Below are 115,343 nucleotides of genomic sequence, written 5' to 3' on the forward strand. Positions count from 1 at the left end.
GCACCATCGGTATAAAATGGGTTAAATGAAATGGGATTTTTTTCGGTATAGGTGAAGTAAACCCCATCCTCTCCATTGGTACGACGGTTGATGAAATTACAAAGCCCCTGATACGAGTTCCCCGTATCCACAAGCACGATATGAGTACCTTGTTCCCAATATTGGCGACACATATGATTGGTAAAAAAGGACTTACCACTACCCGAAGGTCCCAAGATAAACTTGTTGCGGTTCGTGATAATTCCTTGCTTCATGGGCAGGTCGGAAATATCCACATGGATAGGTTTTCCACTTACCCGGTCTGCCATCTTGATACCAAAAGGCGAGGGAGAACTTTTGTAGTTTGTTTCCTCTGTGAAGAAGCACAAGGCAGGTTCTATAAACGTGTAGAAACTTTCTTCACTCGGAAAATCACCCGCATTGCCCGGCATCGCAGCCCAATAGAGTGTAGCGACATCCACCGTGTTATGGCGGGGCTTGCACTCCATGAGAGCCAACTGTGAGCCGACATCGTTACGGATATTTTTGAGTTCTTCCGCATCGTCAGACCATGCCATCACATTGAAGTGTGCCCTGACAGAAGTTAGCCCAAAACTATGGGCTTCGTTCAGGTACTTGTCGATCCACTCGCGATTGATTTGGTTGCCACGACTGTACTTCGATAGCGATTGCATATTACGGGCAGATTTTTCAAACTGCCGCAGGTTCTCTGCCGAATCATCCAGAAATATGTATTGATTATATACATGGTCACAAGAGAGTAACAAACCCACAGGCGATGCAAAGGACAAACGGCAATCACTCCGATCCGTAGATAGCTTTTCGTATCGCATATCTGTTCCGATTGTTCCGGGCAAATCTTCCACATCGGAAATGGTATGCAGGCATACCGTTTTATCTCCTATGCGTAGCCCATCCGATCCTAACTCCAGATCCTCCAGACAAGTGGTATCTTCCAATGACAGGGCAAAGTATTTCTCAATAAGCCCGGCTTCTTTTTCCGTTCCCGTTATTTCGTCTGAAGTAATGCGTGTCAGTGTAATAAATCCCGAATCGTTTAAAATCCGCTCAAACTGTCCGACTGCCTCCAAGAAGCGTACCGCCATCTCTTTATTGACTTCTTTAGGGATGATATACCCTCGGCAGAGCGATGAAAAGTTGCTTTGCATCCGCATCCGATCCTTTGTCGTTTTGGTCAAAAACAAAAAGCAAGTATGATTCAAAAAAGGACGTTCGTTGAAGTGACGTTCAAATGAGCGGGATAGAAAACTCATGTTCTCTTTATCGGTAGCAGGTTTGTAGTTTTCTTTGACAAACCAATCCTGCTTATGGATAACCGAGTATTCGGGCAACACCTTAATGGCTTTCGTCCAAGCCGAGTGTATGGCTTCGTATTCACTACCCGTAACAGTGAACAGCTCCGGCAGATCGACACGGTAGGCTACCGTTATATCCGCATCTTTGCTGATGATGCAGTCGTGCTCAACCGAAAGTAAGGGAAACTTACTTTCGATGGTAGCTGCTTTGAGTGTATTACGCATTCCGTACCTCCTTCTTTTTAGGACATTGGAACAAGCGACGGGAATTTTTACGATTAATCAGAAAACGGGGATGTTGCCGTTTGGCGAGCAACTTCATAAGCCCGTGTTCTCCATATTTCGCATTCAGGTTGAAAGTCAGCCATACCAGTGCAGAAGCAGCGATAACACCGAAACCGATGCATATCCACTGATCTACTCCTGCCATGTACATCACTACAAATACGATGAATACAGCCAGTAGACCTCCTGCAAAGATGAAAAGGTATTGTGCCTTCAAACCCTTAAATTCTACGCTCTTGCCAATGCCCTTGTTTATATTATACTCCATTTTTCTTATTCGTATTTAATGAATAATAAAGGGGGCTGAGACCCTTACAGGAAGAAAGAGCGTAGAATCGTAGCAGCGACAATCAGAAAGATACACGCACCAAACCACGAAGCGGCTGTTTTGCTCGTATCGGGATCACCGGAAGAGAATTTATTATAGACTTTGATTCCTCCGATGAGTCCTACAACGGCTCCGATGGCATAGATGAGTTTTGTTCCCGGATCGAAATACGAAGTGACCATATTGGTGGCTTCGGTAATACCTCCGATACCGTTGCCTTGTGCGAATACAGATGATACAGCAACCATGATAAAGGCTACTGACAGAAGAAATTTTTTCTTTGTCATACGATTTTTGATAATAGTACAGGGGGGGAATAGTCCCCTGTACTGAATGAATAATTGTTGTTTAACTTTGATTTTTTAGTGGGGGTCGCAGACCCTTTTGTTTGGCTGACGCACATTCACGCTAACCATAGTCTTTTTGCTTCATACTCTTTTGTTTTAATTGTTAGCTACTTTACGCAAATCCGCGTACATCAAACTCTTTAGGTGCTCTGACTACCGGTTCCTCCAATTCTCCGGCTTCTTGTTGTTTGCGATGGAAGGCAGCAAAATAGTCATCCATAAGTGAGGATATAACTACTTTCTTTTTAGGTTCACCCGATACAACCTGTTCAAACATATCGGTCTTGCGTATCTCGACTAATACCCGTCCAGCTTCTTCTTTTTCTTCGGATGTTGCATTGTCGGGAGCCTCTACCGTTCGCACCATACTTGCCAAGTTATTGAAGTCAAGTCCCAACGCCATTGAAATCCCGGCTCTCCCTTCGGCATCTTCTTCTGTTTCCTCTTCGTCTAAATCACTGTCGTCGTCATAGTCCTGCTCTAATTCGGGGGGAGTGTTCTCAATCTCTAAATTGATTTCATCTGAATTGTCTTCCGTTCTATTGTCTGTCGAAAAAACTTGATCTAGTTTATCCAAAGGGATTGCCACCGAGGTCTTTTTTTCTTCTTTCTCGACAAATATAGAAGCATTTCCTTTCTCTTTTTCGTTATTAATCAGAGTGGTAGCTTCTGTCCGCGATTGTCTCAGGTCAAATTTACTTTTGCCGATAATATCTTCTTTTGGTGCTGCATGAAATGGGTTAAATACCGATTTTTTAGCAGCATTCTTTTTTCGTTTTTGCATCCGATCCCGAAGTAGGTAAAAGCCGACAAACAGTGCGTACAGCACGATGGCTGAAATAATATATTGTTTCATGGCTAAAATATATCCGTGTTCTTTTTGCGATACAATTCGGTAATCTCGCTTTGATAGGTATCAAAATGATGTTCCAATACATTGTTTAGGTAATCGTACAAACTATAATCGTTCTCTCCGATAACCTGTACAATACGTATAATACGTTCGTGAAACTCCTTTCGGATATAAACTGGTTTTCTATCTCTGGTTTTATTTTGGACTTCTCTAAAAAAACAACCTTCATATTGTTGAACCGTTGTTGGACGAACTACATTTGATGTCTCACAAGGAGTTGTTCTTTTATTAATTTTCTTTCTCTTTTTCATGTTTTTTATTTTTGGATTAAAATACTTTCTCAATATTATTATCATACAGCTCGGTTATATCTTCCTGATAAATAGTGAAATGATGTTCCAAAACATTGTAGATGTAACTGAATAAGGAAACATCATTCTTGGCGATGACGTGGAGTATCTTAATGATTCTCTCGTGATGCTCTTTACAGATATAAACCGTTTTTCCGCTTCGTGCAGCTATTGCCGACTCATGTATAAAAAGGCTTTGATAATCCGCCTCTATCTGTGCTTTTGATTTTCGCTTACGTGGTTCCTCGCGTGGCAGTTCTTTTATGGATTCGGTTACAGGTAGTTGTACTTGTTCTTCAACTTGCTCCTCTTGATTAGTTGCTCCTTCTATCGAAGCAGGTTCGGGAGAATAAGCCTGTAACTTGCGTTCTCGTCTGCCTGTACGTGCGATGATGTCCTGAGCATTCAACTTCGTATCGGTTTTCTTTTCTTCCATAGTGCATTACTTTAGAATTTCGAGCAATTCATCAGAAAGAGTGTCTATATTACTACCTTTTACAAGAGACTTATCGACAGGAAACAGTGTGGATCGAAATAGGGCTTTATGGCTGACAGATTGTTCACGTCGAAATCGCAGGCTATTGGGGATAAATGTATTAAGGGTTGTAAACTCCAGCTCATTAATCACCGCCTCATATACTTCGTAGAGTTCGGATTTTTCCCGTCCATCCACCAGATTCCAAAGCATATAAATTTCTTTAATATCGGATTTTCCACTGCCCATAATATCATCACGTACAGTGACCATGTAATCAAGTGTACTCTCCATCACCACACGGTCAGCCGCAATGGGAGCTATGATATACTCCATCCGTGCAAGCGTATGGATTAAATCTACATTGTTGAGCGTTCCCGGCAGATCAAAAAATATAAAATCAAAATCACCTTGCGGAATCAGGTGTTCAGCATCAGCAATAGCTTCTTTGGTATTGCTCTCGATGATGGGATAGGCTTTTTTGTTTTCTAAACGGGTAAACTGTTCGTACAGCATTCCCTTGTAATATTCGTCATTTTCGCACATCTTAAAATCCCGCTCCCGCATATCTGCGATAGAATGCTGCGGGTAATCACAGTCAATTATCGCTACATTTTTCCCTTTTACATAATGTAGATAGGAAGCTATCAATACAGTAAGAGTTGTTTTTCCGGCTCCACCCTTTTGGGTTGAGAATGCCACATAAATAGGTTTCTTTTTCATTTCAATTTATTTTTTTAATGGTACAATCGTTTTATCGTATAGCCGTACCCAAGGGGATACATATATTTTTAAGTCTCAATCGTTGTACGGTGGTACGTTTGTTTTCTGCAACCAACTATTGTATAGCGGTACATACAGCCAGCCCTATGTTGTGCTATTTCTATAGCGGTACATTGCAACAGACTTACGTTCTTAGGTTGATTGGTTCGTAAATTGGTTGGTTTGATTTTCCAAACCATACACACAACCTATGTATCTGAAAATGGACTATTCGACCAACCTCTCATTGTACGTTTTTACCTCTGTATAATCGTACATAGATTCCTCCTTTGGTACGACAGATTGTAGGTCTTTATATCTCGCCATACAATCAATTGTCCGGCAAATAAAATCTATATTTTTCATACTTACACTATGTTTTTGAGAGGTGGCAGCTTGTGTCCAAGGTTGTCTATGCCTGTTGATTTTCAGGTGATTATTTTAGAATATAACTTTGCTGCATGAAACGTGAAAGAGGATTCATATCGGTTTTAAGTTTGTTCCGACATTCAAAAAATGCCTGACAGAGATCAGGCTTATATCCCGAAATTTTTCGGGCTAAGATGATGCCCTTTATGGGCAAAAAGTATTTGCATTTGGGCAAATAGCAAGGTATGTTGAGTGCATCGCAAAATGAATTTTGCAGCACACAACCCTTGCTCTTACAGAGGGGTATTTTCCTCTCCGAAGTCGGGAAAATAGAATCCGCACAACAATCCATCGTGTGCAGAAATTAAATAATAAAACGGTCTGCGACCGCACTAAAAAAATCATGTTATGAACGAAGAAAAAAGGAATCCCGATAAACGGGGAAAAGGGGGCAGACCCCCGAAGAACGATCCGGCAAAGCATCGACTGACTGTGAACCTGACAGATCAGCAACACGTCGATTTTTTAGCCTTGTATGAACAGTCAGGCGTACAATCCTTATCCGGATTTATCGCTGCCCGCATCTTTAGTGATGAGTTTCGTGTAGTGAAAACGGATGCTTCAGCAGTAGAATTTATTGCAAAGCTCACTGCTTTACACGGACAAATACGTAGTATTGGAGTCAATTACAATCAGGTTGTAAAGGAATTACATTCCAATTTTGGAGAGAAAAAAGCATTGGCATTGCTTTATAAATTGGAAAATGCAACTATTGAACTGTCAGGAATTGGACGGGAAGTGATGCAACTATGCGAACAATTTAAGGCTAAACATCTCTAAGAATGGTTGCGAAATTTAGTCACGGAAGCAGTTTGTATGGTGCACTTTCCTACAATCAAGAGAAAGTAAATGAGGGTTTAGGAAAAGTTTTGGCGACCAATCTGGTCATTGAACCTAATGATGGAGTGTTCAATGTTGCCTCTTGTATGGAAGATTTCGAGCGATTTATCCCCTCGCATGTTCGCACATCAAAGCCTGTTATCCATATCTCACTCAATCCACATCCGGACGATAAACTGACCGATCAGCAACTTGCCGACATTGGTCGTGAGTATATGGAGCAGTTCGGGTATGGCGAACAACCCTACATGATTTTCAAACATGAGGACATTGGAAGAGAACATATACACATCGTTTCGACCCGTGTACGCACCGATAGCTCGATAATCAGCGACAGCAAAAATTACGAACGCAGCAGGAAAATCACCGACTCTTTAGAACAAAAGTACGGTCTGCACCGGAAAGAGAAAAGTCAGGGTGAGACATGGCAACTTGCTCCAATAGACGTTAGCCAGGGGAACTTAAAAAAACAGGTGGCTAACGTCATAAAACCGCTTTCTGAAATGTATTCTTTTCAGACTTTAGGCGAATATCGTGCTTTACTTTCCTTATATAATATAGGAGTAGAGGAAATAAAAGGAGAAAACAAGGGTAAAGCATATCGGGGATTGGTCTATTCGGCATTGGACAGTGATGGCAATCGTGTCGGTACACCTTTAAAATCCTCTTTGTTTGGTAAGGAACACGGTTTGGATAGACTGGAAAAACGATTTGATAAGTCAAAAGAAACAATCAAGGCAAACGGCATAGCCAAACAAACCCGTGCTATTGTTTCTGCGTCCTTTGCAAGCACCCGCACAGAGAGCGAGCTCCGAGCAGCTTTGCGGGAGAAAGGTATCGACCTTGTGCTACGACTGAGCGATGAAGGACGCATCTATGGGGCTACATTTATCGACCATAATCAGAGGGAAGTTCTTAACGGTTCTCGTTTGGGTAAGGAGTTTTCGGCAAATGTTCTCAATGAACGCTTTGCAGATAATTCACCTCGCGAGAATCTGCAAGCACCAGCACTGAAACATTCCGATAATAAGCAACCAACTGCCAATCAGCAATCGCAATCAACACACTCCGAAACGAACGATCCGGTGGGGAGTTTATTTTCTGTCTTTACTCCCGAAATCGAAGGAACAGACTATAAACAATCGAGCCTAAAACGTAAGAGGAAGAAGAAACGAAGATATGGAAGACAGATGTAAGTTTATTTACTTATTGGCAATCTCAATAAAACATTGTTATTCATCGGTTAGTAAAGATATGCTACCTCTTTTTTTGTTTTTTATATTTAATTATTTATTGAATAACTGATAATTTTAAGTGTTGAGGCTGTCTATTATACCATCGTATAGATTGAGAACAGGCTTCTTTCATAAATTCGTTCAATATTTCAAGATCAGCACTATCGCATTCATTATCTGTTATTTCATAATTTGATTTGGCATGAACAACTTTATTTCTTGTTGCATATATAATTTTGCCAACCATATTTGCCGCTGTTGTTAGACTTTGCTTATTTATTGAATAATCAATAATTTGTAAATTAATTTGTTTTTTTACTTTTGATTTAATTTTTTCAGGTAATCTATCAAAAAGACCAATAAAGTCAAAGCAGTTAATAAATGTTGATTTAATAAGGTCTTCATCATTAAATTTTGCTCGCATAGATTTTGCAAGGTCAAATATAGAGCGAATAAAATCTCCATTCTCAAACTGTTTTTTAGGAGCATCCATCTTTTTTCGCATTAGCTCATGTGCTTCTATATTGACTGCGACAGGAGCAAAATGTTCAAGGATTTTATAAAAATTTAAAAAGCGCAATTCCGCTTCTTGAATTTGTAATGCAGAAATAAATAACTTCATTCCTTCATTATATGGTTCAATATCTCTTAATTTACTGAAATTATATTCTCCTTCTTCATCTTGTAAATCTTCATAATCATAAAGTGGATTTTTTATTTCAGAGAAGGTTACAGCTATCCCTGTACTATCTGCAACTTCAAATATATATGATTTTACAAGATTAAATTCCTCTTCTTTGTTTAATACTTCATTTGTATTATATTTAAGTTCAACTGCAAGATAAGGGGAGAAAGTTCCATAATAATTTTTATCATATTCTCCTAATGCAGTAGCAGCAAGCCCAATAATGAAATTATCCGAAACCAAATCAATATTAATATTGTCTTTTTTTGTACTAAAGGCTCCTAAAGTTGTGCTAATTATGTGGTCATAATTTGAGTCAATAGCCTCTACAATATAATATCGTAAGTGTTTTGTCTTTATAATTGAATGATCTTCTGTTTTTATTGTCGGTATTTCGTCTGCTATTTCTAAAAACTCTTCGATAGAAATATCAATATCTTCTTGTTCTCCGGGAAAAGGAAAACTTGGCAATTCATAACCACCTTCTTTTACAAATCCTTCAATATCTTCATCTGTCAGTATAAGCTCATCCCCATAATCGGCAAATTCCTCATAATTGACAATAAGGAAATTTATAGTTGATTGTATCTTTTTTAATTGTTCTCTTGTTAATTCCATACCAAGTTATATTATTGAGACAAAGTTAATAAATAGCTTCGATATTTTTCTTATTTTCAATACATAACGCTATATATAGGACAACCCCAGACACAAGCTACCACCTCACTAAAATCGAGTATAATATTCTAAACCTCTACTTACATTCGCATTCTTTAATGAATTATAAACAATCTAAAATTCAATAACGATGCAAAACGAAGATGATTTGAGAGGGCTTGCCAAAGTCATGGAGTTTATGAGGGCGATCAGTATTTTGTTCGTGCTGATGAATATTTATTGGTTCTGTTATCAGGCAATCCACGAGTGGGGAATCAATATTGGGGTGGTAGATAAAATACTAATGAATTTTAATCGTACCGCAGGATTATTCAACTCAATCTTGTGGACGAAAATATTTTCTGTAGTCTTTCTTGCTTTGTCCTGTTTAGGTATAAAGGGAGTAAAGGAGGAAAAGATTACATGGAATCACATCTATGTATGTCTTGTTTTAGGATTTGTATTTTTCTTTCTGAATTGGTGGCTTCTGTATCTGCCTCTTCCTAAAATAGCCAATGCAGGTTTTTATATTTTCACCATTGCTGTGGGATATATATTACTATTGATGGCGGGTACATGGATGAGCCGCTTACTCAAAAACAACCTAATGGACGATCCGTTTAATAACGAAAATGAATCGTTTATGCAGGAAACCAAGTTGATGGTAAACGATTATTCGATAAACCTGCCTACCAAGTTCTGGTACAAAAAGAAGCAATGGAAAGGATGGATTAATGTAGTAAATCCTTTTCGGGCAGCTATCGTATTGGGTACTCCTGGTTCGGGTAAGTCTTATGCCGTTGTAAATCAATTTATCAAACAACAAATTGAGAAAGGTTATACAGGCTATATTTACGATTTCAAGTTTCCAGACCTTTCGACTATTGCTTATAACCATCTGTTAAACAATAGAGAAGGTTATAAGAAAGTACCGACCTTTTATGTGATAAACTTTGATGATCCAAGTCGTAGCCACCGTTGCAATCCAATTAATCCCTCTTTCATGGATGATATTTCGGATGCCTACGAAAGTGCATACACAATTATGTTAAATTTAAACCGAACGTGGGTACAGAAACAAGGAGACTTTTTTGTTGAATCTCCGATCATTCTGTTCGCCGCTATTATATGGTATTTGCGAATCTACAAGGATGGTAAATATTGTACTTTTCCTCATGCCATAGAGTTTTTAAACAAGAGTTATGAAGATATTTTCCCGATTCTGACTTCGTACCCAGACCTCGAAAACTACCTTTCTCCCTTTATGGACGCATGGAAATCTGGAGCTGCCGACCAGCTTCAAGGGCAAATTGCAAGCGCTAAAATACCACTTTCCCGTATGATTAGTCCACAATTATATTGGGTGATGTCGGGTGATGAGTTTACATTAGACATCAACAATCCGGATGATCCTAAAATATTGGCAGTAGGTAACAATCCTGATCGACAAAATATTTACGGAGCAGCACTTGGATTGTATAACAGTCGTATTGTGAAACTGATAAATAAGAAGGGACAACTTAAATCATCTGTTATTATTGACGAGCTTCCGACTATTTATTTCAAAGGATTAGATAACTTGATAGCTACTGCCAGAAGCAACAAGGTTGCCGTATTGTTGGGGTTTCAGGACTTTTCTCAGTTAAAGCGAGACTATGGAGACAAAGAGGCCGCCGTAGTGATGAACACAGTAGGTAATATATTTTCGGGGCAGGTAGTCGGAGATACGGCGAAGACCTTGTCTGACCGTTTTGGTAAAGTATTGCAGAAACGCCAATCTATGACCATCAACCGCAACGATAAATCGACTTCCATTTCTACACAAATGGATAGTTTGATACCAGCATCCAAAATATCCAATCTGACACAGGGTATGTTTGTTGGGGCGATAGCAGATAATTTCGACGAGCGGATAGAGCAAAAGATTTTTCACTGCGAAATTGTGGTAGATAATGAACGTGTAGCTACCGAAACTAAAGCGTACAAGAAAATACCTGTCATCACTAACTTTGTAGATGAGAACGGAGTAGACCGTATGAAGGAAATGATTAAAGAAAATTATGACCGCATCAAAGCTGAGGCGAAACAGATTGTAGTTGAGGAATTGGAGAGAATTCGCTATGATGAGAATCTGCGACATTTGTTGCCGAAGGAGGAGTAAACGATAAGAGCCGTTCGGTGTACAAAATGTGATAATAATTAAATAGTAAAAAACAAACATTCAATATATAAAATTGGGTGTTTGTTTTTTTGTTAACTAAACGATCTTTTATTTTGAGGCAATAGTTCACAAAATGTTTTATTCACAACAACACTTCTCAACTTACTTTTATCCGTAAAACATCGGGATAAAGCTTGAATTATATCTCCATAATTATCCCATCCTTTTTCATTCTGATAATAATAAGGTTTTATCGACACACAATTTTCATGTTCAAATAGAGTTCGCAACAAAGTGTTGTCTGACAAAGCACATGAATGCCCCATAATATAAACTTGATAAGGTGCAGCATTTATCAATGATTCTAACTTTCGATAATTATTTGTTTCCAGATATTTCATTGATTTTATATTATCTAATACATGAGGGATTTTTGACTTTTCTAGTTTTTTATATTCGTCATCATATTCATCCCCATACCCGAATATTATAGGATTAGATGGATCATTTAGTTTTCCGTGTATATGAATTGTTGAGGATGAATTAAATGAGACTGAGATTGGGCTCTGGTGTTCAAATCTATATAGCTCCTCTGTATCTGTATAGTTAAATGTCAGAAAAGTGGTTTTATCTGGGGATAATAGTTCAGATATCAAATCACTTACATCAGTATTCACCTCTTTACTTGTCATTTTAGAGAGATAATCTATAAACCAATCTTTAAAGTCTTTAAATCCTTCATATGTACCACCTAATCTAAATTTTTGGGCTAGTGATGATCGTTCCTCTAACCAAATTTTTCTTTCCGGTGTATTCATGAAATTGATAATTTTAGAGGTCAAATCATCTTTGAAGTCTTTCTTGTAAAGCTCTTTTATATCACGACCGAGTATTGGGGCTAGTATAATATCACTCATCCCTTCTACTTTAGATGGTTTGGGCAAGGTTAATAGATATTCAATAAGAGCTTGTTCTATTTGCTGAAATTCTCGGTTTAGATTAATTATAGACTCTTCATCATTATTAAATTCAAGCAGTTTATCATAATAAGCTTGCTCAACATCTGACCATCCTTTATCTACATAATTTCGTGTTATACTTATCAATAAGTCGTTTGTTCCTTTTTCGAAATATTCAGAAAAAACGAATGGGGTATCATGATAACCGACATCTAGATCATTATTATTATCAAGAGCAAAAACAAAATGGAGGAGCTTTGAAATTGGGAATTTTTTATCATCATAAATTCTAGGATAACCCTTTTCTCTTAATTTTGCATCATAAAGAAAAGCTCTAAATCGAATCATTTTTCGTTTATCGACAACAATCTGATCTTTATAACTTGGTCTTTCAAAGTTATCGGTAAGTAAGTCCTCCCATAACCACTCTACGAAGTTCCCATATCCTGTTTTCATCCCGTGTGCAAGATCAAAACCATTACCAATAAGTATTATTCGATTCATTATATTTTATCGTATTTTATGTATATTATCAATCCTTTTGTGACAATAAGAAATTAAGGACATTATATCTAATGCATCTTCTTCATTTATTTCCCATTTTATTTTAACTTCATGAGCTGTTGGGTTTCTAAACATTCCATACAACCCTTTCAACAAATTAGAAAAACCTTTATGTTCTGATTTTTCACTTTCTGACACGAAATTATTGATTATGAGAATTGGAGAATCGCCTCCAAACACAGAATCAACCAATTTCCCACCATCTTCTCGAACTTCGGATATTTCTCTTATTCTATCAAACACACTTTTTGCAGCTTCCAATACAGAATGAAAATAGTTTTCAGCTAATAATTCTTCCTTACAATAATTGAAAATTTCTCGATGCGCCTTCCTTTGCTCTAATTTTGTTTTCAAATCGTCTGCTTTTCTTTGAGCTTCTGAAATTGTAGATGCCTGTTTTATCTCGCTAAACTTTCCATTTTCATTCAGTTGATATCCAATAAAGCTTAATTGTTGGTTGATTTGATTTCTTTTTTCAGCAAAGACTTCTGGGTTATTGACATATTTTGCAGGAGCTAATGCGAGTCCGATAAAGTTCAATATGTGATTTGAACATCGATTCTCATTTTGATAAATAGCAAAAGCATCGTATATCCTTTTCCATTTAGTTGAAGTGGGCGATGCATCGGCTATTTTACTTTGTGCCAATAGGTGTTGTATTTCACTACCAGTCAAACCTGAACTTGTATCTCCAAGAATTTTAGAAATGCCTTCTAACGTCGGTTGTGTAAAACAATTTCTCAGTATTGCCATAATCTACTAATGTATAATGAATTAATCTTCCCAGTTTTTCAATAAATTGATTGTTTCATTATTGGGTTTATGTTGGCTTTCAATGGTGTCGATTGATATTATTACAGGCATTTGAACCAATTGACCAGACAAAATACACATTCCCGTTCCCAATATAGGTAAGGCCTCCGTTGACACTTGATCTAGGTATGAGATAGCCTTTTCGACCATATCTAAATCTTTATTATTTACGAGCCTGTGAATAAAATAATTATGAAGTTGAGAAATAATAGTAGTGGATATATCAGACGGTCTTTGGCTTGCAATAGTGAGAAAAACTCCAAATTTTCGTCCTTCTTTAATTATTTCTTCAAATGTTTCCAATCTATAATCTTTCCATGATTCGCTTTCCCGAAGAGATTCATAGGATAAAATATTATGTGCCTCATCAATAATGATATTCAATGACTTTTCTAATTCATTGTCAGTCTTATGATTTTTGTGTTCTGAGTATAATTTGTGAGAAATAAGGAGCGGTATCAATTTCTTTATATTGATATTTGCTTCATTGAGATTTATAACAGCCAAATAATCATTATCCCAAAAGTCAATAGCACTATCCTTGATTTCTATAACTTTAGCAATATCTTTTTGGAAACTCTTTAATTTGTTTATAGCAGGGGCAATATGCTCGTTATTAGCCCTATTGGTTAGCACGTCATGAATGAGTTGAAGATATAGAAAGTGTATGATTCTTGAAATGAAATCAGATTCAAATTCATACTGTTCAACCTGTTTATAAAGTTTGGTTTCTTTTACAAAGTTTCTATTTTCAATAAAACATTGGTAATTATTAAAATCTCCCAAGTAATAACAGAATTTATCTGGTCTCCACGCAAAATCGTCAATTAATCTACCCTCCTCACCATCTTTATTAATGTATTTAGGTAAAATCTGTTCTATGTAATCCAATAGTAATTTAGACTGTACCTTGTCTGACATACATAAAATTTCCTCTATTCGCTTTCTCAGAATATTATGAAAGTAGCCTAAAGAATCATTTACACCCATAACTTTTTTATAAAATTCGAGGGTTCGCCCAATGAATGGTTGTTGTGTTTTTTCTGATGCACTTGCCAGTATGGAAAACAAGTTCTTATCTAATAAGTCATTTTCAAAAAAAGGAAGTTTGTCTTTTCCTGTACTATCCTTCGTTGATAAGTTATAGACTTTTTTATTGCTTATAATTACATTGTCACCATTATATTCACCATTAAAATCAAAAAGCAGAAATCGCGCATTTCTCTTAAACTTATCCTGATCTTCAAATGCCCTAAATAGTTGCCTATATATTTTAGCCAATGTATAAGACTTACCACTTCCCGTATTTCCAAATATCCCGATATGACTGGAGAATAGGCTATTAACACCAACATATATTTCCTGCCCCCTCTCTAAAGCAAGAGTGCCTATTTGAATAGGTTTGTCATCCTGTTTAACAAATTGGTGAATTTGTTTAAACTCTTCACTATTTAGCAGAAAACACTCATTATCTATGAGTGGCAGTTCTTTTATACCCCGCTCAAACTTTGCATTTTCAATATATCCAAGCAGTTTAGCATTGAGGATTCTGTTTATTTTATTTTCTTCTTTTCCATACTCTTGTATAAACGGCAGCTTTTCTTCTTTAATAGATTCCCCTTCAATTTTAGCAATGATTGAAATAAAGCCTTTTTCTATTTTTACATACCCCCCAACAGATACATTCTTAATTAGACTTCCCTTATATAGCAAGTGAGAAGCATTCTTTACTTTATCAACCTTAACTTTAACTTCTCTTCCTTCCACAGAAAAGACAGTCCCAATCCTAAAAATAGAATTTTCCTGTAATATATTATCAACTCTATTGTCCATTGTTATTGTTAATGGGGATCATCCTGCTGATTTGTTCGAACACTTCTGCATTTAAGGTCTTAAAATCAAAATTTACCACATTCTTTTTTAGCTTAGCTAACTTGTCTTTATCTCCTTCAGCATTAGTTTCGATAAAATTTGAAGGAGTAACAATCAGAATGTTATTGTTTTTTGATTTCCCATTGTTCAATTTAAGATATTCTTCAAACTGACTCTTTTCATCATCTGAAAAAGAGAATATAATAATCAATAATGTTGGATTAGAGTCAGCTACTCGCATTGTGATTTTAGAGATATGTTCGTCAGCAAACGAAAATCCCATAACAAACAATAGCGAATTTTCTTTTTCTAATACATTAGAATATATTCGCATCAGTTCATAAAAATGCAGGTCGAGAACTGTGTCTTTAAATTTCTGTTTGGTCGGATTTATAACAACTAACTTGTCGTAACTGTCAGTAAATGGTTTTATTGCTTTTTTATCTATTTTAGATAGCGAGTTTGCTTTAGCAACTATTTCTGCAAGTGTCTCTTTTTTATCTATTTTTATAAGTACATCTTTCTTAATAGATTGTAAGGCTTTATTTGTCACTTGCACATTTTCTAACAAACTATCATGAGATAATTGTTTTATATCTGTTCCGATTGATTTCCAATCTATTGATCCATGTAGTTTTAGCAAGTTGAAAACAGGAATTTCCGATATGTTTTGATAATGAGTACTTGTTTTTGTATATGATTTTTGAAAATTACCTTCATCAAAGACCGGATTTATTCGACCTTTAAAACCATCATTGAACTCTATTCCTGTTTTTTCTGCGGCACGCTCAACAAATAAGTCGATGTTAGTACTGAATATATTGATCTGTTTATTGTGCAGCCTGCTTGCTCTGCGTACAATAATATCATTCCAGAGAATTAAAAATTGCCGATAAACCCCTAACACATCGTCAGAATAACCAACGATATCATCGTCAATCTCAGACTGAAGATTCGGCTTAATTACATCAGTAAAATATTTCGCATATATTGAAGCTCGTATAATCTCTTTTTGAGGACTATTATCCTCTTTATTTAATTCTGTTAGCCAGTTTTCAATATCACCTAAAGTATTCAGATATGGACGTGACAAGCCAGAACCAATTAAGAAATTGATGTTGCAGGATTGGATCAGTTCTTTTATTTTTTCGATTTTCATTATTTGTTACTTATAGGATTATCACAAAGATAGAGTATTTTACTGATACAGATATGAAAGCAAGACTCTATAGTTTTGTCTATTTACATTTTTCAGTTTAAACAATAAGAATAGGAGGTAAAAACACCATATTCACCAATTGCGCATAGACAACCCCAGACACAAGCTACCACCTTTTTAAAACCTTGCAATCAGTCTATTAGTAAGATGTATTTTCGCTTTGCATTAATGTTAATGCAGAATAAAAACATCATTTATTATGGATCAAAACAAAGTGAAATCCGAAGAGCCTAAAGTCTTACTGACCCAAGGCGAAGATGGCAAATTAAAAGTCATCACAGGAGAGCAGGACGGTAAATTAAAAACCGTTGAACCCACCAAAGCGAATGCCGACCAGTTTTTAAAGGTTGATACCAACAGCAACTTTCTGGAAAATTTCTTCAAAAAGATGTCGGCACAGTTCAATCACCCGTCACATACAGGGGTTTATGCTGTCGGGATGTCAGCCGTAGATAAAATAGCTGCTTTTCTTGACAAACTTATCCGTATCGATCATACCGATAAAGCTCTCGATCCGTATCGCCTTAAGTTTGATGGTAAGGTAAAGATACATATTGAGCTAACAGGTCAGTTTCAACCCTTAGATCTCAATAAACTCAATTGGAAAGATACAGAGAAGCTGGGGCTTTCGGGTGAGAAGTTGCAAGATGCCCTCAAAGCAATGGTTTATGGGCATAAGTCACCCGGATTGGTCGATATCAAACCGACTATTGACGGTAATGAGTTCCCGATGCAGGCTCGCTTATCATTGGAACCACAGGAGGATGGTAGCATCAAGCTGGTAACCCATCCCAAACAGGAACAGCCCGATTTTGACAAACCATTCATGGGAATAAGCTTTTCCGAGCAGGACAAAGAGCAACTCCAAAAGACAGGGCATGGTGCACGAGTCTATGAATTAGAACCCATAGCCGGAGGAGAGAAAATTCCTTCGCTTGTATCTCTCGACAAAATGACGAATAGACTCGAAGCTGTCCCCATCTCCGAAATCAATATCCCCGAAACCTTGAAAAATGCCCCTCTTTCTCCCGAACAACAACAAGGATTGAGAGAAGGTAAAGCCGTATGGGTTGAGGGCATGGATAAGAAGGTAAAACCGGGAGAAGAACCACAGAAGATAGACCGCTTCGTACAGTTCAATGCCGTCAATAAGAATTTTGATTTTAAGTTCAGTGACGAACAAAGGCAACAGCACAAGGAACAGCGACAAGCCAAACAGAGTGAAGGACAAGCACAGGAAAAGCCATTACCCAAAGCCCGTAAAGTTGATGAGGTATGGATTTATTCTAAGCAAGGTGGCATACAGCTTAGTAAAGAAGAGTTTACCAAGCTGTGTAACAAAGAACCAATCTTTGTTGAGGGCATGCAATCCCGTCCGAAACAACAACAACAAGCTGATGCTTCGGGAGCACAAAAAGTAGAAGCTACCGATCAGAAAGGACAGAAGTACAATGCATGGGTATGGGTTGACGAGAGCAGAGATAAAGTTCGCCATACTTCGAAACATCCCGATCAAGTTCGAGCCATTGAAGCGAAGCAAGCTGCTAAGGATTCTCAGAAAGTGACTCCTGCTGCCGAGAGTAAAACTCAGGTGGCTGTCAATAATGAGGGCAAGACCAACGAGGCAACTAAATATTCCAAAGAACCGCTAAAGCAAGGTCAGACACAGCCCACCGCCAAGCAAGTTGAGAAAAAGGAGCAGCAACAGGAACAAAAACAATCTCCTGCTGCCCCGAAGAAAAGCAAAGGACGAAAAATGTAGAAATATAAAATAATAAAAGGGTCTGCGACCCCAACCACTAAAAAATCAATGTTACAATGAAAATAATAATAGCGGAAAAACCCTCTGTGGCTAAAAGTATAGCAGCCATAGTCGGAGCAAACAATAAAAAAGAATCCTATATAGAAGGTAATGGATATGCCGTTACGTGGGCTTTCGGGCATCTGATCGGACTCGCTATGCCGGAGCATTACGGTATCACAGGCTTTCAAAAAGAGAACCTACCGATACTCCCAAAAGAATTTAAACTCTTGCCTCGACAGGTCAAAGAGGGGAAGGAGTATAAGAATGATCCTGGAGTGATGAAGCAACTAAAGGTTATCCGCGAGTTATTCCATCGTGGAGAATCTATAATTGTGGCGACTGATGCCGGACGAGAAGGGGAACTCATATTCCGCTATATATATGAATATATAGGATGCACCCTTCCGTTTGAAAGGCTTTGGATCAGCTCGCTTACCGACAGAGCCATTAAAGACGGCTTTAAAACCCTTCGTCCCGGAGCTGAATATGACAATCTGTACGCTTCCGCCAAAGCTCGCAGCACCGCTGACTGGCTCGTAGGCATCAATAGCAGTCAGGCTCTTTCAATCTCGGCAGGGTATGGTGTTTGGTCACTTGGCAGGGTACAAACCCCGACATTGGCGATTATTTGTAGTCGGTATCTGGAAAATAAAGAGTTTAAATCACAGACCTATTTTCGCTTGAAATTGCAGGCAGAAAAAGAAGCAACATCGTTCTGGACTCATTCAGTAGATAAATTTGATACCAAAAGTCAGGCTGAAGAGATTACAGCAAAGGTAAAAGCCACAGGAAAGATACTCGTTACAGCAGTAGAACGAAAGGAAGTCAAACAAGAACCACCCTTGCTGTATGACCTTACTTCACTTCAAAAGGAAGCCAATAGCAAGTACGGTTTCTCGGCGGACAAGACGCTGACTATAGCTCAAAGTCTGTATGAAGCCAAAAAAATCTCCTATCCACGAACAGGGAGCCGTTATATTTCCGAAGATGTGCTGGAGGAAATACCACACCTGATCGCTACACTTCGTTCGCACTCACTTTTTAGGTCCTATATTGATGGACGATTTGATACCAAACTCAATACCCGTTCGGTCAATGATGCTAAAGTGACCGACCACCATGCACTGATTATCACAGAAGAACCGGCAGGCAATTTACCCAAAGACGAACAGCTTATCTACGATATGGTTGCCGGACGTATGCTTGAAGCCTTTGGCGAACGTTGCATCAAAGAGAACACCACCGTATCACTTGATACCGATGGCGTACACTTTTCCTGCAAAGGAAGCGTTACACTCGTCCCCGGCTGGAGGGCGGTATTTGATACTAAAGACGAGCCAAACGATGAAGAGGATTCCATCACTTTACCTGTTCTTCTGGAGGGAGATAATCTTTTTGTTCGTGATTGCGAGATTCAAGAAAAGCAGACGAAGCCCCGCCCATTGCATACGGAGGCAAGTTTGCTTAGTTATATGGAGTCAGCAGGCAAAGAGGTGGAGGACGAACAACAGCGTGAGGCAATGAAAGAATGCGGTATCGGAACACCTGCCACCCGTGCATCCATTATCGAAACGTTGTTTTCCCGTGAGTATATCGTCAGAGAGAAAAAATCTCTTGTTCCGACCAATAAAGGACTGGTGGTCTATCTGGCGGTCAAGGACAAGAAGATAGCCGATGTAGCTATGACAGGACAATGGGAGGAAGCCTTAAACAAAATAGCTTCGGGAGATATGGATGCGGTTACCTTCCACAAAGGAATAGAAATCTATGCCTCGCAGATAACTACGGAACTGCTTTCTACAGTCATCGAACGCACGGATAATTACAATACTTGTTCTTGTCCTAAGTGTAAAAACGGACAGGTGGTATTTTATCCCAAAGTGGTAAAATGTAAGGATGAAAATTGCGGACTGGCCGTATTTAAAACCATTGCTAAGAAAGAACTGACGGACGGACAACTCGATGATCTTTTGATAAATGGCAAGACTGCACTGATAAAAGGGTTCGTAAGTTCTAAGACCGGAAGTACCTTTGATGCCATCGTAAAATTTGATGCGGACTACAAAACGGTTTTTGAGTTTCCAACACGCAAAGAAGGTCACAAGAAGAAACGTTCGAAGTAAATTATAGATCCAATTTCATATTATAGTTGTAATAACAGCCCTTCTTCAGTTGAATCTCACCTTCATCCAATTTCTGGAATCCTAATCGGGTATAAAAAGTGACGTTTTCCGGAAGTTGGGTTGTTAAACCAACAATATGGCATATTCGATTTATAGATCTCAATTTCTGTAAGCAATCGTCAATCATATAAGAACCAATACCGGAGCCCTGATAGTTGCCTTTTACAGCAACCATCGACAAATAATAATATTCATTGGTTCCGATAGCATTTGTCAGAAGCTGTTTATTTAGAGAATCCATCTTAAGCATTGTGCGTAAAGCAGAGAATCCAAAATTCATAATAAATCGGGGTAATCCGATCTTGAAATAATCACGAAATTCAGATTTTACTCCATTGGGAGGTAATAAGCTAAATACTCCTATTATTTCCATTGAATTTTTCATTCTAACAACTTTTGTCACAGCTTGTCTTCTGTTTATCAGGTATAGATTGGTCTTAAATAACCAAAACAAACCGTCTCGCAATTTATCCTTATTTACGAAGATTGAAGCATAAGCAAGATTCGATTCAAAAGCATCTACTAAAATAGCAGCGACCTCTTCATATTCAGATTCTTTCAATTTATCTATTCGGACATCAGGTAAAGACATGACAATTGCTTATTGATATTACGATTTAATTAATGATACAAATTTAAATATAAGTGATTGGATACGCAATGACACCAAGAAAGAAGCGACCATTGAAATAATAATTTCACTATATTTGCCACTGAAAGGTCTTTGTTCTACGATTCGGAATAGTCGTTTAACATTGATTTTTTAGTGGTGGCATCCGGGGCTAAGCTCCGGATGCCTTTTTCTTTCCCAAACTATAAGCTAAAGAAAATGCTTTGTGGTATATCATTAGGTCTAAGCCTATTGGTATATCTAACTCTCACAAAAGCAATAACAAAAGGGTCTTCGCCCCCACTAAAAAATCAATGATATGGCAACAAAACCAAAGACGGCAGTCACAGAACTGTCCTATTTCCGACTATCCCTATTGTCCTACCTACGTGATACACACCCCGACAAAGCAATTGACAATGACTTTATTGCTGTACGTGGTGATGCCGCAGCAGAAGTGTATAGCCAAGCTATAAAAGCAGGGCATACCCATGACTATGCAGAAGAATTCTCTTCAAAGGTCTTATACGAAGGCTTGATCTTCTCCACTTACCGAACCCTTGTAACTATCCTCTGGGAAGAATTTTCCGAAGAAGTAAACCCTTCACAAGCCGAAGGCATAGCAATGGAGCTATTATCCCGCCTTACGGATACGATTCAAAAATACATCTTGTCTGACGATTTTGCCGATACACCAGAGTACAATCAGTTTTACACGGAGCTGACTGGCGAAATACAAATACTTCTCGAAAATGGCTTACAATAAGAAAGCTCATCTTCGGGATAATATCGAGGCAATCCGCATTGCGTTTGCTCTCGATAAAGAGAAAAGGCAGGCTACCGATGATGAAAAAATAAAACTGGCAGCCTATTCCGGTTTCGGAGGGATAAAAGCCGTGTTGAATCCTGCTGCCAAATCGGAAGATATCCAATATTGGAAAACCTCTGAGCATGATTTGTTCCCACTTGTAACTGAATTACATCAAGTCCTACGGGATGGAGCGAAAGACGATGCCGAATATAAACGTTATGTAAGTTCGCTTAAAAATTCAGTGCTGACCGCTTTCTATACACCCAAGCCTGTTATTGATGCGTTGGCACTTGCGCTAAATAACAGTGGTATCAAACCTCAACGTTTTCTTGAACCGAGTGCGGGAGCCGGAGCATTTATAGCATCGTTCAAAGAAACCGTTCCCGATGCAGAAGTAACAGGATTTGAAAAAGATCTGCTGACGGGTAAGATTCTCTCACACCTCCACCCACAGGATAAAATACGGATTGAAGGCTATGAGAAGATGGAAGGTCGCTACTCACAACATTATGATGTTATAGCCTCCAATATTCCTTTCGGGGATGTGGCTGTATTTGATCCTCTGCTTTCCAAACATGAGATACCCGCAGTAAGCCAATCGACAAAAGCAATTCATAATTATTTTTTCACCAAGAGTGTGATGGCTGCCCGTGAGGGTGGATTGATCGCTTTTATCACTTCGCAAAGCGTACTTAACTCGGAGCAGAACAAACCCATTCGTGAACACCTGATGAACAGTTGTCATATCGTATCGGCTATCCGTCTGCCCAATAATCTGTTTACAGAAGAAGCAGGAACAGAAGTTGGTAGTGATCTGATTATCTTGCAACGCAAGAATACAACTATTTTACCGAGTCAAAGACAACAGGATTTTATAGAATCCCGGAAACTATCTAACGGTATATCAGTAAATAACCTCTTCAAAGATTTTGACAGAGTGATACAGACCGATGTAAAAGTAGGTACTGACCCTTACGGAAAACCTGCAATGGAATTTACTCATTCGGGTGGAACGGAAGCCATTGCCGCCACATTGTATCGGATGCTGAATGAAGATTTTACTCAACATTTAGATGTACAGCATTATCAAAGCCATGCACAGAGTGCAGCAGAACAATTACAGTCACAGGTAGCTCCCACTGCGGAAATAAAACAAACACCCAATTTAGATGAAACTCATTTTCCCGATGATCTTAATCCATTTTGGCAAGAAGTGGAGGATTTTCTGACACAGCCGACAGTACAACAATCCGAAACAATAGAACAAAGCCAAGAGCCAAAAAACATACAGGAAATATCTGTTTCGGATATGGTAGAACTAAGTCCAAAATCGGCTTATGAACCTATTGAAGAAGATTTAGTCCTTTTCCATCCTTTTGGAGAAGTCAGAAACCGCAAAGCATGGGCGGAACTGTCCGAGCAGGGGAGAAAAGCAGTTGTGGAATCACACATTGCCACTCCAAAAGAAGAGACGAAGGCTGTACCAACAACAGAGAAAAAAGATACAATCATCAAGGATGAAGCCAGCGGATTGTTTGTAAATACGAATACCGGAGAAGTAATAGAACAAAAGGAAGTACCGCCACCTGATATGCAGCAACAGCCGATTGTTACCTTGTACGACTTGTTTGGTTTTTCAGCCGAAGAACGTTCCCAGATTAAACAGCCGAAGCGTTCCCGCCGCCGTATGCCTATAACACAACCTAAAGCCAGCCAGCAAAAGGAGGTACAACCTAAAAGTCCGACAGCAAGTACACCAACTGAAACACCCGAACAACGTGCAGAACGTTTGGACAAGGAAAAGGTGGAACGATTGAAACCCATCCCGATGCCAATACCCGAAACCGGATTACCGAAACATTATAAGGATGGCTCATTAGTTACTGATGCGGATAATCGTATCGGCTACCTGCGGGATATGGACGGACATCAACCGATGTTTCATCCGTTGGAATTGCCACCGAATCAACAAAAACGGGCATCACTCTATATCGAGATACGCGATACTTACAACCATCTGTACAACAACGAAGCCGATACACTGAAAGAGAATCCCGCGTTACGGCAAATGCTCAATCGCTTGTATGATGATTTTACACAAAAATTCGGAAACTTGAACGATGCAAAGAATCTCGACCTCATCAAGATGGATGCCGCAGGGAGAGAAATACTTTCGTTGGTACGTTATCGGGAGGGCAAAGCGATTAAGGCGGACATCTTTGATCGTCCCGTAGCCTTCAATCCCGATGAGATTTCGAAAGTGGATAATGCATACGAAGCTCTTGTCTCCAGTCTCAATAAATATGGAACAGTCAATTTGGACTACATGGTTTCTCTAACGACTAATACGCAAGAGGGAATACTTGATGAACTGAAAGGTAAGATCTATTTCAATCCTCTTGTGGGAGGCTATGAAGTAGCGGATAAGTTTATATCGGGCAATGTTATCTCAAAAGCAGATGAGGTGCAGAACTTTATTGACCGCAATCCAGAACATAAAGCAGCCAAAGAATCTCTGACTGTTTTACAGGAAGCCATACCCAAACCGATAGCTTTCGACGATTTGGATTTCAACTTTGGCGAACGATGGATACCTTCGGGTATCTATGCTGCTTTTGCTTCACACCTCTTTGAAACGGACGTCAATATACATTATGCACAGAGCCGAGATGAATTCAGCATAAATGCCAATACTAAAAATGCCAAGATCAGTGATCAGTATGCTGTCAAGGGAGAAAGCCGCACCTTTGATGGTATTGCCCTGATGCGTCATGCCTTGCACGATACAACTCCCGATATTACAAAAACGGTCAGAGTAGATGGCAAGGAGACAAAGGTACGGGACGGAGAAGCGATTCAGCTTGCCAATACCAAAATAGATGAGATACGTAACGGCTTTTCGGAATGGCTCAGAGAGCAGACTCCCGAATTTAAAGACTGACTTGCCGATATGTATAACCGCACGTTCAACTGTTTTGTACGCCCCGAATACGATGGCACACACCAGACTTTTCCCAGACTCGACCTGAAAGGTTTAGGTATTCCCGATTTATACAAGAGCCAGAAAGATGCCATCTGGTTGCTTAAATTGAACGGTGGTGGCATAATCGACCATGAAGTGGGAGGTGGCAAAACGCTGATTATGTGCTGTGGAGCAATGGAGATGAAGCGGCTCGGATTAGTGAACAAACCCCTTATCACAGGACTGAAAGCCAATGTTCACGAAATTGCTCAAACCTTTTGTACGGCATACCCTGATGCCAAGGTACTCTATCCGGGCAAGGAGGATTTTACACCGCAGAACCGCAATCGTATTTTCAACGAAATGAAAAACAACAATTGGGATGCGGTTATTTTAACACATGAACAGTTCGGTATGATACCACAATCTCCGGAGATACAGCGGGACATCTTACAAGCTGAACTCGACAGTGTGGAGGAAAATCTCGAAGTGCTGCGTTCACAGGGTAAGGAGGTATCAAGAGGGATGCTGAAAGGTTGTGAGAAACGCAAAGCTAACCTTGAAACAAAATTGGAAGGAGTAGCTCATCAAATCGAAAACCGCAAGGATAATATGTCGGATTTTCGGATGATCGGCATCGATCATTTGTTCGTAGATGAATCTCACAAATTTAAAAATCTGACTTTTACCACCCGTCATGACCGTGTGGCAGGCTTGGGGAATACCGAAGGTTCACAAAGGGCACTCAATATGCTTTTTGCCTTGCGTACCATACAGGAACGTACAGGCAAGGATTTAGGGGCTACTTATTCGTCGGGAACAACGATCTCCAATTCATTGACCGAATTATATCTGTTATTTAAATATTTGCGTCCCAAGGAATTGGAAAGACAAGGCATCAATACCTTCGATGCTTGGGCAGCTATCTTTGCCAAGAAAACCAAAGATTACGAGTTTTCGGTTACCAACCAGATCGTGCAGAAAGAACGTTTCCGCTATTTTATCAAAGTCCCGGAGCTGGCTTCTTTCTATTCCGAAATTACCGACTACCGTACTGCACAGGATATTGGTATTGACCGCCCCGAAAAGAATGAAATTTTGCACAACATACCACCTACACCTGACCAGCAGGAGTTTATCGGTAAGCTGATGGAGTTTGCCAAAACAGGCAATGCCACTCTTTTGGGACGTGCACCGCTATCGGAACGGGAAGAAAAAGCAAAAATGCTGATAGCGACTGACTATGCCCGTAAGATGTCGCTTGATATGCGGATGATAGATCCTGATAAGTATGGCGACCATATAGACAACAAAGCGAGCCATTGTGCCGCCTCAATAGCGGACTATTACCAAAAATACAATCCCCAGAAAGGGACACAGTTCGTATTCTCGGATTTGGGAACCTACAAACCGGGGCAATGGAGTCCCTACACCGAAATTAAACGCAAGTTGGTGGAGGATTACGGCATCCCTGCATCTGAGGTGAGATTTATTCAGGAAGCTACCAGCGAGAGGGCACGTAAAGCCATGATAAAGGATATGAACGAGGGAAAAATCCGTGTTATGTTCGGTTCTACCGAGATGTTGGGAACAGGAGTAAACGCTCAAAAACGGGCGGTAGCTATTCATCATTTGGACGCACCGTGGCGTCCGTCAGATCTGGAGCAACGCGATGGACGGGCAATACGTAAAGGGAATGAAATAGCGAAACTGTATGCTGATAATAAAGTAGATGTGAAAATATATGCCGTAGAAAAATCACTCGATGCGTATAAGTTTGGCTTGCTTCACAACAAGCAGTTATTCATTAAACAGCTTAAAAATAATAATTTGGGTACTCGTACCATTGACGAGGGCAGTATGGATGAGAAAAGCGGCATGAACTTTTCTGAATATGTAGCTATCCTGTCGGGTAACACCGAATTGTTAGAAAAAGCAAGGATTGAAAAGAAAATCGCTGCTTTGGATAGTGAAAAGCAGGCTTTCGCTCGTGGTAAATCAGTGAGCCGATACAAGTTGGAAAATATCATGCAGACGGTAGAATCCAACAAGGGATATATTGATCGCATCACCAAAGATGTGGAGGCCTTCAATAGCCGAGTACAAACTGCTCCTGATGGCTCGCGGCTCAATCCTGTAAAATTGGATGGATTTCAAGCTGCCGATCCGGTTGCTATAGGTAAAAAGTTGAACGAAATAGCAGACAAAACACGTACATACGGGGTACACGAGAAAATCGGCTCGTTATATGGCTTTGACTTATTGGTAAAATCCGAAACTACGAACAAAGATGGTTTTGATCTGATACAAAACCGTTTTTTTATACGTGGCGAGGGGCAGATACTTTATAACTACAATTACGGGAGTTTGGCGGCAGACCCCAAAACTGCTTCACTGAACTTTCTGAATGCTCTCGATAGTATGCCCAAACTTTTGGAAAAGTACCAAGCAGATACCGATAAGCGAATGCAGGATGTACCGATTCTCAGGCAAGTAGTCGAAAGCGTATGGTCGAAAGAGAACGACTTAAAGGATTTGAAAACAGAACTCACTGCTTTGGAGCGTAAGATAGAGTTGTCACTGAAGCCCATCGAGCAAAGTGAGGGACAAGAAAATGTTTCTGAAAAGAATCAGGTTCAATCTCAGAATAATCCAAAATCAACAGCGATTCAAGATACCCCTATGCCGAATACTTTGCAAGGAGTGAAAGAGGTTATGGGTGACAGGTTTGTTATTGAATCGGTGGGCAGTCCGCCACCAAAAGAAGAAAAAAGAGGCATGAAAATGTAAATAAATATGACCGTAGAATAATAATTCTGCGGTCGTTTTATTTATTCTTTTTCCACCGTTTCTTCATCAGGATTATCTCTAAAGTGATCACGAATGAATTTCTCTACGTTTTTCTCTGTATAAAATATCTTGTGATGGATGGTTATATAGGTCAGTTCTCCAGCCGAGCGGTAACGCTGTAATGTCCGTTTGCTTACATTCAGCATTTGGCACAAGTCTTGATTGTCTAAAAGCCGTTCTCCGTTCAGTACGTTATGTCGTCCACTCATTATATCCATAAATTTATCCAATCGGTCAAAACGTCCCATGAATTGTTCAAACCATTTTTGCATCCATTTTATCAAATCATTATTTTCCATATCCCATTGTTTTTACTTATTTGTGTTTCCTACAAGTTTATTCGGTTCTGAAATAGAAAAAGTGGTACCTACCATTGTAAGTACCACCATTTAGCGAATAATTTATTGATTTTAAATCTTGTTTTATTTATAGAGCTGATCTACTTCATTTTTATAGACTGCCAGAAGTCGTTCTAACATAGAAGAAGAATTTTTTTTACGTTCCATTGTGCGAGTTTTGCGACTGTAAATGTTTTTAGGAATCTTGATATTGAAAATCAGTTTCAAGCCGTGGATAATTTCAGCAAAACTAATTAGTTTACCAGATGCCTTACGAATCAGTTTGATGTTATAAATAGCTATCGCTAACTCAATAAGGTCTGTAATTGACCCTCCCCATATATAATAGCCTGAAGAAGATAATTTCGTTTTGTGATATGTATCGGTAGAAACAGGCTCATGGTTGTGCTCTGTCCATTCTAGAGCAGCAGTAAGAAACGACAGACAATGAGTGATATAATTTAAAATTATAGATTTTTTTTCCCAACTTCTCACCATTGAGATAAGTTTGTAATCGTTGCAATTCTAAACAGGTATAATGAATTGTAAAATAAGCAGGAATACCTTTTTTCGAAGAGGTGCAAATTAAAGTAACAGAGTGTACAAACTCATCGTATACCAGAGCAATCTCCTGCTCACTGGGATTAAATGTTCCGTCCATCTTCTTCAGTAGACAGAATAACTTAGTGTTAACTAGTCTTTTCATGGATTTTTTTTATTATGTTTTTTAACAATAAGAGGCTGTACTCTCTTTGTACAGCCCCTTACTTCATCTTCAACGATCCCCCCATTGCCTTTAGAATTATGGAGCTAGTTTTAGTTTCAATAATTTAAATATTTTATTTTAAGTTAGTTAATAGTTTTATTTATAAACTTTCTGTCAATAACAAAAATATCTTCAAAGCAATATAAGGGCAGCATATACTCCTGCTCCTTCGACATGTCTATTCAATTATTATATTAAACAATTACTGAAGTTGAGACTTACTCAATCCCTCCACCTAATGCCCGGTAAAGATTAGAAACGGCCTGAAGCTGTTCTAATTTATCACTAACTTGATTAAGTTGAGCCTCCAGAAGACCTTGTTGTGCAGTTAATACCTCCAGGTAGTTTGCTTCACCAGCTTTTAGTAACTCTTGTGTATAACTTACGGACTTGACTAACGATTCTACCTGTATATTTCTATTCTGAGTCTTTTTCAAAGAACTTTCATAGGTATTCATGATGTCAGACACCTCTTGTCCTGCCTCCAAGACAGTTTTCTCAAATGTGAGTAATGTTGCCTGCTGCTCATATTTTGCTATTTTATATTGAGTAGTTAACTGCTTCTTAGCAAATATAGGCTGTGTAAGTCCACCTATAATACTGGCGAAAATATTTTCTGGTTTAAAGAAATTACTTAAAGTATTATTTGCATAGCCAATTGTTCCGGATGTCAATTTAATTGATGGATAGAAATTAGCCTTTGCCGCATGAGTTAATTCAAAAGCAGACCGGAAAGAAAGTTCCGCCTGCTGAACATCAGGGCGTCTTGCCAACATTTGCATAGGAACTCCATATGATAATTGTGTCGGTACATTTTGACGATTTAAAGAAGTCCTTGATACAGTACCTGGCCTCCGCCCCAACATAACGCACATCGAATTCTCTAATTGCCTGATATTGTTTTCCAAGTCAGGTATTGAAATTTTCACACTATGCAGAGAAGCCTTTGTTTGTTCTACAGCTGCCCCATTCGCCTTGCCTGCTTCTTTCAATGCTTCTGTTGTAATGAGGTTCTCTTCCATAAGCTTTACCATCTCTACAGTAACTTTCAGTTGTTCATCCAAGGCTAATAAGGAATAATATGTATTCGCTATATTAGCGATCAAAGATGTTCGTACCAGATTCCTTCCGGCATAACTATTGAGCATTTCTGCATATTTAGATCTAGATTGGCGATTTAACTTTCCCCATATATCAGCTTCCCATGTCACAGCAATGCCCAGACTATAATCTGTAGAATGATATCCAAGAACATCTTTCCCCTTTGTTCCATTACTATTTCGATTATGTTGTACCTGCCCACTTAATGCCACATCCGGAAAATAAGCTGCTTTGGCCATACCAAGGTTTGCTTCTGCTTGTTTTATCCGCTCTGTAGCAATCAACATATCGTAATTGGTATTAAGACCTTCTTCTATATAAGATTGTAAAATAGGGTCTGTGAAATATTCAAGACAAGATATATTAGCTATAGTTGTTGTATCTGACGAATTTTTATCCCGAAAGAGATTTTCACTATCTATATCCGGTGTTTTATATTTATTCATTACCTGGCAGGAAGAAAGTCCTATCAGGGCAATAAACCCTGATAAGATAATTCCTTTTATTCTTTTTTTCTTCATAATTATTCTTCAGTTAATTGTTTGTTATTGGATCTTGGATCTTTCCCGCTTAAGCGTTCTTGTAAGCTTTGGAATAAAATGTATAAAGTTGGAATTACCAATATTCCAATCATTGTTCCGACAAACATTCCCCCTACAGCACTAATTCCGATCGATTGGTTACCGATTGCTCCTGCTCCATTGGCAAACATCAATGGTAATAAACCGCAGATAAAAGCGAATGACGTCATAAGAATCGGGCGCAGACGTGCGACGGCTCCGTTAATAGCTGCTTCGACAATACTTTGTCCCTGTTGGCGACGTTGAATGGCGTATTCTACTATAAGAATTGCATTCTTAGCCAACAGACCGATGAGCATTACCATAGAAATCTGGACATAGATATTATTTACAATACCCTGGTTCAAGCCAAAGATCATTATGAAAATAAATACGCCAGCTAAGCCGATCGGTAATGATGCCAATACCGCTAAAGGCAGGATATAACTTTCGTATAATGCGGCAAGCAACAGATAAACGAAGATCAGACAGATTGCAAAAATTAATATTATCTGAGAACCTTGCCCGGTTTCTTCACGTGTCATACCTGAATATTCGAAGGAATAGCCATCAGGAAGAGTCTCCTTAGAAACTTCTTCAAAAGCATTGATTACATCTCCCGTACTGTATCCATTCGGAAAATTAGGAACAATGGTAAGATCCATTGACTGGAACATATTAAAGCGGCTCAACATCTGAGGTCCTGTAATATCAGATATGGTTATAAATTCTGTAACAGGGGACATCTCTCCGGAACTGGTCTGTACATAAATGCCACTCATATTTTCTAATTTCTCTCTGTATTCAGGAGCAGCTTGTACCATTACACGAAACTGCTTACCATAAAGGTTGAAGTTAGAAGCATATATACTACCAATATTTGCTTGTAAAGCATTCATTACATCTGCCAATGTAATTCCGGCAGCCTTAATTTTAGCCATATCGGCATTAATTTGTTTTTGAGGGAAATTAGGATTGAAAGTGGTCATAGCGACCATTACTTCCTGCCGTTCATTCATTTTGGCCAAAACATCATTCATTATTCCATAGAACTTTTGGATATCACCTCCGGTTTTATCTTGGAGTTGTACTTCAACTCCCGTACTCATTCCAAATCCCTGAAGAGTTGGCATCCCGAAGAACATAAATGTTGCATTTTGTATATTTTTTGTTTTTTCGGTCATAATAGCAGCAACCTCTGATGCTGACAATTCTCTGTCGTCCCAATGTTTCAATTTTATAACCATAGAGCCATATGAACTGGAAACTCCACTTGAACCATTAAGTATATTTAGACCTGTCAGATCCTGAATAAATTCAACACCTTCTATTTCTTCTGCGATTTGGGCGACTTGTCTGACTACAGAATCTGTCCTTTCCAGAGAAGAACCCGGAGTTAATGAAATAACACCCATTACTCCACCTCCGTCTTCCTGTGGTACAAAGCCGGTCGGAATCATTTTCATCATCCCATATAATACAAAAGAGAATACAAAAATAATAGCAAGGGTTATCCAACGATGGTTCTTTTTTCCTAGAAATTGCAAGGATGATTTATATTTCTGTGTACCTGCATTAAATCCAATATTAAAGGCATAAAAAAATCGTTGTAAAAAGTTTTTCTTTTTGCTTTCTTCTCCTTCTTTGTGTGGCTTAAGAAAAAGGGCACACAGAGCGGGGCTTAATGTCAAAGCATTGATAGCTGAGATTGCTATAGAAATAGCCAGTGTCAAACCGAATTGTTTGAAGAATACACCGGAGGTTCCTCCAATAAAGCTGACAGGAATAAAGACAGAAGCCATAACCAAGGTTATAGAAACAATCGCAGGTGAGATTTCTTGCATTGCCGCTAAAGTTGCTTTCTTAGGGTCCTTTTCACCATTTTCCATCTGGGCATGGACTGCCTCGACGACTATAATAGCATCATCGACGACTATCCCTATCGCCAGGACAAGGGCAAAGAGGGTCAGAATATTTATTGAGAAACCTAAAGCCTGTAAGAAAAAGAAAGTACCAATAATGGCTACAGGAACAGCAATAGCCGGAATCAGAGTCGACTTCCAATCCTGTAAGAAAATGAAAACGACAAGGAATACCAATAATAATGCTTCTACAAATGTATGTAATACCTTTTCGATAGAAGCACTTAAAAATTCATTGGAATCCATCATATAGGTAATATGAAATCCCGGAGGAAAAGATTCAGATGCTTTATTAACGACTTCTTTTACATTATTTATAAGCTCTTGAGCATTTGTTCCTCCTGTCTGGCTGATCATCATCATTATAGACTCATCTCCATTCATGTGAGATGCTACGCTGTAATTAAGTGATCCTAATTCCACATCTGCAACATCTTTTAGTCTCAATACGTGATCATTTTCAGAACGGATAATTATATTCGCAAATTCTTCTTCTGCAACCAATCGTCCTGTATATTTTAAAGTATACTGGTATGTCTGGTTACTATTTTGTCCCAGCTCTCCCGGTGCGGCCTCCACATTCTGATCCTGAAGTGCGGCAATAACCTCTCCCGAGCTTATTTTATAAGTGGCCATAACATCCGGCTTTAACCAGATTCGCATCGAAAAGTCTTTTGCTCCCATAACGGATGCATCCCCAATACCATAGACACGTTTGATCTGCGGTATAAGGTTTATATTCGCATAATTCTGGATAAATTCTGCATCATATTCAGGGTTATCTGATGAAATACTCATCATAAGGATATAACTACTGAGTTGTTTTTTTACTGTTACCCCTATCTGGTTCACCTCGGAAGGTAACTGGGAATTTGTTGTGGCAACAAGATTCTGGACTTTTACCGCTGCAATGTCAGGATCGGTCTCTTTCGTAAAATAAACTGTTATATTTGCCTGTCCACTATTTGATGACGTGGAAGTCATATAAGTCATTCCTTCTACACCATTTACGGCTTCTTCGATAGGAATAATAACACTCTTCATTACCACATCAGCATTTGCTCCGGGATATTGTGCTGAAATTTGGACTGTGGGTGGAGCTATATCAGGGTATTGCTCTACCGGCAATGTTACGATACCGATAATACCCAATACTACTATAACTATGGATATTACGGTAGATAAAACAGGCCTTTCTATAAATGTTTTTAACATATTTCTCTGTTTTTAAATCAAACGTTCTTCCTCTCTTTCTGAAAAAGAGTTTGCTGTTTTTTTACTAAATATTTAGATTAGATGCTTTTAGATTTACTGATGTAATAAAGCATAATTTGAAAAGACTATTCTACACTTACTTTTTTACCATGATTAAGTGTTGCAATACCATCGGTGATAATTCTATCCCCATCTTTCAGCCCGTCTGTGACCACATAATTTTTACTGTCTGGAGTCGGTAGTACCGAAATAACTTTTTGCACAACAGAATCACCTTGTACTAAATAAACTAATACCTTGTTTTGTTGTGCATAAGTTGCCTTTTGTGGTATTATTATTGAATTCTCTATATGTCTGGGAATAGATATATTACCACTTGTGCCACTTCTTAATTTCCCTTCTATATTGGAAAATTCTGCACGGAAACTGGCTGTACCTGTCGTCGTATTTACGGTACCGGAAATAGTCTCAATTTTCCCTGTCTGTCCATAAATAGTACCATCAGCTAAGGTTAGGATAACATTCGGGGCATTCCTTATTTTCTCTGCTTGAGTGGTTCCTTCCAGATTATCCAAAAATGTAGACAACTCTTTCTCATTTAAAGAAAAGTAAGCAAAGACATTACTAGTATTGGCTACTGTTGTAAGTATATTATTTTTATCGACCAGGCTTCCCTGACGATAAGGAATTGTCCCGACCACTCCATCAACAGGACTTGTTACGTTGGTCCAACTCATTGTTGCCCTGGCATTCTTCAAGGTAGCTTCAGCTTGAGCAAGGGTTGCCAGTGCAGACTCATATGTGCTTTGTGCAGTCTCAAGTTGTACCATACTTACGATATTTTTCTCAACTAAGGGTCTTATCCTGTTTACATCAACTTTGGCAATATTAACTTGTGCCTGTGCACTTTTCAATGCTGCCTCAGCACTGGTCAAGGCCTGTTCGGACTGAGGTGAGTTAATTCGGAATAATGATTGCCCTTTCTTTACTACGGCTCCTTCATCAACATAGATTGATTCAATAAATCCATCAATACGTGGCCGGACTTCAATATCCTCTTTCCCCTTGATTGTTACGGGATAAACAGATTTCAATTCGGCGTCTTGTCTATTGACTATGGCTGTAGGATACTTTTGAGGTGGTGCCTGTTCCGATGAACCTTGCCTGTTCCCACATGATGTTACAAAAAATACTAGAGCCGAAGCTCCACAAACAATCTTTAAAAAATTCATAATCTAATAATTTGATTTATTTAATTAATCTATCTGTTAATATTAATAATATCGACGTAAACTGCTTTTCATCAACACTTTGATAAAGATCTGATCTCATTTTTTCTATTTTATGCTGAGCCTTATCGTATAACTCTTTTCCCTCCGGAGTAAGTTCTACCTCAACTGTGCGTGTATTGATTAAGCCTCTTTCCCGTTTAATAAGTCTTTTTTTCTGTAAGTTTCTTAAGATTGTTGAAGTTGTCATTGGATCGATCTGGGTTTTTTCCGATAAATTGATCTGTATAACCTCTCCATTATCACCATGTAAAGAAGACTGATATAAAGCTGCCAGAATATCGTATTGCGAGCATGTTAATTCGAATTCATCTAATATCATTTTCTTCTTTTTAGTCAATAGTTTTGTTACTTTCCACATTAAATTGTCGACTTTGGAAAACTGCCATTTTGGGGTTGTTAAATTTCTCATAATCGAATATCTTTATTATAAGCTTACTTATATGGGAGATTAATATATTACGGAAATGCTCCCTATAACCATCTCCGATTGACTTTGCAAATATGAACTATTTTGGTCTAGGACTTATATCCATTTATACCTCATAAGTGTCCATTTTGGCTATTTATCAATTTTATTAAACTCTTATCCCATGTTAATGTAAAATGTTTATAATATGGCAAATACGAGTCTATTACGTGCGTTTTAATAAAATAAAATTATATCCGATTGATCAATACGTCCTCATTTATGTTCATATTGGAGTTTTAACAAAAACCTAAAAACAAGAAAGACGCATTCATTATTGAATGCGTCTTTCTTTAAACTTACCGTATTTAGAGAAATCTTTGATTTATATATTTTCTTTCTCTGTTAAGCTAATTATGAATCCACCGAATAGTATTCCGATAAAACAGTTAAACCAACATTCGGAGGACATTGGATATACACCCCAATAACATCCCCAGTAATACCAATGAATATAGCCTGAGACAAAGCCTATAAACATTCCAAACAAAGTCTTTAAGTTTAATTTTATGAATGCTTTCATATTATCCTGTAAAAAAAATAATTCGTATTTTATCCTCATCGAAAACTTAGATAAATTGATTTAGTAAAATTTTTCATGAAATGTTTCCGGTAATTCAATATAAATAGTGTTATCTTTTAGAGTAAACTGTATTTTGTCTTCTTTAGCTAACCATCCAAGAGTAATATATATTATATTCTCCTCAAAATTGGTTAACTCTTGAATTTCTCGTATTGTCAGAACTTCTCTTTCGGTTAATAACTGCCATATAAAATTTGAATTTATTCTGATGTCATTTTTTAACATAATTGGATCTTTAAAGTTTATTAATATTTTCAAACCGTTCTATAATCATTTTAAGGTTTGGATAAGAAACAATTCCCATTATCCGGTTTATTTCACGCCCTTCTTTAACCAATAAAATAGAAGGGGTGCCAGAGACAATGCTACCATTTTTCAGATACAGAGTATTATGAACCGGAACATAATAGATTTTAGTTTTCAAACTATTTTCGTTGTTCAACCTGTTCAAATTATGTAAAATAATTTTTTCTGCATCCGATTCCGGATTACAAAATAGGACAGCACATGCCTGATTCGATATTATTTTTTCTATATCTGAACTTTCCACCGTTTCTATTATGTCAGTTTCTATATTTTCAGGCGGCTTGTCTCGGATTAAGGATATTATATTCACAGCCATCACCAATATAATGATAGCCAATAAAAAATGCCATGTTTTTAATTTGAAAGTCATACTTTATATTTTAACAAAAATCCCTCTATTATCTCTATTATCAATAATCTATTCTGCGATAAATATGTTCATTTTCGCTCTTTTTTTTAGATTTAAGTATTAACCCATTAGATAAAGCTCCTATATTTGCAGGTAAAATAGAAGCTTTATGATACATAATAAATTGGAATCATTCGGTTTTTCCGATATTAATCCCGGAACCCCCTATGTGATAAAAAATTTCATATTATTCAACAGCAATGATAAGCCTCTAGATATTAATTTAGAGCACCCTTTTTCTTTTAAAGGAATTGTATTTATTATTTGCTTAAAGGGTTCCGGAAAGATTAAAATTGATTTTAAAGAGTACTGTTTAAAAGAGAATTCTGTTTTAACAATATTGCCCAATCAAATAACAGAGAGTGTAGAGCATACGGATGATTTTTTCATCGAATTATTGGCCTTCGATTTTGATTTTTTATCGGATATTCCTCTTCCTAAGGATTTTGATCTACCTAAAAGAATCGCTCAAAGTCCTATACTCGACCTCTCTGGTAATGATATACAAAATCTTCTCAGATATCATTCATTTATTATTGAAACATTTAATAATAAAAAATCAGTACTCTTTGAACAGATTATTAAAGGTTTGCTTTATTCTTTATTAATGGAAATTGCAGTTTTATATACAGAACAAGACTATAATTTTAAAGAGAGAAAGCCAACATCAAGAAAAGAGGAAATAGTTTATCAATTTTTGGAACTATTGAAAGATCATTATAAAAATGGAAGAAACTCTTCTTATTATGCTGATAAAATGTTCATTACACCTAAATATTTATCCAGCACATTGAGAAAAGTAACGGGGAGGTCTATTAATTCATGGATTGAAGATGCAGTTCTAATAGGGGCGAAAGTACTTTTAAAGTCGACAAATCTAACAGTACTACAAGTCTCGGAAGAACTGAATTTCCCGAATTCATCCTATTTTGGACGTTTCTTTAAGAAACATACAGGAATGACGCCTAAAAATTATCGGGACAGTTAAAATTCTCAAGACTACGGTTGTTGATCCGAACCATATAAGATTACTTGATAAAAGCCCAGAAAATATGGCCATCATTAATTTCCTTAAAAGTTTTTGCCGTGATACCTATTTTTTTGAAGAAAGACCTATCTTCCTCTTTTATATCCAGGATATAAAAAACATTAATATCTCTAGCCAATAGCCAAAGTGATATATAATTTACAGTCATATTGTAAAGAAAAACGTCTTCCATACCTGTAATTTTACCTTCTTCTATATTAAATATCAGGGCACACATTGCTTCGCTATTGGGGCGAGCCATTCTTTCATTCTTTACAAATATTGCGACTTTCATGGTATATTCGTTTAGTATGTTAAAATAAACTTCTAAGATCAGATTTTAGACAAAAGTCAATCCTGACATTTATCGTATATTTATTATAATCAAGTAAATCTTACCTGTACCTTCAATAACAATGTATAATTCACTTTATCCGTTATACTCCGAGATGGCGATCTTTACCTAGTCTTTATTTCAGTAATATAAACACCAATCGCATTCATTAGGGGCACTGCCGCATCGATAACGTGAACCTCTTTATTTTGTGCTGTTATTCCTATTGATAAACATAAGAATAAGTATATCCAGAATGTTATTTTCATTTGCTCTTGTTACGGGCGATACCTAAATATCTTTATTTGTATTACAAAAGTCTTAAGATTATGAGATAGTCTAGTGATCCAGTTGACCTCGGAAGTGTTCATTTGGGATGATTCTCGTATATTGAATTAATAGCAAATGCGGACATAATTGTCGGCAAAATGGTCATTTTGAATCCGCTTATTTAGTCGAACTTTGTTTTTAAACAATATATAATCTTATTATGAATGATGAACTGCTTACCTTGGCAATACATACTGTCGGCAAGGCCAAAGTTTTAAAGAACGTTCTTGAAAGTTACGGGATAACAGTATCTTTAGAGAAGATTGAGCACCCTGTTTCCGGATTGTCTGTCTCCGACAGGTATTCTGTTAAGGTTCGAAATATTGACCTGTCAAAGGCCCTAAACATTATTGAAGAAAATCGTCTGTTTAATTATGATGACAAATCCACGCAGGCAATCGATGACGGGCGCAAACGGATTCTTGTTGCAGTGGATTTTTCAGATTATTCATTAAAGGCCTGCCAGATAGCTTTCAGTATTGCCAAAGAGGTCAATGCCAAAGTTAAAATACTTCATGTTTATCATAATATATATTATCCGTCGCACATACCATTCGCAGATAGTTTAAAAGAGAGTCCACATGAGGGATTATTAAATAAAACCAGAAAACAGATGCTTGATCTTTGCGTAGAAATTGATAATAAAATAGCTACGGAAAAATGGGATTCGATCAATTATTCCTATTCTCTTAGAGAAGGGGTTGTCGAAGAAGAGATTGAATCTTTTGTCAAAGAATACAAACCGTTTCTTTTAATTTTAGGAACAAAAGGTAAAAATAACAATCAATCATCCGTATTGGGAAATGTAACTGCAGATGTTATTGAGATGGTTAATATTCCGGTGTTGGCTATTCCCGAAAGCTCTCCAATTAATTCAGCAAAAGACATAAAGCATGTGGTTTTTTTAACCAGTCTTCTAACAAAAGATTTGAACTCATTCAATTCGCTCATTAATGATTTTATTTCTTATCAAGACATTAAAATAACATTAATGCATGTCAACAATATTATGGCTAATAAAGAAGAGAGTGCAGTTTGGACAGAAACAGTATTACAAAGTATCTGTACGCATTTTAGAGAGGAGTATCCGCAACTAAACATAGATTATAAGCTGATTGAATCTCCGGATGTGCCTCAAGCTGTAAATGATTATGTAGAAAAAGAAAATATTACAGTTGTCTGTTTAAATACCCGCAAAAGAAATCTTTTCGAAAGAATATTTGCACCAAGTGTTTCTCGAAAATTCTTGGTAGAATCTAATAAAACCATCCTTGTTTTACGAGGATGACATAAAAAAGGAATAATGGAGAAAACTCTGGTTATATTAAAACCTTCTGCTATACAACGGGGATTGATAAGTGAAATAATCCAGCGCTTTGAACGGAAGGGGTTACAATTAGTCGGTATAAAAATGATGCAGCTTAGTGATGAAATTTTGAATATTCATTATGGGCATCTGATAAATAAACCTTTTTTTAAGCAGACTAAAGATTCGATGAAAAGATGTCCCGTCATTATACAATGCTGGACTGGAATTGATGTTATTAGCGTTGTTAGATCTTTAACGGGAAGTACAGATGGAAAATATGCTTCAATAGGAACGATAAGAGGCGATTTCTCGATTAGTATACAGGAGAATATCGTTCACGCTTCAGATTCCCCAGAGGCGGCAGAAATTGAAATTAAACGTTTCTTTGATAGAAATGAGATATTTAATTATTCATTAAATATCTCATCTTATCTGTACGCAGATAATGAAAAATAATAAGCTATGCGAAGCCAAACCTGTAAAAAACAGTTAACCCTTGGCACTATTTCAGCATGAAATAATTGATCACCCAAACCTCACAACTCTGATAAATTCAGGGTTTCTGAAGGTTTGAAATAATGAAGGAATATTTTTATCTGTACACATATGTATGAATATTATAACAAACTATTAGTCACTAAATATGATTCTATAATCCTCCTTATTTATTGCTGGTAGTAGTATTTTTAAGATATCTTGCATTTTAATCGACAAACTACATGTATTGATACAAGGATGACAAGCAATATAATCCATCTGAATTACATCTTCATCGATTAATAATTGTACTCTATTTTCTTTATCATAAATTAAACTGAGCGGACTGACCGCACCGGGCTGGGTATTGATCATTTTTTCCATCTCTTCTTTTGAGGTCAAAGAAAGATGGGAACTGTCGATCTGTTTTGATATCTCTTTTAATGGAGCATTCTTTTCTCCGGGAAGCATTAACAGAAAATACTCTTGTTGTCTGTTGCATAGAAACAAGCACTTGCTGGGTTTTACGCCCAGTTGGTGGGCGATATTCTCCCCCTCTTCCATACTGAAAATGGGAGAATGTAACAGGCATCTATAACCAATCTTCAAATTAGTCAGAGTCTCTATAATATGACCATAACTATCTGGCTTTTCCATAATTAAAAGATTGAGATTGAATCAAATCATTATCCTCGAAATAGTCAATATGCATCGCCTTACGAACATTGGAGAGAGTTGATGCTGCTACTTCGCGAGCTATTTCACTGCCCTCTTTAAGTATCCGGTACACATCAGGAATATTTTTCTCAAACTCTTTTCTGCATGCGCGTATAGGAGTAAGTTCTTCTTGCAATACAGCATTAAGAAATTTCTTCACTTTAACATCTCCAAGACCTCCACGCCGGTAATGACCTTTTAGTTCATCAAGGTTTGCATACTCCGGCAGGTAGGCAATAAAATGTTCGGAACGACAGAAAGCTTCAAGATAGGTAAATACCGTATTCCCTTCAACCTTTCCGGGATCTTCCAGCCTTAGATGTTCGGGATCTGTATACATTGCCATCACCCTTTTACGTACATCTTCTTCACTATCCGAAAGATAGATGCAATTGCCAAGAGATTTGCTCATTTTTGCTTTTCCATCAGTTCCAGGCAAACGCAAACAAGCTGAATTTTCCGGGAGCAGGATTTCCGGTTCAATGAGAGTATTTCCGTAAGCATTATTAAAACGACGCACAATTTCACGTGCCTGCTCTAACATAGGTTCTTGGTCTTCTCCTGCAGGTACAGTCGTGGCGTTAAAAGCGGTGATATCCGCAGCTTGACTGATGGGATAAGTGAAAAATCCCACAGGAATACTGCCCTCAAACTTGCGCATCTGAATCTCCGATTTTACAGTAGGATTCCTTTGCAAACGAGATACAGAGACAAGGTTCATATAGTAAAACGAAAGTTCACAAAGTTGGGGGACCTGAGATTGAATGAAAATTACACTCTTGGTTGGATCAATACCGCAAGAGAGATAATCTAAAGCGACTTCAATGATGTTCTGACGAACCTTTTCCGGATTGTCAGCGTTATCGGTAAGTGCTTGGGCATCGGCAATCATAATATAAATCTTATCATAATCACCCGAGTTTTGAAGTTCTACCCGCCTCTTCAAGGAGCCAACATAGTGACCTAAATGTAAACGACCTGTAGGACGGTCACCAGTTAATATAATCTTATTCATTTTAAATTTATGTTTTAATTCGATAATTGATGGGTGATACTCCCGTCATGCGTGTGAAAAAACGACACATATAGGAAGGATCTTTGAAATGTAATTCAGATGCGATACTCTTTACGGATAAATCGGTATTAATGAGCATCTCTTTAATTGCAACGACGACCTGTTTATCAATCAACTCTTTTGGAGAAGCAGCCAAAACCCTGCTTGTTACTTTATACAGGTAGGAAGTGGCAATACAAAGTTTATCAGCATAAAACTGAACCTCCCTGTAATTGGAATGATGCTTTGCCAACAGTTCAAGGAATTGATTGACCAACATCCGTGCCCTGTTACTTTCTCTCTGTGAATCATCCAATCCTGACAATTGGAGCTCCGTATCGATTGCCATGAACAAATTATGAATATGATTTTTTAGCATATCCTTCCGGTACGAAATGGTGCAATGATTTATCGTCCATGACATTTGCTGCCACCAGTTTTTTAGTAAAAACAACTGTCGGTCATTGGCTTGGAAGAAAGGATTGGCATCAATAAAATTCCATAATCTGCTTGTCGTTACCTTATAAACGATATCTTCTATAAGGTTGTATGGTAATGATATAATCCCAGCCTTAAATCCGTTGGATACATTCTCAAAAACAACATTGTCATTATAAAATAAAATACCTATACTTCCTTCCTTCAAAGGGAATTGCATGCTATTCACTTTCACAATCCCATAACCTTGTTGAACAAGAACAATAGAACATCCTGCTGTGTCAAAAGGCTTGCCACAACAGTCTTTCATGTCGGATATGGTTAGTTTGTATTCTCCGGCATAAGAATGATTCTTATTGTCCGTACGCTCCATCAAGTGATTTTCGGTAAAGGTAGTTATTCTGACTAAAAATCAGCAGGAGAGTATCGAAAAACACCTAATTTGGAAATAAAAAAGCATGTGTGAAAAGAAGATACCTTTGTAATTTTACCAAGCTTTTCGCATAGGTAATAAGATGGTAAAAGACAACAAAACGTTAGATTTTGGAAAGAATAATGTCGGTTCTTTGTATTATAAGATGCTAATCCCGACATTATTCGGTATGCTAAGTATGGCTGCGGTAACTGCCATCAACGGAATCTTTGTGGGACATTATTTTTTGTGAATTTTACAAAAAACTGGATTCTCTTCTCACAAACATTTATCTTTATGGAATGAATCGACTTCTAAATACAATTATTTTCATGTTGTTGACAGTCTGTGTTGTCAACGCAAGCAATTTTGTATTCACTCCGATTAATGTATCAGATGGATTAAGTGATAATCAGATTCGCTATATTTCACAACTTACCGATGGACGTCTGGTTTTCACGACAAGTGGAAATCTGAATATATATGACGGAGCAAAGTTTAAATATATTCACCGAATGCCTGAAGACATCTATCCTCTATCCAAATACAATGGATTTTACCGAATTTATCAGGGTGGAGATTCGCTACTTTGGATAAAAGACTCGCGTAAATTAATGTGTGTAGACTTACATCAGGAAAAGTATATTGCAGAAATAGATCTTTATTTCAAAAACAGAGGGCTTTCACAAACTGTAGACGACTTCTTTATGGATTCTGCGGGACGTTTGTGGATGCTTAGTTCCGGTAAATTATGGAACGACGATTTTAAAATGTTTGATATTACTGCAAACAGAGGTGATTTGCAAGATCTAGCAACCGACAAAAATAATTTGTATTTGTTTTACAATTCCGGCCAAGTAATATGTTATGACTTGAAAGCCAAAAAAGAATTGTACCGAAAAGCCGCATACCCGAAGAATAAACAAGCATATTACAACAGCACATCTCTGATAATTCACGCAGATAATGGATTCTATCAGTTGCGCAATGGCAGCAAAGGGGGATTTTTCTTTTTTGATCCCCAACTTCTCACATGGAAGAAGATACTCGAAACAGATTATACGCTTAATACATTAGTTATAAAGGAAAAAACAGCTTATATAAGTTGTGCTACCGGGATATGGATTATTAATTGTCAGGATGGAGAAAAAGAATATTTGCCCGTATTAAAAACTTTTGACGGAAGCATTATCAATACTGAAATCAGTACACTTTTTTATGATAAACAAGGAGGTTTATGGTTAGGGACTCTTAACCAGGGTTTACTGTACCACCATCCGGCAAGATATAAATTCAACTATATCGGACGTACTTATTTCCCTGATTTATCAACAAAAGAAATTATTATACAGTCTTTTGCCGAAAGTGGAGATGGAAACATATATATAAAATCCAATTCGGGCATTTATCTTTATAACTTTTTAAGTGATAAAAATTACATGACGCCTGTTACTTTATCGGCATTACCAAAAAAAGTGTCGGAAAATCTGGATCGAAAGCCATCACATATTTTTAAAGGCAATACCTATACATCTTTACATACTGATGTTCGTGGATGGACATGGGCAGGAACCGAGGATGGTTTAAAGTTGTTTAAACCGGAAGGACACAAAGAATCGACTTTTTACACAGAGAACGGGTTGGCCAATAACTCTATCCACGCTATATTAGAAGACCGAAGTGGTAACCTTTGGATAACCACCAGTTATGGTATATCTAATATTCAGGTAGATTCTGCAAAAGAAAAAATTAATTTTATAAATTTCAATACTTACGATGGAACACTCAACGGAGAATATACTAACAATGCGATTTTTGAAGCCTCTGATGGTGCACTCTTTTTTGGGGGCATCAACGGGTTTAATATCTTCCGCCCAGAGCAGACCTCTTCCGTTATAATACCTTTCAGCCCAATTTTCACGAATCTTTATTTGTACGGAAATGTAGTAGAGCCTCAAAAAACTTACGCAGGACGTGTTATCTTGCCTACAACAACACCGTATGTAAAGAACGTGGAACTTTCCTATAACCAGAATTTTCTGACATTTGAATTTTCTGCCGTTAATTATTTGAATCCTTCCCAAACAAATTATCGCTACAGGTTGGAAGGGCTTGATAACGATTGGCGAGAAGTTAAAGCTAATTCAGAGGGCATTCTTCTGGCTTCATATACCAACCTGCCCCACGGAAAATACACATTCAAAGTGATGGCATCACCAAACGGTCAAGAATGGAATGGTACTGTAACGGAAATAAATCTAACTATTGATGCACCTTGGTGGAAAACTACTGCAGCATATGTTTTTTACAGTTTATTCTTTATTCTGATTGTTTCAATGAGTGTCCGGCTTTATATTTATTACACTCGTAAAAAGATGGAACGTCAACACAAGGAAGAAATACTTTTACTGCGTATACGAAACCTGATAGAGCAAAATAACTTGCTTGAAGAAGAGAAGAAATTTTCTTCTTCAAAAGATAACCACCAAAAAGCCATTCCTGAAGGCAATAATCTCGATGCATCTGACACTGTATTTTTAACTCGCGCGATGGAGTTGGTTGAAAAAAACCTGAATGACACAAGCTATTCTGTAGAAATGCTTAGTCGCGACCTTTGCATGGATCGCACAGGACTATATCGTAAACTGATTGCTTTATTAGATAAATCACCATCCCTGTTTATACGCAATGTACGTTTGCAAAAAGCAGCTCAACTCCTTCAGGAAGGAGGACTGACCATTGCCGACATTGCTGAAAAAGTAGGATTCAGCAGTTCGAGTTATATGAGTAAATGTTTTCAGGAAATGTATGGCTGTCGCCCGTCCGAATACGCTGAAAAGATGAAAAAATCAACATAATTACTATCCGTTTCAACATGGTTGTTGTCTAGTTTTAACAAGATCTGCATAGTTTTGTCATAACTAATTTTTTAATTTATTATAACCATGAAAGTTCCTTTTTTCTCAAAAGCTAATCTATTGTTATTGGCTATTACAGTATGTTCTCCATGGATGAGCATAAGTGGGCAAATCTTTCAACGCTCCTTGCATGGAATAAAGAGCAATGTACAAGGATTAGATGTACAGATTGAGTTCTATTCGCCCAATAGTGTCAGGGTTTATAAAACTCCCGAAAATAGTAGTTATACCAAAAAGAGCCTCTCTGTAATCAAGACTCCTGATCAGGTGGAATTATCTGTGGATGAGCAGGGAGATATCATTGTTATCGAAAGTAATAACCTACAAGTAAATTATAATAAAAAAACAGGAAAAATATCTTTTCTGGACAAGCAGGGTAAAATAATCTTTACAGAAAAAGATTACGGCGCACAATTCTCTCCGTTTACCGATGCCGGAAATCAAACTTATAGTCCACGTCAAGCTTTTTTGTTGGAAAAAGAAGAAGCTATTTACGGATTGGGGCAGACACAAACAAGTCAGATGAACCAACGTAATCAGAAGATGTATATGCGTCAAAAGCAACATGAAGGAGGATACGCTTATATACCTATTATACAGTCGACTAAAGGATATGGGTTGTTTTGGGATAATTACTCTCCGACAACGTTTACCGATAATCCTCAGGAAATGGCCTTTGAATCGGAGGTAGGTGAATGCATCGATTATTATTTTATGTATGGAACCAGTGCGGACGGTGTTATTGCCCAGATTCGGGAATTGACAGGCCAAGCTCCAATGTACCCGCTTTGGTCTTATGGTTTTTTCCAATCTCGCGAACGATATAAATCACAAAAGGAAACGATGGAAGTAGTCGATAAATACAGGGAGTTGGGGGTTCCTTTGGATTGTATTATCCAAGACTGGCAATACTGGGGACCGGACTCAAACTGGAACTCTATGAATTTCGATAATCCGGAATTTCCGGAGCCTCAAAAAATGATAGACCATATACATGAAAAAAATGCTAAAATCATGATCTCTATCTGGGCATCATTCGGACAAGACACCAAGCAATATAAAGACTTGAAAGCTATGAATGCTCTGTTCGACTTCATTACATGGCCACGAAATGGAGGGGTTCGGGCTTACGATGTTTATAATCCGAAAGCTCGAAAACTTTTTACCGATTATCTTAACAAAGGGCTGACAAGTAAAGGGATTGATGGATGGTGGACAGATTCTACCGAGCCGGATCATTTGGATGCGGAAGACAAAGATTTTGATATTCCGACGGCTATGGGTACTTACCGGAGTGTTGTAAATGCCTATCCATTAATGGCTAATAAAGGTGTTTATGAAAACCAACGCAATTACACTTCAGATAAACGGGCCTTGTTACTAACCCGCAGCGCTTTTGCAGGACAACAACGCTACGCAACCAATATATGGTCAGGTGATATCCGCTCAACTTGGGAAGTCTTAAAAAAGCAAGTTCCTACAGGTTTGAATTTCTCTCTTACCGGCATTCCTTATTGGAACACTGATATTGGTGGGTTCTTTCTTTGGGATTATGAAGGAGAGGTTGCCAATAAAGCTTATCAGGAACTGTACACGCGTTGGTTCCAGTATGCAACATTTACGACGATGCAACGCTCTCACGGAAGTGGAGTATCAAAAGAAATTTACAATCTGGGTAAAAAAGGGGATTGGTCTTACGATTCGGAAGAAAAATATATAAATCTTCGTTATGCACTATTACCTTATATCTATTCAACAGCATGGCAGGTAACGAATAATGCGAGTTCGATGATGCGTGCCTTATATATGGATTTTAATACCGATACAAATGTTCACAATATTGGAAATCAATATATGTTTGGAAAATCATTTTTGGTCGCTCCTGTCACTGATCCGATGTACGTATCAAGTACAGAAAACAAATGGAAAAATCCAAAAGAAAATTTCAGTACAATAAAAACACAGAACGTGTATTTACCTGAAGGCTCGAAATGGTTTGACTTTTGGACGGGAGAGACTCTTAATGGAGGGCAAACAATCCAAAAAGAAGTACCAATAGATATTATTCCCCTATATATACGTGCAGGATCTATTGTTCCATTCGGACCCAAAGTACAATATTCTACTCAGAAGAATTGGGATAACCTCGAAGTGCGAATCTATCCGGGAACAGATGGTGAATTTGTGATGTATGAAGATGAAAATGATAATTATAATTATGAAAAAGGCCTGTATAGCACCATTAAATTTGAGTGGAATGATGCCACACAAACATTAACCATTGGAGATCGGAATGGAGCGTTTCCCGGCATGCTTAAATCCCGAACATTCAATCTGATCTTAGTTGATGCTAAAAATGGAATCGGAAGTCAACAATCCGATAAGTTCACTAAAAAAATTACATATAACGGAAAAGCAAAAAAAGTAAAACTTTAAAATAAAATCGTATTAAAAAAAATATATATCTATATATTCTCTACATAGACAGTCAGGGTTATACCAAAGTGAAAGATGGTATAACCCTAATTTTATTAAATACAATAATGAGCGTATTCAAATATAGAGCTATAGAAAAAGAACTTGAGAATTAAATAAGGTTGTGTCTCTTTTTGTATCTGAAATTATTGGGTAATATTATAATACAATGGTTTGTTAAGTAAACAAAAAAGAGTAAATGTCAAAAAGAATATCAGTTAAATGAATTATATTTGTTCTTATATATAATCAAATTTAAGGATAAATAAAGTTCAGGGAAATCTAAAAGATATTTTATCTAAAATTGTTTATCCAGTTTGGAGAGTTTGATATTTTTCTTTAATTATAAAAAATACAATAGATTATTATGAGACCTCAAATAATTTGCCATATGATTAGTTCTATTGATGGCAGGCTGCAGATCGAACGTTACAGTAAACTCTATAATACGGATAATCAGGATTTGGCTTTGGATGTTTATCTAGATTTAGATAAAAAAATGATGTCGGACGCTTGGATGATTGGGCGAGCGACTGTTCAGGCAATGGGATTGACTGAAGTTTTTAAATCTGATACGAATATTCCGGCAGAAGATCGATCTGTGTTTGTAGGAGAAAAAAGTAGTAAACGATTTTGTGTAATCTTTGATTCAAAAGGCAAAGTATTCTTTCCCATCAATAAGTTTGAAGGGGATAACATTATTTTGATTTTAGGTGAATCCGTACCTGAAGATTATTTGGCTTATCTTAGGAGTATTGGTATATCTTACTTGTTTGCAGGAAAGGATGGTAATGATCTAAAGCTTGCAATGTCAATTTTGTATTCCGAATTTGGAATTAAGAGTATCATGCTTACGGGAGGAGGGGTTTTAAATGGAGCTTTCTTAAAAGCTGGATTAATTGATGAAGTAAGTATTTTACTCTATCCAGGTATTGATGGGTTATCAGGAATATCTTCAATTTTTGAATACAAGGGTAACGATAATGATTTGCCTTCTAATGGACAATCTCTAGAATTAAAAAATATAAAACAGCTTGAAGCCGGTCTTGTTTGGCTAAGATATGATGTTCATCGGGATATATCCTGATAAAATTCAATGCATAATTGTAGCAATATATAGTATCTACTTAATTTAAACTAAGGGAAGGAACAATAATTTTGCAGCGCTTTTATAAGAGATAATAAAAAAACACTCATTAAATTTACTTAATCATGAACTCCAAAACTTTAATCTTTCCATCTAATGCTGCATTAGGAACAACCAGATATTAATCTCTATAAAGCGATAATAAAGGACCTGACATTCTTATCGATTTATATTTGTAGTTTTAATAGAATATAGATATGAAGTATACTTTGTTATTATTCTTAGCGTTTATATTTTCACAATGTAACAGCAAGAATAGCAATATAAACGGACATCAGAAGAAAGATAATACAGATAAGGAAAATATCATTAAGTGATTCTATATTTGAAACGATGCTGATAAACTCTGCCCTTACAATATATAACTTTACGAATGACACAGTAAAGACAGGAACTGATTATTCAATAGAATATCGCAGTAAAAATGGATAAAAATTGTTTCCCTTCACAGAAGAAATAGGTGAATAAGATATAGTCGATGAAATTATTACTAACTAAATTTAAATAATCCCCCTTTGTATCTGGTAGCCAAAGTATACAACTTTATTAGGAGTGACCTGTTTTATTGTCTTCTTTTCATATTTTACAGCGAATCCATTACTTCTTTGAGAATAGCAAATGATTTTTTCTTAGCCTGTTTATCATAAATAGCACTAGCTACGATAAGTTCATCAAGACCTAACTCTTTTATAAATTTACTGAGTTCAGGCTTTAAAGTTTCCTTTGTTCCTTTGAAAGTACAAGTCAACATATTTTCGACAACCCTATTTACATCCGGACGATAATAGATATCTGGAAGTTCAGTTGGTGGCTGTAATAATTTTTGCTGACCAGTAACTACATTAAGAAACATCATCTGTTGGCTCTTTGCCAATAGAGTCGCTTCGTCTTGTGTATTAGCAGCTATCACGTTTACAGCTACCGTAACATAAGGTTTAGCCAATACATGGGAAGGCTTAAACTCTCTTTTATAAATTTCTATGGCATTGTACAGTTGTGCTGGTGCGAAGTGAGCTGCAAACGCATAGGGAAGGCCAAGTTCTGCCGCTAGATAGGCACTATCAGTACTTGAGCCTAATATCCAAATTGGGACATCTACGCCTTCTGCGGGAATAGCTCTTACTTTAGCCGAACTATTATCTCTGCTAAAGTATGTTTGCAACTCCTTTATTTCACTTTTGAAATTAAAATGTGCATTCATATTCTGCCTGCGAAGAGCAAAAGCCGTCGCTTGGTCTGTACCTGGGGCTCGACCTAATCCCAGATCAATTCGATCTGGATATAGTGTAGCCAGAGTGCCAAATTGTTCGGCTACTACTAACGGTGAATGATTAGGTAACATAATACCACCTGCACCTACTCTTATCGAGGAGGTTTTGCCTGCCACATAACCAATCACCAAGGCTGTAGCAGAACTGGCTATTGAAATTGAGTTATGATGTTCGGCAAACCAAATACGTTTATAATTTAATTGTTCTAAATACACAGCCAAATCTGCAGCAGACTCTAAAGCTTGCTGTGTAGTATCCCCTTGGTTAATCAAGGCAAGATCAAGTACAGATAATATAGTATTACTCATTGTTATGGCTCTTTTCCTGTTTGAATAACAAATTTAGCATCATTAGTTTAGTTATACAAGAGGTTTGATTTTCATTAGTTATATCACATGGATACACTTTTTGGGTAATGTGCATTCTGAGTCTTTCATGTCATACTATATCTATGGTTCTGAAAAAAGCTTAGGCCATTCCTCCATTGGCACCAATACTCTGTCCTGAAATCCATTTAGCTTCATCGGATGCAAGGAAAGTCACTACTTGAGCGATTTCTTCTGGTGTCCCTAAACGTTTAAAAGCATTGGTAGAGGCAATCTGTGCAATTAATTCTTCCGACTTTCCTGTCAAAAATAAGTCCGTTGCGATAGGACCAGGCAATACGCAATTCACATTTATACCTCTCGGTCCGATTTCTTTTGCAAACACACGTGATAGTTGTTCAACAGCAGCTTTCGTAGCAGAGTAAATGCCGTATGTCGGAAATATCGTTCTGGTTACAGTAGAAGAAAGATTGATGATACTTCCATTGTCTGCTAATTTAGTAGCAGCTTGTTGCAAAGAATAAAATACACCTTTGAAGTTAATATCGATAGATTTTTCAAATTGTTCCTGAGTCAAATCTTTGATCATGGCATTGAGCATCACGCCTGCGTTGTTTACCCAAGTATCTACTTGACCAAACTGAGCAATAGCCTCATCAAATAAGCGAATCACTCCTTCTTTCCGACTTACATCCGCTTGTACAGCAAAAGCTTCACCACCATTGACTAGAATTGTTTCTACTACCGCATTGGCAGCAGCCTGGTTGCCATTATAGTTAACAATGACTTTGGCACCTTCTTTCGCTAATTTTTGAGCAATGGCAGCTCCGATGCCTTTTGAAGAGCCGGTTACTACGGCTGTTTTACCTGATAATGTACTCATCTCTATTTGTCTTTAATTTTGTAATACAAAGATGAACAAATTCCTATATCCAATTGATACAAAAATCAAACTAAGAATTGCGAATTTTAAAGATTAGTAAAAAATTACTTCACCATTCGCTTTCGATAAGCTACAGGACTCTCTCCAGTCTGCTTTTTGAAATAATTACTGAAATGAGCACTCTCCAAAAATCCCATCTTATACGAAATTTCTTTAATACTGAGTGTTGAATTTTGTAATAGAATTCTGGCTGTGGAAATGGCTTTTTCGTTAATCCAGTGCAACATTGTTTTGCCTGTTTTATTGCTGATGACATTGGAGAGGTAATTTACGTGTAAATACTGTAGTTCTGCAAAATACTGTACACGCATCGATTGCCCTGTTTTACTGTTAAGAATATCCTTAAAATATTGCTCTACATTGACCTTAAAATCCTTTACGATCTGAGATCTTCTATTGCCTTCATAAATAGGGCTATAATCCAGATAACAATACTCTTTTATCATCCAAAGAAGACTCATCAATAAGCTGCCGATAACCTTATGTTGAAACGGTGACGGTGACAAAAATTCTTGTTCGATCAGTCTATATAGGTTTTCTACCCGAGCAAATTGATCAGGAGTTAAAGTGCCTGGACGTACTGTTTCTGTTAGCAGATAAGGAAATTTCTCAAAGATATCCTTATCTGTATTTTCTTTGAGAAAAGTTTCATCAAAAGTAATAAGATAGGCATCAGAAAGACGTATCCATTCAAATGTACGGAAGTTTCCCTGATTAGTAAAATATACTGTTCTGTTATTGACTGGAAATACATGATCGTCTATGGTATAGCTTCCATCACCATCTTTACTGAACAGAAAATTATAATAATTTGGTCTGAAATGCTCTGAGCGGTAAGGCAAATTTTTGAAGCTTTTCTGTACTCGGTGTATCGTAAAACCGTTCGCCTCACCAATAGATGTTTCTTCAATACCCATCTTTCGGTAAAAATCTTGTAGGTTCTTTATACTATGGTTATCCATAGATTATGGTTGTTTCAATGACTAAAATAAAAAAACTTTCTACAAGACACAGGGAATTATTTTTTCTGTGAGCCGCAGAGATCAATAAAAAGTGTCGCTTATATCTGAAATTATAGATAAAAAACAGAGCAGATATAGATTCTGAAAAAATAAAACATTATGAAATTGGGGGAAATTTGAGAGTTATTATCTATCTTTATAAAAGATAAGTTGCTCTTTAATATAGTTAAGAAATTAAGCAAATCGAAGAGACAAGCTGGTTTCTAAATCGTTACCTATCGAGAAATGAAGGCTATGTAATCTACTGATTAATAGCTGATAAAAGTTTTCTATATGTCTTCCTGTGTGTAAGGTCAATAAAACGTAAATCAGAGCATATCTAAGAATCATATCGTTAATAAATATCAAAACATATACATTTGCTTAGAGTTACAGTTAGCAAAATGGTGCAAAACGAAGAAGTATAATAGTTACCAAATATATCTGAAAAATTTGCTCTGAAAAATAGAGCAAATTACAACATATTAATATTTTGCGTTAACATCAGTATATTAAGCATTTAGTATAAGTAATTTTTTAAAAGCACAAGACATTGAATTATAGTCAGTTTCTTCTCCTTAGGATATATTCACTCCTACCTAGTATAAAGCCCAAACTTTAATCGTTATTTTTTCAAGTCATCCAACCCTTTGCGATTCTTTTCTGCTCGCTTATTAGCCTTATCCGCTCGTTTCTCTTTTAAATTCTTTTGAGGAGCTTTTCTGTCTGCTCTATCTTTTCCTTTTTGTTCTTTTGACATAGTTTTTTTGTTTTAAATACTTTTTCAAGATCAGGATTTCTTATCGAAAATATATTACATAATTAAAACTATAAGTTACATAATTAATAGTTTCAACCGTTTTCATGGCTTTATCTATGAATTATGTAACTTATTGAAAATGTTATGTAACACAAATTCCCATAAATCGGCATACCTTTAAAATAAACAGAAGAAACAAATATGTTAGATTTTAGAGGTTATAAGAAATCCCAACACAAAGTCAATAATAAACCTTTTTACGGTGAATTGTTTAATACAGAACAGTTGGCAGAGTATTCGAAAGCACTTGGAGAGGATCATCAGGCAACAGGGAGTACACAGAGTAATTATCTGCGAGAGCAATTAGATTATAATGATGTTATTCTGCACGATTTCAATAATGAAATGTTAACAAGCAGCAATCGAAGTTATGTAACTCCCGCTATCGAATGGATGATTGACAATTTCTATTTAATTGAAGAGCATATTTTATTAGCCCGACATCACTACCCCAAGGAATATAACCAAGAACTTCCTTGCCTCTTGAAAGGTGAATATAAAGGGATACCCCGTATATATTCTTCAGTCATAGAACTCATCTCCCATACAGATTCTCAGATTGATATAGAATCACTTTCTGCTTTTTATAAGGCATACCAAATAAAATCTGCCCTCAAGATAGGAGAGCTCTGGGCAATCCCTATTATGTTACGGTTAGCGTTAATCGAAAATTTGCAACGTATTGCAACTCGATTACAGTTAAATACGAAACATCGCGATATAGCAAAAATGTGGGTCGACAAGCTGGAGGATATTGCTCTCAAAAAGCCCTCTAAATTGATTGAGATAGTAGCTGATATGGCACATTCCGATATCCCGACATCCGGTTCTTTTGTCTCAGAATTCAGTCAACGGTTATCGTCTCAAAATTCGGCATTACAAATAGCCCGCAATTGGCTCGAACAAAAACTGGCGGAAGATGGACTTTTCATAGACGAGCTGATTTATCAGGAAAATCAAAATCAGGCAGTAAATCAATTATCTGTCAGTCATATCATAAATAGTCTCCGGTTTATAAATACAACCGACTGGAAAATATTTGTTGAAAGACAAAGTATTGTAGAGCAAATTTTACTTAAAGATCCAGCTGGAATTTATGGATCTATGGACTTTAATACTCGTGATCATTATCGACATATTATAGAATCATTAGCACAAAACAGTCTTAGATCAGAGATTGAAATCGCTCAATCTGCAATTACATTAACCCAATTGTATAAAGATACAGGCACACAACAAGCTCATGTGGGCTATTTTTTAATAGGTAATGGAAAATATTTACTCAACAAAGAAATTGATGTAAAAAAGACTATCACTACAAGAATAAAAAATGTATTCAGAGGTGTTCCTTTAGCTATTTATGCCGGATCTATAGCTATAATATCTATACTTGGATTTATCCTATTTGTTTCTATTTTCCAATCCAAAGAAATATCAATAACACATTGGCATTTTATAATCTTATCGTTCCTTTTCTTTATTTTCATTAACCAATTTGCTATATTTTTTGTCAATTGGATAATTACTCTTTTTGCAAAACCGGATATTCTGCCCCGACTTGATTTTTCCAAATCAATACCGACTGAATGCCGCACAATGGTGGTTATTCCAACCATCATTTCAAATGAGGAAAATGTTGATAGTTTAATTTCCCAATTGGAACTTCATTATCTGTCGAATAGAAATACCAATCTTCATTTTGGATTATTGACAGACTTTCCGGATGCTCCTAAAGAGAAAGAGGCCTCCGATGATCTTTTGCTCAATCTGGCACGTTTGGGAATTGAAAATCTCAATAAAAAGTACAAGATTGATAACGGCACTCTGTTCTATTTGTTTCATCGACCTCGTCAATGGAATCTGAAAGAAAAAACGTGGATGGGCTATGAGCGGAAAAGGGGTAAGCTAATGGAATTTAATTCACTACTAAGAGGGAAGGAAAACAATTGCTTCTCGCACATTGAAGGAGACCGATCTATATTGCCGAGCTTTAAGTATGTGATAACCTTAGATGCAGACACACAATTGTCTCCCGACACCGCTCATAAACTGATAGGAACAATGGCTCACCCACTGAATCAGGCAGAACTTGATGTGAAACGAAATGTTGTAGTCAGGGGTTATGGTATTCTTCAACCCCGTGTTTCGTCCAATCTTGTAAGCAGTCAATGTTCCCCTTTCTCACGCTTGTTTACAGGCGATTCGGGTATTGACATTTACACCCGAACCGTATCCGATGTCTATCAGGATGTGTTTCACGAAGGTTCTTATATGGGTAAAGGTATTTATGATGTAGATACTTTTGAAACCAGCTTAAACAACCGTTTTCCTGAGAACAAAATACTTAGCCACGATTTGTTGGAGTCATCCTATATACGCTCCGGACTTGTTAGCGATATAGAAGTTTCCGAATCATTTCCCCCGGGTTATAATATGGATGCAAACCGTCGTTTTCGTTGGATACGGGGAGACTGGCAAATCTTACAATGGGTATTGCCTTGCGTTCCTAATTCGGGTAAAGGTTTTTCCAAAAATCCTATTTCGAGTTTAAGCAAATGGAAAATACTTGATAATTTACGCCGAAGTATAGTCTCGCCTGCAACATTGTTATTCTTGATCGGATTTGCCATATTGTTTCCTCAAAAACTTTGGTCAGGTCTATTGTTGATACTTCTCATTACCGTTCTCCCTTTTGTATTGGAGAATACAACCAGCTCTTTACGCAAAGCAAAAGACCAATCGTGGAAACTCCATTTATGGGAGGTCTTAGAAAAAAGCATGCATCAATTCAAGCAGGTTCTATTTGCATTAGTTGTTCTCCCATACGAAGCCTATCTCTGTGTAAAAGCAATTATTGTCACTCTTTGGCGACTGACTATATCTCATAAACATCTGATGCAATGGCAAACCTCTGCCGATGTAGAGAAAAAAGCAGTTAATACACTATCGGGATTCTATAACAGGATGTGGTTTTCGCCTGTAATGGCTATTCTGTGCGGAATATCGTTAGGTATATACAACCCGATCTTACTATACGTTTCTCCGTTTTTATTTATATGGATAATTGCTCCATATATCGCATGGCGTGCAAGTTGTCCTATAATCCCCAAAATATCTAAAATAACAAATGAGCAAGATCTTCTATTACACCGTATAGCCCGTAAAACCTGGCATTTTTTCGAAGTTTTCGTTAATGAAAAAGAGAATTGGTTAGCACCCGACAATTTTCAGGAAACACCTAATCCTGCTATTGCTTCCCGGACTTCTCCTACCAATATAGGTCTGTCGTTATTAGCCAATTTATCCGCTTTTGATTTAGGATACCTGACAGCCGGAAAGTTTGTAGAGCGAACTAAGCTGACCTTTGATACTATGACAAAACTGCAAAAACACAGGGGGCATCTGTATAATTGGTATAATACTGAAACACTTGAGCCTATGTTCCCGCTGTATGTTTCGAGTGTAGATAGTGGTAATCTGGCAGGGCATTTGCTTACACTCACCCAAGGGCTAAGGGAATTAGAAAAAGACAATATTTACAAGCCTGTTATTTTCGAAGGGATGCTTGACACTGTACAGACAATGAGAAACATTGACTGCAAAAACAAGGCTTTGATTTTATTCGAAAAGGAATTGTCTAAGCCTTTGCCCGAAACATTAACTGCTGCGTTTGCCCTTTTAAAATCGGCAGAACAACAAATCGGACAGATCAATAATACTTTATCATCCGACGATGCCATACTGAACTCATGGGGTGCGGTATTAAAGAAAAACTGCAAGGAATATGTTGATGAAATGCTTTTTCTTGCCCCTTGGCTTGCCATATCACTTTCTGTTCCTGTTGAAAGATCGGAAGAAAGTATTGCAGATGTACAGATGAATCATATAATATCTGCACTGGAAGCTTTAGATTATGTGCCTACGTTAACACAAATAGCCAATTTAGAAACTACCGGTATTTGTTCACAAATTCAATCTGTATTAGAGCAATTGTCCAGCAAAGATAATTTATCAGCCGATAGAGAAATAAAATACTTAACACAATGGCAGGCTTGTATGAAGGATGCAATAAAGAATGCAAAACAAAGAATACGTATTGTCAATGTTCTGGCACAGCAAAGTGATAGTTTTGCCAAAATGGATTTTGCCTTTTTGTATGATCCGGTAAAGAAGTTATTCTCGATCGGATATAATGTCATCGAACAACGGATGGATCAAGGTTCGTACGATATGCTAGCTTCCGAAGCGCGCCTATGCAGTTATGTAGCTATAGCCCAAGGACAAATTCCGTTAGAGCATTGGTTTTCGCTCAGCAGATTACTTATTTTTTCGCAGGGAAAACCGATATTGGTTTCATGGAGCGGTTCTATGTTCGAATATCTGATGCCACTGCTGGTTATGCCAAATTATGAGCAAACATTGCTCGACCAAACCTACAAAGGAGTAATCTATGAGCAAATCGAATACGGTAAAAAATTCAATATTCCTTGGGGAATTTCAGAATCAGGATTAAATCGTACTGATACTCAATTCAATTATCAATATAAAGCTTTCGGGATACCAAGTTTAGGATTGAAGCGAGGTCTGTCAAAAGATCTGGTGATTGCACCTTATGCCACTCTTCTGGCTCTGATGGTTAATTCGCGACAAGCGTGCGAAAACTTGGAACGCCTTACTGATGACGGCTTTGAAGGCATGTATGGTTATTACGAGGCTGTGGATTATACACCATCGCATCTGCCGTTAAATGAAACAAGCATAGCTGTTCACTCCTATATGGCACATCATCAAGGTATGGGACTTGTATCGATATCCAACATAATGAAAGGAAATAAGATGCAGGAGCGTTTTATGTCTTGCCCGATGATTAAGGCTTTTGAGCCTTTATTACAGGAAAAAAATCCTCATAATATAAAGATCGATGTTATATCGGATGACTCTAAATTTGAGATCGAAGGGACTAATCCGTTATTATCTAACAGTGTAAGTTATACTCGAGTTTTCGATAATAAAAACATACCACCCGAAATCAACTTGCTATCTAACGGACGTTATCAGGTAATGATAAATAACAGTGGTGGAGGCTACAGCCGATGGAATAATTTAGCTGTCACCCGTTGGCGTGAAGATGCAACCGCAGGTTGTCATGGCTTGTTTGTTTATTTGTGCGATGTTGATACAGGAGAATACTGGTCGATTGGAAACCAACCGATACCAAGTTCTTCTGATGATTACAGCGTAAAATTCACTCAGGCTTATGCCGAATTTAAACAACAACATTCTAAATTAGAAGTAGGAACAACCATCTGTGTTTCACCCGAAGATGACTTGGAACTGAGGCGAATAACCTTAACCAACCATACCAATAAGTCACGGAGAATAGAACTGACTACATACAGCGAAGTAGTTATATCATCACAAGATGCAGATGAAGCACACCCCGCTTTCAATAACTTGTTTGTACAAACCGAATTCAATGCAGCAGCCTCATCCATATTGTGTACCCGTCGTCCCCGTTCGCAGGAGGAAGCCCCACCATACTTGCTGCATTTGCTGTTATCCGGGCAAGATCAGGAAAATGACGTTTCGTGCGAAACTGACAGGGCTTCTTTTGTTGGTCGTGGACATTCATTGGCAAAGCCTTCGGCAATGAGGCAATCCGGAACGTTATCAAATAGTGAGGGTTCTGTTCTTGACCCTTGTATTGCATTGCGACGGTCGATTGTTATCCCGGCCCGAAAGAGTGTAAAAGTATATGTACTACTAGGTATGTCCGAAACCCATTTAGGAGCATTGTCCCTATCGGATAAATACCAGAATATTCGTATGACAGATCGTGCTTTCGAATTGGCATGGACTCACAGTCAGGTGGTTCTTTACCAACTTAATATCACCGAGACCGAAGCTCAGGTTTTTGCGAAAATGGCAGGATCTTTGGTTTATGCAAATCCTTTGTTCAGGACAGATCCAAATACTATAAAACATAACAAACGCGGACAAAGCGGATTGTGGAGCTATGGCATTTCGGGTGATATTCCGTTAGTGTTATTACGAATAAAGGATATAACAAATATAGAACTGGTGCGTCAATTGGTTTTGGCGCATGCTTACTGGCGGATGAAAGGTTTAGTGATCGACCTTGTTATATTGAACGAAGATACATCAGTGTATCGCCAATCGTTGTATGATGAGATAATAAGCCTGATACATAGTGGCGTAGAAGCTACATTCTTAGAAAAGCAAGGTGGCATTTTTGTTCGACGTGTAGAGCATATGCCCCACGAAGATATATTACTCCTTCAGTCTGTTGCCCGAATTGTAATCGATGATGAGCAAGGAACATTATTCGACCAAATGGAAGGTAAGTTAACTACGGATGTTCAAACTCCGATATTAAAACCAATACATGCTATCGAAGAGGTGAGTATAACAAGCTTTGTACCCAATGATGTTATTCTTTCAAATGGTATCGGTGGATTTTCTCCCGATGGGCAGGAATATATTATTACATTAAAACCGGGAGAATCGACACCGGCTCCTTGGTGCAATGTATTGGCAAATGAACATTTTGGAACGGTAGTATCTGAGAGTGGAAGTGCTTATACCTGGGGCGAAAATGCACATGAATTCCGTATTACACCTTGGCATAACGATACAATACAGGATTCATCAGGTGAAGCCTTTTATATTCGCGACGAAGAAACAGGACAATACTGGTCACCAACACCTTATCCCGCAAGAGGAAATACCCCTTATGTTATTCGACATGGTTTTGGCTACACTGTTTTTGAGCATACTGAAAATGAAATAGAATCAGAATTATGGATGTATGTAGCTTTGGACACATCAATAAAATTCACAATCTTAAAAATAAAGAATCTATCCAATCGTCCGCGGAACTTATCTGTTACCGGCTATTATGAATGGATATTGGCAGAGAAAAAATCTAAAAGCCTTTTACATACTCAGACAGAAGTCGATATAGAAACAGGAGTGCTTTTTGCTCATAATTTTTATAACTCAGATTTCGCAGGAAAGATTGCTTTTATAGATGTCAATGAGTCCCGAACAGTGACAGGCGACCGAAAAGAATTTATTGGACAAAATGGAAGTTTATCTGATCCTGATGCGATGAAGCATACTCGTCTATCAGGAAAAACAGGAGCAGGCATTGATGCTTGTGGAGCTGTTCAAGTTGTTTTTGATTTAGCAGAAGGAAAAACCAAAGAAACTCGCTTCAAATTAGGTTTTGCTCAGAATAAAGAGGAGATGAAACAATTAGTCCGTCGTTATCGACAAATAGGATCTTCACGACAAACATTGGATAATGTTCGTAATTATTGGAATCAAACACTTGGTGGAATCAAAGTAGATACTCCTGATTCTACTGTCAATGTAATGGCTAACGGTTGGTTGCTATATCAAACATTGAGTAGCCGTATTTGGGCACGTTCAGGATTCTACCAATCGGGAGGAGCTTATGGTTTCCGCGATCAGTTGCAAGATGTAATGGCTCTGGTTCATGTTGAACCCGATATAACCCGAAAGCAAATACTTCGTGCAGCCGCGCATCAATTTACCGAAGGCGATGTGCAACATTGGTGGCATCCTCCGATGAACAGAGGGGTTCGAACGCATTTTTCGGACGATTATTTGTGGTTGCCTTATGTTGTATGTCAATATATTTCGAGTGTTGGGGATAATGACATTTTAGGTGAGATTGTATCGTTTATCGAAGGTCGGGAGCTACGGGCAGACGAAGAATCATATTACGATCAGCCCAATCATTCAGCCGAATCAGCATCCCTTTACGAGCATTGCGTGAGAAGTATTAAGTACGGTCTTAAATTCGGCGTACATGGTTTACCTCTCATGGGATGCGGTGATTGGAACGATGGTATGAATCTGGTAGGAAAAGAAGGGAAAGGTGAAAGCGTTTGGCTTGGTTTCTTTTTGTACGATGTATTAATCAAGTTTTCGGATGTGGCAAGGCTTCGCAATGATGAATCTTTTGCTCAGTACTGTGTAAATCAAGCAAAAGAATTGCAAAAAAACATCAGGTTACATGCTTGGGATGGCAAATGGTATCGTCGAGCCTTTTTTGATGACGGTAGTCCTCTCGGTTCTGTCTTGAATGAAGAGTGCCGGATTGATTCTATTGCTCAAAGTTGGTCGGTAATTAGTGGTGCAGGAGATAAGGAGCGTTCGGCAATGGCTATGAAGCAAGTTGATATGCAGCTAGTCGAAAGAGAAGCCAAACTTATCCGATTGTTTACACCTTCATTTGATAAATCATCTCTAAATCCGGGTTATATAAAAGGATATATTCCGGGAGTCCGTGAAAATGGAGGGCAATATACTCACGCAGCCATCTGGACAGCGTTGGCTTTTGCTATGATGGGAGAAACAGATAAAGCATGGGAGCTTTTCGATTTACTGAATCCGGTACAACATGGGGCTACAGCAGCAGTTATTGCCATTTACAAAGTTGAGCCTTATGTGGTAGCTGCCGATGTGTACACAAACCCTCAGCATCTCGGACGAGGCGGCTGGACGTGGTATACAGGTTCAGCATCGTGGATGTATCGGCTGTTGACAGAGACATTGCTTGGTCTCAATCGTGTGGGAGAGAAACTACATCTAACTCCTCATCTGAAAAAAGAATGGGATAGTTACAAAGTACATTATCGTTTTCAAGACACTGTTTATCATATTACGTTCAATCGAGGCGAAGATTCTATAGAACCCTATCTTATTTTAGATGGGCAGAAGCAGAATGATTTAAACACTCTACATATGAAGAATGATTGTACAGAACATTTTGTGGACATGTGGATTAGAAAGTAACAATATGTGAATTATAGAGCCTCTAGAAGAATAAACATAAAAGCTTCATTCAACGGTCAAATAAAAGCCTTTGGAGGAGGCTTTTATAAATTCTCAATATTATTGCGACGTTTATTTTTAAGGTTTTTGTAAAAAGTAGGAGTTAATCCGGTCACTTTTTTAAATTGATTGGATAAGTGAGCAGCACTACTATAATGTAATTTGTAGGAAATTTCGGCAAGGTTCAATTCATCATAAAGAATTAATTCTTTAACTTTTTCTATTTTATGTATAATAATAAAATGTTCTATCGTAATACCTTCAGCCTCCGAAAATAAATTGGCTAGATAAGTGTAGTTGTTATTTAATTTTTTACTCAGATAATCAGAAAAGTTTACTTTTAATCCTTCTCTAGAGTGATGTATAAGTTCTATAATTATAGTTTTTATTTGTTCTATCTGGATTGCCTTTTTATCATCCATCAATTCAAGTCCCGATTTCAATAGTATTGTACGAAGCTGCTCTTGCTGTTGAATTGAAATTTTCTCTAAAGTCTCTATTTCGCCTAACTGAACGCTAGAATATTTGATTCCAATCTCCTCAAGATTGGCTTTCACCATCATTATACAACGGCGACTAACCATATATTTGATATATATCTTCATAGGAGTGTTTATTTGATTGTAATATGCTGATTTATTCAGGCTTATTTGAAGGAGGATATAAAATATCTTGTTTTATATTCTAAATGAGTACAAAAAACGGGTAAGTAATTACACCTACCCGTTTGAAATTATACATCAGTTCGTTTGATTAGTAACGATTTCCACCACGGTTGTTATAACTTCCGCTAGCTCTATCCGTTTTAGGACGAGCAATAGTTACAGTAATCGTCTTGCCTTCATAATCAGCATTGTTTAGCTCATCGATAGCTTTTTGCCCTTCTGCATCATTAGGCATTTCAACAAAGCCGAATCCACGCGATCTTCCGGTTTCTCTGTCTGTAATAATCTTAGTCGATTCTACTTCGCCATAGGTTGTAAATAACTCTTGTAAACTCTCGCTTGTTGTACTAAAGTTTAGATTCGATACGTAAATGTTCATTCTTTTTATTATTAATTATTATTGGAGACATCCTTATTGGTTAGGCCGATCCTTATAGCATTCATCATGCCTCTTAGACCACTTTTCAAATTGGATGTTACCATATTATTGCTAAAATATCTTTGTTTATATAGAAATAGCTGTTCTGCGATTTATATCTTTGATTTATGCAATCTGATATATTTATCCACTCGGGCATTTATTTCCTCCTGAGACAAATGCGCCGGCAGTTCAATTGTCGTCCTTTCGCTAATTATGACATGAATAACAGACCCATTTTTTTCCTTTACATTTTTCAATACAGATTCAGCCTGCTGAGTGGCCGAAGTTCTTTCAGAGCGAGTTATCTCGCCCTCTTTCCTGTTTATCGAAGAGCTTTGTTTTGCTGCCATTTTTGTTTTTTTTAATCTGCCTTTTCTATTTTTACAAATACGAAAGAGTTGTTCAATAGCTATCATTTCATCTGTTTTTCAGAAACCATATCTTTATATATTTGAGCTATTCGCAATAAGCGGGATGAACGATCATTTTCCGAAATAACAGGGTGATCTTTAAGTATAGTTATAATTTTTTTTCTTAATAGAACTAATAACAAGAGGTCTGAAGATGTTTTATCTATTGTTATATTTATATTTCTTCTTGCTATATATTGGGTCAGTTTGTCATATTCATATTTTGCAACATCAATAAGAGTTTCCCCTTTAGTAAGTAGTTCAGAGATAATTGTTTCGGGAGAATCCAATTTTAAGTTTAAAAACTCATCGTATAATAACCCCGCATTATTTGCAAATAATTCCCCAATATTCAGAAATTCTCCCATTCTCACAGTAAAATCATGTACATCGACAAACTCACCTTCCTGAAGTTTCAATCTTTCATTTGTAGCTTCCAATAATCGTTGAATAGTTATATCTCCCGATTTTGTTATAAGCCCTAACTGATCGATCAAAAGCTTTTCATCTTTTGATAAATTTCCTTTCCGGGGCTTATATTGTAAGTCATGTTCGATCTCATTATATACATGCGACAACAAACTGCAAACCTGAATTTCGCATGTTGTATTTTTCAAATTGAAATTGTCTGTCAGATACTCGGAAGGTAAAGCTACCTGACAGTGAGTCGCTTTATAGTATTTGCCATTATCGCCATTCTTGTCTTTAACTTCAATTCTGATTTTATCATTACCCTTACCAATAAAAGTTCGCCGAATCTCCTCTACGACTTTCGGCCTGTCTGTTTCCTGATAAGTTATAATACGCACACCTGCAAGGTCGCTAATTCCATCAAATACACTGTTTACAGTTTGGTATTTGCTGCTTTTCCTTAATTTCTCTGTCAGACTTGTCGGACTTTTAGCTCTGTGTTGAACAGTAGCTCTGACAGTCAGATTCTTTTCGACTATGATCTGGCATATATCAAAAACTATATCGGCCAGTTTTTTATAACGATCATATTCTCTGATGTATCTTTTGACGGTTTCTTCTATCAAATTATCATCCATGAGATAGAACTATTGCTGATAATGCTACTTTTTCTGCTATAGCAAATTCTTCTTTCAATTTGCACACAACTTCTTTAACGCTACTTATTTTCTGTGCCAGATGTGCATTTACTCCGGCAAAAGCATACCCTTTTTTCATATCGCCTTTAGATGCATTGAATAATGCTTTCATTATACAATAGGGGCTCTTAGTATAGTCACAAGTCTTTATACAATGTACAGGACAGGTTTTAGGTATTTCCAACCCTTCGGAAACACGTTTGAGAAATTCTCCTTTGATGGCACGCCCGGGCATCCCTACGGGACTGTTGATTATCATTAAGTCGTCTTCTTTAGCTGTAAGATAGACCTGCTTGAAGGCTTCTGAAGCATCGCATTCCTCTGTAGTAACAAATATTGTTCCCATCTGTACAGCTGATGCTCCCATTTCGATAAAACGGTATATATCCCCTCCTGAAGATATCCCACCTGCGGCAATAACTGATATCGTTTTTATTTCTTTATATGAAGCTACCGTTTTTATAACTTCTGGAATTATTTGTTCAAGAGAATACTGCTCATTATCAAGTTGGTCTCTTTTAAATCCTAAATGCCCTCCAGCTTTTGGACCCTCTACAACTATCGCATCCGGCAAATAACTGTAGTTATTATACCATTTCTCACAAATTATCTTTGCGGCACGGGCTGAGGAAACAATAGGCACTAATTTAGTTTTGCTATCGGCAGTTTGATAGGATGGTAAATCCAACGGAAGTCCTGCACCTGCAAATATTATATCTGCTTTTTCAGCGATGGCGGTACGTGCCATATCTGCAAAATTAGATAAGGCAACCATTATATTGACACCAATTATACCTTTTGTCTTTTCTCTGGCTAAACGCAATTCTTCTTTCAGGCCCCAAATACTATTCTTTATGAAATTTCCGTGACCTTTGTGAATGAGACCTAAACCAGCACATGATATAACACCTATACCTCCTTCATTAGCCATCGCCGATGCTAAACCTGACAAAGATACTCCTACACCCATTCCTCCTTGGATAACCGGAAGTTTTACTTCCATATTCCCTATAAAAAATGATTTCATCTTATTTACAAAAATGTGTTATGATCAACCGCATTATAGGCTCTCATAACTGATTAATACTATAAACAAGCGAGTTGATTTTGCTGTCGATTTTGACGATGGGAAGATCCGCTAACAGAGGCGGAGCAAATCATTGTGAAGAAAAGATACAATAAAAACTATATTGTTAGACATGTAAGATACGGAAACAAATCGACTTATTTGTTGTTTTGTAATATCTTATTAAAATATTTTCGTTTTTTTATTTATAACTTTAGCATAAACATTGATATATTCGATCATTTTGGTAATACTATCAACCTGAATCTCGCTGAAAGGAATAAAATTCTGAAATAATAAGGGAGCATATGAAAGTATATATTCTTAGAAAGCCCCAAAAGACATGCAAAATACCTTTTGAAGAAATGAAAATTGTATAGAAATGCTTGTTCATATACAACAGAATTCTTATCTATAGTTTGCGACCAACTTCTTCAAGTGAAAATTAGAAAAAAGTACAGAAAAAGAAACATTAGAATAAAGCATTTTATATCTTTGCTAAAGATAAGTAGCTCTTTGTATAGTGAGGAAATTAAGCATATCTAAGAACTAAGCTGGTTTCTAAATCGTTACCTATTGAAGGTCAAACACTGCGTAATCGATTGATTAATAGATAATAATGGGCTTTGCTATGTCTTTGTATGTGATATGTCAGATTCTTGCGAATCCCACATATGTCAGCAAGTTCCTTCAGGTATGAATTCATTTTCTGATTACTCATAACCGGAAGCAACTTTATACCATTCTCATTAGCATACTTGTCAATCATTTTCCTAGGAATGGTAAAAAGCGGGATCCGGACGTCATTATCTGTCTTTATGCGCCGAGTTACAATCCAATATCTATCATCGTGCTTTTCTATGTTGTCTTGTGTAAGATTGAGAGTGTCTATGTATGATAATCCGCAAAAGCAACTGAAAACAAAAATATCCCTTACCACAGCTAATCGTTTTATTGTGATTTCCTTGTTAATGATTGACTCTAATTCAAAATGAGTGAGATATTTGGGATCGGAATGTTTCCACTTAATTTTGTGTTGAAAAAATGGGTCTTTACGAATAAGACCTAAATTGCGAGCATAACTAACTATACGTTTGAGATATTGGATCATCTTGAATGTCGTATTGTGACCTAAGTAACATTTTGTCCTTAAATATACTTCATAGTCATTTACAAAGCCCAGTGTTAAATGGTCTAGAAAAATATCTTCTTTTCCATACTTATATTTAAGAAACTCTTTAAGTCGGCGATAGGATAAATCATATTTCTTATACGTCGATTCTGATTTTCCTCGCCCAATCAATTCAAATTGGTCTTCATTGTGTTTTTTGAATAACTCTAATAGCGTTTGTGGGAATCTCCCTATTTGAAGATAAGTGTTCTTAACCGAATCTGCGGTAATAATATCGCCATGTTCGTGCAAGTCTCGATAAGCAATATGTAGGCTCATCCTAATCGAATCTAAAGTTTCATTGATAAACTTAACATCATTACTGCGCCCAATAGCACGATTGCTTGGTACACTCCATTTTGGAGCTTCAATGTCTAATTGTGTAGCTAATTCAACCTTGTCTCCATTAATTGTAATTCGGCATACGATAGGGGATTTCCCGTTTTTCTTTTCCTTACTTTTCTTCACGAAAAAAGAAATGCTAAATGTACTTCTCATAACTTTTTTATTGGAAATATATAGATTAATAATTCATAAACCACTATTTGTCAACAGGTTTAACATCGCTTTATTCTATACGTCAAATTACCTCTCGGTCCCTGTCGGACTCGCAGGTAGCTCATATCTGCTTTGTTTACAGGGAAATACAAAATTTAAATATTCATCTCCACCGCCTGCTCCACCAAATAGCAATTATTGAATATTTCTGCAATATCGAGGCAGTCGTCTATCTTATACCTTATATTTAAGGCTCATATCAAGCAATATTATCATATAACACGCATTTGTCCAGCCATTTGTGTAGTAGTGGCCTATTTGTTGATAAAATAAGAAAGGGTCATGATTAGCACACTGAAGAGTTTATCGAAAATCGCAGTATTTTCAATGAAATGTGGCCAAAATGAAGATTTAAATAGAATAACAGACTTATTATCAGTGTTGTATGGCTTAAAGTTCAGTTCCCAGTTTGTAAAAAGAAAATCCTCGTAATCGATTGATTCCGAGGATTTTAGATTATTGGCGGTATGGACGGGACTCGAACCCGCGACCCCCTGCGTGACAGGCAGGTATTCTAACCAACTGAACTACCACACCATTTTGCTTTGCTATTTATTAGCAGCATTTCCTCTCAAATGCGATGCAAAGATAGGACAAGGATTTCAATTCTGCAATAGCTTTGAGAAGTTTTTTCAGAAGAAAATTTAATATCATTGGATTTCAGAGGATTAAAAATGAAATAAGATTGAGATTAGTGGAATAGAAAGGAGTTTAAGAGGGAGAATATTAATAAAGTCTACTAAGTATTGAGTTTATCTTAATGAAATATATTTGATTTTTTGAGGAAGACTAAAACATATAAAAACCTTCATAAATAAAGGCTTTTGAAGATTATGTTTGAACCAGTGTTTGAACCAAGACTTAAATTATTAAGTCATGAGTACAACAGTAAATGTAGTATGCTACAGAAACAAGAAGTTATCAAATGGAGAAAGTCCTATAATGGTTAGGGTTTGTAAAGACAGAAAAACAAAGTATAAGAGTTTAGGTATATCAGTAAATCCTATTTATTGGGATTTTGATAAGAATAGACCTAAAACAAATTGTCCTAATAGAGACTATATTTTAAAGATTATCATAGATAAAGAAGCTGAACTACAGAAGCAAATCCTAGAGCTAAAAGCAGAGGAAAAAGAGTTTACAGCCTCAACACTAATTAAATCTAAAGAAGAAAGAAAAGTAAAAACTGTTCATGATTTTTATAGTGAGCTTATAGAAGAAATGGAACTAGCTGGAAAGATTGGTAATTCAAGAGTATATAAAGATTCTTTGAGGTCTTTGGAGAGCTATTATAAAGACAAATTAGATATTCCTTTCTCAGATATTGATATGGAGTTTTTATTAAGTTATGAGAAATGGCTTAGATTAAGAAATTGTAAAGAAAGCTCTATGAATTTATTTTTTAGGACATTGAGGAGTACCTATAATAAGGCTATAGAAAGGAAATATGCTAAAAAAGGAACTTACCCTTTCAATGATTTTAAAGTCTCTAAATTCAGTATTAAAACAGATAAAAGAGCTATTTCAAAAGATAATATTAAGCTCATTATGAATCTAGACCTATCTAAAGAGAAAGAATACATTCAATTGAGTAGGGATTTATTTGTGTTCAGCTATTTTTGTAGTGGCATTAGTTTTTCTGATATGGCAAATCTAAAAGCTAGTAATATAGCTAATGATAGGCTTATATACACCAGACAGAAAACTCATAGAAAAATTAATGTGCCTATTCTTGATGAAGCTAAAGAAATTATGAGGAAATATATTGATTCAAATAATGAATATATCTTTCCTATCCTCAATCATATCATACATAAAACTAAAATGCAGCAATACAATAGAAAGAAAAAAGTCATATTGAAAGTGAATAGATATTTAAAGATAATATCTCAAATGGTAGGTGTGGAAGTAAATTTAACAACATATGTCAGTAGACACTCATATGCTACTGTATTAAAGAACTCTGGTGTAAATATTGCTTTGATTGGAGAGACTTTAGGTCATTCAGATTTAAAAACTACTCAGATTTATTTAGATAGCTTTGAAAATAGTCAGATTGATGAAGCAATGAAGAATTTGTTGTAGCAATGAAGAATATCTTTACTAAAATATAAATAATATAAACAGTAGAGATATTCTAACAAAATAAACTATTTTTGTTAAAAACATAACCTATATATCTATGGAAGAAACAGCTTTAAAAGAGGTCGTATCAACCCTTATGAAAGAATTAGTAATACCATTCATTAAGAACTTTACAAGTAAAGCAAAACTTGACTATAAGAAGAATTTCGTACCAACAGAGAAACATTTTAGAGAGTATTTCGCTAGAACCTATGATAAATTATCTAGTCTAAATACAATAGCATTAAAGAATACTAATAAATCATTAAAAGAGATTTATATTCCTCTGAGTATAGTTCAAAAAGATAATGAAAAAAAGAAGAAAATTAAAATTAATTCATATCCTAAAGCACTTATAAGTAAGTATAGGAATATTTTGATAACAGATACAGCTGGGATGGGGAAGTCTACATTAATGAAAAGAATATTTCTTGACATTGTAGAAAAACACTCAGGAATACCTCTTTTTATAGAACTAAGAAGATTATCAAAAGATAAAAGTCTAATATCTGAAATTTATGAACAACTTAGTTCAATAAACAAACAATTTGATGAAACTCTATTTCTAGAGTTATTAGCAGAAGGAGGATTTATTATAATCTTAGATGGATATGATGAAATTTCAATAAATGACAAATCCACAGTAACTGCTGATATACAGGATTTTATAAATAAGACAAAGAAGAATAACTTCATATTGACATCTAGACCTGAGCAGAGTTTAGCAAGTTTTGGTAGTTTTAAAGAATTCAATATTGAACCACTAACTAAAGAAGAAGCATTTAGACTGTTAAAAAAATACGATAAAAGTGGAAAAATATCAACTCTTTTAATAAATAAGCTTGAAGAAACAAATTTGGCTGGTATAAAAGAGTTTCTTACAAACCCTCTTCTAGTATCCTTACTTTTCACAGCTTTTGAATACAAACAAAAAATTCCTTTGAAAAAACACCTGTTTTACAGGCAAGTTTTTGATGCTTATTTTGAAATGCATGATATAACAAAAGGAGAATCTTATACTCATGATAAATATACGAATTTAGGTGTAGATGAATTTGACAGAACATTAAGATATTTAGGATTTCTTTGTTTAAAAAGACAAAAGATAGAATTTTCAAAAGATGAAATTTTATCTCTTTTGGATGAATGTAATAAGTTTTGTGTAGGAATAGAGTTTCATAGTGATGATTTTTTAAAAGATATCACAACAATGGTTCCTCTTTTTGCAAGAGATGGTATATATTATAAGTGGTCTCATAAATCATTACAAGAATATTTTGCAGCACAATTTATCTATAGGGATGCAGGAAACAATAGAGATAACTTATTACTTGCAATTTATAATAACCCTAATATTGAAAAGTTTGAAAATGTCTTAGATTTATACTATGACATTGATTATAAAACTTTTCGAAATACAATAGAGTATGAATTTATAAAAAAATATCTTGAGTTTTCAAAAGACAATTATACACAACAACAACTGCCTCATATCCCTGAAAAAGAGTTAATAAAGAGAAAAGAACTTTCTTTTGGCAGAAACTTCTACCTGATTATTACTCAATCAGGAAAGGACAGTGAAAGCATTGAACATAAAGACTTTCAAGAAGCTATCAATAAACTTCCTAAAGGAAATTTAGATTATGGACTTAATCTTAAATTAATTATTCAAAATCATAGAGAGGATTATATATATTTTGCATGCAATTATATAAGTCAAATCATTGTTGTGAGTCAAATTTTATTTAACAAACAAAGTAACCTAGTAAGAAAATCTATTAAGTCAGAAGAGTTTAAAGAAATTGATGTTGAAAATTTCAATTATAACTACCCTATTGATTGTGATGCTCAAAATAAATATAACTCTTTGGATAATTTTCTATTAATAAATCATGGAATAGAATCTTCTAATTTTCTTTTTACTGGAATAGCTATTCCTCTTAATCATGAAAATATTTATAAAACATTGAATGAAATAGAAAATGATCTGTCAATAAATGATGAAAGCATTTTCCTATTCAATGGATTCTAAACTCTCACTTACTTTCTAATAATATTTATAAATCTAAGTGAGCAATATATAGTCTCAGATAATATAAAAATAAAATACATAGTATGTAGAATTATTTATGAAGGATAAGTACTTTTATAAGACTTTAAACTTTTAGACCTTTTATTATGAAAAATATAATTCTAATATTTCTATTCTTTTTTGGAGTTCATCTGTATGCTCAAACTTCTTCTAAGTATGAATTTAAACCTCAATATAGCATAGCTTTACCTTCTGAAACAGGTAAGATAATGATGGTTCAATGCTCTAGAAGTGTTCCTGAAAATATTGAAAAGTATTTTGATTTAACAAATACAGACATAGCTTCACTAGAAGATAACTATAAAAAAATACTATCAATAAAAGCTACTGAATGCTGTTTACAAGGGTGGAAAATCCCCAAACTTGATGATTATGCTTTTCAATATGTTGGAGTTGTAATTAACAGTCGAAAGTATATCTACATAAATGCATTTTTAATTGATATTTCATATGGACAAGATAGTTTCAAAACTTGGCATAAAGATTGGAAAACAAAACCAATAATAGCTTGTGATGGAGGTGATGGTTTTTGGGGTGCATTATTTGACTTAGAAAAGAAAACATTTTCACGATTATCTGTAAATGGGTTTGGATAGAATGAATGTTTAATATAAAAAAGAGAGAACCTCATATGCACTTATTGTCTAGAAAGAATATTACAAATATAGTTTATGGAAAAAAGTATTCATTTGTCTCTACTTTACATAACTTAATCTAAGTTAAATGAAATATTTATATTTATTACTTTTTACATCTCTATTATATCATTCCTGTAAATATCAGAATGAAGTGCCTTCCAATTTCAACTTTATAATAAATGATGGAGCAAATGATTCTTATAATTCAGAAAAGGGTTTGTTTTATAGAGAATCCCTTATAGAATCTAAATTTTATGATGATGACTCTATTTTGACAAAAGGCTATATAATAGATAAGAAAGAATACTCTATAAAATTAAAAGAGAATGACTATAAAAGGGTCTATAAATTGTATAAAAGCATTAATTTTCAAAGCTTTCCATCTAAATTTGAAATCGAATGGGATAACCCTGAAATAATTATAACATCACCAAGCTTTGAAAGCTCTTTAGAAATATACGAAAATAATAATTGTAAGAAAGTAATAGCTGATATTCCCAATATAAACAACCCCATAAAAGACAGAAAACAAAGTATAAAGTATCTGGAACTATATGATTTGATATGGGAAATCATCAAAGAAAAGGAAGAATATAAGATTACTCCAAAATCAAATATGGTTTATTTTTAATTTAATCAATAAAATAGTATTTTTTACAGAGAGAGAGTCTGTATTTACATATTACAATAGTCTACCCCATGAGGAAAACACTTACATCTTAGTGATATTCAAAACCTAAGTGAACAAAATACATTCTCAGATAATCTAAAAATAAAATGGCTAAAACTACAGACTTATTTGAACACTTAAAAAAGTATGGGACAGCAAAAGAAGAAGAAACAACACCCAAAGCTATAGTAGAAAATCAAGTCAAGGATTTATTTTCAGAAGCAATCTTAGATACTCTGGCAGGAGCAAATCCAAAAGAAACAGTCACTTCCATTCATAAAGATTATATTGAGACCAGAAGTTTATCCAATTTCTTCTCAGAAGAATACAGACTTTCTAATTTTATCCAAAAGATGCCTCATGGCATTGTAGACAAGAAAGCTACAGGAGTAGGTGCAACAACCTTAGAACTCAAAGCACCCAGACATTCAATAATAGTAGTACCCACCAAGAAACTAGCCTATAGTAAGTTTAAGTGGGCTGAAAACAATCTGAATCCTAAAAAAGTACTATATATTGGTACTTCCATAGGAGAATTTAGAGACAGGGTAAGTAGAAGTGAGATCATTAAATATATTGAGCAAAACCCTACTCAATCTCTAAAGTTTTTGGTTGTAGCAGACAGCTTAAATTATTTAATGAATATACTAGGAGAAGAAGCCTATAAACACTATTTCTTAATGATAGATGAAATAGACCTTCTTCAAGCAGACAGTAACTACAGACCTAATTTAGAAACAGTAATAGACCACTATTTTAAGTTTGATGTAAAGAACAGGTGTATTGTAACTGCTACAATGGGAGAATTCTCTAATCCTCTATTCCAGAATGAATGCAAATTTGAAATAGAAGAACTGTCCCACAAGAAAAGAGATATAAGCCTTATACATATCAATGAGTCTGACAGCATAAATCATGCAGTCATAGATAAAATAAAAAAGTATCCAGAAGATAAGATACTGATAGCCTATAATACAGTCTCACAGGTAAAGAATATTATATCTATGCTGGATGAACCCATACAAAGGGAATGTGCTATTATGTGCAGTGAATCAAGCAGGAATGATGCAGGAGCTTATTATTACCCATTGAATGATGATTCTACCCTACCCAAGAGAATAAATTTTGTGACTTGCAGTTATTTCTCTGGAATAGATATAAATGATACATACCATCTTATAACTGTTTCTAATGTAAAGTATGCACACCAAATGCTTACTACAAAAAAGATAACTCAAATCTATGGAAGATGCAGGGTTAAAGATGGCATATTAAGTGATACTATAATCTATAATACTACTAGCTATGAACCTCAATTTAAAAGGTCTACAGCAAATTATAGAAATATACTGATAAAGAAAGCTAATAAGGTATTGGATTTGATAAAGGCAGCCCATATTATACAGGGAGAAGATAAAGATTTAATAGATTTATTCAATGTAATGAAACTTGCCATATTGGATAAAGCACTTGAAACCCCATTCAGAGGTCAGCCAATTCGACTTATAAGACCTACTATTAATAGAGGAGAATATGATATAGCCTACCTTAATATTGATTTTCTGGTAGAAAGGGAACAGCTATTCAATGAACTATATATTAATCAAGAGAAATTGTATAAAGTTCTAATTTCAGAAGGACATCAGGTCACAGAGATAGAATATGAAGATAATAGAACTGATGAAGAAAAATCAACAGAACAAGGAGCAGACAGTTATCTCACAGAGGACAGACAAAAATTAATAGATTCATTACAGGCTGCATTAGTATCAGACTTAAAAAAGAAAGCTAAGAAACTTACACCTAAAGTTTTTAATCAGTATATATCTGGGAGGTTAAGAACCTGCACCAAAGAAGAAACACCTATTCTTGAAAGATTTAGATATTTGCATAGATATGTAGAATCAGACAAACTATTGGACTATCTCTATGAAATAAGACACAAGAATATAAAAGCCTTTAAGAGTCTCAACAATACAATTATGTTCTGGTGTCTGGCGGAAGATCATCCTCTAAGAATAAGTATGAGAGAAGCCTTTCAAACAGGCAAAGAATATACACCAGAAGAAATACATGAGAAGATAGAACCAATAGTCAAATATCATTTTCATAAGACTATAAAACCAAGAACCTCTATCAGCTTATTTAAGGCTTATTTTGAAGTCTCAAGACCAAGACAGAGCTATGTAGTCATAAAAGAAAATCCTCTCAATTTTGAAGAGAGAAAGACCTCTATAGGCAAGAAAGAGAATAACCTTTTGAGATATTTCGTTATTAATTAAACTGCTTATTATCAATTAAATACATCTTTAAATATTTGGAAAATTCAAATATTTTACTTATATTTGTATTTCTAAATCAAGAAGATAGACTATTCTATAGAAATGCCTCTTTATTCTAAGGGGAATAGATTCAAAAGATTTCATTTAACTAAGGGTATGCAAATTGTATGTCATACTATACTACCTACTATTTAATATAGTATATAATAAGTAGGTAATATAGTATAGCATATGTTTTGAACACCCTGCAAAAGTAAATGAGATGAAGTCTTATACTATTATCCCAAATGAAGCAGGAAAAATATTTAAACCAGAAGATTTATACACTATTACTTGTATGTATCTGACAGCTAAAGATGACTACACAACTAATTCTACAAGAGAATAGTTAGCTGAAATTACAGGATTATCCTTTGCCTATATAAAAGATAAGTTCCTTCCCAGATTAAGAAGTACAAAATTCTGTGAAATAGAAGAATATACAGAATTTCCAGATAGCCAGATAAAAAAGAGGAACAAGTATATATTACCTCAACCTCAAACCAATTACAGAATTATAAGTAAAGAAATATTGGAAGATACAAATCTTACTCCTACAGAGAAAGGTATTATAATTGGCTTATCCTCTTTGAGTGTAAATAACTCTTTTAACATTGGACTCAATAAGAGTCAAATATCAAAGTCTTTAAATATAAGTAGAAACTCGTATCTAAAATATGAAAAATCTTTGATTGAGAAAGGCTATATAACACCTCTTTCAGAAGATATTACCAATAGCAGACATGAAGACTTTAGTCAAGGGATAGTATTAAAATGCAGTTGGTTAGGAACTAAAGAACTGAATAAAAAGGTGCATGAATCAACCCATAATAATGTGAATTCACAAGAATTAGAGTAAATGCTTAAATTCTACCATTAGTATAACTTAACTATTTCTACTCTTTTAAAAAATTGTAAGAAAAAATTTTATTATTTTTTTTTCAAAAAGATTCTGTATATCCACAAGCACTCAATAATCAAACTACACCCCCTCCATCTTTTGCAGAGATGGGATAGTCCCCCTGCACAACAACAATAATATTTAGAATTATGAATGGACTAACATTTTTAGAAAGTTGGAGTGTGAGCCAATTTAAGCAAAACCACCATGTAGAAAAAATTGAGATTAAGAAAAATGAAGCTACAGGGAAATGCTTCTTTGTCTATGGATTTGAAACAGGGGCTTGCAGTAGTAAAGTAAAAACAGGGGAGTTGAATAATCCTGTAATATCACAAGTATGTGTTTCTGAGACAGGAGAAATGTTTTATCTTCTGCATCAGAAGGGAGAAAGCAAAGCCATGACTTTAGCAGTATTATAATAACTAGATACAGGGAAGATTTAGGTCTTCCCTTTTTATTTTAAAGTATATTCTGCTCACTTAGGTATATAAATAATATAGAAACAAAGTGAGCATATTAATCACTAATAAAAAATTTACTCCATATGGAAACAATGCAATTAATTACAGTAAAGAGTAATCATACAGATGTAATGATTCCTCAACCCCTTCCCCTTCAAAATGCAATAGAAAATACATATATCTGTGACAACAATCCAAGCCCTTTTATAGAAGCCAATACCAAAGAAGCAAGTTTACATCATTTGAAGCATGAATGTATTGTACCTGTCTTCTCTAAGGATAATGAGGTTACTATCAGCCATACTAATTTCATAGAAACTGTTTGGGATGCTGCAAGTAGTTTCTTTCCAAATGAGACAATCTTACAGCCAGACATAAGGGTTTCTCATGTAGTGAAGGGAAGAGTTCCAGAAGCTATAAATAAACCTGTCAGTCAGCTTTTAGAGAGTGATAAGACTGTCTATTATGAAAGGATGGCTTTCTGCTTTGAAGTACCTACAATCTTTCAGGATATAGAAGGAAACAGGCTTAATCTTTCCATTGGTGGAGTAAGAGCTTTAAACCATGAAAACCTCTATTCTAAAAAGAGTATAGAGAAATTCAAGATATTTATAGGCTTTAAAAATCTAGTCTGTACAAATCTATGTGTATCTACAGATGGGTATAAGTCTGAATTAAGAGTTATGAGTTTGGAAGAATTATTTAAGGCTACATTATTACTATTTCAGCAATATAACCCTAACAGGCATCTGGAATTAATGTCTTCTTTTCAGAACTCTTATCTAACAGAACATCAGTTTGCACAGTTGATTGGTAAAAGTAAATTCTATCAATGCTTACCTAATGCACAAAAGAAGCTATTACCTAACATGGAGTTTGGAGATACTCATATCAATGCAGTAGCCAAAGCCTATTACAATGATAAGAATTTCAGAATAGAGGAAGGTACAGATGCTATTAACCTCTGGAAGGTCTATAATCTGTTTACAGGGGCTAATAAGAACAGTTATATAGATAATATATTAGATAGGTCTTTGAATGCAACTGAATTATTGGAAGGCATTAATAGGGCTTTGCATGGAGATAGAGAATATAGATGGTTTATTGAGTGAAATTTTCTATTTTTATGAGAAATATAAATATTGAATACCATGAATTATAAAACATGCATTTTAGAAAAAGGGAAGCAGTATGAGACATTAGAAGATATTCTTCCTAAAAGTGGAAATTTAGACATTCTTTTTATTGCAAAAACTCCTGCAACTATAAGTGTAAATAAAGGTCATTATTTTCAGGGTAAGCAAGGTAGAATGTTTTGGAATAAGTTAGCTGATTATCACATATTAAATGTTCCTTATGGTGAATATGAGGATAATTATCTGTTAAAAAACAATTATGGTATAACAGATATAGTAAAGATTCCAAGAGATTTTGGCAATGAACCTTCTAAAGAAGAATATAGAGAAGGCTATCTCAGAATTTTGGAGATAATTGAAAGATATAAACCTAAGGTAATTATTTTTGTCTATAAAAAAGTCTTAGATGAAATCTTATCTATAAAACATGGATTTAAAATAAAATCTGACTATGGATTTAACCCTCAATATGATTCAGATTTTAATTCTAAAGTATTTGTCTTTCCAATGCCAGGGACACCATGTACAAGAGAAACCTCTGAATTAGCAATGAATGAATTGTCCAAAATCATAATAAAGAAATAAGGATTAATCACCCTCTCACTTACATTTATAAAAACAAAGAATCTAAGTGAGATATTAGGATAAAAAGAGATAGCTTTTGATTGCTGATGTAATGCAATTAGAAATTTATCCCTTTTTTATTATTGTTGTATTAGCCTCATTCAGTAATGGATGGGGCTTTTTAATTATGCTTTTATGCGAACATTTTTACAAATAATAGGTCACATTATTATAGGATATATCATTATGTATGTAATATGCTATGAAGATAGACCTACCAGAAAGAAGAAATAGTAAATAGAGAAAGTATTATTTAATGAATTTATTATTACCCTAACTCACAGCCACACCTATATATGAATTGGAAGGACTTAATTCAAAAAGTAATTGAATATTTGATGTATATCTGCTTAAATCTTGTATTTTTGCAGTATAACTGAAAATTAAATAATTGCGAATGAATATATAAGTTTAACTAAGACATATTTTTAGAAAGAAGTATTTGCTTTTTACTCGTGCAGTCCTAAAATACCACATCAAGACATCACAACAGTAACAAAGTAGGTGCTACATCTTTTATAGGTGTGGTTTTCCTTATTTTGTGTGATGTGGGTAGTGGTATACCTAGGACTCCAATCTAAGTGATAAGCCACATCTTCTTTTTGTAGGTATGGCTACTAAAAAAAGAAAAAGTATGAGAAAAATTTTAATTATCACAGTTTTAACCATGTTTACATTCACACAGTGTGATTATAAGCCTTCTAATCAGAAAAATGCAGAGATTACAACCCAACAAGAAGAACCAGAACCAGAGGATTTCACAGAGGACAAGCCTGTCTTAGATACAAAGAAGTATAAAACTTATTCTGTTTCTGGCTTAGGAACATTTACTATTGCATATCCTAAAAAATGGGAAGTTATGGAAAGACCTAATCCACAAGTTTCTGCTATAATGATAGAACCTGAAAATGGGGATAAGTTCAGAAGCAATGTGAATATAATTGTAACATTGAGAGGTGAAGATCTTTCTTCTGCTGTTACAGGTAATTCAGAAAAGCAAATGAGGCAAGTATTTCCAGATTATAAAATTCTATCTAAAGAAATGACAAAACTTAGAGGGAAAAAATGTTTGGAGTTATTGACTAGTTGTACTATGCAAGGTTATCCTGTAATACAAAACCAATATATATTTAAAAAGGAGAACATAGCCTATATAATATCCTTCACTATCTCAAAAGATAGATATAATCAAGAAAAAGATACAATCAAAGACATTATTAACTCAATCACATTTAATTAATTATGATACTTACTATACTATTAAAATATTCAAGTACAGGTGAAGCTTTTTTTGTTGGAGGATTACAAGGTCTACTTATAGCAGGAATTTTTGGCTTATATTATTGGATAAAAGGTAAAAGAAAGAAAAAAAAGGAGGAAATAATTCCATATTCTAATAAAATCCATGTAGCAATAGATATGGAGGCTGAAAAAGAAGAAAAGTTAAAAAGACTTCAATCTATTGAAAATCAAAAAGAATCTACAGAAGATATAGATAGTGTAATTTCTCAAAGATTAATACTGTTAGTAAAAGAGCTATCTGATTTAACATCTGAATTAGAAACAGGTAAAAATGAGAAAATGATTTCCTGTGAAACTAATATGTTATTTTTCATTCTTGTATGGTTAGTTTTAGCAGAAGAAACAACTGATAACAGTGAAATACATTCTTTATTTGTGCAGAACCTTCCAGATTTTGAAGATTTTATAAATACTGAATATGAAGGCTTGTTTAGAAATAATGGTATAAATGCAGATAAATATTTTTCTAATAGGATAGATTTATTTAGAGATGAACTAAGAAAATATACCCAAAACTCAACTTATGCCTTTCCTAAAGTTACAGCAGCCTTTTATAAAACTCCATTAGAATTGAATCTAAAAGATTACTTTGGAATGGAGAATCTATTTATCAGCAACTGTATTCCTCTGTGGAAAGATGCAATGAGAGAACCTATTAAAATATTATTGGCTTATAAAAACCTAAAAGAATAAAATTTATATTTATATAATGAAATAGTAAGTAACTATAGAATCAATTGCTATTTATATAATTAAGAAGCAGAGACAATGAAAATAGAATTTTCAGAAAAAATAAAAGCTAGAATAAAAAAAAATGTTTCAGCTAGATTTGGAAACTCGAATCAGACCATATTACTTGTAAGTATTGGTAATATGGGATTTCTATTTTCAAAAGCCTCAAATTTAGAATGTAATTTAATATCTCCTTGTCTGGTTCAATTTATAACGAATAATCAGTCTATTAGAGAGATTAACTCCTTTTTCAAATTAACAGGTATAGAGAATCCTGAAGATTATATTCACTTATCTGAACAAAAATATGTAAAGAAAGGGGAAAAGGAAATATATTATAAAAAAGGTCAGAAAAGGAAAATGGAAGAAATAGAATTGACCTTTAAATTAAATAATAAGACCTACACGGATTTATTCTATATTGATGAAAACTTAGATAATCATCTGATGGAAGGGAAGAGGATAGTTGGGCTATTAAGAAGAGATTTTTAAGGAAATATAGAAATATTATAAATCACAACTTAAAATAAATATACCTTCTGTAGTAGTTAAATGAAATAGTAAGTAGTCTTTAATGAAATGTTAAATATTACTTACTATTTTTGTGTAGATATTATCATAGTTTATTATAAATCTTATACTATGGCTTTTGAACAAATTCTTTTGATTGTATTATTAGTTGGCATTATACTAATTTTTCTGACAAGATTATTTTCTGAGAAAAAGAAAAAAAATATTGAAGAACCAGAACCACCTAAGAAAGAAGATGGGGAGACTGCCCCTAAAGAAGAGCCTGTTGAAAATGGAAGAACTACTAATGAGGTTAAAATAGAAAATGATATTAAAGATTCAGAACCTTCCATAAATATTAATAATGAATTATCTGAGAGTGAACCAAACCATACTACAGTAAAATCTGAAAAAGAAAATACAGCTGAATCAGTTAAAGATGAAACAGAAGTAATAATAGATAATTCTCCTGTAGAAAAAATAGATCCTTTTATTGACCTTGAAAGTAATAATTACAATAGTGATATAAAAAAAATCTCACTAGAAGGTCATAATCTTAGAAATATCAAAGAAAGAGATTACTATCTGTTTTATCATAGAGATACAGATTCATACTACCATAATAAAGAATATCTTTTAACCCCTGTCAGAGATATAATAGGAGGCTTTTTTCCTTTCAATTTAGAAGAAAATGCAAAAAGGAAAGCTGCTCAAGAAAATTGTAGTACACAAGAAATAAAGGATAGATGGAAACATGATGGCAATCTGGCAAAAGAATTAGGAAGACACCTACATATGCAAATTGCAAATTATTTTCTAAATAAAGAAACTGATATGAAATATTCTTTCAACTTTTATAGCCAGAATATAAAAGTCTCTAATAGAGGATATGATATATCTAAAGAGTTTTCAATTTTTAAAAATCTGGCAGACAAACAAATAAAACCTTCTGTTTATAAAACAGATTGGCTTATATATAGTCCTGAACATGAAGTTATAGGTTCAGTTGATATAGTTTTCAAAGAGCCTGATGCAGAACTTTACTATATGGTTGATTGTATTAGATCAAATAAATTATTTGATGAAGAAAGAGATGTAATTCCATGTAGAGAATTTGGTACAGGGTTACATGAAATGAATAAGACTCCTAATAGTGAATATCACAAAGCATGTTTAAAACAAAATATTCATAAATATATATTGGAAAAATATTATGATCTAAAAATTGAAAAGATGGTACTATTAATCTTACATCCTGACTTTTCAAAGTATCATACTTTAGCAGTTTTAGATATGCAAGAAGAAGCTGAATATATGTTACAGAATAAACATTTAGTTATAGAAGAAAAATAAATTATTAATCCAAAAATCTTGGAAAAGAGCACTTGTTTGAACTATAGTTTGAACCAAAAGAAAAAAGCAACTACATTTCATTGTAATTGCTTGATATATTGAGTTGTATTTTAAACTTGTTACTTTGTGACAGGCAGGTATTCTAACCAACTGAACTACCACACCATTTTGCTTTGCTATTTATTAGCAGCATTTCCTCTCAAATGCGATGCAAAGATAGGACAAGGATTTCAATTCTGCAATAGCTTTGAGAAGTTTTTTCAGAAGAAAATTTAATATCATTGGATTTCAGAGGATTAAAAATGAAATAAGATTAGTAATCATATAATAAAAGAGAATTTGAGACGATAAGTATTAAGAAAACCATTTTAAAATCAAGCTTACCTCAACACAATATATAACAAAAACCTTTATTAAATCAATCTATCCTCGATTTAATCAAAAATAAATAACAAAAACACAAACGCAAGATATGCCAGCCTAACACCACTAATTACTCGTTTATCGTTTATAAAAATGCATTTTAAGAGTGAATGACATCAAATAGACACAAAATAGCAAATTTAGACATCATATCTTTCGTTTTACGATACAATAAAATTACAACCGATCAAAATAGAAATATCTACTAACAAAATAGTCTATTATTGTTCTAAAAAAAACATGGAGTTTCTATAGGTTTGCACAAGAATTTTTAAGACTTCTCAACTTAATACATGTGTTATAAAACTATTTACAATAGGATATGATAGATAAAGGTAAAGTAATAAAAAGTTCAATACTTTTTATAATAATAATATTATTAAGTTCAACTCTTAACGCACAAGTTACAATAGGAGCCGCATTAGAGCCTGACACAGATGCCCTGTTAGACCTAAAAGAACAGATTACAGGGAAATCGAACAAAGGGCTTTTATTACCCCGAGTTTCGTTAAAAGCATCTACAAACAGTTACCCGTGCAGCACACATGTAGCCGGTATGATCGTATATAATACAGCAACTGTAGCAGATGTTAATAAAGGCTTATATTACAATAACGGAACAAAATGGCTTCGCATGGGATTACCCGATGGAGGTTTACCAGAACAAGTACTAGCCCTATCATCCAGTTCTCAACCTCAATGGGTAACCCTAAATATTCCAGATATTAAAAATGACAATTATGTTTTAACAAGTTCAAATATTCATATACTGGAAGGGGGCGGTGTTCAACTAGGAACAACAAACAACGGATTGACAATTTGTGCCAATGGTTATACATTCGACAGTAAATGGAAACAGTTAGGAACAGACTTCGTTATACAACCTAAATATAAGCGAAATAGACTATATATAACAATGCAAACTGTGGTGCAAAAAGCCAATACAAGTTCCGAAAACTGGGTATCGTATGCAGGAGGAGTGTTTATAAACTCGAAACTAAAAGTAGCAAACATTGATCAGATTATAGGTACTGACGCTTCAAATTTCACATCATTCTTTGTACATGGAATAGTAGAAAATATAGGAAATGACACACCGGGAGATCAAATAGTCAGAGTTGCGGTAACAAGAGTATTAGGAAGTAGCCAAGGTACGACTAGCAGTATGAATATACATGTAGGAACTCCTTTTTCGGGAGCAACAAACCTTAATGATTTTATGGCAAGACCATCTATATATTTACAATATTACGAAGATCCCACATCCGACCCTTTATAACCAACACAATATAGTAATGATAGACATCTATAAAATAATAATTTTGAATCTTCTTCTATGTGCATACGTACAAATGAATGCGCAGATTACAATAGGTTCAACAAGCGTACCTAATGCAAATGCAATGCTCGAGCTTCGAGAACAGGGAACTACCACGACCAAAGGATTATTACTTCCCAGAGTAGAGTTGGTAGCCCCTACAAATCCATCGCCTCTTGCTGTGCATATAGAAGGTATGGTGGTGTACAACACTACAACAAATGCAACTTTACTACCCGGATTATATCAAAACAATGGAAGCAAATGGATTTCTGCCGAAATACCAGAAGGAAGCAGCCAAGGGCAGTTTCTGGTTATAGATAAAGAAACATTAACTCCAAAATGGATTACAAAAATCATCCCGGTAGTCAGAAATGGAGAATATAAACTAATAGAAGTAGGCGCTTTTACTCAAGATATAGGACCTGTTATAAGTTCAAACTCGGGTAGTGACAAATATGATGAAAATTTCACTAAGACTACAAGCAGCAACTGGAAATCAATCATTACCCCCTTTACAATTAAGGTAAATACAAGCGAGAACAGATTAGTCTTATTCATTCAGACTTCTATTATACAAAATCAATACGGAGTAGCAGGCTGGACTTCCTATGCCGGAGGTATATTTATCGACAACTTATTAAAAGGTGTTCGGGTAGGTACTCTTAATGCAACAGGAAATGATGCAGAACTATCTAAAGCCGAAACTTTATTTTTTGTTATCCAAGGCCTACAACCAGGTACCCACACTATAGATATAGCATTTATACGTAGAAATAGCTCTCCTAACGAAGCAGACAACTCTCCCCTATATATAGGTAAATCCTTCAACACCAATTCTCCCGGAGCGGCATCTTTATCTTATCAGTATTATGAAAAATAGAGCATCATACAAGGGTAAAGCCCTTTACATACTTATAATATTCTGTTATCTTTCGGTATCTGTCAAATCGCAAGTAACAATAGGGGCCAGTATAACTCCAAATCCGAACGCATTATTAGACCTAAAAGAAGCAATGGACGGAAGTTCTACAAAAGGACTATTACTACCACGGGTAAACCTTACCAACAGCACACAAGCTGCACCTCTATCTAAGCATGTGGAGGGAATGATGGTCTATAGCTTAAGCAATTCGGATGGAGTATGTATTAACGATGGAAGCAAATGGAGAAGCACAACTCTAGCACAAGGTTCTGTTTCGGGACAATTTCTTCGTATAAACTCTTCACTCAAACCCGTTTGGGAAGTAGTAAGTATTCCTCTTGCTCAGGAGAATAAATTTATATTGATAGAAACAAAATCCATTTCTGTACCAAAAGCTCAAGGACTAACTCTAACCTCTAACGATCAGGTCTGGAATATATATGGTAATTCTTTTTCAGTAACGCCTACAAGCAATAAAAACCGGCTGATTGTTACAGTACAAACCATCGTTTCGAAAGAATATCAGACTGGAAGCAGTTATCTTAATGGTTGGGTATCTTACAATGGAGGAATATTTATAAATAATGATTTGAAAGCATCCCGCATAGGACGTTTAGCATTCAAAACTGTAAACAACAGGGAGACCTTTCAAACTGTAACACTACATTTTGTTATAGAAGATCTACCTATATCGCAACAAGATATACAGATCAAATTCAGAAGAAAAAATAGCAGCGGCATGCAAAGTGGCAAAGCCATATATATAGGAACAAGAGCTAATATTACAGATTCGGCACAGGGGTTGAACGACTTCCTCACCAATTCTATTATCTCTTACCAATATTACGAAGATAAAGGGGGACTGTAACAAGTATTGTATACCTCGGCACAAACAGGTATACATAACCTTACAATGAGCCCCGAAGGACAGTTATGTAGTTTGTAAATTGATTATGACAAAAGTCATAATGTAATTTTTTAAAGTTTGTGTTAAAAAGGGAAATTATAAGTCGTGAGATTAGATGGTTTTTCCATTCTAGTATCTTGCAAATTCAAAAAGGATTTTGCAAATTTTGTCTTCAATCCAAAACCTGTGAGTCGTGATGATTCATGGGTTTTACATTTTAAGGAAAGGCTAATAAAATAAATTGTATTAAAGCAGAGAAAGCCTGAGAATAGCATCTCAGGCTTTCTTCTTCTCTCAATTATATATGCTTATCTGTACACAAAAAAGCTATTGTCATCTCTTATCCATACAGCAAAACCTTTCGATCTGAGAATATCTATAACAGGAATAGTCCTGAAAGGAGTTGCAACTTCCATTATCGAACCTTTCTCTAATTCTGAAGACAGTTTCAATATATCTTGCATAGGAGCTTTTCCAGCCTCTATCAATGGACGAGCATCGAAACGAATCTCGATTTTGCTTTCATCATACCAGTCAGGCATTGCTTCCGTACCATCTACCCCACCCTCTTCGCCACTGTACTGAAAGACAGACAAACCTGCTGCCAATCGAAGTTCTTGTATAAGTAGTGCTGGCACTATACCTGCCACAGAAGCTGCTTGCTGCAAAGAAGTAACTTTCGCTATGGTACGGCGAAGCACAGGGTTTTTCAGCTTGGCAAAAGCCGGAGACAGCTCTATAAGTTTACTCTCCAGTTCGGGGTAATCTTCCAGTAAGGCTGCCACCTTCGTTTGCAGATTGATGTCGAGCTTCATCACCTATCTGCATATGAAAGCAATCGCTGATCTCCTTCCAAAGCTCTCATTTCTGTTATATTCTGAGTGACTTCCATTACGCCCAAATATTCATTATCTTTTCCTCTAAGGGCAGTATACTCTATATAAACGAACTGTCCCATAAATGAAGATATCCAAAATGCCGCTTTATTTTCTTTACCGCTTTTGAAATCATTAATTATTTGCTCTACAATGTGTACACTTCCGGGAGGATGACATAGTCGTACATCTCTGCCTATTATAGAGCGATTGCGGTCAAACACTTTTTTAGTTCCATGCGAAAAGAATTTAACCTTATCGTTTTTGTCTACAAATGTGATATCTACAGGCAACATCCTAAACATTGCTTCCAATTCTTTTACAGTAAAGCTTCCGGACGAAACCCGAATAGCATCTCCTTCGATATAGTCAGGCTCGCTCACTTCTATTTCGGCGGGCTTCCATTCATCCTGAGGGTCGTACAGTGCAAAACCAAACTGAGGTGTTTCGCGATAGATCTGATACCAATCTTCATCCTTGAGCGTATCGAGGCTCATCGGCAATAAAATCTCTTCCTCTTTCATTATCATACCTTCTATAGCCTCCACCGCAGGCAGAAGGAGCATCAATATAAGTTCGGGCACTTCTTCTGCTGCTACATCCTCATTCGAAGAAAGAGCTTCATGTGCTGCATTTAACAGAGCTCGTGTTTCGTCATGTTTGCCCCACATCACTTTAGGAGGCCCTGTTATACCAGCTTTTTCCAGGAAAGGAAACAGAAGATATTCTTTTCTTTTATAGTGCTTGTCTACATCCGACAGAAAATTGAAGATTCCTTTCAATTGCAGTAAATATCCTTTTACTTCCTCATCCTTAAGCTTATTTCCTCTATTGAACAAATCTTTAGCTTTCTGTATATACTCTTCCAATGCTCGGTTTTCACGTTTAAAAGTATCGACAGGATGTCCGGCAGGCACTGTTTTTGCAGCCGATGTATCTATATTGCCATCCAGTACCATAGCATGTATATCGCATAGGCGTAAAACTTCTTCTTCGGGCAATCCTTCCGAAATAAGCTCTTGCTCTACCTCTACAACTTCGTTATATGGTACAGAGCGCAATAATTCTACCAATCGGTTTTTCACCACCTCGGGTGCCTCATTATTGTGAAGTTGAAGGATAAGATGCTTCAACAGTTCTTTCCTTTTCTGTGAATTATTTATAATCTCGCTCATAATGTTTTAGCCTCTAATCATTGTTAATAACATCTTAAATCTTTCTACTGCCGATAAAGCATGTGTGATATTGGCAGGCATAATGATTGTTTCCCCTTGTCCTAAAAGGAAAGGTGTACCCCCAATTCTAATTTCGGCTTTTCCATCCAGTATTTGCACCATGGCATCGAACGGAGCAGTATGCTCACTCAACCCCTGCCCTTTGTCAAAAGAAAACAAAGTTATATTTCCGGCACTGCTCTTAAGAATTTGTTTGCTGACAATACCACCTTCCGAGTAATCGACAAGAGCTTCTAATGTTAAAATTTTACCTTTTTCAAATATATCATTCATAATTAATTGTTTTTAATGCGAATCAGAAATTGATTTCCTTTAAAATGACTATTTTATCCGTAGCTGCAGTCTATATTTTAACTAAAAAGTGACAAAAGTTACACTTTCCTCTGGTTTTTCACTTGTCACTTTTAACATTATACGGAAAAAGATATTTTCTTTACAGATAAAGTTTACTGATTCCAATAATGAATAGTGATTATACACTGCACAAAAATAATTTCAACTACCGATTCACGTTTTTTATAACTTTACAAGACAAATGTATACTCTTAAAAACAAATAATCTGTCACATTTGTTTCACTATGAGATAAACTTCAGAATATTTTAATCCTGAACTACAAGCCGTTTTCTTTCATATTCTCTATTATATACTAACACAAAAAAGCCCATGAGAAATTCATGAGCTTTTATATCTTAATTATGGATATATCTATCTAAAACTGCCGGATTTCAGAGCCTTCATTATATTGGCTGGTGAACGCTGATTTTTCAGCTCATTCTTCATAAATTCCATGTAAGGGGCTACATGATTAAAGAATTTGTAATAGCCTTTACATAGATAATTTAGTCCTTTTTCGCCCGTTGCAGTTTCTATTATTCTATTCTTAGGACATTCTCCATAGCAGGCAAAAAGGAAATTGCAACTTTTACATTGAGCCGGAAGTTTATCAAACTTATCGTTTCCGAAATTAACCTGTTTCTCGGAATACATCATTTCTGTGAGCGTATTATTTTTTATATTACCTATCTTATATTCGGGAAATACAAAATGGTCGCAGGCATATACATCGCCGTTAAACTCCATTACTCCGGCGTGTCCGCATGTTTTAGCTAAAGTGCAGACTCCGGGTTGCTCCCCTACCCAATTGGCCAGAGTAGAATCGAAGTATTGTATATAGTAATTACCTACATCTTCTTTTACCCATTCGTCGAAAATAGCAATAAGGAAGTCTCCCCATTTTTCGGAAGGAACGCTCCATGACGCTAATTTACCATCAATCTTCTCAACGATGGGAGCAAACTGAATATAATGGCAATCTATACTCTTAAAGAAGTTATAAAATTCTAATGGAAAATCGACATTATAGTCATTCACCACTCCCATTATATTGAATTCTACATCATGTTTTTTGAGAAGAGAGATACCCTTCATTACATTGAAAAAAGAAGGACGATTATCTCTTGTCCGACGATATACATCGTGACAATGTTGAGGTCCATCGACAGAAATACCTACAAGGAAATTATTGTCTTTAAAGAAGCGACACCAGTCGTCTGTCAGCAATGTTCCGTTGGTTTGTATAGCATTATCTATTTGCCTACCTCTTGCATATTTTTTTTGAAAAGCCAATGCCTTCACATAAAAATCTTTATTGCGCATAAGGGTTTCACCTCCATGCCAAGTGAAAAGCACCTGCTGCATTGTCTGCGAATTGAGATACTGTTCGATAAACTTTTCCAGTATTTCGTCTCTCATCACATAATTTTTCGCTTCGGGATATAAATCTTTCTTCTCCAGATAATAACAATACTTACACCTCAGATTGCATACCGCACCTATCGGTTTAAGCATTACATATAAAGGACGAGCAAAGGGAGATATGAAGTTAGCGTATGCAGACATGTTTAATTTATTATTTCAGGAAAATACGAAAATCAATACTTAGCCATTATTTAAAGACTGTCGAAAAATAATGATAATACTTGGTACAAACAAGCTTCGATTCCTCTTTAAGGAAAATACACATATAAAAACAAATAAGGCGCCCTAAATCGGACGCCTCTTGTTTTTTTAGAAACAGCTATTATTTCTTTGAAGCTTCAACCGAAACTTTACGGAATTCTTTTAATGCTTTTTCGATAGCCAAAGACGTTTTTCTTGCACGTGTACCGGCTGCTTTGTTTCCACTTTCTACTTGCGATGCTGCATCTTTTGCAAACTCGGCAAACAGTTCATTCAAATTGTCTGTTAATTGTTTCATATGTTTGTTTTATTTAATGAGTCACAAAGATAATTTCAAGCCCGATACGAACAAAAACCTATAATGTTAATTTAATCAAAAAATTCACTTTTATTAATTAAAAGAGAAAGAATAATCCCGTAACAGGAATCTGCTATAGCATGTATATTTACGGATTTTTATCTTAATTAATTTCTATCTCGTCTACAAAAAGCATGGCCTTCTGACCTTTACCATCATGCCAAGAAGGAATATCTCTTGTGTTCTCTACTGTTATTTTCACATAGCGGGTTTTAACCTGATTGAAATTGATATTTGTGTTTACAGGCTGAGGCTTAAAATCTACTGGTACCACAGGATATGTCTTTTGAGCTATTCTTTGAAATACCTTATTATCATCCGACACCTCTACAACAATACCTGTAGCTCCAAAAATCCATTCGGTAGTATTTACAAGAGTACCTACACGAACAGACGATATCTCTTTTCCTGTACCTAAGTCGACAACCGCCTGCATACCATTTCCACTAAATCCTACCCATGTGCCATCATCATAGTTGACACCGCCGCGAAAACCATCTGTAAGAAGAGCAGCTCCGGTATATGTATACTTCGGATTAGGATTGGTTAATAAAGAAACGCTACTCAATGTTGCCTTATTATAAATAAAGTCTTTGGTATATACCTTACTCTTATAGTCAGGATGCAGTGCTATTGCCTTCAGTTGAGTATCAGTAGAGATGAGAATAGGCTCACTATATTGCACACTGTTTTTGGTAGGTTCAGTACCATCCAATGTATAATAGATTGGTGAATTACCTACAGATGCCAGAGTAACTGACATACTCTTATTATCCCTGTCTTTATCTATTTTTGCATATACTTCATAAACATGTTTTGCCGTATTATATCCTGCCTTAGTGTAAAAAGAAAAAAGATTGCCCAAACGGGACAAAAAGAATACATAATTTTTCTTCTCAGACATTGTCCACTGTATTTCTGACAAAGCCGCAATACGAGGCAAAACCATATATTCGATACCTTCATCCGTATTTCTGTATTCGGTCCACATATTAGCCTGCACTCCGATTATATATTTTTTCTCTTCATCGCTCAATATCTCAGGAACAGGCTCATAGTTATATACTTTTTCGATAGGTACATAGCCTCCGATAGTTAACGGCTCATTCGCTTTATCTTCCGACTGGTAATAGTCGAAATACAGATTGTAGTGAGGTGTCATTATAGCATCGTGATGCAGCCTTGCAGCAGCAATTCCACCTTCGGTTCCCCGCCACGACATTACTGTGGCATTCGGAGCCAATCCTCCTTCGAGAATCTCGTCCCATCCTATAATTTCACGTCCTTTGCTATTCAGAAATTTTTCGACACGGCTAATACAATAGCTTTGTAATTTATTTTCCACTGAATGATCCTTATCGGCTTTCAAACCCAGCGCTTTTACTCTGGCTTGGCATTTAGGACACGTTTTCCATTTGGTTTTGGGGCACTCATCTCCTCCAACATGAATATATTTGGAAGGGAACAATTCTACAATCTCGCTAAATACATCTTCAAGAAAGTTAAATACTTCATCATTGCCAACACATAACACATCATCAAAGACACCCCATTTGGTAGCTACTTCGTAAGGGCCACCTGTACATCCCAATTCAGGGTATGCAGTGAGTGCTGCCAGCATGTGACCAGGCAGATCTATTTCAGGAATTACAGTGATAGAACGCTCTTCAGCATATTTCACTACCTCCTTAATCTCTTCCTGTGTATAGAATCCGCCATAAGGCTTACCATCATATTGCTGAGGCTTGTCATATAGAAGTCCTATGAGAGTCTCTTTTCGCTTCGATCCGACTTCAGTAAGTAACGGGCGTTTCTTAATCTCTATACGCCACCCCTGATCATCGCTCAGATGCCAGTGGAAACGATTGAGATTATGCAATGCTAATATGTCTATGTATTTCTTCACAAATTCGACCGAATAAAAATGGCGAGCAACATCCAGCATCATCCCCCGATATGCAAAGCGGGGATAGTCCGTAATTTCTACTGCCGGAAGTAAAACATTCCTATCTTTCGTCTCTGCTGTTATAGATTTTCTCAAAGTCTGCACACCATAAAACGTACCAGCTTCGCTACTTCCATTTATAATGACATGGCTATGATCGACCGAAATTTTATAAGCCTCGCTGTTTGCATTCGCAAAATTTGTTTTCAAAACGATTGCATCTTCCTGTCTTTCTTCATCAGTTACAGACAAGGATAGCCCTGTAGAATAAAGAATATATTCAGCAAGAAAACCAGCTGTCTTTTTCAATTTCTCATTTCCCTGTTGAAATACAATAACTGTAGATTTTTTAATCATAAATGGACTACCATCTTTCATCTCAATTTGCTGAGGCAGAGGGATAACGTTATAATCTGCCGTTATTGTTTCCTTTTGGCAGGATGTAAATATAGTCAGGCCAATAAGTATAATGCCCCAAGTAAATAAAGAGAATCTTCGCATGATATTCTATGTATAATTAGTTTTTCAATATTTAATTTCCGGTATATAATCAGCTCTAAAAGGAGGATAATTACATCCGATAACGCGCAATACTTTTCCCTCAAAGTCGGTAAATACGACAGACATTGCTGTACTGGATCCAAGCACAATAAGGTTATCTTTTATTATTTGAGCATTACTTCTGTTGGCTGATCCATACTTTTTAGGAAAAGCAACTTCGAAAGAGACTGTTGCTTTCTTTGCAGTCTGATCAACCGAGTAGACTAGTGCACGGGATGTTCCTGTATTGCTGCCGTTATCTAACACCAGAATCTTGTTCACATCAAGGAGATAAGGGCTATGCAAGCCATTAGCAAAGCCCGCAGCATCCATTGCAACATTTCCTTTTCGGCCAACACGATAATAGACTGCACCTGTTTGTTTGTCTATTTTCCACAATTCGCTGGGAGCATTGAATGTCATATAATAGTTACCTTCCGAATCGTAGTTGACAGAATTTGCGTGCAACCAATCTCCTTTCGTCTTCATTATATCCGGATCATTTTGTGGGTTTAACTCATTAAAGCAATCCCATTGTTTCTTTATGTTACCATTTATATCCATAATAGTATATCCATCGCCCCATACAATATCCTCTGTTCCACCACCCTGAGAAGACAAGTCATATTTCTTAGGCACATAATTTACCAGAATAATATCTCCATCGGGCAATAGACGACTGTCGTGATGAGGATAAAGCTTTTTAGATTCTCTGTCTAAGATCACATTTCCACAAAGGTCTACAACGAAAACCCCATCTCCGGCATATGCCTTTTCGGAATTCCCACCTGTAATGGCCACAAAATACTTTGTTTTTGGATCGTAGTTAACAACCCTCACACCCTTAGGTACACTTTCGTACCATACTACAGTGCCTTTTGTATCGGTAACAGCGATAAAACCGGGACTATCTCTTTTTGCTAACAATATATAACCGGGTAAATCAGTTTCCATATTATCTACAGGCAATGTATATGTCGATATGTTGCCCGGGAGTGTTCCGGTACGGAATGTATAGACTTCCGATATCGTGCTGGCACTTTCAGTAGAAGCCAGAATCTGAAAATCGTAGAACATGTTAGGTTCTAAAAAGACTAAAGTAGACAGAGCCGAAGAAGAAGCATCTACAGCCAATGTTGTTTTTTTATTCTTATCGCTGCCTTGTTTCCAATATTCAATCTGATAAGTAACTTTCTTTCGAAATTCAATAGCTACATCTACTCTGAGGGCATTACTGCTGTTCACAGAGGCATTTACCGATTTTATAAGTTCTGCCGGAGCTACAGATCCGCTTTGCTCATCAGAACATGATACAAGTATCACAGCAAAGATTAGTATAGTATATTTCAATAATTTCATAATAGTTCTCTTTATTTAATGTAGCTACCCTCTTCTATTCAGGTAGCTACATTTATTGTTCAAATTAATATGAAGTATATTTCACATAGTCGAATTTGCCTGTATTACTACGAGTCATATCTTTGTCTCCCCACCACTTCAACTGTCCTGACGAACATATTATTTTGAAGTTTACATCTGAAGGACCATACCATAGATCTTTTGTATAAATAGATTCTCCGTCAAGTAACCAGCTAGCTTTATATTTTCCATCTACGACAGTCAGCTCGATAACAAACTCATATTCACCCGGTGCAATAGGTTTATACACTTCCATTTCGGGAGATTGGTCTGAAGAAAGGCGCAGAACCAGTTTATCGGCAGGAATACTATAATCGGCTCTGTTGCCTGCTGTTCCATACATGGCAGTCATACCTAAAGCATGATACCCTTTATCTTCATTAGATGTGTACAACATACCACCTGTAGTAAAACGTGCGGCAGTTTCCATTTCAGGAATTATTACTTTCCAAACATATTTACCCGTACCATAGGCAGTAAGCGATTCCAGATTATTTCGGCTCATACCCACATAAGCAGGATCGATAGTGAGAGAAACTATTCCATTTTCGAATTTTATGAAGTCTTTTCCATCAGCCCCAATATTACTACTCTGCTGCCATCCATCAATGTTATTAAAATCCCATATAACAGTTTCGTCCGGCATAGGTTCCGGTTCCGGATCAACCGGAGTTATTGGATCTGTCGGAGTTACAGGCTCCATTGCATAATCGTACGGTATGTATTTCACATAGTCATAGAGTGCATAATTGTCTTGTTTAGGCCAATGATCTCCTACAAATTTCAGATTCTCGACACTGCAAAATATAAAAAAAGGATATTCTTCACCAAAGGTCTGTTGTATAAGTACAGCCGGAGCTCCGTCAATGATCCATTTCACAAGATACTTTCCATCCACTAAAGACAAATCTATTTCAAAAGTATGCCATGCATTCTTCTTTATTTTAGTTTTCACATGATTGTGCGGATTAGCCTGAGTGGTCATATAAGCAACGACTTCGTCATCTGCTGCATTAAGTTCTGCTCTATCGGCCGCAGTTCCTGAACCAATTTCGAAGTCTATCTCGTGCTCGTCATCATTGTAAAGCCAAGCTCCAATACTAGCCCTGTCTCCCATACCTAAATCGGAAACATATACACGCCAAATATATCGTCCTGCCCCATATTGCTGAGGGGTTCGCACTTTCTTACGCTCTTGTGTACGTGCATGGGTAAATATTTTAAGCTTGCCATCCTCTATAAAGGATTGTGGAACATCTGCATTTTCTCCTTGATTAGCATGCACCCACCCATCTAAAGTATTAAAATCCCATGTTTTAGCCTTAGCCTCATTGTAAGTTCCTTGTTTTACAGCAGTGCCGGGATCGTCTGTGTAAAGACTGTCTTTGTCTCCATCATTGCATGCTGTACTCAGCCCCAGAAAGCCGATCACAGATATTGCAAGTACATATTTGTATATTTCTTTCATATTATTTTCATTAAAAGTTAATTCTATCAATCGTGAAACACGTATTTTACATAGTCATAAAGCGCATAATTCTCTTTCGAAGAAATATGGTCTCCGATAAACTTAAGATTCTCGACACTACAGTATATAAAGAATGGATATTCTGTTCCATATGTTTGTTGTACAGACGAAACCACTACATTATTTATAATCCATTGCACCAAATATTTACCCTCTACAAGAGTCAGATCTATCTCAAACGTATGCCATCCTTTTTTCAGAAGTACGGGGGTAGACTGAAAGGGGTTAGCCTGTGTAGTCATATATGCAACCAAATCGTCGGATTGGGCTTTGAGCTGATCTCTGACTTCTTTCTTACCATAACCTATTTCAAAATCTATTTCGTGTTCATCGTCATGGTATACCCATGCCCCTATACTTGCCTGATCGCCAATACCCATATCCGAGATATAGACTCTCCATGTATATCGTCCCGTAGTATATATTTTGTCAAGAGTGCGTACTTTCTTTCTATCCACAGAACCCGCTCTGGTGTATATACGGAGTTTACAATCTTCTATACCGGTCTGATTGTTAGGATTGTCATCCTGATGGGCATAAACCCACCCATCAAGCGAATCGAAATCCCAGCGGTTGTCTTTAGTCTGCTGAGCTACAACAGGTATTGACATGATAGACAGAATAGTAATAAGTAACAGAATACTTCTCATTTCTCTATTTTTATTTATTTTTTATTTGGTAAAGGTTCGGCAATTAAGTAATGCGGGATTCAAATCCGACTCTCGTTTAGGAACGGGGAAATATCTCCTTATATCATTTTCTTTCAAATCGTTAGGATAGACTTTCCATTCGGAACTAAAATCGGCATTAGGATCTGTACTATTCTGCTTGCGCCACTCCGATTTTGTCTTGATCTGAGCGATGTAGCCATCCATCCGGTTTTTCCACAGCCCCATTCTTATAAGATCGGGACGTCTCGAACCTTCATTATTTAATTCGAACAGACGTTCGTCACAGATAGCGCTACGCAACCCTTCTTTCGAAGTGTAGTTTATCAGTTGTAGGTTATGCGTGGTGTTTTGGAAAGCACGTTCACGTATATTATTCACCAGATTCAAGGCATCCTGAGATGGTCCATTCAGTTCGTTTAATATTTCGGCTTTGCATAAGATGATATCGGCTAAACGCAAGATTACCATATTATTATTAGTGTTATAATTATAGCTTCCAGGACGCAAATATTTATATTTCTTGGTATAGGCAGCATCTAACTCAAGAGTCCTTTCCCCAGCGGAAGGAACATTCAAAGCATATACTTTTCCTACTTCTTCTATAGATGCAGGTATCCTATAATAGATAGGTTCATCGTATACGTTTTTAAAATTTGTCACCAACAATTCTGTAAAACGCTGATCGGCTTTATCAAATTTCCAAGCAAGTTCGAGAGGAACACTAAACAAATCCCAACCCATGTCGTAATTCCAAGGAGTAAAATTCATCCCTATATCAGAACTTCCATTTGGCAGATCTTTGCGTGAGCGTACAGCAAAAAGAATTTCATTGTTGTATAAAGTCTCGTCTTTCGACGGATCAAATACATTCCAAACTTTTGGCTGCAACGAATACACGCCTTTATCACGCAGTGTTAATACTTCATTTGCATAATGCAAAGCCGATTGCCATTTAGCCGTTGCATCTCCTCCATTAAGTCTGGTTCTACCGGCAGCACGCATGTATAATCGACAAAGCATACCATAGGTGGCCCCTAAAGTCGGACGCCCTGCATCTGCCGTAGTACCATAATCTTGAGGTAGAGAATTTTTTGCCATCAGCAAGTCATATTCTATTTGCTGCTCAATATCTTCGATAGAGGATGGCGGAATCTTGGTGTCGACAGCTATCTTACTGTTAACAATAAGAGGCACTGTATAAAACAGATCGGTTAACTGATAATAGGCAAATGCTCTCATAAAGTGAGCCTCAGCTATAAGTCTGTTTTTAGCAGGCTTAGCAGCGACAAATCTTTCGTCGGGTATAGTAGGAATATTATCAATAGCGATATTAGCCCTGCCCACCATTTGGTAGTACCCTAACCAAGAATTGGCAACATCACCGTTATCGCTCATTTTCAGCTCATTTAGCAGCTCTGTATCCATTTCTTTTTTAAAACATGCATCGGTAGTCATATCGTTGAGATAGAAAATAGCTCTTGCCGATACGGAATGTAAAGGCTGATAGATACCATTTACAGCTTCTATAGCATTATCTTGAGTCACAAAAGCATTTTGGTCGGTATAGGTATATATTACTTCATCCAAGTCGTTGCACGAATATATTATTCCGGCTAGAAACAATATGGTGATATATATTTTTTTCATAGTCATTAATGTTTTAGAAAGTTATTTTTGCTCCGAAATTAAACATCCTGTATGCCGGATAAGAACTAAAATCAAGCCCCTGTGACACAGCACTTCCTCCATTGGTACTAACATCGGGGTCGAAGCCCTTGTAGCCAGTTATAGTAATTAAATTCTGAGCACCGACAAATACCCTCATATTTTTAATATATTTGCTCATATTACCCCATTTTCGTAATGGTAAAGAATAGCCCATTTCTATATTCTGAAGTCTTACATAGCTGGCATCTTCCACAAAACGTGAATTGATATAAGAACCATACTTCATGCCGGCAAACTTATTATATCCGTTGCGAGGGATAGTTGTAGATGGATTTCGCTGTGTCCATCTGTCGGCAGATTCCTGTAATCTGTTCTGATCTTCGAGCAGAATACGAGTAAGATTTAGCAGTTCATTACCTATGGACGATTCTATGAAGAATGAGAAGTCGAAATCTTTATAAGTAAAATTGTTTCCTAAACCGATTATTACATCCGGATTGCCATCTCCAATTACCTTTCGGTCGTTATTAGTTATAATGCCATCTCCATCCAGATCTTTAAACTTAACATCTCCGGGTACAGAAGTCGGTTGAGCAGAATAAGTCTCTCCTGTCTGAATTATGCCATCGAAAACATATCCATATAGCGAGCTTAGAGGAAAACCTTCTTTGAGCATCACATATTCTTGAAATTCATAATTTCCATGAGGACGTAACGATTCGAAACGAGCTTCACCCTTATTCAGTTTCAGCACCTTATTTTTGTTTCGGGAAAGATTAAGAGATGTAGACCAACTCCAGTCTTTACTTTTCAGATTGTTTGATTTCACAAATAATTCGAACCCTTTATTTTCTATCTCCCCATTATTTCCCATCATAGTAGTCAATCCACCTGTAGAAGATGAAACAGCTATAGGGTTCAATAAATCTTTTGTCTTTTTACGATAGTAGTCAAAATTGACCTCGATACGCTTATTCAACAGCGAAAAATCAATTCCTAAATCGAGTTGTGCTGTAGACTCCCATTTCAAATTAGCATTTTCAGGATTGGAAGGAAACATACCTTTTACCAACACATCGCCACCTAAATATACGTCTCGCACCGAAAACTGGAATAAAGACTGATAGTAACGTATACCGTCATTACCTGTTATTCCGTAACTAGCTCTGAGTTTCAGATCGTAAAATGTAGGTTTAATAAAATTCATAAACGATTCGTCTCCAAGTTGCCACGCAAAAGATCCTGAAGGAAAATATCCCCATTTGTTGCCAGCACCAAAGTGAGAAGCTCCATCGGCTCTGAAAGAGGCATTAAATATATATTTATCATTCAATACATATTCGAGACGTGAAAAGAATGATTGCTTAGTGTTCTCAGCCTTACCCGAACCTATCCAGCCTATATTTTGAGCTAAGCCAATGTTATTGTAACCAAACTGGTCGGTAGAAAAACCGGTTGCCTGCATCTCGTTAGCCTCACTTACTAATTTGGTATGATTGAAACCTCCCAATAACTTTATGTCGTGCATATCTGCAAATTTCTGATGCCATGTAAGTAGTGCATCTAATTGGCCTTTATCGTATTGTTCGTTAGAAATAAAAGCTATTCCTCCTTCGGCCAATCCTACATTTGTAGACTGAGGATAATATTGTTGTTGTTTCGACTGGTCGTGACTATATGTATACTGTACTCTCGCTGTAAGTGATTTCAGAATATCTACTTCACTATACAATGTGGCATATACATTGTTACCGGTCTGCTTTTGATCCAGATCATTTATTTCATCAAATATAGCCGGCTTTCTTTCTCTCTCGCCAAATACATTCATACCATCAGGATATACCAAAGGTGAGAGCATAAATATGCGGTACATGATATTATTGTTCGCCGCATTAGTTCCCATATTCTGATATGTCTTCTTATTTTTCACCAAAAACATACTTGCTCCAAAACGAGCTGCGCTATTTAGTTTGTAATCAAGATTCATACGACCGCTAAAGCGATTATAATCTGTATTTAAAAGAATTCCCTCATCGTCAGTATAGTTTGCTGAAATAAACATGGTCATCCTATCACTACCTCCACTGATAGAAACCTGATGGCTCTGAGTCTGCCCATCGCGTGTAGTCAGTTTCAGCCAATCGGCACCTGCTCCTGTATATTTAAGTTGTTCTTCTGTATATGGTGGATTTCCTGAACTCCCATTATCTTCCCAAACCTTCATATTATAATTAATCACATCTCTCGCTCCCATCAATTCCCATGGGTTCTTCAATTTTTTGATAGAAGAATTATAAGAATATTCAACACTATATTGATCTCTTACTCCTCTTTTAGTAGTAATAAGAACTACTCCGTTTGCGCCCCTCGATCCGTAAATTGCGGTTGCTGCAGCATCCTTTAATATTTCTATAGATTGTATATCCTCCGGATTTATTTGGTAAGAATTATCTGTCTGAAAACCATCTATTACATAAAGCGGCTCGTTATTAGAACTTACTGACGAAGCTCCACGAACCCGTATAGATATACTTCCTCCGGGCTCTAAAGAGTTTTGTTTTACCTGTACTCCTGCCGCACGTCCTTTCAGAAATTGGGACATATCAGTTACTACCCCGGCTTTTATCTCGTTAGTTTTTAGAGAAGTGATGGCTCCTGCTAAATCCCGTTTTCGGGTAGTACCATATCCGACTACGACGACTTCGTCTATATCCATTGTTTCGGGCAACAATGTTATGTTTACAGAAGACATATTCTGTGTTACATCTATTTCTTGTGTAGCCATACCAATAAAAGAGACGACTAGGACTTGCCCAGAAGAAGCCTTAATCGTAAACTTACCATTGATATCGGTCGATTGTCCGTTGGTGGTTCCTTTTACTACAACCGAAGCTCCGGGCAACGGTTCCATAGAAGGAGATTCCAGAACAAGGCCATTTATTATTTGCTGCTGGGCAAAAGCCGGACAGCTAAATATGACCAGTAAAAGAAGATAATAAAGTTTTTTCATAGAAATTTTCATTTGAGGTTTATGCACAATTTGTTTTTCATTCTTCAGTATTTTAAAGATCTTATAGAAAATCTTCGCTTAACGGCATCATTACTTATGTATGTAAAAGTATTCTTTGATAATGTTAAATAAGTCTTGTATCGTCTAAAATACATCCTGATTTGTATAATTAGACATTTGCTACTATTTATTTATATTATATTTGACATAGTTTTGAGGGGAGGCTTCCGTTAAGGTCTCAAACCTATTTTTTGCTCATTCATGTATAGCACTAATTGTTGGTTAGGGTTTTTAAAATGCGGCATTAAATATTAATACGTACTTAATGTATGAAAAAACACACCGGCCTATTATCTATTTTTATATCTATATTGTTTTCATTGACTACAACAGGAAATAATAAGATCAATTATTATTTCAAACAGATTAATATAGAACAAGGTTTGTCTCAGTCGAGTGTAACTTCACTGATGAGAGACCACAGAGGTATTTTATGGATTGGTACCCGATCGGGGCTAAACAGCCTTGACAGAAACGAACTAAAATCGTATTTCAACGACAAGAAGAATAAGAAATCTCTACCGGGAAACTATATTTATCATATTGCAGAAGACTCGATCGGGAATATATGGATATCGGGGAATGGTGGATTAGCCATGTACAGTTACGAAAAAGATGAATTTACATTAATCACCCAAGAGGCTATCTTTACCTCAGCTCTTGTTGACAACGGTATCATCTTTGGAGGGAAAAAGGTCATTTACAAATACAGATATGATACAAAACAAATAGAGAATATATTTATCAAAGGTATTGACGATTTCAACGTATCTGAGGATTATGATATTATAGAACTACACAAAACAAAAGAAAACAAAGTATTGGTAGGAACCAGAGAAAAAGGGCTATTCTTATGTGACCTGCCGAATAAACAAATAAACAAGTTGTCTTTTGGCACATTTCCCGGTCTTATGTCTATGTACGTTGACAATGACAAGTATATATACATATCCGTCTATAAGAAAGGTTTGTATTGTATAGACCACACCGGCAAACAAATAGCACACTATACAACTGAAAACTCACAACTAAATAACGATATTATTCTGGATATAACCGAAAAGGACGGAAATATCTGGATGGCAACAGACGGCGGTGGAATAAATATACTGAACAAAAAGAATAAGTCATTCTCTGCAATACAGCATATACCCGGCGATGCTGCTTCTCTTCCTGTAAACTCTATCACAGTATTGTATAACGACAGAGGGAACAACTTATGGGCAGGAAGCGTAAGAGGAGGGTTGCTGGGAATAAAAGAGACACACATCAATGTATATAAAGATGTAACATTGAGTAACACGAACGGAATCAGTGAAAAGGTCGTAATAAGCCTTTTTGAGGACGAGGAGGAAATATTATGGATTGGAACGGATGGTGGCGGAATAAACGCATACAATCCTCATTCAGGACAGTTTAAACATTTCACATCTACATATGGAGATAAGATAGCATCTATCACAGATCTGTCAAAGAGTGAACTTTTAATATCCGTATATGGCAAAGGAGTGTTTTCGTTCAATAAATCGACCGGAGTATACAAGCCTTTTACAATTATAGACAAAGCAACAAATGCAAGAGAATGTTTTTCAGGCTTCCTTCCTTTGGTACATCGGGTAGCCGATGACAAAATCTACATCCTTTCTCAAAAAGCAATAATATATAATCCTATCAAGAAAAATTTCAGTTATGTAAAAGTAGACGAAAATAAGATAAATCCGAGTGCAATGTATCTTACATATACTGATAAAAATAGTTCTTTTCTAATAAAAAAGAATCAGGTCTTCGAAATCAAACAACAGGATGATAGCCTGCGTATATTATTTTCTTTACCACCTCAGGAAGTTATAAACTCGGCATGCTACGATGGCAAAGGAATATTTTGGATAGGCTCCAATCAGGGTTTAAGCTATTTTGATATAAACAGAAATGTACAAAAGCGAATAGACACCAACCTATTTACCAATATATCCAACTTGTTTTTAGACAAAAACGGTAAATTATGGATCAGTGCGCAAAATATGCTTTTCTCTTACATAATAGATGAAAAACGATTTATAATATGGGGCGAATCGGATGGCTTCTCTTCTAATGAAGTACTGTTTATGTATCAAAAGCCTTCAATCACAGAAAACATATATCTGGGAGGAACAAACGGCCTTGTGAAGATAAACAAAAATATCTCGTACGACGACGCCACTCATCCCAACATACAATTATCGGATATTATACTCAATGGAAAATCCTATCTGAGCAAGAGAGATAAAAATAAGATTCTCTCGGTACCATCCGGCTACACTTCGTTGGAGATAAAAGTGAACCTGAACGAAAAAGATGTATTTCAGAAAACTTTGTTCAGATATAGTATAGAGGGTACAAATAATCTGTATATAGAATCATATAATCATAACCTAAGCCTGCCTCTTCTTCCTCCCGGAAATTATTTGATAAAAGTCTCATGCAATACCAAAAGTGGAGAATGGACTAATCCGGTAACGATAGTATCACTTACTGTATCGCCGCCCTGGTATAAGACCTCAATGTTTTTCAGTATGGCTCTACTCTGTCTTATATTTCTTATCATCTATATTTCATATGCGATTATAAAGAAAAAAGAACGCAGGCTAAAATGGAGAATGCGGGCATACGAACAGACTATAAACGAAGAAAAAATACGCTTCCTTATCAATATCAGTCATGAACTAAGAACCCCTCTATCACTTATCTATGCTCCTCTGAAAAGATTGCTGGACAACAACGATGCTATAAAGGACAATATTTTAAAGAAGCAACTTTCAGCCATATTTAGACAAGCTGCACAGATGAAAGACATCATCAATATGGTACTCGACATCAACAAGTCGGAAGCAGGCTTGGAAGCATTACAAATGTTTCCCCATTCATTAAATACCTGGATAAAGAAGATAATTGAAGATTTCAGTACCGAATTTGAAGAACGAAACATCAAAATAATCTACGATCTCGACAACAGCATAGAGCAGGTATGGCTGGATGAGGCTAAGTCAAGAATTGTACTCTCCAACCTATTGATGAATGCATTAAAGTTTAGTGAACCCGATACCGAAATAACAGTATCTACGATCAATGAAGGCAATAATGCAAAAATCTCTATCGCCGATCAGGGAATAGGACTGAACAATGTTGATATCAATAAGCTATTTACCCGTTTTTATCAAGGCAATCACAACAAGAAAGGAAGTGGTATAGGACTTTCGTATGCGAAAAAACTAATAGAGAAACAAGGCGGAACAATAGGTGCATACAACAACGAGCAAGGCGCTACATTTTTCTTCGAACTCCCATTGCAACCCAATATGAAAATACAAAATGTTTCGGAAATAGAACAAACTATAGATGAAATAGCTTCGACACAAGGGTCTAGCGATTCTATATTCCTTACTGATTCATATTCCCTCCTAATTGTAGAAGACAATGCCGATTTTCGTAATTTTCTGAAAGATTCTTTAAGTAACATTTTCAAAAATGTATATACATCAGAAAACGGGAAAGACGCAATCAACAAAATAGAAGATAAGCATCCTGATATAATAGTAAGTGATGTGATGATGCCTCAAGTGAATGGCTACGAGCTTTGTCGGTATGTAAAGAGTAACATAGACATAAGTCATATTCCAGTAATTCTATTAACTGCACGCAGCGATGCGGACAGTACCTATTTAGGGTACAAACTAGGAGCAGACTCCTATTTGTCTAAACCTTTTGATGTGAAGGTATTGATCGCAGTAATAAGAAACCTTCTGAAAAACAAAGAAGCTATAAAATTGAAATATAAGAAAAGTGTGGACGGCCTGTCCCCGGCTGATATTACATTCAGTAATGCGGATGAAGAATTTATGACCAAACTGAAAAGCCTTATCGACACTAACATGAGTAATCCTGATCTGGATGTAAAATTCCTCACCGATAATATGGCTATGAGCAGAGCATCTCTTTACAACAAAGTAAAAGCCCTGACTGATATGGGAGTAAATGACTACATAAATAAATTGAGAATAGAGCGTGCTATATTCCTTTTGCTTAAATCAGACTATGGCATCACTGAAATAGCCTACGAAACAGGGTTTACCTATCAGCGCTATTTCAGTACGATGTTTAAACAGATAACAGGAACAACTCCGTCTGAGTATAGAAGAATCAACAGATAGTTACAGAACTCTATTCCTCACTTATATTATCACCTCTATATTGGAGCGGGCGAATATGATAGATATCTTTAAAGCATTTACTAAAATAACGGGGAGAATTAAAGCCTACTATTATAGATATTTCGGAGATAGTCAGTTCAGGATTGTTCTTCAATAAAAGGGCAGCCTTCTTCAAGCGTATTATCAATATAAAGTCGTTAGGAGTCTGCCCTGTAATACTCTTCAACTTAGTAAACAATTTGGAACGGGACATTCCTATTTCCGATGCAAAATCATTTACTGAGAATTCGGAATTATCGAGATTATTTTCGACTATAGAAGTAGCCTTATCCAAAAAACTCTTGTCCAGAGCATTAGTCGCTAACATTTGAGGTGTAACCTGTGGCTGTTTACTAAATTTCTCCTGAAGAACAATACGACTATTTACCAAATTGTTACATCTGGAAATAAGAATACTTACATTAAATGGTTTAGCAATATAATCATCTGCACCTATACGCAATCCCTCTATATTATATTCTACAGAAGCTCTAGCAGTGAGTAATACGACAGGAATATGACATGTTTCGATATTCGATTTTATATTTTTGCACAATTCTGTTCCTGTCATTTTTGGCATTACGATATCACTAAGTACTATATTAGGCATTTCCGCATTTACTTTCTCCAAACCTTCTTCTCCATCGGCGGCTGTTACAATTTCATAAAACGGTTCGAAGATACCAACCAACATGTCTCTGAGAGATTCGTTATCCTCTACAATCAGCATTTTTGCTCCTTTTATGTGCTCTTGCAAATACATGTCGCTCTCAGCATCTTCAAGTTCTTCGGTTTGCACAAGAGGTAGGTCCTGTCTATTTTCATCCAGACTTGTACCATCACCTCCCTCTTCACTTATTTCATTTTCGGAAAAATGACTTTTCCCTAGCTTCAATCTTACACGAAAGACCGAACCTTCATTCAGTGAACTCTCTATTTCTATTTCGCCATGATGTAGCTCAACAACACCTTTCGACAATGCCAATCCAATTCCAGTACCTGTATTTGCCGATTCGGGCATATCAATCTGATAGAAACGCTCAAATATTTTATTTAATTCTTTACCGGCTATTCCTACCCCTGTATCTGTTACCTCTATTATTATTTCTTTCTCAGTCTTTATTATGTTTATAGAAATAGTGTCACCCGGATTAGTATATTTAAAAGCATTGGATAGAAGATTGTTGAGGACTTTTTGCATTTGCTTTTCATCATACCATACTTTTATATCTTCATCATTCTTATTGAATATAAAATTTATCTGCTTCATGGCAGCATATTCTTCAAACAACAAATAATTTCCATACAAGAAGTCCACTATATTGTGTTCAGAGACAATTATATGCATATGTCCCTGCTCTTGCTTCCTAAAGTCAAGCAATTCGGAGATTAGCTCTTTCATCTGCAAGCTATTATTGTATACCTTCAATATCTTATTATATACCCCCGGTGTGAAACGTTGTACATTCAGCAAAAGTTCCAGTTGCCCCACAATAAGAGTCAACGGGGTTCTGAATTCGTGAGATATATTTGTAAAGAAACGAAGTTTAGCCTGATTCAGGTCTTCAATATCTTGTAAATGTCGCTGTTCGTATTCCAAAGACGCTTGCAACTTTATTCGCTGCTTATAGGAACGGATAAAATAAAACAAAATAGAGGCAACAAGTATAATGTAAATAAAATATGCCAATGTTGTCTTATAGAATGGAGGTAATACCTCTATATTGAGGCTGGCTTCCTCCACATTAGAGTTATCGGGATTGCTGCTTCTGATGGTAAGCACATATTTTCCCGGACTGAGATTAGTATATGTTATATTATTTAGGTCTCGTACGGGTGTCCATTCGTCAGAAAAGCCCTCGAGACGATATACTAATTCATCCTTATTGGCCAGAATATAATTTGACGTTGCAAATTCAATATTAATTATCGAATGATTACTTTTCAATGTAATAGCAGTTGTTTCCGAAAACGAATTATCGAGAATACCACTTTCATCTCCGGTCTTCACTTCTTCTCCATTGATAAATAACTTTGAAAAAACAATATTATAGGGCTTCTTCGTAAAACTAAGATTTCGTTCGTGAAAAGACACCATTCCTTCTACTCCCCCGAGAAATATTTCCTTATCCTGAGTCAGATATAAAGCATTTTCGTTAACAGCAGACAAAGGAAATCCATTTCTTTTACTATAGTTGTGAAACTGCTTTTTCTCCAGATCGAAAGTAGAGAATCCCATATTGGTGATAACAAGCAGTTCACCGGGACGAGATTCACAGACATTATACACACAGTCGCTGGATAAACCATTTTCCTGAGAATCGAAATTTTCAAAATCATTGGTTTCGTATCTGTACATATCCAATCCCCGACCAGAGGTGCAGAAGTAAAGATTATTGTTACTATCCTGCGTTATACTATTAATATTATTATTGCTTATACTTTTAGGATCAGCAGGATCGTGACGATAATTAATCAACTTTTGAGTAATAAAATCATAAGCAAACACACCTTCTCCTAAAACAGAAATCCATAACGTTTTCTTATGGTCTACATAGATATCGAATACATTTTTGACCAAGAGATTGGTTTTGTCATCTTTGAATAAAGAAACACTCTTTCCTGTCTTGGAATCGAAAATGTAAACACCATTGCCAGTGGCTAAAATCAACTTATCGTCATATGGTTCAATATCGCGAACAATGTCTGTGAACACAGAAGTAGAATCGGTGCGGCTATGCCGGTAATGAGTAAATTTATTTGTCCGTAGATCCAATCGGTTCAGACCTCCCAAATGCGTACCAAACCACATAAGGTCATTTTCTTTATCATAATATATAGCCTTCACATTATTTTCGGAAATACTATTCCCCTTACTATCGGGACGATACCACTTGAATGTTTTAGAGGTTCTACTATATACATTTACTCCACTGCCTTCAGTACAGATCCATAGATTTTTATGCTTATCTTCGACCATTCGCCCGACAATAGGTGAACTCAGCCCATTTTTTTCATCTAACGCAGGTTTGTACCATGTATATATTTCATATTCGGGGTTGAAGTAATTTACTCCACCAAAATAAGTCCCAAGCCACAATGTTCCCTGATGATCTTTTATAATACACCAAATAGAAGAATTGGTAAGTCCATCCGGTTTATTATTCACTCGATAATGCCTGAACTCTCCTGTATGTTTATTGTATTTATCCAGTCCGGTAAATGTTCCAATCCAGATATTGCCTTGATTATCTTCACAACAAGATCTGACAAAATTGGACATAATACTATTCCTGTCATTCGCATTATTCACAAAGTTTGTCACATTTCCCTTAGATATCATAAACAACCCATGTTCCCAGCTGCCAATCCAAATATCACCGGAAGAATCTTCATAAATACCGGCAATACTACTTTTTATAGAAATAATATGTTCTATCTGTTTATTACTCTTTAAGATATAGACTCCATCATTTGTTGTACCTACATATAAAGTTCCATATTCGTCCATATGTAAAGCAGAGATAGACAACTTGGGAGAATTGAAGTGATAATACAGCTCAAACTTTCCGGTCTTATCATCAAAGGTATATACCTCATTACCCTTACCAATAAACAGTTTATTATGATAATGCACAGCAGTAATATCCACATCCTCCCACAAAGTAGTGAACCTGTCATGCTTCATATCATATTCACAAATCCCCTCTGTGGTTAATACAAATATTTTACCTTTCTGATCACCTGCTAGTCTGAATATATTATTACAAAATAAACTATTGGGATCATTTTTCCTCAACTTGTAGGTTTTTATACCATTACCATTATACCTGTTGAGACCTTCTCGGGTGCCAATCCATATAAATCCAATCTCATCCTTATACATGGTGACAGCTGAAGACTGAGAAAGACCATCATCTGTAGTTAAATGATGGAATGTAATATCCTGTGCCAAGATATTAGAAAATATACAGCTAAATATTATTATAAAAAGGGTCTTTTGCAATCGTCCTCCTTCTCCCTCTGCGGGACTTATGTTTTACTGGTTAATATACATAGTATTATTTCAACTAGGCAATGCAATATTAATAGTTTGAAATGACATAAATGGCCTCTTTATACTCCATTTTCTTTTTTTAATACAGGCACACAGAAAATATTAACATAAATTAACAACCAGAAAGTATTAGAAGATAGTATTACGCAACTTGGACTATTTTGTACGTTTTTTACCATTTTTTACCCCCTATTATGACATCTTATAATATACTTTTGTTTAAATAAGAATGTAAAGAACCTGCAATATCATCATGAAAGTAAAAAAAACACAATATTCCTTATTTTATATTATTGGAATAGCAATTAATACTTTTGCATGTGATACAGAAAAAACTCTTAAGATTATTTTTTGGCAATAAAATCATCAGCAACCCCGCATCGAAGCAAAAGAGAATTATGACTAAATCATCAATAATATCATCAGTAATAACAGGTATTTGTTTCTCAGGAAGCTTATATGCTCAAACAGACAAACACCCAAATGTTATATACATATTCCCCGATCAGTTCAGAAATCATGCTATGCAGTTCTGGAACAACAAAGGGTTTAAGGAGCATGTAGACTTTGTTGCCGATCCTGTACATACACCCAATATAGATAAGTTTGCAAAAGAATCGGTTGTATTATCCTCTGCACAAAGCAATTGCCCTCTTAGCAGTCCGCACAGAGGGATGTTCCTTACAGGAATGTACCCTGACAAAAGCGGTATAACCCTCAACTGTAATGAGAGCAGACCTATCAGTTCGCTGAACAAAGAAGCAACTACTATCAGCGATGTTTTCAACAACAACGGATATCAATGTGCCTATATAGGAAAGTATCATGCCGATTTTCCAACCCCTAACAATCCTCAGAATCCGGGAACTTATGTGAGTGACGAAAAACCGGTCTGGGATGCCTACACATCTCCAGAACATCGTCATGGCTTTAGTTATTGGTACTCTTATGGAACTTTCGATGTACACAAATCGCCTCATTATTGGGACACAGAGGGAAAAAAACACGAAATAAAAGAATGGAGTCCTAAGCATGAGGCCGACAAAGTAATAGAATATCTGAAAGAAAAACGTAGTGCTGACAAACCATTCTTCTTGGTTTGGAGTATAAATCCTCCTCACAGTCCCTACAGATCGGTTAATGATTGCATGGAGGAAGACTATAACTTATATAAAGATATACCACTCAGCGAATTATTAATACGTCCTAATGTAAATCCTGCTCTGAAAGAAAAACAAGAGTGTGCACCTTTCTATTTTGCATCCGTAACGGGAGTAGACAGAGAATTTGGAAGGGTATTGGAAGCTTTAAAAGAATTGAACTTAGACAAAAATACTATTGTTGTTTTCTCTTCCGATCATGGAGAAACAATGGCCAGTCATGTACTGGATCCCAAAAACTCTCCATACACAGAGTCGATGAATGTACCTTTCATCGTACGTTACCCTAAAGTATTGAAACCACAGGTGAGCCCATTGTTACTCTCCTCGCCGGATATTATGCCAACATTATTGTCTCTGTCCGGATTAAAGAAAGAAATACCTGAAGAAGTACAAGGTAAAGACCTATCAAGCTATCTAAAAAGAAAAAACTCAAAAAAAGGAATGCCTCAAGGAGTTCTCTATATAAGAAATGTGGATGGAGAAAAAACCAAGGAAGGAATAGTCACATCATACTTTCCAGTAGCAAGAGGAATAAAGACAGAACGCTATACTTTAGCCATCACAATAGACAAGAAAAAACAAATAAAAGACATATTATTTTTTGACGACAAACAAGATCCTTATCAATTAAATAACCTGTCAGTAGAAGAACATAAAACTGAATTCGAAATACTTTGCAAGCAAATGGGCCTATTGCTCAAAGAGGCCGGAGATCCATGGTATAAAGAAAAGATCTTATCTGATAAGATTATATATTAAACTAAAACACTATCAAAAACTAAAACCGTATGACAAAACATCAATCAACTTTTCATTTTAGACAATCAAAATATAACCTTAAATAATTTTTTATGAAAAAAAAGCGAATGTTATTTAAAACTATTCTCCTCTTTTTATTCATTTTCTCAACCTCCACTTTAAGCGCACAAGTGCTTATCACCGGTCAGGTAGTAGATGAAAAAGGAGAAACTCTCATAGGTGTTACTATAAAAGTAAAAAATGATGAGAAAAAGGGTACTGTAACTGATATAGACGGAAAATTCAGTATCAGCGTAGCTAAGAAAACCGATATACTGATGTTTTCATACGTTGGATATACCCCATTAGAAAAACAAGTAACCCCAGCAAAACCGATGTCTATAGCAATGGTAGAAGATTCCAAATTTTTGGATGAAGTTGTGGTTATAGGTTATCAGAATATCCGCAGACGCGACCTTACAGGATCTGTAGCCAAAGCAAATCTGGATGATATGCTCAAAGCCCCTGTTCCTAGTTTCGACCAAGCCTTGGCCGGACGTCTTGCAGGTGTTCAGGTTTCGTCTTCGGAAGGTACTCCCGGAGGAACTATGAATATAGTTATTCGAGGTAATAACTCAATCACACAAGAGAATTCTCCGTTATATGTTATTGATGGCTTTCCGGTAGAAGATCCAACAGTTAGTGCATCTATCAACCCTAACGACATAGAATCTATCGATGTCTTAAAAGATGCATCAGCCACAGCTATTTATGGAGCTCGTGGAGCTAATGGTGTGATTATGATTACCACGAAGAAAGGGAAAGTAGGAGCACCTCAAATCAATTACGATTTCAGTGCAGGAGTACAATGGTTATCCAACAAAATAAAGATGATGGATGCCTATGAGTTTGTAAAACTTCAGTCGGAAATATATACAACAGCAGAAATGTCAGGAAATTTTGGTTATTACCAAACTTACGAAGGACATACTTATTCTCTCGAAGACTATCGCAATGTTCCTCAATACGACTGGCAAGACAAAATATTTCGCGATGCCTGGCAACAGAGCCACAATCTGTCAGTCACAGGAGGAACTACAGAAGCCAGATATAATGCTTCTCTATCGTACTTTGACCAAAATGGTATAGTTTTGAGATCTAACTATAATAAGATGCAAGGACGACTTGGGTTTAACGTAAGAAAGAAAAAACTTAACACAAACCTATCAGTCAATTACAACAGATCGGTAACCACAGGAGCAAGCCCTTCGCAGAACTCATATAGCGGGATGAACAACCTCTTTTATAGTGTATGGGGATATCGCCCGGTAACTCAACCAAGTACACCTTTGTCAAGCCTGCTAGACAATATTAGGGATGAGGGCATAGAAACAGTAAACGATTATCGTTTCAATCCTATTATGTCTCTTCAAAATGACTATCGGAAAAACTATATAACTTATCTACAGTTTAACGGTTTTGCCGAATACGAAATAATAAACAACCTCAGACTAAAAGTTTCGGGAGGATATACCACAGACAACAGACGTGGCGAAACATTCAACAACTCTAAAACCCGCTATGGATATCCAGGATCGACCAGTGGAGTGAATGCAACACTTACAACTTCAGAAAAGGCTACGTGGCTGAATGAAAATACCATATCTTATAGCAAGACATTCAACAAAAAGCATAATATAAACGGAGTAGCAGGTATTACTGCACAAGAATCCTTATATAAATACAACAGCGTATCGACAATACAAATTCCTTACGAGTCTCTTGGTATGGCAGGTATGGATCAAGGAACACCAAGTATCATAGATGCTGTTATACAAAGTGAGTCACTATTATCTTATTTAGGCAGATTCAACTATGACTATGCTTCTAAATATTATCTTACAGCATCGTTTCGTGCCGACGGTTCTTCTAAGTTTGATAAAAGTAACAGATGGGGATATTTCCCTTCCATGTCAGCCGCATGGACATTTACTGAAGAATCATTCCTAAAAGACAAAAAAACGATACTAGATTCTGGTAAATTCCGCTTCGGATGGGGACAGACTGGTAATAACCGTATAGGGGCTTACGACCGATTCGCTCGTCTGGATATGCTTTTTGCTACTTCGGGAAATTATACCACACCTAATGGTGTTTCGCATGGAGTATATCCTGTAGGCAATAATGTAAACTCGGTAGGTGTAGTTCCTATCAGCCTTCCTAACAAAGGATTGAAATGGGAAACAACTTCACAGACCAATGCAGGTATAGACCTAGTTTTTTTGAAAGATCGTATAAATTTCACAGCAGACTGGTATGACAAGACTACCTCCGATCTATTGTTCTTTACAGAACTACCTTTATCTTCCGGATACGGAGGCGCAATGAGAAATATTGGTAAAGTTCGTAATAGAGGATGGGAATTTACAATTAATACAATGAATGTGAATACAAAAGATTTCAAATGGTCATCTAACTTCAATATTGCATTTAATACTAATAAGGTTTTAAATCTGGCAGAAAATGTAGAGTCAAAAACAACTATTGCTACATTCGACCAGAATTTCAACTCCACACCAAGTTATATTGCCAAAGTGGGTATGCCTATCGGCATGATGTACGGATACTTGTATGATGGTACGTATAAATTGGAAGAGTTCGATTATGTAGGAGGGAACTATATATTAAAACCGGGAATAGCTAATTATTCGTCAGAAGCTAATACTCAACCCGGATATCCTAAATATCGTGATATAAACGGAGATGGGGTTATTGACTCTAACGACCGTACTATTATCGGACGTGGAGATCCTAAGCATATTGGAGGTTTCACAAACAACTTTGAGTATAAGGGCTTCGACTTAAGTGTTTTCCTACAATGGAGTTACGGAAATGATATATTAAATGCGAATCGTTTGATGTTCGAAAACGGGTTCAATAAGAAAAAAGACTTAAATCAGTTTGCTTCTTATGCCAATCGTTGGACATTCGACAATCCGAATAGTGATATTCCTCGAGTAAGCTCATCTTCTTCCAATTTGGTTATGTCTTCACGTATAGTCGAAGACGGATCGTATCTTCGTATCAAAACTATAGCACTAGGATATACCATCCCGGCCAAACTATTGAAGAAATTGCAAATAAGCAAAGCTCGTGTTTATGTATCGGCTCAAAACCTTTATACATTTACAAATTATTCAGGCTACGATCCTGAAGTATCAATTAAGAATAATGCTCTTACTCCGGGACTCGACTTCTCTGCTTACCCACGATCAGCATCATTCAACTTTGGATTAAATCTTAGTTTTTAATATAAAAAAGACGAAATATGAAAACTATAAAATATATTATATTATCCCTGTTTCTGGTCGTAAGCATCACATCGTGTAGCGATTTCCTCGACAAGGAACCAAACGGAGAATTGACTCCCGAAACCTATTTTAATAACGAAAACGAACTAAACAGTTTCTTGCTAGGCGTGTATAGCCCTCTTATGCAAGAGTTCTTTTATGGCAGTTATTATCCTCTGTATATAGCAGGAGGTGACGATCTTACATTCTATCAGCGTTCTACTGCTTATACAAGTATATTGTGTGCTAATGCAAATAGTGGAACAGCAGATATTACTACATTTTGGAGAGTTTTATACGAAGGCATAAACAGAGCCAATATGCTCCTTGAAGGAGCAGACAAGAATCCAGAAATAAGCTCTACTGCACGCGAAAAAGTAAAAGCTCAGGCGCTGTTTCTTCGTTCATTCTATTATTTTCACCTTATACAAGGTTGGGGAGATGTTCCATTCAAGCTGGAGTCTACCAAAAGTGTAGAAGGGCTAAGCA

At 36.1% G+C, this 115,343-nt stretch carries 83 protein-coding genes, 1 tRNA gene and 1 pseudogene (1 of these 85 running past the window's edge); 35 read left to right on the plus strand and 50 right to left on the minus strand.

The features are described from left to right. The 9 genes from BGC7_RS11715 to BGC7_RS17895 all read right to left on the minus strand — a co-directional run. Positions 1–1,541: TraG family conjugative transposon ATPase (locus tag BGC7_RS11715; RefSeq protein ID WP_157258706.1), on the minus strand; the 1,541-nt coding region annotated here is incomplete at its 3' end. After that, on the minus strand, positions 1,534–1,869 hold the full coding sequence (locus tag BGC7_RS11720; RefSeq protein ID WP_082206684.1) for a DUF4133 domain-containing protein: 336 nt from the start codon (positions 1,867–1,869) through the stop codon (positions 1,534–1,536). The genes BGC7_RS11720 and BGC7_RS11715, both read right to left, overlap by 8 nt. A gap of 44 nt (positions 1,870–1,913) precedes the next feature. Beyond that, positions 1,914–2,216 carry a DUF4134 domain-containing protein gene (locus BGC7_RS11725; RefSeq protein ID WP_082206686.1) on the minus strand — a complete coding sequence of 101 codons (303 nt, stop codon included), beginning with the start codon at positions 2,214–2,216 and terminating at the stop codon, positions 1,914–1,916. 172 nt (positions 2,217–2,388) lie between these two features. Further along, entirely contained in the window at positions 2,389–3,132 is a 744-nt protein-coding gene (locus BGC7_RS11730) for a hypothetical protein (protein ID WP_050701795.1), read from the minus strand. Positions 3,133–3,134: 2 nt separating this feature from the next. Next, on the minus strand, positions 3,135–3,485 hold the full coding sequence (locus BGC7_RS11735; RefSeq protein WP_369799091.1) for a DUF3408 domain-containing protein: 351 nt from the start codon (positions 3,483–3,485) through the stop codon (positions 3,135–3,137). Then, entirely contained in the window at positions 3,457–3,915 is a 459-nt protein-coding gene (locus BGC7_RS11740) for a DUF3408 domain-containing protein (RefSeq protein ID WP_050701796.1), read from the minus strand. Before BGC7_RS11740 ends, BGC7_RS11735 begins: the two co-directional genes overlap by 29 nt. A 6-nt stretch (positions 3,916–3,921) precedes the next feature. Further along, the gene (locus tag BGC7_RS11745) at positions 3,922–4,677 is read right to left on the minus strand and encodes a ParA family protein (protein ID WP_050701797.1); all 756 of its coding nucleotides are present in this window, start codon (positions 4,675–4,677) and stop codon (positions 3,922–3,924) included. A 68-nt stretch (positions 4,678–4,745) separates the two neighbouring features. Then, complete coding sequence (locus tag BGC7_RS17890) at positions 4,746–4,916, minus strand: hypothetical protein (protein ID WP_157258707.1); 171 nt, start codon at positions 4,914–4,916, stop codon at positions 4,746–4,748. Between the two features lie 28 nt (positions 4,917–4,944). Further along, positions 4,945–5,082 carry a hypothetical protein gene (locus BGC7_RS17895; protein WP_157258708.1) on the minus strand — a complete coding sequence of 46 codons (138 nt, stop codon included), beginning with the start codon at positions 5,080–5,082 and terminating at the stop codon, positions 4,945–4,947. A gap of 411 nt (positions 5,083–5,493) precedes the next feature. Between BGC7_RS17895 and mobA the strand changes: the two genes are divergently transcribed. After that, a complete protein-coding gene (gene mobA / locus BGC7_RS11750) occupies positions 5,494–5,925 on the plus strand; it encodes a conjugal transfer protein MobA (RefSeq protein WP_050701798.1) in 432 nt (143 codons plus the stop codon). Positions 5,926–5,927: 2 nt separating this feature from the next. After that, on the plus strand, positions 5,928–7,181 hold the full coding sequence (mobB, locus tag BGC7_RS11755) for a conjugal transfer protein MobB (protein ID WP_050701799.1): 1,254 nt from the start codon (positions 5,928–5,930) through the stop codon (positions 7,179–7,181). Positions 7,182–7,275: 94 nt separating this feature from the next. Here the strand turns inward: mobB and BGC7_RS11760 are convergent, their stop codons facing one another. Next, on the minus strand, positions 7,276–8,523 hold the full coding sequence (locus BGC7_RS11760) for a hypothetical protein (protein WP_050701800.1): 1,248 nt from the start codon (positions 8,521–8,523) through the stop codon (positions 7,276–7,278). 190 nt (positions 8,524–8,713) lie between these two features. Between BGC7_RS11760 and mobC the strand changes: the two genes are divergently transcribed. Further along, positions 8,714–10,723 carry a conjugal transfer protein MobC gene (gene mobC / locus BGC7_RS11765; RefSeq protein WP_050701801.1) on the plus strand — a complete coding sequence of 670 codons (2,010 nt, stop codon included), beginning with the start codon at positions 8,714–8,716 and terminating at the stop codon, positions 10,721–10,723. Between the two features lie 92 nt (positions 10,724–10,815). Here mobC and BGC7_RS17670 read toward each other — a convergent pair whose 3' ends face one another. The 4 genes from BGC7_RS17670 to BGC7_RS11785 are packed head-to-tail and all read right to left on the minus strand — an operon-like array spanning position 10,816 to position 16,090. Further along, positions 10,816–12,186: an AbiH family protein gene (locus tag BGC7_RS17670; protein WP_082206689.1), complete on the minus strand. Its 1,371-nt coding sequence runs from the start codon at positions 12,184–12,186 to the stop codon at positions 10,816–10,818. A 6-nt stretch (positions 12,187–12,192) separates the two neighbouring features. After that, positions 12,193–12,999: a TIGR02391 family protein gene (locus BGC7_RS11775; protein ID WP_050701802.1), complete on the minus strand. Its 807-nt coding sequence runs from the start codon at positions 12,997–12,999 to the stop codon at positions 12,193–12,195. A gap of 21 nt (positions 13,000–13,020) precedes the next feature. Next, on the minus strand, positions 13,021–14,892 hold the full coding sequence (locus BGC7_RS11780; RefSeq protein ID WP_050701803.1) for an ATP-binding protein: 1,872 nt from the start codon (positions 14,890–14,892) through the stop codon (positions 13,021–13,023). After that, positions 14,882–16,090 carry an SIR2 family protein gene (locus BGC7_RS11785; RefSeq protein ID WP_050701804.1) on the minus strand — a complete coding sequence of 403 codons (1,209 nt, stop codon included), beginning with the start codon at positions 16,088–16,090 and terminating at the stop codon, positions 14,882–14,884. The genes BGC7_RS11780 and BGC7_RS11785 overlap by 11 nt, the downstream gene beginning before the upstream one ends. A 259-nt stretch (positions 16,091–16,349) precedes the next feature. Here BGC7_RS11785 and BGC7_RS11790 point away from each other — a divergent pair, with 259 nt between their 5' ends. Then, positions 16,350–17,912: a DUF3945 domain-containing protein gene (locus BGC7_RS11790; protein ID WP_050701805.1), complete on the plus strand. Its 1,563-nt coding sequence runs from the start codon at positions 16,350–16,352 to the stop codon at positions 17,910–17,912. 56 nt (positions 17,913–17,968) lie between these two features. Beyond that, the gene (locus BGC7_RS11795; protein ID WP_050701806.1) at positions 17,969–20,077 is read left to right on the plus strand and encodes a type IA DNA topoisomerase; all 2,109 of its coding nucleotides are present in this window, start codon (positions 17,969–17,971) and stop codon (positions 20,075–20,077) included. A gap of 1 nt (position 20,078) precedes the next feature. Here BGC7_RS11795 and BGC7_RS11800 read toward each other — a convergent pair whose 3' ends face one another. Beyond that, positions 20,079–20,729 (minus strand): GNAT family N-acetyltransferase, encoded by a 651-nt coding sequence (locus BGC7_RS11800; protein ID WP_050701807.1) that lies wholly within the window; start codon positions 20,727–20,729, stop codon positions 20,079–20,081. A gap of 337 nt (positions 20,730–21,066) precedes the next feature. Between BGC7_RS11800 and BGC7_RS11805 the strand changes: the two genes are divergently transcribed. Next, the gene (locus BGC7_RS11805) at positions 21,067–21,513 is read left to right on the plus strand and encodes a DUF1896 family protein (protein ID WP_050701808.1); all 447 of its coding nucleotides are present in this window, start codon (positions 21,067–21,069) and stop codon (positions 21,511–21,513) included. Next, a pseudogene (locus tag BGC7_RS11810) lies at positions 21,500–27,310 on the plus strand (N-6 DNA methylase). Before BGC7_RS11805 ends, BGC7_RS11810 begins: the two are co-directional and overlap by 14 nt. A gap of 41 nt (positions 27,311–27,351) precedes the next feature. Here BGC7_RS11810 and BGC7_RS11815 read toward each other — a convergent pair. From BGC7_RS11815 to BGC7_RS11855, 8 genes are all read right to left on the minus strand, one after another. Then, complete coding sequence (locus BGC7_RS11815; RefSeq protein ID WP_050701809.1) at positions 27,352–27,669, minus strand: helix-turn-helix domain-containing protein; 318 nt, start codon at positions 27,667–27,669, stop codon at positions 27,352–27,354. 123 nt (positions 27,670–27,792) lie between these two features. Beyond that, positions 27,793–28,206, minus strand: coding sequence for an RteC domain-containing protein (locus BGC7_RS11820; RefSeq protein WP_157258709.1), 414 nt, complete (start codon positions 28,204–28,206; stop codon positions 27,793–27,795). 486 nt (positions 28,207–28,692) lie between these two features. Continuing rightward, positions 28,693–30,096 (minus strand): efflux transporter outer membrane subunit, encoded by a 1,404-nt coding sequence (locus BGC7_RS11825; RefSeq protein WP_050701810.1) that lies wholly within the window; start codon positions 30,094–30,096, stop codon positions 28,693–28,695. A gap of 2 nt (positions 30,097–30,098) precedes the next feature. Further along, on the minus strand, positions 30,099–33,272 hold the full coding sequence (locus BGC7_RS11830) for an efflux RND transporter permease subunit (RefSeq protein ID WP_050701811.1): 3,174 nt from the start codon (positions 33,270–33,272) through the stop codon (positions 30,099–30,101). Positions 33,273–33,397: 125 nt separating this feature from the next. After that, positions 33,398–34,504, minus strand: a complete 1,107-nt coding sequence (locus tag BGC7_RS11835; protein WP_050701812.1) for an efflux RND transporter periplasmic adaptor subunit — start codon at positions 34,502–34,504, stop codon at positions 33,398–33,400. Positions 34,505–34,520: 16 nt separating this feature from the next. Beyond that, positions 34,521–34,973 (minus strand): MarR family winged helix-turn-helix transcriptional regulator, encoded by a 453-nt coding sequence (locus BGC7_RS11840; RefSeq protein ID WP_050701813.1) that lies wholly within the window; start codon positions 34,971–34,973, stop codon positions 34,521–34,523. A 640-nt stretch (positions 34,974–35,613) separates the two neighbouring features. Next, entirely contained in the window at positions 35,614–35,838 is a 225-nt protein-coding gene (locus BGC7_RS11850) for a winged helix-turn-helix domain-containing protein (protein WP_050701875.1), read from the minus strand. 10 nt (positions 35,839–35,848) lie between these two features. Continuing rightward, entirely contained in the window at positions 35,849–36,289 is a 441-nt protein-coding gene (locus BGC7_RS11855) for a hypothetical protein (RefSeq protein WP_050701814.1), read from the minus strand. Between the two features lie 148 nt (positions 36,290–36,437). Here BGC7_RS11855 and BGC7_RS11860 point away from each other — a divergent pair, with 148 nt between their 5' ends. Beyond that, positions 36,438–37,316 carry an AraC family transcriptional regulator gene (locus BGC7_RS11860; protein WP_050701815.1) on the plus strand — a complete coding sequence of 293 codons (879 nt, stop codon included), beginning with the start codon at positions 36,438–36,440 and terminating at the stop codon, positions 37,314–37,316. A gap of 40 nt (positions 37,317–37,356) precedes the next feature. Here BGC7_RS11860 and BGC7_RS11865 read toward each other — a convergent pair whose 3' ends face one another. Then, a complete protein-coding gene (locus BGC7_RS11865) occupies positions 37,357–37,650 on the minus strand; it encodes a hypothetical protein (protein ID WP_050701816.1) in 294 nt (97 codons plus the stop codon). Positions 37,651–38,179: 529 nt separating this feature from the next. Between BGC7_RS11865 and BGC7_RS11870 the strand changes: the two genes are divergently transcribed. Further along, a complete protein-coding gene (locus BGC7_RS11870; protein WP_050701817.1) occupies positions 38,180–39,307 on the plus strand; it encodes a universal stress protein in 1,128 nt (375 codons plus the stop codon). A gap of 15 nt (positions 39,308–39,322) precedes the next feature. Next, on the plus strand, positions 39,323–39,784 hold the full coding sequence (ndk, locus tag BGC7_RS11875) for a nucleoside-diphosphate kinase (RefSeq protein ID WP_050701818.1): 462 nt from the start codon (positions 39,323–39,325) through the stop codon (positions 39,782–39,784). A 174-nt stretch (positions 39,785–39,958) separates the two neighbouring features. On the opposite strand, the gene BGC7_RS11880 is transcribed toward ndk, so the two are convergent. The 3 genes from BGC7_RS11880 to BGC7_RS11890 are packed head-to-tail and all read right to left on the minus strand — an operon-like array spanning position 39,959 to position 42,387. Next, positions 39,959–40,462: a prolyl-tRNA synthetase associated domain-containing protein gene (locus BGC7_RS11880; RefSeq protein WP_050701819.1), complete on the minus strand. Its 504-nt coding sequence runs from the start codon at positions 40,460–40,462 to the stop codon at positions 39,959–39,961. After that, positions 40,446–41,537: a tryptophan--tRNA ligase gene (trpS, locus tag BGC7_RS11885; protein WP_050701820.1), complete on the minus strand. Its 1,092-nt coding sequence runs from the start codon at positions 41,535–41,537 to the stop codon at positions 40,446–40,448. Before trpS ends, BGC7_RS11880 begins: the two co-directional genes overlap by 17 nt. Positions 41,538–41,544: 7 nt before the next feature. After that, positions 41,545–42,387, minus strand: a complete 843-nt coding sequence (locus BGC7_RS11890; RefSeq protein ID WP_050701821.1) for a helix-turn-helix domain-containing protein — start codon at positions 42,385–42,387, stop codon at positions 41,545–41,547. A gap of 142 nt (positions 42,388–42,529) precedes the next feature. Here BGC7_RS11890 and BGC7_RS17900 point away from each other — a divergent pair, with 142 nt between their 5' ends. The 4 genes from BGC7_RS17900 to BGC7_RS11905 all read left to right on the plus strand — a co-directional run bounded on the left by BGC7_RS17900 (position 42,530) and on the right by BGC7_RS11905 (position 48,906). Then, on the plus strand, positions 42,530–42,679 hold the full coding sequence (locus BGC7_RS17900; protein ID WP_157258710.1) for a hypothetical protein: 150 nt from the start codon (positions 42,530–42,532) through the stop codon (positions 42,677–42,679). Between the two features lie 49 nt (positions 42,680–42,728). Continuing rightward, a complete protein-coding gene (locus tag BGC7_RS11895; protein WP_050701822.1) occupies positions 42,729–45,284 on the plus strand; it encodes a ligand-binding sensor domain-containing protein in 2,556 nt (851 codons plus the stop codon). Between the two features lie 87 nt (positions 45,285–45,371). After that, on the plus strand, positions 45,372–47,780 hold the full coding sequence (locus tag BGC7_RS11900) for a TIM-barrel domain-containing protein (RefSeq protein ID WP_050701823.1): 2,409 nt from the start codon (positions 45,372–45,374) through the stop codon (positions 47,778–47,780). Positions 47,781–48,186: 406 nt separating this feature from the next. After that, on the plus strand, positions 48,187–48,906 hold the full coding sequence (locus BGC7_RS11905) for a dihydrofolate reductase family protein (RefSeq protein WP_082206694.1): 720 nt from the start codon (positions 48,187–48,189) through the stop codon (positions 48,904–48,906). A 643-nt stretch (positions 48,907–49,549) separates the two neighbouring features. On the opposite strand, the gene BGC7_RS11910 is transcribed toward BGC7_RS11905, so the two are convergent. The 4 genes from BGC7_RS11910 to BGC7_RS18190 form a co-directional block, all read right to left on the minus strand. Further along, positions 49,550–50,545, minus strand: a complete 996-nt coding sequence (locus BGC7_RS11910) for an LLM class flavin-dependent oxidoreductase (protein ID WP_050701825.1) — start codon at positions 50,543–50,545, stop codon at positions 49,550–49,552. A 160-nt stretch (positions 50,546–50,705) separates the two neighbouring features. Next, positions 50,706–51,446 (minus strand): glucose 1-dehydrogenase, encoded by a 741-nt coding sequence (locus tag BGC7_RS11915; RefSeq protein WP_050701826.1) that lies wholly within the window; start codon positions 51,444–51,446, stop codon positions 50,706–50,708. A gap of 104 nt (positions 51,447–51,550) precedes the next feature. Then, on the minus strand, positions 51,551–52,468 hold the full coding sequence (locus BGC7_RS11920) for an AraC family transcriptional regulator (RefSeq protein WP_050701827.1): 918 nt from the start codon (positions 52,466–52,468) through the stop codon (positions 51,551–51,553). A 664-nt stretch (positions 52,469–53,132) separates the two neighbouring features. Then, positions 53,133–53,267, minus strand: coding sequence for a hypothetical protein (locus BGC7_RS18190; protein WP_255351472.1), 135 nt, complete (start codon positions 53,265–53,267; stop codon positions 53,133–53,135). Between the two features lie 201 nt (positions 53,268–53,468). Here BGC7_RS18190 and BGC7_RS11925 point away from each other — a divergent pair, with 201 nt between their 5' ends. Beyond that, entirely contained in the window at positions 53,469–62,174 is an 8,706-nt protein-coding gene (locus BGC7_RS11925) for a GH36-type glycosyl hydrolase domain-containing protein (protein WP_050701828.1), read from the plus strand. 83 nt (positions 62,175–62,257) lie between these two features. On the opposite strand, the gene BGC7_RS11930 is transcribed toward BGC7_RS11925, so the two are convergent. The 7 genes from BGC7_RS11930 to BGC7_RS11960 all read right to left on the minus strand — a co-directional run bounded on the left by BGC7_RS11930 (position 62,258) and on the right by BGC7_RS11960 (position 68,150). Next, the gene (locus tag BGC7_RS11930) at positions 62,258–62,818 is read right to left on the minus strand and encodes a helix-turn-helix domain-containing protein (RefSeq protein ID WP_050701829.1); all 561 of its coding nucleotides are present in this window, start codon (positions 62,816–62,818) and stop codon (positions 62,258–62,260) included. A gap of 148 nt (positions 62,819–62,966) precedes the next feature. Beyond that, positions 62,967–63,257 (minus strand): RNA recognition motif domain-containing protein, encoded by a 291-nt coding sequence (locus BGC7_RS11935; RefSeq protein ID WP_050701830.1) that lies wholly within the window; start codon positions 63,255–63,257, stop codon positions 62,967–62,969. Positions 63,258–63,409: 152 nt separating this feature from the next. Next, positions 63,410–63,649, minus strand: a complete 240-nt coding sequence (locus BGC7_RS11940; protein WP_050701876.1) for a hypothetical protein — start codon at positions 63,647–63,649, stop codon at positions 63,410–63,412. 62 nt (positions 63,650–63,711) lie between these two features. Further along, a complete protein-coding gene (locus tag BGC7_RS11945; protein WP_050701831.1) occupies positions 63,712–64,758 on the minus strand; it encodes a GTP pyrophosphokinase in 1,047 nt (348 codons plus the stop codon). Then, on the minus strand, positions 64,751–65,845 hold the full coding sequence (locus BGC7_RS11950; RefSeq protein ID WP_050701832.1) for an NAD(P)H-dependent flavin oxidoreductase: 1,095 nt from the start codon (positions 65,843–65,845) through the stop codon (positions 64,751–64,753). Before BGC7_RS11950 ends, BGC7_RS11945 begins: the two co-directional genes overlap by 8 nt. A gap of 622 nt (positions 65,846–66,467) precedes the next feature. After that, positions 66,468–67,553 carry a site-specific integrase gene (locus BGC7_RS11955; RefSeq protein WP_050701833.1) on the minus strand — a complete coding sequence of 362 codons (1,086 nt, stop codon included), beginning with the start codon at positions 67,551–67,553 and terminating at the stop codon, positions 66,468–66,470. Between the two features lie 520 nt (positions 67,554–68,073). After that, a tRNA-Asp gene (locus BGC7_RS11960) sits at positions 68,074–68,150 on the minus strand. Positions 68,151–68,489: 339 nt separating this feature from the next. On the opposite strand from BGC7_RS11960, the gene BGC7_RS11965 reads away from it, so the two are divergent. From BGC7_RS11965 to BGC7_RS12040, 16 genes are all read left to right on the plus strand, one after another. Further along, the gene (locus BGC7_RS11965; RefSeq protein WP_050701834.1) at positions 68,490–69,698 is read left to right on the plus strand and encodes a site-specific integrase; all 1,209 of its coding nucleotides are present in this window, start codon (positions 68,490–68,492) and stop codon (positions 69,696–69,698) included. Between the two features lie 97 nt (positions 69,699–69,795). Further along, entirely contained in the window at positions 69,796–71,769 is a 1,974-nt protein-coding gene (locus tag BGC7_RS11970; RefSeq protein ID WP_050701835.1) for an NACHT domain-containing protein, read from the plus strand. A 146-nt stretch (positions 71,770–71,915) separates the two neighbouring features. Then, on the plus strand, positions 71,916–72,425 hold the full coding sequence (locus BGC7_RS11975; protein ID WP_050701836.1) for a hypothetical protein: 510 nt from the start codon (positions 71,916–71,918) through the stop codon (positions 72,423–72,425). A 127-nt stretch (positions 72,426–72,552) separates the two neighbouring features. Continuing rightward, positions 72,553–73,098, plus strand: coding sequence for a hypothetical protein (locus tag BGC7_RS11980; RefSeq protein WP_050701837.1), 546 nt, complete (start codon positions 72,553–72,555; stop codon positions 73,096–73,098). 146 nt (positions 73,099–73,244) lie between these two features. After that, on the plus strand, positions 73,245–75,419 hold the full coding sequence (locus BGC7_RS11985; protein WP_050701838.1) for a hypothetical protein: 2,175 nt from the start codon (positions 73,245–73,247) through the stop codon (positions 75,417–75,419). 571 nt (positions 75,420–75,990) lie between these two features. After that, entirely contained in the window at positions 75,991–76,317 is a 327-nt protein-coding gene (locus BGC7_RS11990; protein ID WP_050701839.1) for a helix-turn-helix domain-containing protein, read from the plus strand. Between the two features lie 191 nt (positions 76,318–76,508). After that, positions 76,509–76,778, plus strand: coding sequence for a hypothetical protein (locus tag BGC7_RS11995; protein ID WP_082206695.1), 270 nt, complete (start codon positions 76,509–76,511; stop codon positions 76,776–76,778). 125 nt (positions 76,779–76,903) lie between these two features. Beyond that, positions 76,904–77,932 carry a DUF3871 family protein gene (locus BGC7_RS12000; protein ID WP_050701841.1) on the plus strand — a complete coding sequence of 343 codons (1,029 nt, stop codon included), beginning with the start codon at positions 76,904–76,906 and terminating at the stop codon, positions 77,930–77,932. 39 nt (positions 77,933–77,971) lie between these two features. Further along, complete coding sequence (locus BGC7_RS12005; RefSeq protein WP_050701842.1) at positions 77,972–78,541, plus strand: uracil-DNA glycosylase family protein; 570 nt, start codon at positions 77,972–77,974, stop codon at positions 78,539–78,541. Positions 78,542–79,214: 673 nt separating this feature from the next. After that, positions 79,215–79,820 (plus strand): PsbP-related protein, encoded by a 606-nt coding sequence (locus BGC7_RS12010; RefSeq protein WP_157258711.1) that lies wholly within the window; start codon positions 79,215–79,217, stop codon positions 79,818–79,820. Between the two features lie 2 nt (positions 79,821–79,822). Beyond that, the gene (locus BGC7_RS12015) at positions 79,823–80,575 is read left to right on the plus strand and encodes a hypothetical protein (protein ID WP_050701844.1); all 753 of its coding nucleotides are present in this window, start codon (positions 79,823–79,825) and stop codon (positions 80,573–80,575) included. A 75-nt stretch (positions 80,576–80,650) separates the two neighbouring features. Then, positions 80,651–81,106: a hypothetical protein gene (locus tag BGC7_RS12020; protein ID WP_050701845.1), complete on the plus strand. Its 456-nt coding sequence runs from the start codon at positions 80,651–80,653 to the stop codon at positions 81,104–81,106. A gap of 150 nt (positions 81,107–81,256) precedes the next feature. Then, positions 81,257–82,477, plus strand: a complete 1,221-nt coding sequence (locus BGC7_RS12025; protein ID WP_157258712.1) for a hypothetical protein — start codon at positions 81,257–81,259, stop codon at positions 82,475–82,477. Between the two features lie 745 nt (positions 82,478–83,222). After that, entirely contained in the window at positions 83,223–84,179 is a 957-nt protein-coding gene (locus BGC7_RS12030) for a hypothetical protein (protein ID WP_050701847.1), read from the plus strand. Positions 84,180–84,195: 16 nt separating this feature from the next. After that, a complete protein-coding gene (locus BGC7_RS12035) occupies positions 84,196–85,101 on the plus strand; it encodes a hypothetical protein (RefSeq protein WP_050701848.1) in 906 nt (301 codons plus the stop codon). Next, a complete protein-coding gene (locus tag BGC7_RS12040) occupies positions 85,091–86,011 on the plus strand; it encodes a hypothetical protein (protein ID WP_050701849.1) in 921 nt (306 codons plus the stop codon). The genes BGC7_RS12035 and BGC7_RS12040 overlap by 11 nt, the downstream gene beginning before the upstream one ends. A 347-nt stretch (positions 86,012–86,358) precedes the next feature. Here the strand turns inward: BGC7_RS12040 and BGC7_RS12045 are convergent, their stop codons facing one another. The 11 genes from BGC7_RS12045 to BGC7_RS12095 all read right to left on the minus strand — a co-directional run bounded on the left by BGC7_RS12045 (position 86,359) and on the right by BGC7_RS12095 (position 101,260). Then, entirely contained in the window at positions 86,359–86,865 is a 507-nt protein-coding gene (locus BGC7_RS12045) for a DUF1858 domain-containing protein (protein WP_050701850.1), read from the minus strand. Further along, positions 86,865–88,100, minus strand: a complete 1,236-nt coding sequence (locus BGC7_RS12050; RefSeq protein WP_050701851.1) for a DUF438 domain-containing protein — start codon at positions 88,098–88,100, stop codon at positions 86,865–86,867. Before BGC7_RS12050 ends, BGC7_RS12045 begins: the two co-directional genes overlap by 1 nt. Positions 88,101–88,106: 6 nt before the next feature. Then, positions 88,107–88,433 (minus strand): cupin domain-containing protein, encoded by a 327-nt coding sequence (locus BGC7_RS12055; RefSeq protein WP_050701852.1) that lies wholly within the window; start codon positions 88,431–88,433, stop codon positions 88,107–88,109. Between the two features lie 434 nt (positions 88,434–88,867). Then, positions 88,868–90,061, minus strand: a complete 1,194-nt coding sequence (locus BGC7_RS12060; RefSeq protein WP_050701853.1) for an anaerobic sulfatase-maturation protein — start codon at positions 90,059–90,061, stop codon at positions 88,868–88,870. 181 nt (positions 90,062–90,242) lie between these two features. Next, positions 90,243–90,419 (minus strand): histone H1, encoded by a 177-nt coding sequence (locus tag BGC7_RS12065; RefSeq protein WP_050701854.1) that lies wholly within the window; start codon positions 90,417–90,419, stop codon positions 90,243–90,245. Positions 90,420–90,582: 163 nt separating this feature from the next. Continuing rightward, positions 90,583–92,925 (minus strand): glycoside hydrolase family 20 protein, encoded by a 2,343-nt coding sequence (locus tag BGC7_RS12070; RefSeq protein WP_050701855.1) that lies wholly within the window; start codon positions 92,923–92,925, stop codon positions 90,583–90,585. Positions 92,926–92,949: 24 nt separating this feature from the next. Continuing rightward, positions 92,950–94,323 carry an aryl-sulfate sulfotransferase gene (locus BGC7_RS12075; protein WP_082206696.1) on the minus strand — a complete coding sequence of 458 codons (1,374 nt, stop codon included), beginning with the start codon at positions 94,321–94,323 and terminating at the stop codon, positions 92,950–92,952. Between the two features lie 64 nt (positions 94,324–94,387). Then, positions 94,388–95,851: a toxin-antitoxin system protein gene (locus BGC7_RS12080; protein WP_157258713.1), complete on the minus strand. Its 1,464-nt coding sequence runs from the start codon at positions 95,849–95,851 to the stop codon at positions 94,388–94,390. A 26-nt stretch (positions 95,852–95,877) separates the two neighbouring features. Then, positions 95,878–96,561, minus strand: a complete 684-nt coding sequence (locus BGC7_RS12085; protein ID WP_050701858.1) for a LamG domain-containing protein — start codon at positions 96,559–96,561, stop codon at positions 95,878–95,880. A gap of 21 nt (positions 96,562–96,582) precedes the next feature. After that, complete coding sequence (locus BGC7_RS12090; RefSeq protein WP_082206701.1) at positions 96,583–98,229, minus strand: RagB/SusD family nutrient uptake outer membrane protein; 1,647 nt, start codon at positions 98,227–98,229, stop codon at positions 96,583–96,585. 13 nt (positions 98,230–98,242) lie between these two features. Then, a complete protein-coding gene (locus tag BGC7_RS12095; protein ID WP_050701877.1) occupies positions 98,243–101,260 on the minus strand; it encodes a SusC/RagA family TonB-linked outer membrane protein in 3,018 nt (1,005 codons plus the stop codon). 329 nt (positions 101,261–101,589) lie between these two features. On the opposite strand from BGC7_RS12095, the gene BGC7_RS12100 reads away from it, so the two are divergent. Continuing rightward, positions 101,590–105,507, plus strand: coding sequence for a hybrid sensor histidine kinase/response regulator transcription factor (locus BGC7_RS12100; protein ID WP_050701860.1), 3,918 nt, complete (start codon positions 101,590–101,592; stop codon positions 105,505–105,507). Between the two features lie 10 nt (positions 105,508–105,517). Here BGC7_RS12100 and BGC7_RS12105 read toward each other — a convergent pair whose 3' ends face one another. After that, entirely contained in the window at positions 105,518–109,552 is a 4,035-nt protein-coding gene (locus tag BGC7_RS12105; RefSeq protein ID WP_050701861.1) for a hybrid sensor histidine kinase/response regulator transcription factor, read from the minus strand. A 449-nt stretch (positions 109,553–110,001) separates the two neighbouring features. Here BGC7_RS12105 and BGC7_RS12110 point away from each other — a divergent pair, with 449 nt between their 5' ends. The 3 genes from BGC7_RS12110 to BGC7_RS12120 all read left to right on the plus strand — a co-directional run. After that, positions 110,002–111,525, plus strand: a complete 1,524-nt coding sequence (locus BGC7_RS12110) for a sulfatase family protein (RefSeq protein ID WP_082206697.1) — start codon at positions 110,002–110,004, stop codon at positions 111,523–111,525. Between the two features lie 92 nt (positions 111,526–111,617). Beyond that, entirely contained in the window at positions 111,618–114,815 is a 3,198-nt protein-coding gene (locus BGC7_RS12115; RefSeq protein ID WP_082206699.1) for a SusC/RagA family TonB-linked outer membrane protein, read from the plus strand. A 17-nt stretch (positions 114,816–114,832) separates the two neighbouring features. Then, on the plus strand, positions 114,833–115,343 hold the start of the coding sequence (locus tag BGC7_RS12120; RefSeq protein ID WP_050701862.1) for a RagB/SusD family nutrient uptake outer membrane protein. 1,241 nt of this gene lie beyond the right edge of the window; 511 of the gene's 1,752 nt are visible here — the first part of the coding sequence; the start codon lies at positions 114,833–114,835; its stop codon lies off the right edge, out of view.

This window comes from Dysgonomonas sp. BGC7, assembly GCF_001261735.1.
In the GTDB taxonomy this organism is placed as follows: domain Bacteria; phylum Bacteroidota; class Bacteroidia; order Bacteroidales; family Dysgonomonadaceae; genus Dysgonomonas.

Bases quoted from the DNA above. Each gene is read 5' to 3' on its own strand.
- BGC7_RS11720 (WP_082206684.1), bottom strand. From the start codon at position 1,869: ATGGAGTATAATATAAACAAGGGCATTGGCAAGAGCGTAGAATTTAAG.
- BGC7_RS11725 (WP_082206686.1), bottom strand. From the start codon at position 2,216: ATGACAAAGAAAAAATTTCTTCTGTCAGTAGCCTTTATCATGGTTGCT.
- BGC7_RS11730 (WP_050701795.1), bottom strand. From the start codon at position 3,132: ATGAAACAATATATTATTTCAGCCATCGTGCTGTACGCACTGTTTGTC.
- BGC7_RS11735 (WP_369799091.1), bottom strand. From the start codon at position 3,485: ATGATAATAATATTGAGAAAGTATTTTAATCCAAAAATAAAAAACATG.
- BGC7_RS11740 (WP_050701796.1), bottom strand. From the start codon at position 3,915: ATGGAAGAAAAGAAAACCGATACGAAGTTGAATGCTCAGGACATCATC.
- BGC7_RS11745 (WP_050701797.1), bottom strand. From the start codon at position 4,677: ATGAAAAAGAAACCTATTTATGTGGCATTCTCAACCCAAAAGGGTGGA.
- BGC7_RS17890 (WP_157258707.1), bottom strand. From the start codon at position 4,916: ATGGTTTGGAAAATCAAACCAACCAATTTACGAACCAATCAACCTAAG.
- BGC7_RS17895 (WP_157258708.1), bottom strand. From the start codon at position 5,082: ATGAAAAATATAGATTTTATTTGCCGGACAATTGATTGTATGGCGAGA.
- mobA (WP_050701798.1), top strand. From the start codon at position 5,494: ATGAACGAAGAAAAAAGGAATCCCGATAAACGGGGAAAAGGGGGCAGA.
- mobB (WP_050701799.1), top strand. From the start codon at position 5,928: ATGGTTGCGAAATTTAGTCACGGAAGCAGTTTGTATGGTGCACTTTCC.
- BGC7_RS11760 (WP_050701800.1), bottom strand. From the start codon at position 8,523: ATGGAATTAACAAGAGAACAATTAAAAAAGATACAATCAACTATAAAT.
- mobC (WP_050701801.1), top strand. From the start codon at position 8,714: ATGCAAAACGAAGATGATTTGAGAGGGCTTGCCAAAGTCATGGAGTTT.
- BGC7_RS17670 (WP_082206689.1), bottom strand. From the start codon at position 12,186: ATGAATCGAATAATACTTATTGGTAATGGTTTTGATCTTGCACACGGG.
- BGC7_RS11775 (WP_050701802.1), bottom strand. From the start codon at position 12,999: ATGGCAATACTGAGAAATTGTTTTACACAACCGACGTTAGAAGGCATT.
- BGC7_RS11780 (WP_050701803.1), bottom strand. From the start codon at position 14,892: ATGGACAATAGAGTTGATAATATATTACAGGAAAATTCTATTTTTAGG.
- BGC7_RS11785 (WP_050701804.1), bottom strand. From the start codon at position 16,090: ATGAAAATCGAAAAAATAAAAGAACTGATCCAATCCTGCAACATCAAT.
- BGC7_RS11790 (WP_050701805.1), top strand. From the start codon at position 16,350: ATGGATCAAAACAAAGTGAAATCCGAAGAGCCTAAAGTCTTACTGACC.
- BGC7_RS11795 (WP_050701806.1), top strand. From the start codon at position 17,969: ATGAAAATAATAATAGCGGAAAAACCCTCTGTGGCTAAAAGTATAGCA.
- BGC7_RS11800 (WP_050701807.1), bottom strand. From the start codon at position 20,729: ATGTCTTTACCTGATGTCCGAATAGATAAATTGAAAGAATCTGAATAT.
- BGC7_RS11805 (WP_050701808.1), top strand. From the start codon at position 21,067: ATGGCAACAAAACCAAAGACGGCAGTCACAGAACTGTCCTATTTCCGA.
- BGC7_RS11815 (WP_050701809.1), bottom strand. From the start codon at position 27,669: ATGGAAAATAATGATTTGATAAAATGGATGCAAAAATGGTTTGAACAA.
- BGC7_RS11820 (WP_157258709.1), bottom strand. From the start codon at position 28,206: ATGGTGAGAAGTTGGGAAAAAAAATCTATAATTTTAAATTATATCACT.
- BGC7_RS11825 (WP_050701810.1), bottom strand. From the start codon at position 30,096: ATGAAGAAAAAAAGAATAAAAGGAATTATCTTATCAGGGTTTATTGCC.
- BGC7_RS11830 (WP_050701811.1), bottom strand. From the start codon at position 33,272: ATGTTAAAAACATTTATAGAAAGGCCTGTTTTATCTACCGTAATATCC.
- BGC7_RS11835 (WP_050701812.1), bottom strand. From the start codon at position 34,504: ATGAATTTTTTAAAGATTGTTTGTGGAGCTTCGGCTCTAGTATTTTTT.
- BGC7_RS11840 (WP_050701813.1), bottom strand. From the start codon at position 34,973: ATGAGAAATTTAACAACCCCAAAATGGCAGTTTTCCAAAGTCGACAAT.
- BGC7_RS11850 (WP_050701875.1), bottom strand. From the start codon at position 35,838: ATGTTAAAAAATGACATCAGAATAAATTCAAATTTTATATGGCAGTTA.
- BGC7_RS11855 (WP_050701814.1), bottom strand. From the start codon at position 36,289: ATGACTTTCAAATTAAAAACATGGCATTTTTTATTGGCTATCATTATA.
- BGC7_RS11860 (WP_050701815.1), top strand. From the start codon at position 36,438: ATGATACATAATAAATTGGAATCATTCGGTTTTTCCGATATTAATCCC.
- BGC7_RS11865 (WP_050701816.1), bottom strand. From the start codon at position 37,650: ATGAAAGTCGCAATATTTGTAAAGAATGAAAGAATGGCTCGCCCCAAT.
- BGC7_RS11870 (WP_050701817.1), top strand. From the start codon at position 38,180: ATGAATGATGAACTGCTTACCTTGGCAATACATACTGTCGGCAAGGCC.
- ndk (WP_050701818.1), top strand. From the start codon at position 39,323: ATGGAGAAAACTCTGGTTATATTAAAACCTTCTGCTATACAACGGGGA.
- BGC7_RS11880 (WP_050701819.1), bottom strand. From the start codon at position 40,462: ATGGAAAAGCCAGATAGTTATGGTCATATTATAGAGACTCTGACTAAT.
- trpS (WP_050701820.1), bottom strand. From the start codon at position 41,537: ATGAATAAGATTATATTAACTGGTGACCGTCCTACAGGTCGTTTACAT.
- BGC7_RS11890 (WP_050701821.1), bottom strand. From the start codon at position 42,387: ATGGAGCGTACGGACAATAAGAATCATTCTTATGCCGGAGAATACAAA.
- BGC7_RS17900 (WP_157258710.1), top strand. From the start codon at position 42,530: ATGGTAAAAGACAACAAAACGTTAGATTTTGGAAAGAATAATGTCGGT.
- BGC7_RS11895 (WP_050701822.1), top strand. From the start codon at position 42,729: ATGAATCGACTTCTAAATACAATTATTTTCATGTTGTTGACAGTCTGT.
- BGC7_RS11900 (WP_050701823.1), top strand. From the start codon at position 45,372: ATGAAAGTTCCTTTTTTCTCAAAAGCTAATCTATTGTTATTGGCTATT.
- BGC7_RS11905 (WP_082206694.1), top strand. From the start codon at position 48,187: ATGAGACCTCAAATAATTTGCCATATGATTAGTTCTATTGATGGCAGG.
- BGC7_RS11910 (WP_050701825.1), bottom strand. From the start codon at position 50,545: ATGAGTAATACTATATTATCTGTACTTGATCTTGCCTTGATTAACCAA.
- BGC7_RS11915 (WP_050701826.1), bottom strand. From the start codon at position 51,446: ATGAGTACATTATCAGGTAAAACAGCCGTAGTAACCGGCTCTTCAAAA.
- BGC7_RS11920 (WP_050701827.1), bottom strand. From the start codon at position 52,468: ATGGATAACCATAGTATAAAGAACCTACAAGATTTTTACCGAAAGATG.
- BGC7_RS18190 (WP_255351472.1), bottom strand. From the start codon at position 53,267: ATGTCAAAAGAACAAAAAGGAAAAGATAGAGCAGACAGAAAAGCTCCT.
- BGC7_RS11925 (WP_050701828.1), top strand. From the start codon at position 53,469: ATGTTAGATTTTAGAGGTTATAAGAAATCCCAACACAAAGTCAATAAT.
- BGC7_RS11930 (WP_050701829.1), bottom strand. From the start codon at position 62,818: ATGAAGATATATATCAAATATATGGTTAGTCGCCGTTGTATAATGATG.
- BGC7_RS11935 (WP_050701830.1), bottom strand. From the start codon at position 63,257: ATGAACATTTACGTATCGAATCTAAACTTTAGTACAACAAGCGAGAGT.
- BGC7_RS11940 (WP_050701876.1), bottom strand. From the start codon at position 63,649: ATGGCAGCAAAACAAAGCTCTTCGATAAACAGGAAAGAGGGCGAGATA.
- BGC7_RS11945 (WP_050701831.1), bottom strand. From the start codon at position 64,758: ATGGATGATAATTTGATAGAAGAAACCGTCAAAAGATACATCAGAGAA.
- BGC7_RS11950 (WP_050701832.1), bottom strand. From the start codon at position 65,845: ATGAAATCATTTTTTATAGGGAATATGGAAGTAAAACTTCCGGTTATC.
- BGC7_RS11955 (WP_050701833.1), bottom strand. From the start codon at position 67,553: ATGAGAAGTACATTTAGCATTTCTTTTTTCGTGAAGAAAAGTAAGGAA.
- BGC7_RS11965 (WP_050701834.1), top strand. From the start codon at position 68,490: ATGAGTACAACAGTAAATGTAGTATGCTACAGAAACAAGAAGTTATCA.
- BGC7_RS11970 (WP_050701835.1), top strand. From the start codon at position 69,796: ATGGAAGAAACAGCTTTAAAAGAGGTCGTATCAACCCTTATGAAAGAA.
- BGC7_RS11975 (WP_050701836.1), top strand. From the start codon at position 71,916: ATGAAAAATATAATTCTAATATTTCTATTCTTTTTTGGAGTTCATCTG.
- BGC7_RS11980 (WP_050701837.1), top strand. From the start codon at position 72,553: ATGAAATATTTATATTTATTACTTTTTACATCTCTATTATATCATTCC.
- BGC7_RS11985 (WP_050701838.1), top strand. From the start codon at position 73,245: ATGGCTAAAACTACAGACTTATTTGAACACTTAAAAAAGTATGGGACA.
- BGC7_RS11995 (WP_082206695.1), top strand. From the start codon at position 76,509: ATGAATGGACTAACATTTTTAGAAAGTTGGAGTGTGAGCCAATTTAAG.
- BGC7_RS12000 (WP_050701841.1), top strand. From the start codon at position 76,904: ATGGAAACAATGCAATTAATTACAGTAAAGAGTAATCATACAGATGTA.
- BGC7_RS12005 (WP_050701842.1), top strand. From the start codon at position 77,972: ATGAATTATAAAACATGCATTTTAGAAAAAGGGAAGCAGTATGAGACA.
- BGC7_RS12010 (WP_157258711.1), top strand. From the start codon at position 79,215: ATGAGAAAAATTTTAATTATCACAGTTTTAACCATGTTTACATTCACA.
- BGC7_RS12015 (WP_050701844.1), top strand. From the start codon at position 79,823: ATGATACTTACTATACTATTAAAATATTCAAGTACAGGTGAAGCTTTT.
- BGC7_RS12020 (WP_050701845.1), top strand. From the start codon at position 80,651: ATGAAAATAGAATTTTCAGAAAAAATAAAAGCTAGAATAAAAAAAAAT.
- BGC7_RS12025 (WP_157258712.1), top strand. From the start codon at position 81,257: ATGGCTTTTGAACAAATTCTTTTGATTGTATTATTAGTTGGCATTATA.
- BGC7_RS12030 (WP_050701847.1), top strand. From the start codon at position 83,223: ATGATAGATAAAGGTAAAGTAATAAAAAGTTCAATACTTTTTATAATA.
- BGC7_RS12035 (WP_050701848.1), top strand. From the start codon at position 84,196: ATGATAGACATCTATAAAATAATAATTTTGAATCTTCTTCTATGTGCA.
- BGC7_RS12040 (WP_050701849.1), top strand. From the start codon at position 85,091: ATGAAAAATAGAGCATCATACAAGGGTAAAGCCCTTTACATACTTATA.
- BGC7_RS12045 (WP_050701850.1), bottom strand. From the start codon at position 86,865: ATGAAGCTCGACATCAATCTGCAAACGAAGGTGGCAGCCTTACTGGAA.
- BGC7_RS12050 (WP_050701851.1), bottom strand. From the start codon at position 88,100: ATGAGCGAGATTATAAATAATTCACAGAAAAGGAAAGAACTGTTGAAG.
- BGC7_RS12055 (WP_050701852.1), bottom strand. From the start codon at position 88,433: ATGAATGATATATTTGAAAAAGGTAAAATTTTAACATTAGAAGCTCTT.
- BGC7_RS12060 (WP_050701853.1), bottom strand. From the start codon at position 90,061: ATGTCTGCATACGCTAACTTCATATCTCCCTTTGCTCGTCCTTTATAT.
- BGC7_RS12065 (WP_050701854.1), bottom strand. From the start codon at position 90,419: ATGAAACAATTAACAGACAATTTGAATGAACTGTTTGCCGAGTTTGCA.
- BGC7_RS12070 (WP_050701855.1), bottom strand. From the start codon at position 92,925: ATGCGAAGATTCTCTTTATTTACTTGGGGCATTATACTTATTGGCCTG.
- BGC7_RS12075 (WP_082206696.1), bottom strand. From the start codon at position 94,323: ATGAAATTATTGAAATATACTATACTAATCTTTGCTGTGATACTTGTA.
- BGC7_RS12080 (WP_157258713.1), bottom strand. From the start codon at position 95,851: ATGAAAGAAATATACAAATATGTACTTGCAATATCTGTGATCGGCTTT.
- BGC7_RS12085 (WP_050701858.1), bottom strand. From the start codon at position 96,561: ATGAGAAGTATTCTGTTACTTATTACTATTCTGTCTATCATGTCAATA.
- BGC7_RS12090 (WP_082206701.1), bottom strand. From the start codon at position 98,229: ATGAAAAAAATATATATCACCATATTGTTTCTAGCCGGAATAATATAT.
- BGC7_RS12095 (WP_050701877.1), bottom strand. From the start codon at position 101,260: ATGAAAAAACTTTATTATCTTCTTTTACTGGTCATATTTAGCTGTCCG.
- BGC7_RS12100 (WP_050701860.1), top strand. From the start codon at position 101,590: ATGAAAAAACACACCGGCCTATTATCTATTTTTATATCTATATTGTTT.
- BGC7_RS12110 (WP_082206697.1), top strand. From the start codon at position 110,002: ATGACTAAATCATCAATAATATCATCAGTAATAACAGGTATTTGTTTC.
- BGC7_RS12115 (WP_082206699.1), top strand. From the start codon at position 111,618: ATGAAAAAAAAGCGAATGTTATTTAAAACTATTCTCCTCTTTTTATTC.